At 71.9% G+C, this 111,852-nt stretch carries 110 protein-coding genes and 3 pseudogenes (1 of these 113 only partly in view); 59 read left to right on the forward strand and 54 right to left on the reverse strand.

The window, feature by feature from the left end:
• Positions 1–1,468, reverse strand: a 1,468-nt coding sequence (locus tag LADH09A_RS08530) for an ATP-dependent DNA helicase (protein WP_238644332.1), incomplete at its 3' end; no start/stop codon positions are given.
• A 102-nt stretch (positions 1,469–1,570) separates the two neighbouring features.
• Between LADH09A_RS08530 and LADH09A_RS08535 the strand changes: the two genes are divergently transcribed.
• Positions 1,571–2,077: a DUF402 domain-containing protein gene (locus tag LADH09A_RS08535; protein WP_238644333.1), complete on the forward strand. Its 507-nt coding sequence runs from the start codon at positions 1,571–1,573 to the stop codon at positions 2,075–2,077.
• A gap of 24 nt (positions 2,078–2,101) precedes the next feature.
• Here LADH09A_RS08535 and sigJ read toward each other — a convergent pair whose 3' ends face one another.
• Positions 2,102–3,064, reverse strand: a complete 963-nt coding sequence (gene sigJ / locus LADH09A_RS08540) for an RNA polymerase sigma factor SigJ (RefSeq protein WP_238644334.1) — start codon at positions 3,062–3,064, stop codon at positions 2,102–2,104.
• A gap of 135 nt (positions 3,065–3,199) precedes the next feature.
• On the opposite strand from sigJ, the gene LADH09A_RS08545 reads away from it, so the two are divergent.
• The 3 genes from LADH09A_RS08545 to LADH09A_RS08555 all read left to right on the forward strand — a co-directional run bounded on the left by LADH09A_RS08545 (position 3,200) and on the right by LADH09A_RS08555 (position 5,908).
• Positions 3,200–4,141, forward strand: coding sequence for a PPK2 family polyphosphate kinase (locus tag LADH09A_RS08545; RefSeq protein ID WP_238644335.1), 942 nt, complete (start codon positions 3,200–3,202; stop codon positions 4,139–4,141).
• Between the two features lie 128 nt (positions 4,142–4,269).
• On the forward strand, positions 4,270–4,896 hold the full coding sequence (locus LADH09A_RS08550) for a DUF47 domain-containing protein (RefSeq protein ID WP_053655020.1): 627 nt from the start codon (positions 4,270–4,272) through the stop codon (positions 4,894–4,896).
• A 4-nt stretch (positions 4,897–4,900) separates the two neighbouring features.
• Positions 4,901–5,908 carry an inorganic phosphate transporter gene (locus LADH09A_RS08555; protein WP_238644336.1) on the forward strand — a complete coding sequence of 336 codons (1,008 nt, stop codon included), beginning with the start codon at positions 4,901–4,903 and terminating at the stop codon, positions 5,906–5,908.
• 59 nt (positions 5,909–5,967) lie between these two features.
• Here LADH09A_RS08555 and LADH09A_RS08560 read toward each other — a convergent pair whose 3' ends face one another.
• Positions 5,968–6,936, reverse strand: coding sequence for a Gfo/Idh/MocA family protein (locus LADH09A_RS08560; RefSeq protein WP_238644337.1), 969 nt, complete (start codon positions 6,934–6,936; stop codon positions 5,968–5,970).
• A 201-nt stretch (positions 6,937–7,137) separates the two neighbouring features.
• Between LADH09A_RS08560 and LADH09A_RS08565 the strand changes: the two genes are divergently transcribed.
• Entirely contained in the window at positions 7,138–7,971 is an 834-nt protein-coding gene (locus tag LADH09A_RS08565) for an NUDIX hydrolase (RefSeq protein ID WP_238644338.1), read from the forward strand.
• Positions 7,972–8,171: 200 nt separating this feature from the next.
• Here LADH09A_RS08565 and pstB read toward each other — a convergent pair whose 3' ends face one another.
• The 7 genes from pstB to LADH09A_RS08600 all read right to left on the reverse strand — a co-directional run bounded on the left by pstB (position 8,172) and on the right by LADH09A_RS08600 (position 15,523).
• Entirely contained in the window at positions 8,172–8,948 is a 777-nt protein-coding gene (gene pstB, locus LADH09A_RS08570; RefSeq protein ID WP_238644459.1) for a phosphate ABC transporter ATP-binding protein PstB, read from the reverse strand.
• A 17-nt stretch (positions 8,949–8,965) separates the two neighbouring features.
• The gene (gene pstA, locus LADH09A_RS08575; protein ID WP_238644339.1) at positions 8,966–10,054 is read right to left on the reverse strand and encodes a phosphate ABC transporter permease PstA; all 1,089 of its coding nucleotides are present in this window, start codon (positions 10,052–10,054) and stop codon (positions 8,966–8,968) included.
• Entirely contained in the window at positions 10,051–11,142 is a 1,092-nt protein-coding gene (gene pstC, locus LADH09A_RS08580) for a phosphate ABC transporter permease subunit PstC (RefSeq protein ID WP_238644340.1), read from the reverse strand. The genes pstA and pstC overlap by 4 nt, the downstream gene beginning before the upstream one ends.
• Positions 11,143–11,180: 38 nt before the next feature.
• Positions 11,181–12,287, reverse strand: coding sequence for a phosphate ABC transporter substrate-binding protein PstS (gene pstS / locus LADH09A_RS08585; RefSeq protein ID WP_238644341.1), 1,107 nt, complete (start codon positions 12,285–12,287; stop codon positions 11,181–11,183).
• A gap of 390 nt (positions 12,288–12,677) precedes the next feature.
• Positions 12,678–13,604, reverse strand: a complete 927-nt coding sequence (gene mshD / locus LADH09A_RS08590) for a mycothiol synthase (protein ID WP_238644342.1) — start codon at positions 13,602–13,604, stop codon at positions 12,678–12,680.
• Positions 13,605–13,782: 178 nt separating this feature from the next.
• A complete protein-coding gene (locus tag LADH09A_RS08595; RefSeq protein ID WP_238644343.1) occupies positions 13,783–14,613 on the reverse strand; it encodes a polysaccharide deacetylase family protein in 831 nt (276 codons plus the stop codon).
• 190 nt (positions 14,614–14,803) lie between these two features.
• Positions 14,804–15,523, reverse strand: a complete 720-nt coding sequence (locus LADH09A_RS08600) for a winged helix-turn-helix transcriptional regulator (protein ID WP_181518701.1) — start codon at positions 15,521–15,523, stop codon at positions 14,804–14,806.
• Positions 15,524–15,765: 242 nt separating this feature from the next.
• Between LADH09A_RS08600 and LADH09A_RS08605 the strand changes: the two genes are divergently transcribed.
• From LADH09A_RS08605 to LADH09A_RS08630, 7 genes are all read left to right on the forward strand, one after another.
• Positions 15,766–16,824 (forward strand): hypothetical protein, encoded by a 1,059-nt coding sequence (locus tag LADH09A_RS08605; RefSeq protein WP_238644344.1) that lies wholly within the window; start codon positions 15,766–15,768, stop codon positions 16,822–16,824.
• Between the two features lie 104 nt (positions 16,825–16,928).
• Positions 16,929–17,717, forward strand: coding sequence for an LmeA family phospholipid-binding protein (locus LADH09A_RS08610; RefSeq protein ID WP_238644460.1), 789 nt, complete (start codon positions 16,929–16,931; stop codon positions 17,715–17,717).
• 106 nt (positions 17,718–17,823) lie between these two features.
• Positions 17,824–17,901: an Ms5788A family Cys-rich leader peptide gene (locus tag LADH09A_RS32050; RefSeq protein ID WP_310503780.1), complete on the forward strand. Its 78-nt coding sequence runs from the start codon at positions 17,824–17,826 to the stop codon at positions 17,899–17,901.
• A 206-nt stretch (positions 17,902–18,107) separates the two neighbouring features.
• Positions 18,108–18,956 (forward strand): sulfurtransferase, encoded by an 849-nt coding sequence (locus LADH09A_RS08615; protein ID WP_238644345.1) that lies wholly within the window; start codon positions 18,108–18,110, stop codon positions 18,954–18,956.
• 2 nt (positions 18,957–18,958) lie between these two features.
• On the forward strand, positions 18,959–19,279 hold the full coding sequence (locus LADH09A_RS08620; RefSeq protein WP_238644346.1) for a DUF1416 domain-containing protein: 321 nt from the start codon (positions 18,959–18,961) through the stop codon (positions 19,277–19,279).
• Positions 19,280–19,470: 191 nt separating this feature from the next.
• Positions 19,471–19,974: a winged helix-turn-helix domain-containing protein gene (locus LADH09A_RS08625; protein ID WP_238644461.1), complete on the forward strand. Its 504-nt coding sequence runs from the start codon at positions 19,471–19,473 to the stop codon at positions 19,972–19,974.
• A 41-nt stretch (positions 19,975–20,015) separates the two neighbouring features.
• On the forward strand, positions 20,016–20,876 hold the full coding sequence (locus tag LADH09A_RS08630) for a hypothetical protein (protein WP_238644347.1): 861 nt from the start codon (positions 20,016–20,018) through the stop codon (positions 20,874–20,876).
• Between the two features lie 9 nt (positions 20,877–20,885).
• On the opposite strand, the gene LADH09A_RS08635 is transcribed toward LADH09A_RS08630, so the two are convergent.
• The 3 genes from LADH09A_RS08635 to LADH09A_RS08645 form a co-directional block, all read right to left on the reverse strand.
• A complete protein-coding gene (locus tag LADH09A_RS08635) occupies positions 20,886–22,940 on the reverse strand; it encodes an amylo-alpha-1,6-glucosidase (protein WP_238644348.1) in 2,055 nt (684 codons plus the stop codon).
• On the reverse strand, positions 22,937–23,317 hold the full coding sequence (locus tag LADH09A_RS08640) for an SCP2 sterol-binding domain-containing protein (RefSeq protein WP_238644349.1): 381 nt from the start codon (positions 23,315–23,317) through the stop codon (positions 22,937–22,939). Before LADH09A_RS08640 ends, LADH09A_RS08635 begins: the two co-directional genes overlap by 4 nt.
• A gap of 78 nt (positions 23,318–23,395) precedes the next feature.
• Positions 23,396–23,770: a DsrE family protein gene (locus tag LADH09A_RS08645; RefSeq protein WP_238644350.1), complete on the reverse strand. Its 375-nt coding sequence runs from the start codon at positions 23,768–23,770 to the stop codon at positions 23,396–23,398.
• 12 nt (positions 23,771–23,782) lie between these two features.
• Here LADH09A_RS08645 and mtfM point away from each other — a divergent pair, with 12 nt between their 5' ends.
• Together mtfM and LADH09A_RS08650 are read left to right on the forward strand one after the other, a co-directional pair.
• A complete protein-coding gene (mtfM, locus tag LADH09A_RS31595) occupies positions 23,783–23,887 on the forward strand; it encodes a small membrane protein MtfM (protein ID WP_030327764.1) in 105 nt (34 codons plus the stop codon).
• A gap of 55 nt (positions 23,888–23,942) precedes the next feature.
• Complete coding sequence (locus LADH09A_RS08650; protein ID WP_238644351.1) at positions 23,943–24,533, forward strand: heme-binding beta-barrel domain-containing protein; 591 nt, start codon at positions 23,943–23,945, stop codon at positions 24,531–24,533.
• A 21-nt stretch (positions 24,534–24,554) separates the two neighbouring features.
• Here LADH09A_RS08650 and LADH09A_RS08655 read toward each other — a convergent pair whose 3' ends face one another.
• Entirely contained in the window at positions 24,555–25,433 is an 879-nt protein-coding gene (locus LADH09A_RS08655; protein WP_238644352.1) for an aminotransferase class IV, read from the reverse strand.
• Positions 25,434–25,502: 69 nt separating this feature from the next.
• Between LADH09A_RS08655 and LADH09A_RS08660 the strand changes: the two genes are divergently transcribed.
• The 4 genes from LADH09A_RS08660 to LADH09A_RS08675 all read left to right on the forward strand — a co-directional run bounded on the left by LADH09A_RS08660 (position 25,503) and on the right by LADH09A_RS08675 (position 28,945).
• The gene (locus tag LADH09A_RS08660) at positions 25,503–25,931 is read left to right on the forward strand and encodes a Fur family transcriptional regulator (RefSeq protein ID WP_088950387.1); all 429 of its coding nucleotides are present in this window, start codon (positions 25,503–25,505) and stop codon (positions 25,929–25,931) included.
• On the forward strand, positions 25,928–27,040 hold the full coding sequence (gene ygfZ, locus LADH09A_RS08665) for a CAF17-like 4Fe-4S cluster assembly/insertion protein YgfZ (protein ID WP_238644353.1): 1,113 nt from the start codon (positions 25,928–25,930) through the stop codon (positions 27,038–27,040). The genes LADH09A_RS08660 and ygfZ overlap by 4 nt, the downstream gene beginning before the upstream one ends.
• Before the next feature lie 23 nt (positions 27,041–27,063).
• Positions 27,064–27,891, forward strand: a complete 828-nt coding sequence (locus LADH09A_RS08670; RefSeq protein WP_238644354.1) for a beta-keto acid cleavage family enzyme — start codon at positions 27,064–27,066, stop codon at positions 27,889–27,891.
• A 94-nt stretch (positions 27,892–27,985) separates the two neighbouring features.
• Complete coding sequence (locus tag LADH09A_RS08675) at positions 27,986–28,945, forward strand: asparaginase (protein WP_238644355.1); 960 nt, start codon at positions 27,986–27,988, stop codon at positions 28,943–28,945.
• Positions 28,946–28,952: 7 nt separating this feature from the next.
• On the opposite strand, the gene LADH09A_RS08680 is transcribed toward LADH09A_RS08675, so the two are convergent.
• On the reverse strand, positions 28,953–29,750 hold the full coding sequence (locus LADH09A_RS08680; protein WP_238644356.1) for an alpha/beta fold hydrolase: 798 nt from the start codon (positions 29,748–29,750) through the stop codon (positions 28,953–28,955).
• A 112-nt stretch (positions 29,751–29,862) separates the two neighbouring features.
• Between LADH09A_RS08680 and LADH09A_RS08685 the strand changes: the two genes are divergently transcribed.
• The 6 genes from LADH09A_RS08685 (at position 29,863) to LADH09A_RS08710 (ending at position 34,350) form a co-directional block, all read left to right on the forward strand.
• Positions 29,863–30,495, forward strand: a complete 633-nt coding sequence (locus LADH09A_RS08685) for a helix-turn-helix domain-containing protein (protein ID WP_238644357.1) — start codon at positions 29,863–29,865, stop codon at positions 30,493–30,495.
• On the forward strand, positions 30,492–31,214 hold the full coding sequence (locus LADH09A_RS08690; protein WP_238644358.1) for a hypothetical protein: 723 nt from the start codon (positions 30,492–30,494) through the stop codon (positions 31,212–31,214). The genes LADH09A_RS08685 and LADH09A_RS08690 overlap by 4 nt, the downstream gene beginning before the upstream one ends.
• 71 nt (positions 31,215–31,285) lie before the next feature.
• A complete protein-coding gene (locus tag LADH09A_RS08695) occupies positions 31,286–31,600 on the forward strand; it encodes a DUF2516 family protein (RefSeq protein ID WP_088950380.1) in 315 nt (104 codons plus the stop codon).
• Positions 31,597–32,484 carry an alpha/beta fold hydrolase gene (locus LADH09A_RS08700; protein WP_238644359.1) on the forward strand — a complete coding sequence of 296 codons (888 nt, stop codon included), beginning with the start codon at positions 31,597–31,599 and terminating at the stop codon, positions 32,482–32,484. The genes LADH09A_RS08695 and LADH09A_RS08700 overlap by 4 nt, the downstream gene beginning before the upstream one ends.
• 11 nt (positions 32,485–32,495) lie before the next feature.
• On the forward strand, positions 32,496–33,233 hold the full coding sequence (locus LADH09A_RS08705) for an alanyl-tRNA editing protein (RefSeq protein WP_238644360.1): 738 nt from the start codon (positions 32,496–32,498) through the stop codon (positions 33,231–33,233).
• A 202-nt stretch (positions 33,234–33,435) separates the two neighbouring features.
• Positions 33,436–34,350, forward strand: coding sequence for an SDR family oxidoreductase (locus LADH09A_RS08710; RefSeq protein WP_238644361.1), 915 nt, complete (start codon positions 33,436–33,438; stop codon positions 34,348–34,350).
• On the opposite strand, the gene LADH09A_RS08715 is transcribed toward LADH09A_RS08710, so the two are convergent.
• Genes LADH09A_RS08715 through LADH09A_RS08735 form a run of 5 tightly spaced genes read right to left on the reverse strand, consistent with a single transcriptional unit; the run spans position 34,341 to position 38,907 of the window.
• Entirely contained in the window at positions 34,341–35,309 is a 969-nt protein-coding gene (locus LADH09A_RS08715; protein WP_238644362.1) for a helix-turn-helix transcriptional regulator, read from the reverse strand. The two genes, LADH09A_RS08710 and LADH09A_RS08715, sit on opposite strands and share 10 nt — an antisense overlap.
• A gap of 24 nt (positions 35,310–35,333) precedes the next feature.
• Positions 35,334–35,975 (reverse strand): response regulator, encoded by a 642-nt coding sequence (locus tag LADH09A_RS08720; RefSeq protein ID WP_179781149.1) that lies wholly within the window; start codon positions 35,973–35,975, stop codon positions 35,334–35,336.
• Entirely contained in the window at positions 35,972–37,240 is a 1,269-nt protein-coding gene (locus LADH09A_RS08725) for a sensor histidine kinase (protein WP_238644363.1), read from the reverse strand. Before LADH09A_RS08725 ends, LADH09A_RS08720 begins: the two co-directional genes overlap by 4 nt.
• 11 nt (positions 37,241–37,251) lie before the next feature.
• Positions 37,252–37,986 (reverse strand): ABC transporter permease, encoded by a 735-nt coding sequence (locus tag LADH09A_RS08730; RefSeq protein WP_238644364.1) that lies wholly within the window; start codon positions 37,984–37,986, stop codon positions 37,252–37,254.
• Between the two features lie 12 nt (positions 37,987–37,998).
• Positions 37,999–38,907 (reverse strand): ABC transporter ATP-binding protein, encoded by a 909-nt coding sequence (locus LADH09A_RS08735; RefSeq protein ID WP_238644365.1) that lies wholly within the window; start codon positions 38,905–38,907, stop codon positions 37,999–38,001.
• 198 nt (positions 38,908–39,105) lie between these two features.
• On the opposite strand from LADH09A_RS08735, the gene LADH09A_RS08740 reads away from it, so the two are divergent.
• Together LADH09A_RS08740 and LADH09A_RS08745 are read left to right on the forward strand one after the other, a co-directional pair.
• The gene (locus LADH09A_RS08740) at positions 39,106–39,897 is read left to right on the forward strand and encodes an EI24 domain-containing protein (RefSeq protein ID WP_238644366.1); all 792 of its coding nucleotides are present in this window, start codon (positions 39,106–39,108) and stop codon (positions 39,895–39,897) included.
• A 1-nt stretch (position 39,898) separates the two neighbouring features.
• Entirely contained in the window at positions 39,899–40,414 is a 516-nt protein-coding gene (locus tag LADH09A_RS08745) for an O-acetyl-ADP-ribose deacetylase (RefSeq protein ID WP_238644367.1), read from the forward strand.
• Positions 40,415–40,437: 23 nt separating this feature from the next.
• On the opposite strand, the gene LADH09A_RS08750 is transcribed toward LADH09A_RS08745, so the two are convergent.
• From LADH09A_RS08750 to LADH09A_RS08785, 8 genes are all read right to left on the reverse strand, one after another.
• A complete protein-coding gene (locus LADH09A_RS08750) occupies positions 40,438–41,334 on the reverse strand; it encodes a GNAT family N-acetyltransferase (protein ID WP_238644368.1) in 897 nt (298 codons plus the stop codon).
• A gap of 1 nt (position 41,335) precedes the next feature.
• Entirely contained in the window at positions 41,336–41,749 is a 414-nt protein-coding gene (locus tag LADH09A_RS08755; protein ID WP_238644369.1) for a RidA family protein, read from the reverse strand.
• 331 nt (positions 41,750–42,080) lie between these two features.
• Positions 42,081–43,088: a LacI family DNA-binding transcriptional regulator gene (locus LADH09A_RS08760; RefSeq protein ID WP_238644370.1), complete on the reverse strand. Its 1,008-nt coding sequence runs from the start codon at positions 43,086–43,088 to the stop codon at positions 42,081–42,083.
• 19 nt (positions 43,089–43,107) lie between these two features.
• Entirely contained in the window at positions 43,108–44,487 is a 1,380-nt protein-coding gene (locus LADH09A_RS08765) for a GH1 family beta-glucosidase (protein ID WP_238644371.1), read from the reverse strand.
• On the reverse strand, positions 44,484–45,317 hold the full coding sequence (locus tag LADH09A_RS08770) for a carbohydrate ABC transporter permease (protein WP_238644372.1): 834 nt from the start codon (positions 45,315–45,317) through the stop codon (positions 44,484–44,486). The genes LADH09A_RS08765 and LADH09A_RS08770 overlap by 4 nt, the downstream gene beginning before the upstream one ends.
• Positions 45,314–46,303 (reverse strand): carbohydrate ABC transporter permease, encoded by a 990-nt coding sequence (locus LADH09A_RS08775; RefSeq protein ID WP_238644373.1) that lies wholly within the window; start codon positions 46,301–46,303, stop codon positions 45,314–45,316. Before LADH09A_RS08775 ends, LADH09A_RS08770 begins: the two co-directional genes overlap by 4 nt.
• A 69-nt stretch (positions 46,304–46,372) precedes the next feature.
• On the reverse strand, positions 46,373–47,680 hold the full coding sequence (locus tag LADH09A_RS08780) for an ABC transporter substrate-binding protein (protein WP_238644374.1): 1,308 nt from the start codon (positions 47,678–47,680) through the stop codon (positions 46,373–46,375).
• Between the two features lie 183 nt (positions 47,681–47,863).
• Positions 47,864–48,622: a maleylpyruvate isomerase family mycothiol-dependent enzyme gene (locus LADH09A_RS08785; protein WP_238644375.1), complete on the reverse strand. Its 759-nt coding sequence runs from the start codon at positions 48,620–48,622 to the stop codon at positions 47,864–47,866.
• A 30-nt stretch (positions 48,623–48,652) separates the two neighbouring features.
• On the opposite strand from LADH09A_RS08785, the gene LADH09A_RS08790 reads away from it, so the two are divergent.
• Positions 48,653–49,774, forward strand: a complete 1,122-nt coding sequence (locus LADH09A_RS08790) for a UDP-N-acetylmuramate dehydrogenase (RefSeq protein WP_274529231.1) — start codon at positions 48,653–48,655, stop codon at positions 49,772–49,774.
• 10 nt (positions 49,775–49,784) lie between these two features.
• On the opposite strand, the gene LADH09A_RS08795 is transcribed toward LADH09A_RS08790, so the two are convergent.
• Positions 49,785–50,573, reverse strand: a complete 789-nt coding sequence (locus LADH09A_RS08795) for a class I SAM-dependent methyltransferase (RefSeq protein ID WP_238644377.1) — start codon at positions 50,571–50,573, stop codon at positions 49,785–49,787.
• A gap of 69 nt (positions 50,574–50,642) precedes the next feature.
• The gene (locus LADH09A_RS08800; RefSeq protein WP_238644378.1) at positions 50,643–51,410 is read right to left on the reverse strand and encodes an SDR family oxidoreductase; all 768 of its coding nucleotides are present in this window, start codon (positions 51,408–51,410) and stop codon (positions 50,643–50,645) included.
• A 203-nt stretch (positions 51,411–51,613) separates the two neighbouring features.
• On the opposite strand from LADH09A_RS08800, the gene mshA reads away from it, so the two are divergent.
• Positions 51,614–52,978 carry a D-inositol-3-phosphate glycosyltransferase gene (mshA, locus tag LADH09A_RS08805; protein ID WP_238644379.1) on the forward strand — a complete coding sequence of 455 codons (1,365 nt, stop codon included), beginning with the start codon at positions 51,614–51,616 and terminating at the stop codon, positions 52,976–52,978.
• Positions 52,979–53,035: 57 nt separating this feature from the next.
• Entirely contained in the window at positions 53,036–53,551 is a 516-nt protein-coding gene (locus LADH09A_RS08810) for a type III secretion system chaperone family protein (protein ID WP_238644380.1), read from the forward strand.
• A 271-nt stretch (positions 53,552–53,822) separates the two neighbouring features.
• On the opposite strand, the gene LADH09A_RS32175 is transcribed toward LADH09A_RS08810, so the two are convergent.
• The gene (locus LADH09A_RS32175; RefSeq protein WP_443677150.1) at positions 53,823–54,368 is read right to left on the reverse strand and encodes a hypothetical protein; all 546 of its coding nucleotides are present in this window, start codon (positions 54,366–54,368) and stop codon (positions 53,823–53,825) included.
• A 54-nt stretch (positions 54,369–54,422) separates the two neighbouring features.
• On the opposite strand from LADH09A_RS32175, the pseudogene LADH09A_RS08820 reads away from it, so the two are divergent.
• Positions 54,423–55,020 (forward strand): annotated as a pseudogene (locus tag LADH09A_RS08820) (hypothetical protein); the annotation flags it as partial.
• Between the two features lie 375 nt (positions 55,021–55,395).
• Here LADH09A_RS08820 and LADH09A_RS08825 read toward each other — a convergent pair.
• Both LADH09A_RS08825 and LADH09A_RS08830 read right to left on the reverse strand, forming a co-directional pair.
• Positions 55,396–56,718, reverse strand: coding sequence for an MFS transporter (locus LADH09A_RS08825; protein ID WP_238644383.1), 1,323 nt, complete (start codon positions 56,716–56,718; stop codon positions 55,396–55,398).
• A 99-nt stretch (positions 56,719–56,817) separates the two neighbouring features.
• Positions 56,818–58,104: an MDR family MFS transporter gene (locus LADH09A_RS08830; RefSeq protein WP_238644384.1), complete on the reverse strand. Its 1,287-nt coding sequence runs from the start codon at positions 58,102–58,104 to the stop codon at positions 56,818–56,820.
• Between the two features lie 152 nt (positions 58,105–58,256).
• Here LADH09A_RS08830 and LADH09A_RS08835 point away from each other — a divergent pair, with 152 nt between their 5' ends.
• Complete coding sequence (locus LADH09A_RS08835; RefSeq protein ID WP_238644385.1) at positions 58,257–59,024, forward strand: phosphoglyceromutase; 768 nt, start codon at positions 58,257–58,259, stop codon at positions 59,022–59,024.
• Between the two features lie 66 nt (positions 59,025–59,090).
• On the opposite strand, the gene phoU is transcribed toward LADH09A_RS08835, so the two are convergent.
• Complete coding sequence (phoU, locus tag LADH09A_RS08840; protein WP_088952041.1) at positions 59,091–59,744, reverse strand: phosphate signaling complex protein PhoU; 654 nt, start codon at positions 59,742–59,744, stop codon at positions 59,091–59,093.
• A gap of 204 nt (positions 59,745–59,948) precedes the next feature.
• Between phoU and LADH09A_RS08845 the strand changes: the two genes are divergently transcribed.
• Positions 59,949–61,232 (forward strand): sensor histidine kinase, encoded by a 1,284-nt coding sequence (locus LADH09A_RS08845; RefSeq protein ID WP_238644386.1) that lies wholly within the window; start codon positions 59,949–59,951, stop codon positions 61,230–61,232.
• A 24-nt stretch (positions 61,233–61,256) separates the two neighbouring features.
• Positions 61,257–61,940, forward strand: a complete 684-nt coding sequence (locus LADH09A_RS08850) for a response regulator (protein ID WP_030329696.1) — start codon at positions 61,257–61,259, stop codon at positions 61,938–61,940.
• A 299-nt stretch (positions 61,941–62,239) separates the two neighbouring features.
• Here the strand turns inward: LADH09A_RS08850 and LADH09A_RS08855 are convergent, their stop codons facing one another.
• The 3 genes from LADH09A_RS08855 to LADH09A_RS08865 are packed head-to-tail and all read right to left on the reverse strand — an operon-like array spanning position 62,240 to position 63,655.
• On the reverse strand, positions 62,240–62,623 hold the full coding sequence (locus tag LADH09A_RS08855; protein ID WP_238644387.1) for a type II toxin-antitoxin system death-on-curing family toxin: 384 nt from the start codon (positions 62,621–62,623) through the stop codon (positions 62,240–62,242).
• Positions 62,623–62,823, reverse strand: coding sequence for a hypothetical protein (locus LADH09A_RS08860; protein ID WP_238644388.1), 201 nt, complete (start codon positions 62,821–62,823; stop codon positions 62,623–62,625). The genes LADH09A_RS08855 and LADH09A_RS08860 overlap by 1 nt, the downstream gene beginning before the upstream one ends.
• Positions 62,824–62,857: 34 nt before the next feature.
• The gene (locus LADH09A_RS08865; protein ID WP_238644463.1) at positions 62,858–63,655 is read right to left on the reverse strand and encodes a DUF3109 family protein; all 798 of its coding nucleotides are present in this window, start codon (positions 63,653–63,655) and stop codon (positions 62,858–62,860) included.
• Between the two features lie 80 nt (positions 63,656–63,735).
• On the opposite strand from LADH09A_RS08865, the gene LADH09A_RS08870 reads away from it, so the two are divergent.
• Together LADH09A_RS08870 and LADH09A_RS08875 are read left to right on the forward strand one after the other, a co-directional pair.
• Positions 63,736–64,680 carry a Ppx/GppA phosphatase family protein gene (locus LADH09A_RS08870; protein WP_238644389.1) on the forward strand — a complete coding sequence of 315 codons (945 nt, stop codon included), beginning with the start codon at positions 63,736–63,738 and terminating at the stop codon, positions 64,678–64,680.
• Between the two features lie 75 nt (positions 64,681–64,755).
• Positions 64,756–65,562 (forward strand): sugar phosphate isomerase/epimerase family protein, encoded by an 807-nt coding sequence (locus tag LADH09A_RS08875; protein ID WP_238644390.1) that lies wholly within the window; start codon positions 64,756–64,758, stop codon positions 65,560–65,562.
• Between the two features lie 30 nt (positions 65,563–65,592).
• Here LADH09A_RS08875 and LADH09A_RS08880 read toward each other — a convergent pair whose 3' ends face one another.
• The 3 genes from LADH09A_RS08880 to LADH09A_RS08890 are packed head-to-tail and all read right to left on the reverse strand — an operon-like array spanning position 65,593 to position 67,640.
• Entirely contained in the window at positions 65,593–66,180 is a 588-nt protein-coding gene (locus tag LADH09A_RS08880; protein WP_238644391.1) for a CGNR zinc finger domain-containing protein, read from the reverse strand.
• A gap of 19 nt (positions 66,181–66,199) precedes the next feature.
• Positions 66,200–67,366: a glutathionylspermidine synthase family protein gene (locus LADH09A_RS08885; RefSeq protein WP_238644392.1), complete on the reverse strand. Its 1,167-nt coding sequence runs from the start codon at positions 67,364–67,366 to the stop codon at positions 66,200–66,202.
• 1 nt (position 67,367) lies between these two features.
• Positions 67,368–67,640: a hypothetical protein gene (locus tag LADH09A_RS08890; RefSeq protein WP_238644393.1), complete on the reverse strand. Its 273-nt coding sequence runs from the start codon at positions 67,638–67,640 to the stop codon at positions 67,368–67,370.
• 150 nt (positions 67,641–67,790) lie between these two features.
• Between LADH09A_RS08890 and LADH09A_RS08895 the strand changes: the two genes are divergently transcribed.
• The 12 genes and pseudogenes from LADH09A_RS08895 to LADH09A_RS08945 all read left to right on the forward strand — a co-directional run bounded on the left by LADH09A_RS08895 (position 67,791) and on the right by LADH09A_RS08945 (position 78,476).
• Positions 67,791–68,711 (forward strand): proline dehydrogenase family protein, encoded by a 921-nt coding sequence (locus LADH09A_RS08895; protein ID WP_238644394.1) that lies wholly within the window; start codon positions 67,791–67,793, stop codon positions 68,709–68,711.
• A 107-nt stretch (positions 68,712–68,818) separates the two neighbouring features.
• On the forward strand, positions 68,819–69,619 hold the full coding sequence (locus tag LADH09A_RS08900) for an alpha/beta fold hydrolase (RefSeq protein WP_238644395.1): 801 nt from the start codon (positions 68,819–68,821) through the stop codon (positions 69,617–69,619).
• Positions 69,612–70,187: a TetR/AcrR family transcriptional regulator gene (locus LADH09A_RS31860; RefSeq protein ID WP_238644396.1), complete on the forward strand. Its 576-nt coding sequence runs from the start codon at positions 69,612–69,614 to the stop codon at positions 70,185–70,187. The genes LADH09A_RS08900 and LADH09A_RS31860 overlap by 8 nt, the downstream gene beginning before the upstream one ends.
• Positions 70,188–70,257: 70 nt before the next feature.
• Positions 70,258–71,550 carry a hypothetical protein gene (locus LADH09A_RS08910; protein WP_238644397.1) on the forward strand — a complete coding sequence of 431 codons (1,293 nt, stop codon included), beginning with the start codon at positions 70,258–70,260 and terminating at the stop codon, positions 71,548–71,550.
• 205 nt (positions 71,551–71,755) lie between these two features.
• Complete coding sequence (locus LADH09A_RS08915) at positions 71,756–73,147, forward strand: efflux RND transporter periplasmic adaptor subunit (RefSeq protein WP_238644398.1); 1,392 nt, start codon at positions 71,756–71,758, stop codon at positions 73,145–73,147.
• A pseudogene (locus LADH09A_RS08920) lies at positions 73,144–73,842 on the forward strand (ABC transporter ATP-binding protein); the annotation flags it as partial. The gene LADH09A_RS08915 and the pseudogene LADH09A_RS08920, both read left to right, overlap by 4 nt.
• Before the next feature lie 135 nt (positions 73,843–73,977).
• Positions 73,978–74,121 (forward strand): annotated as a pseudogene (locus tag LADH09A_RS32055) (ABC transporter ATP-binding protein); the annotation flags it as partial.
• Positions 74,122–74,267: 146 nt separating this feature from the next.
• Entirely contained in the window at positions 74,268–75,452 is a 1,185-nt protein-coding gene (locus LADH09A_RS08925) for an ABC transporter permease (RefSeq protein WP_238644399.1), read from the forward strand.
• Positions 75,453–75,663: 211 nt separating this feature from the next.
• Complete coding sequence (locus tag LADH09A_RS08930) at positions 75,664–75,873, forward strand: helix-turn-helix domain-containing protein (RefSeq protein ID WP_007465625.1); 210 nt, start codon at positions 75,664–75,666, stop codon at positions 75,871–75,873.
• Between the two features lie 214 nt (positions 75,874–76,087).
• Positions 76,088–76,189: a 30S ribosomal protein bS22 gene (locus LADH09A_RS08935; RefSeq protein WP_007465623.1), complete on the forward strand. Its 102-nt coding sequence runs from the start codon at positions 76,088–76,090 to the stop codon at positions 76,187–76,189.
• Positions 76,190–76,311: 122 nt separating this feature from the next.
• Positions 76,312–77,388, forward strand: coding sequence for an NAD-dependent epimerase/dehydratase family protein (locus LADH09A_RS08940; protein ID WP_238644400.1), 1,077 nt, complete (start codon positions 76,312–76,314; stop codon positions 77,386–77,388).
• Positions 77,385–78,476, forward strand: coding sequence for a lysophospholipid acyltransferase family protein (locus tag LADH09A_RS08945; RefSeq protein WP_238644401.1), 1,092 nt, complete (start codon positions 77,385–77,387; stop codon positions 78,474–78,476). The genes LADH09A_RS08940 and LADH09A_RS08945 overlap by 4 nt, the downstream gene beginning before the upstream one ends.
• A gap of 1 nt (position 78,477) precedes the next feature.
• Here LADH09A_RS08945 and LADH09A_RS08950 read toward each other — a convergent pair whose 3' ends face one another.
• The 3 genes from LADH09A_RS08950 to LADH09A_RS08960 form a co-directional block, all read right to left on the reverse strand.
• A complete protein-coding gene (locus LADH09A_RS08950; protein WP_238644402.1) occupies positions 78,478–79,347 on the reverse strand; it encodes an HAD family hydrolase in 870 nt (289 codons plus the stop codon).
• Between the two features lie 126 nt (positions 79,348–79,473).
• A complete protein-coding gene (locus LADH09A_RS08955) occupies positions 79,474–80,340 on the reverse strand; it encodes a DUF5667 domain-containing protein (RefSeq protein WP_238644403.1) in 867 nt (288 codons plus the stop codon).
• 289 nt (positions 80,341–80,629) lie between these two features.
• On the reverse strand, positions 80,630–81,583 hold the full coding sequence (locus tag LADH09A_RS08960) for an ECF subfamily RNA polymerase sigma factor, BldN family (RefSeq protein ID WP_238644404.1): 954 nt from the start codon (positions 81,581–81,583) through the stop codon (positions 80,630–80,632).
• 567 nt (positions 81,584–82,150) lie between these two features.
• Between LADH09A_RS08960 and LADH09A_RS08965 the strand changes: the two genes are divergently transcribed.
• Genes LADH09A_RS08965 through LADH09A_RS08975 form a run of 3 tightly spaced genes read left to right on the forward strand, consistent with a single transcriptional unit; the run spans position 82,151 to position 84,724 of the window.
• Positions 82,151–83,797, forward strand: coding sequence for an AMP-binding protein (locus LADH09A_RS08965; RefSeq protein ID WP_238644405.1), 1,647 nt, complete (start codon positions 82,151–82,153; stop codon positions 83,795–83,797).
• On the forward strand, positions 83,787–84,041 hold the full coding sequence (locus LADH09A_RS08970) for a glutaredoxin family protein (RefSeq protein ID WP_030329740.1): 255 nt from the start codon (positions 83,787–83,789) through the stop codon (positions 84,039–84,041). The genes LADH09A_RS08965 and LADH09A_RS08970 overlap by 11 nt, the downstream gene beginning before the upstream one ends.
• A 20-nt stretch (positions 84,042–84,061) precedes the next feature.
• Positions 84,062–84,724, forward strand: a complete 663-nt coding sequence (locus LADH09A_RS08975; protein WP_238644406.1) for an HAD family hydrolase — start codon at positions 84,062–84,064, stop codon at positions 84,722–84,724.
• Here the strand turns inward: LADH09A_RS08975 and LADH09A_RS08980 are convergent.
• Positions 84,705–85,358 carry a response regulator transcription factor gene (locus tag LADH09A_RS08980; protein ID WP_238644407.1) on the reverse strand — a complete coding sequence of 218 codons (654 nt, stop codon included), beginning with the start codon at positions 85,356–85,358 and terminating at the stop codon, positions 84,705–84,707. The two genes, LADH09A_RS08975 and LADH09A_RS08980, sit on opposite strands and share 20 nt — an antisense overlap.
• Positions 85,359–85,470: 112 nt before the next feature.
• Positions 85,471–86,775 (reverse strand): sensor histidine kinase, encoded by a 1,305-nt coding sequence (locus LADH09A_RS08985; protein WP_238644408.1) that lies wholly within the window; start codon positions 86,773–86,775, stop codon positions 85,471–85,473.
• Positions 86,776–87,146: 371 nt separating this feature from the next.
• Between LADH09A_RS08985 and LADH09A_RS08990 the strand changes: the two genes are divergently transcribed.
• The 6 genes from LADH09A_RS08990 to LADH09A_RS09015 all read left to right on the forward strand — a co-directional run bounded on the left by LADH09A_RS08990 (position 87,147) and on the right by LADH09A_RS09015 (position 94,101).
• Entirely contained in the window at positions 87,147–87,917 is a 771-nt protein-coding gene (locus LADH09A_RS08990; RefSeq protein WP_030329747.1) for a redox-sensing transcriptional repressor Rex, read from the forward strand.
• Positions 87,914–89,311, forward strand: coding sequence for a glutamyl-tRNA reductase (locus tag LADH09A_RS08995; protein ID WP_238644409.1), 1,398 nt, complete (start codon positions 87,914–87,916; stop codon positions 89,309–89,311). The genes LADH09A_RS08990 and LADH09A_RS08995 overlap by 4 nt, the downstream gene beginning before the upstream one ends.
• On the forward strand, positions 89,308–90,276 hold the full coding sequence (gene hemC / locus LADH09A_RS09000; RefSeq protein ID WP_238644410.1) for a hydroxymethylbilane synthase: 969 nt from the start codon (positions 89,308–89,310) through the stop codon (positions 90,274–90,276). The genes LADH09A_RS08995 and hemC overlap by 4 nt, the downstream gene beginning before the upstream one ends.
• Positions 90,273–91,853 carry a bifunctional uroporphyrinogen-III C-methyltransferase/uroporphyrinogen-III synthase gene (locus tag LADH09A_RS09005; RefSeq protein WP_238644411.1) on the forward strand — a complete coding sequence of 527 codons (1,581 nt, stop codon included), beginning with the start codon at positions 90,273–90,275 and terminating at the stop codon, positions 91,851–91,853. The genes hemC and LADH09A_RS09005 overlap by 4 nt, the downstream gene beginning before the upstream one ends.
• 20 nt (positions 91,854–91,873) lie before the next feature.
• A complete protein-coding gene (gene hemB, locus LADH09A_RS09010) occupies positions 91,874–92,857 on the forward strand; it encodes a porphobilinogen synthase (protein WP_238644412.1) in 984 nt (327 codons plus the stop codon).
• 722 nt (positions 92,858–93,579) lie between these two features.
• Entirely contained in the window at positions 93,580–94,101 is a 522-nt protein-coding gene (locus LADH09A_RS09015; RefSeq protein WP_238644413.1) for a helix-turn-helix transcriptional regulator, read from the forward strand.
• Positions 94,102–94,160: 59 nt separating this feature from the next.
• Here LADH09A_RS09015 and LADH09A_RS09020 read toward each other — a convergent pair whose 3' ends face one another.
• The 3 genes from LADH09A_RS09020 to LADH09A_RS09030 all read right to left on the reverse strand — a co-directional run bounded on the left by LADH09A_RS09020 (position 94,161) and on the right by LADH09A_RS09030 (position 99,947).
• Positions 94,161–97,439: a lamin tail domain-containing protein gene (locus tag LADH09A_RS09020; protein ID WP_238644414.1), complete on the reverse strand. Its 3,279-nt coding sequence runs from the start codon at positions 97,437–97,439 to the stop codon at positions 94,161–94,163.
• Positions 97,440–97,532: 93 nt separating this feature from the next.
• Positions 97,533–98,549 carry a GNAT family N-acetyltransferase gene (locus tag LADH09A_RS09025; protein WP_238644464.1) on the reverse strand — a complete coding sequence of 339 codons (1,017 nt, stop codon included), beginning with the start codon at positions 98,547–98,549 and terminating at the stop codon, positions 97,533–97,535.
• A gap of 72 nt (positions 98,550–98,621) precedes the next feature.
• Complete coding sequence (locus LADH09A_RS09030) at positions 98,622–99,947, reverse strand: lytic transglycosylase domain-containing protein (protein WP_443677152.1); 1,326 nt, start codon at positions 99,945–99,947, stop codon at positions 98,622–98,624.
• Between the two features lie 256 nt (positions 99,948–100,203).
• On the opposite strand from LADH09A_RS09030, the gene LADH09A_RS09035 reads away from it, so the two are divergent.
• Positions 100,204–100,419 carry an FmdB family zinc ribbon protein gene (locus LADH09A_RS09035; RefSeq protein ID WP_238644416.1) on the forward strand — a complete coding sequence of 72 codons (216 nt, stop codon included), beginning with the start codon at positions 100,204–100,206 and terminating at the stop codon, positions 100,417–100,419.
• 152 nt (positions 100,420–100,571) lie between these two features.
• Positions 100,572–103,412: an ATP-binding protein gene (locus LADH09A_RS09040; protein WP_238644417.1), complete on the forward strand. Its 2,841-nt coding sequence runs from the start codon at positions 100,572–100,574 to the stop codon at positions 103,410–103,412.
• A gap of 139 nt (positions 103,413–103,551) precedes the next feature.
• Here the strand turns inward: LADH09A_RS09040 and LADH09A_RS09045 are convergent, their stop codons facing one another.
• Both LADH09A_RS09045 and LADH09A_RS09050 read right to left on the reverse strand, forming a co-directional pair.
• On the reverse strand, positions 103,552–104,091 hold the full coding sequence (locus LADH09A_RS09045) for a phospholipase (protein ID WP_238644418.1): 540 nt from the start codon (positions 104,089–104,091) through the stop codon (positions 103,552–103,554).
• Between the two features lie 179 nt (positions 104,092–104,270).
• Entirely contained in the window at positions 104,271–105,938 is a 1,668-nt protein-coding gene (locus LADH09A_RS09050; RefSeq protein ID WP_238644419.1) for a glycoside hydrolase family 10-like protein, read from the reverse strand.
• Positions 105,939–106,141: 203 nt separating this feature from the next.
• On the opposite strand from LADH09A_RS09050, the gene LADH09A_RS09055 reads away from it, so the two are divergent.
• Positions 106,142–107,638 carry an amino acid permease gene (locus tag LADH09A_RS09055; protein ID WP_238644420.1) on the forward strand — a complete coding sequence of 499 codons (1,497 nt, stop codon included), beginning with the start codon at positions 106,142–106,144 and terminating at the stop codon, positions 107,636–107,638.
• 49 nt (positions 107,639–107,687) lie between these two features.
• On the opposite strand, the gene LADH09A_RS09060 is transcribed toward LADH09A_RS09055, so the two are convergent.
• The 4 genes in view from LADH09A_RS09060 to LADH09A_RS09075 are tightly spaced (at most 10 nt apart) and all read right to left on the reverse strand, a layout consistent with a single transcriptional unit that may run on beyond the window.
• Positions 107,688–108,716 (reverse strand): glycoside hydrolase family 43 protein, encoded by a 1,029-nt coding sequence (locus LADH09A_RS09060; protein WP_238644421.1) that lies wholly within the window; start codon positions 108,714–108,716, stop codon positions 107,688–107,690.
• Positions 108,713–109,570 carry a carbohydrate ABC transporter permease gene (locus LADH09A_RS09065; RefSeq protein WP_238644422.1) on the reverse strand — a complete coding sequence of 286 codons (858 nt, stop codon included), beginning with the start codon at positions 109,568–109,570 and terminating at the stop codon, positions 108,713–108,715. The genes LADH09A_RS09060 and LADH09A_RS09065 overlap by 4 nt, the downstream gene beginning before the upstream one ends.
• 10 nt (positions 109,571–109,580) lie before the next feature.
• On the reverse strand, positions 109,581–110,546 hold the full coding sequence (locus LADH09A_RS31865) for a carbohydrate ABC transporter permease (RefSeq protein WP_141911281.1): 966 nt from the start codon (positions 110,544–110,546) through the stop codon (positions 109,581–109,583).
• A 6-nt stretch (positions 110,547–110,552) separates the two neighbouring features.
• Positions 110,553–111,852, reverse strand: the 3' portion of a protein-coding gene (locus LADH09A_RS09075; RefSeq protein WP_238644423.1) for an ABC transporter substrate-binding protein. The gene runs 29 nt beyond the window's last position; only the last 1,300 of its 1,329 coding nucleotides appear in the window; its start codon lies off the right edge, out of view — the gene reads right to left on this strand; its stop codon occupies positions 110,553–110,555.

Genomic DNA, 111,852 nt, shown 5'->3' on the forward strand with positions numbered 1-111,852 from the left:
CGGCGGCCGGGCGGCCCGGGCCGGTGCGGGCGGCCAGTGCTGCCGCGGCGGGGGTCGGCGGGGCGGGGGGCGGCGCGTCCAGCCCGAGGGCTCGGGCCACGGTGTCGAACCGGCCGCCCAGCGCCAGGGTCGCCGAGGTGGCGACGACGGTGCGTTCGTCGTACAGGTGGGTGGCGAGGGTGCCGGCCACCGACAGTGGCGCGACCACCAGTGCCCGGCGGGTGCCGCTGTCGTTCTTCTCCACCCAGGCCACGTCGTGGTCGCCCTCCTCCAGCAGCCGCTGCGCGGTGGTGGAGAGCTCGTCCAGTGCGGCCTTGGCCTGCTGCTTGCGGACCGGGTCGGGGTCGTCGGACTTGACGTCGCCGATCGCGTCCAGGGCGGAGCGGGTCGCCGCGTCGAGCAGCGTGCACGCCTCCCGAAGAGGCGTCGGCAGCCCGGCGGTGAGCCGCCCGGCCGGCGCCTCGGCCAGCCCGACCGCCAGGGCGTCACCGGCGGCGGTGAGGGCGTCGGCGGTCTCCGGCCGCAGCAGGGTACGGGCCCGTCGGGTGGTGCGGTCGATCAGCTCGGGCACCAGCTCCGCCTGGGCCGCGGAGGAGACCCGGTCGGCCAGCTCGTGCGCCTCGTCGACGATGAGCAGTTTGTGCGGCGGCACGATGTGCCGGTCGGCGAGCATGTCGACCGCGAGCAGACTGTGGTTGGTCACCACGATGTCGGCCTCGCGGGCACGGGCTCGGGACGCCTCGGCGAAGCACTCCTGGCCGAACGGGCAGCGGGTCGCGCCGACGCACTCACGGGCCGGCATGGACACCAGTCGCCAGGCCTGGTCGTCGACGCCTGGGTCCAGTTCGTCGCGGTCGCCGGTGGCGGTCTTCTCGGCCCAGCCGCGGAGCCGCTCGATCTGCTTGCCCAGCCGGCCCGCCTCGCCGAGCCACTTCGTCCCGCCGCCGGGGCGGGCCGCCGGGGCGTCGAAGAGAGTGTCCTCCGGCTCCTCCTCGGTGGAGTTGTCCAGTCGGGCGAGGCAGAGGTAGTGGTGGCGACCCTTGAGCACCGCGAAGGTGGGCCGGCGCCCCAGCACCGGCTCGACCGCGTCGGCGAGCCGGGGCAGGTCGTGGTCGACCAGCTGGGACTGCAACGCCAGGGTGGCGGTGGAGACCACCACCGGGCCGTCCACGGTGAGCGCCGGCGCGAGGTAGGCCAGCGACTTGCCGGTGCCGGTGCCGGCCTGCACGAGCAGATGCTCGCCGCCGGCAACGCACTCCTCGATTGCCGTGGTCATCTGTAGCTGGCCGGGTCGTTCCGCGCCGCCGGGCACCGCGCCGACCGCCGCCGCCAACAGCTCGGTGCCACTGGGCCGGGCACCGCGCCGACGGCCCTTGGCGCGGGCCGACGGGGTGGCGGAACCGGTGGCGGTGCGGGGCGGAGTCACCGTGCGACGGTACCCGTCGCCGCCGACACCGGCTGCGCCCATCCGCCGCGTGGCGAGGTGCGGGCACGGCCGGTCGGTCCGGCCGGTGTCGTCCGGTTACCGCCGCGCTACGACGCGTGGGCAGTATCGGTTAGGGTGCGAATCATGCCGAGCGACATGGTCCGAGTGATCTACCGCAAGTACGACGGCAGCGCCCACCGCGACTACCCGGCCCGTCGGCTCACCGAGGACGACCTCGGCATCTGGCTCGGCGTGCCCGAGGGCACCGCGTCGGTCTACCACGGCCGGCCATCGGTGGAGAAGATCCCGTTCGTGCTGCTGGTGCCACATCGCGCCTGGTGGACGGCCATGTTCAACCCGCCGCCCCGCACCAGCGAGGTCTACTGCGACATCGCCACCCCGGCCCGCTGGGAGTCCGACGACGTCGTGCACATCGTCGACCTGGACCTGGACGTCGTCCGGCGGCGGGCCACCGGCCTGGTGGAGCTGCTCGACGAGGACGAGTTCGCCGAGCACCGGGCCCGGTTCGGTTACCCGGACGACGTGGTGGCCGAGGCCGAAGCCGCGGCCCAGCGGCTGTTCGGGGCCCTCGGCGACGGCACCGAGCCGTTCGCCACCGCGTACCGCAAGTGGTTGGCCCTGGTGGTCTGAGGCCGCACGCCCGGTCGGGCCGGCTCACCAGCGCGGTGGCCAGGTGTCGTCGTCGCCCAACGGCGCCAGGTCGGTCAGCTTCTCGGGGTTGAGCTGGTTGTAGATGGCGGTGATCTGCCCCTGGTCCACGGCGAACGCGGTGACCAGGCGGATCGGCCGCCCGTCGCTGTGCACCGTCTCCATCTGGAGGCCGAGCACTCCGTCGACCAGCACCGGCCGGGACCGCACGCGGTTGGCGTAGCGGCCGGCACGGCCGAACAGGCCGAGCGTGAAGCGAGCCACCGCCGCCGCGCCGAGCACCGGCTGCCGGGCCGCGGGGAAGTGCCCGCCGGAGTCGCCGACGAAGACCACGTCCGGCGCGAGCACGCGGAGCAGTTGGTCCAGCTCGCCGGACTCGGTGGCGGCGACGAACGCTTCGAGCACCCGGCGCTGCTCGGCCAGGTCGGCGGTGTGCCGGGGGACGTCCGACGAGGTGATCGCCCGCCGTGCGCGGGAGGCGAGCTGTCGGGCGGCCACCTCGGTGGTGCCGAGCGTGTCGGCGACCCGGGCGAACGGCACCGCGAAGACGTCGTGCAGCACGAGGGCGACCCGTTGCTCCGGTGCGAGCCGTTCCAGCACCACCAGTAACGCCGCACCGACCTGGTCGGTGCGGACGGCCCGCTCGGCCGGGTCCGCCGCGTACGCGTCCGAGGACGGGCCGCCCAACGGGCTCACCACCGGTTCCGGCAGCCACTGCCCGGGGTACGCCTCCCGACGGACCCGGGCCGAGCGGAGGACGTCCAGGCAGATCCGGGCGCAGGTGGTGGTCAGCCAGGCGGACAGTTCACGGATCTCGGCGCGGGCCGTCGGGTCGGCGAGCGCCCCGGCGTAACGCAGCCAGGTCTCCTGCACCGCGTCCTCCGCCTCGCTGCGGCTGCCCAGCATCCGGTGGGCCACCACGAGCAGGCGGCCCCGTTCGGCCTCGAACTCCGTTGCCAGGTCCCGCACGACCCACCACCCTCCCCGGTCAGCACCGTCCTGGCTCACATCCTCCCGTCGACTGCGCGCGCTGGCAGCCCCGGTCGCCACCCGAGAGGTGGCCCTCGGCGGGCGGATGGCCTGCGGGTGGGCGATGATCCGTGGATGAGCGCACCCCAGCAAGGGCAGATCGTGGCACCGGTCGGCGGCTCCGTGCGGGAGTTGCTGCGGGTTGCCGCGCCGGTGGACCTCGGCGCGATCGACCCCCGTTCCACGCCCGGCCTGCCGGCGACGGTCGGTCGCGGTGAGCGTCGTAAGGCCTGGGCGCGAGAGCAGGTGGAGCTGGTCGGCGGTGAGCTGGGCCGGCAGCAGGAGATGCTCTTCGCGATGGCCAAGACCGGGTCGGAGCGGCCCGCGCACCGGGTGTTGATGGTGCTCCAGGCGATGGACTGCGGTGGCAAGGACGGCACGATCAAGCGGGTGGCCGGTGCGATGAACCCGCTGGGTCTGCACATCCGCTCGTTCGGGCCGCCGACCCGGCAGGAGTTGCGGCACGACTTCCTCTGGCGGATCCGGCGGGAGCTGCCGCCGCCGGGGTACGTGGGGATGTTCAACCGCTCGCACTACGAGGACGTGCTGATCGCCCGGGTCGGCGCGTTGGTGCCGGAGGCGACCTGGCGGGCCCGCTACGACGCGATCAACTCGTTCGAACGGGAGCTGGTCGAGGGGGGAATGACCGTGCTCAAGGTGATGCTGCACATCTCGTACGAGGAGCAGGGCAACCGTCTGCTGGAACGCCTCACCGACCCGCGCAAGCACTGGAAGTACAACCCCTCCGACATCGACTCCCGGGGGCACTGGGACGACTACCAGGCCGCGTACGCCGAGGCCCTGAGCCGGTGCGCGACGGACGTCGCGCCCTGGTACGTGGTGCCGGCGGACCGCAAGTGGTACCGGGACTGGGCGGTGGCCCACCTGCTGCGTGAGACGTTCGACACCCTTGATCTGGGGTATCCGGCTGCCGATTTCGACGTGGACAAGGAGCGGGAACGGTTGCTTGCTGGGGGACCGGGTGCGGGTGGGACGGCCGAGATGAACAGCAGGTGAACGAGCGGTGAATGACGCCTGGCCAGGGGTGGGCCGGCGAATTCGCGGTTCTGACGTTTCCTAGCATTCACCGAGCGGACGTTCTCTGGGCGCCGCCACCCTTCCACCGACGCGACGAGGTCTGTGCTGTGAAGTTTTCCTTCCGCCCCACCGAGGGCGCCTTCTACGAGCTCTTCACCAGGGCCGCGCAGAACCTGGTCCGGGGCACCGCGCTGCTCAACGAGCTGGCCCTGCCCGGTGTCGACGTGCAGTCCGTGAGCGAGCGGCTGACCGAGGTCGAGCACGACAGCGACCAGATCACCCACGACCTGTACAAGAAGATCAACTCGACCTTCATCACGCCGTTCGACCGGGAGGACATCTACCGGCTCGGCTCCCTGCTCGACGACGTGATGGACCACCTCGAGGCCGTCGGTGACCTGCTCTACCTGTACGGGCTGACCGAGCTGCCGGCGCTTCCCCGTGAGCTGCACGAGATGGTGAACGTGCTCGACCAGCAGGCCAAGCTGACCGCCGACGCGATGCCCCGGCTGAAGTCGATGAAGGATCTCGAGGACTACTGGATCGAGTGCAACCGGCTGGAGAACGAGGGCGACCGGATCAACCGGCAGCTGCTCGTCCGTCTCTTCTCCGGCGAGTACGACGCCTTGACGGTGCTGAAGATGAAGGAGGTCGCCGACGAGCTGGAGGCCGCCTGCGACGCCTTCGAGCACGTGGCGAACACCGTCGAGACCATCGCCGTCAAGGAGTCCTGAGCCGGTGTCCCCTGAACTCATCGCCGTGCTGGCGGTGATCGCGGTGGCCCTGGCGTTCGACTACACCAACGGCTTCCACGACGCTGCCAACGCGATCGCCACAAGCGTCTCCACCCGGGCGCTGACACCCCGGATCGCCCTCGGGCTCGCCGCGGTCGGCAACTTCGTCGGCGCCCACTTCGGCGCCGGGGTCGCCAAGACCGTCGGCGACAACCTGGTCACCCTCCCCACCGGGGTGAGCAGCCTCGGGGTGGTCTTCGCGGGGGTGCTCGGCGCGATCGCCTGGAACCTCATCACCTGGTACTTCGGTCTGCCGTCGTCGTCCTCGCACGCGCTCTTCGGCGGTCTGGTCGGCGCGACCCTGCTGTCCACCGGCGGCATCGTGCAGTGGGTCAACATCGGCGAGAAGGTGCTGCTGCCGATGGTGCTGTCGCCGATCGTCGGCCTCACCCTCGGGTACCTGCTGATGCTGGCCATTCTCTGGCTGTTCCGGAAGGGGCAGCCGGGCAAGCTCAACCGGGGCTTCCGCTGGGCGCAGACCGCCTCGGCCGCCGCCATGTCGGTCGGCCACGGCATGCAGGACGCCGCCAAGACCATGGGCATCGTGGTCCTGGCGCTCTACACCGGCGGTTTCCAGGAGAGCAAGACGCACATCCCGGGGTGGGTGTTCTGGACCTCGGCGACGATGCTGGCTCTCGGCACGTACGCCGGTGGCTGGCGGATCATCCGGACCCTCGGTCGCAAGATCATCGACCTGGGGCCGCCGGAGGGCTTCGCCGCCGAGACGGTCGCCAGCGCGGTGCTCTACTTCAACGCCCTGGTGCTGAAGGCCCCGATCTCCACCACCCACACGATCACCTCGGCGATCATGGGCGTCGGCGCGACCAAGCGACTCTCCGCGGTCCGCTGGAACGTCGCCGGCAACATCGTGCTCGCCTGGATCATCACGTTCCCGGCCGCAGCGCTGATCGCCTGCGTCACGTACCTGCTGGTCCGGCCGCTCTTCGGCTGAGTCTTTCCCAGAAGGGCCCCCGGTCACGGTCTCACCGTGACCGGGGGCCCTTCTGCCGTTCAGACGTAACGCACGCCGATCTGCTCGCGGACCGTGTCCAGCAGCGCCATCACCTCAAGGGTCGTGGAGTGCGGCACCACCGGGCTCTCGGTCAGGCCCGCGGCCAGGCAGCGCTGCACCTCGATCGCCTCGTACTGGTAGCCGTTGCCAGCCCCGTCGGCGACGATCGTCTCCGGCTCGGCGCCAGCCCGGTGCAGGGTCACGGAAGCCGGCCGGAAGAACGGCTCCGGCAGGTCGATCCGACCCGTGGTGCCGGTGATCGAGGCGGTCTGCCCGCTCAACCCGACCATGCCGCAGCTCAGGGTTGCCAGGGCTCCGCTGTCGTAGCCGAACAACATGCCGGTGTTCTCGTCCGTCCCCTCCGGGCCGAGCTGCGCCCAGGACCGGATGTGCTCCGGCACGCCGAGCAGCAGGTGAGCCAGACTGATCGGGTAGATCCCCAGGTCGAGCAGGGCGCCGCCGCCCAGCGCCGCGTTGCGCATCCGGTGCTCCGGCGGGAACGGCCCGGCCACCCCGAAGTCGGCCCGGACGCCGGTCACCGTGCCGATCGCCCCCTCCGCGATCAGCTCGACCACCCGCAGGATCAGCGGATTCAGCCGCATCCACATGGCCTCCATCAGGAAGACCCCGGAGGCGCGGGCGGTATCCACCAGCTCGGTGCTGGTGGCCAGGTCGAGGGTGAACGGCTTCTCCAACAGCACCGCGCGACCGGCGGTCAGGCAGGTCATCGCCGCCTCGTGGTGCGCGGAGTGCGGCGTCGCCACGTAGATCGCGTCCACCTCCGGGTCGGCGGCCAGCTCCACCCAGGAGCCGTAGGCGCGCTTCGCCCCGAACGTGTCGGCGAAGCGCTGCGCGCTCTGGGCGGCACGGGAGCCGACCGCGACCAGCTCGGCGTCCGGCACCAGCCGGAGATCTTCGGCGAAACGGCTGGCGATGTGGCCGGTGGCCAGGATGCCCCAACGAGTCATGCCGGCACGCTAGCCCAGCCAGCTGAACCCCCCGCTGCCTGGCCGCCGCCCGGCTCATCCGTCGGGACCTCGGTGCGCTCCGCGCCCCACGCGCCAGGCGGCGCCGGTTGGTTTTCGCGCGCCGCGCGCCTGGCGGCGCCGGTTGGTTTTCGCGCGCCGCGCGCCAGGCGGCCCGGCTGGCGGGGGAACTAGGCTCGCGGCATGACGATCGACAGCGACGGTTTCGCCGCCCCGGCCGCCCTGGTCGAGCACGCCCGCCGGTTCCAGGCCGAGGGTGGCACCCCGGCGACGCCGCGGGTCGCGGCCACCGTGCTGCTGCTGCGTCCGACCGACGCCGACTTCGAGGTGTACGTCATCCGCCGGGTCGCCGCCATGACCTTCGGCGGGATGTACGCCTTCCCCGGCGGCGGAGTGGACCGTTCCGACTCCGAGGCACACCTGGACTGGGCGGGGCCGGCACCCACCGAGTGGGCCGGGCGGCTCGGGGTCACCCCGGACGCCGCCCAGGCGGTGGTCTGCGCCGCCGCCAGGGAGGTCTTCGAGGAGGCGGGTGTGCTGCTGGCCGGTCCGAACCCGGAGACCGTGGTGGGCGACGTCAGCAGCGACGACTGGGAGGCGGCCCGACAGGACCTGGAGGGCCGCCGGCTCGGCTTCGCGGCGCTGCTCGCCGACCGTCAGCTCACCCTTCGGTCGGACCTGCTGCTGCCCTGGAGCCGGTGGATCACGCCGGAGTTCGAGCCGCGCCGCTTCGACACGTACTTCTTCGTGGCTCTGCTGCCGGCGGGACAGCGGACCCGCGACGTCTCCGGCGAGGCCGACCACACCCTGTGGATCCGCCCGGCGGACGCGCTGGCCCGGGCCCAGGCCGGCGAGCTGACGATGCTGCCACCGACCCTGGTGACGCTGGCGCAGGTGGCGGCGGCCGGCGACCTGGCCGGGGTGGCGCGAGCGGCGGCCGAACGGGACGCGGCCACCCCGGTCACCCCGCGCCTGGACCTGCCGCCCGACGGCGAACCCCGCTTCGTCCTGAGCTGACCCCGATCCTGGCAGGCGCTGGCGCGCGGCCACCGACGCTCAACATCACGCTGGAACCATGATGTAGTGGCCTCTCCGCGCGGGGAGGCCACTACATCCTTGATCGAGCGCGATCTTGGCGCAGGCGCGAACGGCTCCGGGAACGCGGAAGGGCGCCGGTCAGGTCGACCGACGCCCTTCGCGGACCGGAGATCAGCGGCTCAGCCGAAGCGGCCGGTGATGTAGTCCTCGGTCTTCTTCACGCTCGGGTTGCTGAAGATCTTCTGGGTGTTGTCGTACTCGATCAGCCGGCCCGGGTCGCCGGTCTTCTCGATCGAGAAGAAGGCGGTCCGGTCCGACACCCGCGCGGCCTGCTGCATGTTGTGCGTCACGATGATGATCGTGAACTTGTCCTTGAGCTGGAACATCAGGTCCTCGATCGCCAGCGTGGAGATCGGGTCCAGGGCCGAGCACGGCTCGTCCATCAGGACGACCTGCGGCTCGACCGCGATGGTCCGGGCGATGCAGAGCCGCTGCTGCTGACCGCCGGAGAGGCCCGCGCCGGGCTTGCCCAGCCGGTCCTTGACCTCGTCCCACAGGTTCGCCGAGCGCAGCGCCTTCTCGGCCGCGTCCTCCAGGATCGACTTCTTGCGGACCCCGTTGAGCTTCAGCCCGGCCACCACGTTCTCGAAGATGCTCATGGTCGGGAACGGGTTCGGCCGCTGGAAGACCATGCCGATCGTGCGCCGGACCGCGGTGACGTCCACGTCCCGGTCGTAGATGTCCTGGTCGTCGATGGTCAGGCTGCCCTCGACCCGGGCACCCGGCAGCACCTCGTGCATCCGGTTGATCGACCGCAGGAACGTGGACTTGCCGCAACCGGACGGCCCGATCAGGGCGGTGACCGTCTTCGGCTCGACGGTCAGGTTGATGTTCTCGATCGCCTTGAAACCGCCGTAGTACGCGGAGACGTTCGAGGCGGAGACGCGCTTGGCCATGGTGGTACCTCCGGGGTTCATCGGCTGAGCCTGTTGCGACGGGCCAGCAGCTTCGCCGCGATCGTCAGGATGAGCACGAGGGCGACCAGGGTGAGTGCCGCGGTCCACGCCCGTGCCGGTGCGTACTTCGACGCGTCACCGGCCTGCTGGTAGACGAAGAGGGACAGCGACGACTGGTTGTTCTCGAAGGGGTTCGTGTTGATCGCGGCGCCACCGCCGGCGACCAGCAGCACCGGCGCGGTCTCGCCGGCCGCACGGGCGATGGCGAGCATGACGCCGGTGACGATGCCGGGCAGTGCCGTCGGCACCACCACCCGCAGGATGGTCTTCCACTTGGGTACGCCGAGCGCGTACGCGCCCTCGCGCAGTGGCGCCGGGACGAGGCGGAGCATCTCCTCGGTGGACCGGACGATGGTGGGCAGCATGAGCACGCTCAGCGCGAGCGCGGCGGCGAAGCCGGAGAAGCTCGGCCGGCCGTCGTTGAACCACGGCGACACGACCAGCACCCAGAACGCCAGAACGAAGAGGCCGGAGACGATCGACGGGATGCCGGTCATCACGTCCACGAAGAACCGGATCGCGAAGGCGAACTTGCCCCGGCCGTACTCGACGATGTAGATGGCGCAGAGGACGCCGAGCGGGACGGTGATCAGGGTGGCGATGCCGACCTGCTCCAGCGTGCCGACGATCGCGTGGTACGCGCCGCCGTTGGCGTCCCGGGCCCCGATGTTGTTCATCGAGGTCTGGAAGAAGTTGGCGTCGAACCGCTCGGCGCCCTTGCTGACCAGCGTCCAGACCACCGAGACGAGCGGCAGCACCGCCAGCACGAAGGCGGAGTGGATCAGCGCGCTCCAGGTGCGGTTGCGAGCCGACCGGCGCCCCTCGACCGCGTTGGCGGCGGCGAAGAGACCGGCCAGGTAGAGGATCGCGCCGAGGACGACCACGAGGACCGGGCCGCCGATGTCGGTGCCGTAGACGATCACGGCGGAGAGCGCCAGGGCTGCCACGGCGATGGCCGGGGCGGCGTACCAGGGCAGCCGCCTGGCCCGCAGCGAGGCGGGCTGGGCCGGCGGCCGGGTGCGGTGGGAGGTGGCGGTTGTGGTCATGCGGCCGACTCCGTGAACTCCCGGCGGCGGTAGATGATCGCCCGCGCCGTGATGTTGACGATCAGCGTGATGGTGAACAGCACCAGACCGGAGGCGATGAGCGCGCCCCGGCCGGTCTCGTTCGCCTCGCCGAACGCGTTGGCGATGTTGGCGGCGATGGTGTTGCCGCCGTTCTGGATCAGGTTGAACGAGATGCCGAAGGTGATGCCGAGGGTCAGCGCCAGGGCGATGGTCTCGCCGAGCGCCCGGCCGAGGCCGAGCATCACCGCGGCGATGATGCCGGGGCGGCCGTAGGGGAGCACCGCGGTGCGGAGCATCTCCCAGCGGGTGGCGCCCAGGGCGAGGGCGGCCTCCTCGTTCGCGGTCGGCGTCTGGAGGAACACCTCGCGGGAGAGCGAGGTGATGATCGGCAGCACCATGATCGCGAGTACCAGGGCACCCAGCATGATCGACTTACCGAACGGGCCGTCGCCGCCGAAGATCGGGATCCAGCCGAAGTACTCGTTCAGCCAGACGGAGAAGTCCCGGACCGGGTTGATGAAGATGTCCCGCCCCCAGAGGCCGAAGACCACGCTCGGCACGGCGGCGAGGAGGTCGACCAGGAAACCGAGAGCGGTGCCCAGCCGGCGGGGTGCGTAGTGCGAGAGGTAGAGCGCGATGCCCAGCGCCACCGGCACCGCCATGAGCAGCGCCAGCGCCGAGCTGAGCACGGTGCCGAAGGCGAGTGTGCCGATGCCGAACTTCGGCTGGGTCTCGTTGGGGGACCAGCCCTCGTAGGACCAGAAGTTCTCGGTGTTGGCGCGTAGGGCCGGCACCGCCTTGGCGATCAGGAAGATCGCGATGGCGGCGATGATGACCAGAACGGCGGTGCCGGCGGCCAGTGTGAGGCCGCGGAAGGCCCGCTCGGCGCCGAACTTGCGGCTGCGCGGCAGTGCGCCGCCGCCGCCCAGTCCGTTGCCGCCCGGGGAACGGGTGCTGACTGGTGCCTCGGCCACACGCGCCGAGGCACCGGCGGGCCACTCGTGACTCTGGGTCACGCGCGTCCCGCCGGTGCCGGCGTCGGCCGAGCGGTGAGGGGTTTCACCCATCTGCTCGCTCGATTCGGTTGCGGAGGTGGTGGGTCGGGTCAGGAGAGGTTCTTGACCGCGGTCTCGACCTTGGTGCGAACCGTCTCCGGCAGCGGGGCGTAGCCCAGGTCGGTCAGCGAGGTCTGGCCCTCGGCGCTGGCGGCGTAGCCCAGCAGGCCCTTGACCAGCTTCAACTTGTCGGCCGCGAGGCCCTTGCTGCAGACGATCTCGTACGTCGCCAGGACGATCGGGTAGGCCCCGGCCTCCTTGGTGTTGTAGTCGATCTTCAGCTTGAGGTCGTCGCCCTGGCCCTCGACAGCCGCACCGGCGATGGTCTTGCCAGCCGCCTCGGCGGTCAGCGCGGCGAACTCACCGTTGCCGTTGCCGATCTTGGACATCTTCAGGCCGGCGTTCTCGGCGAACGACCACTCCATGTAGCCGATGGAACCGTCGGCGCCCTTGACCGAGCTGGCCACGCCGTCCGAACCCTTGGCGCCGGTGCCGCCCGGGGCCTTCCAGGCCTTGGCGTTGCCCAGGGTCCAGTCGGTCTCAGCGGTCTTCGAGAGGTACTTGGTGAAGTTGTCGGTGGTGCCCGACTCGTCCGAGCGGTGGACGGTCTGGATGGTGGTCGCCGGGAGCTTGGCGTCCGGGTTGTCGGCCTTGATCGTGGCGTCGTCCCACTTGGTGACCTTGCCGGCGAAGATCTTCGCCAGGGTGGCCGGCTTGAGCTGAAGGTTGTCCACGCCGCTGACGTTGTAGGCGACGGCAACCGGGCCGATCACCATCGGCAGGTGGATGGCCTTGCCACCGACGCACTTGGCGTCGGCCTGCGGCTGCTCCTCCGGCTTGAGCGCGGAGTCGGAGCCGGCGAAGTCGGCGGTCCCGGCGATGAACGCCTGGATGCCGGCGCCCGAGCCGGTCGGCTCGTAGTTGATCGTGGTGCCCTGGCACTTCTGCTGGTACGCCTTGATCCACTCGGCCATGGCGTTCTTCTGCGCCGACGAGCCCTGGGCGTTCAGCGTTCCGGTAGCGCAGTCGACCGCGGCGGTCGAGCCCGAAGCGCTGGCGCCGGTGGCGGGCTCGTTGTTGTCCGAGCCGCATGCACTGAGGCCGAGCGTCGCGGCAAGGGCGAGGCAGGCAATAGTGCCGTACCGCTGGAGCTTCACCTGAGGGGTTTCCCTTCGCGTCTGACTTGGCGCCCCGATCCCGGGGGCCGAGGACCGGCACTGACCGGCTGACACGAAAGTTAGAAGTGCCAGGTAGCCGGTTCGCCGGTCACAAGTGAACGCAAGGTGAACACGTACGGCCCCCGAGGTGACCGCTTGCTGAGGGTGAGTTGTCCGTTAAGTGAACCGAGGCACACCTGTCGGATGTATGGGTATATTTCCGGTTCGGCGTTATGCCGCCGACGCCCGGCCGTTACCCGCCGGTGACCGGGCCAGCCCGCCGCCCCGCCAGCCCGCCGCCCCGCCCGCCAGCCGCCCGGCGGTCGTTCGCCAGCCGCCAGCCGTCCGTCGGTCGCTCTTCGGCGGTCGGCGGAACGGTCGCGGCGGCGGTCAGCCCAGGTGGTAGTTGATGTGCGCGGACCAGCGGGCGAAGCCCAGCCGTTCGTAGAGCGCCACCGCCCCGGTGTTCGACTCGTCCACGTAGAGCATCACCCGGTCCAGCCCGCGCTTGTCCCGCAGGTACGCCAGCCCGGCGGTGGTCAGTGCCCGGCCGAGCCCACCGCCGTGCGCGGTCGGCTCCACGCCCAGGACGTACACCTCGCCGATCCGGGCCGAGCCGGGCCGCTCGTGCACCTTGGTCCAGTGGAAGCCGAGCAGCCGGCCGGTCGCGGTCTCCTCGGCCAGCAGGAACCCGGCCGGGTCGAACCACGGCTCGGCAAGGCGGGCCCGCAGGTCGTCCGAGGTCCACCGGCCCTGCTCCGGGTGCTCGGCGAAGGCGCGCGCGTTGAGGTTGAGCCAGGTCGCGTCGTCCGCACCGGGTTGGAACGCGCGCAGCGCCACCCCGTCGGGCAGGCGCGGCTCGCCGAGCGGGGCGGCCAGTGGCCGACGCAACTGCCAGAGCACCCGCGCCCGGGTGAACCCGAGATCGACACCGAGGGCGGCGGCGGACGGGTGATCGCCGTGCGCCCACGCCCGCAGCGGCCCGGTGGCCGAGGCGAGCACACCCCGGGCCAGGGCGCGCCCGGTGCCCCGCCGCCGGTACGCGGGGTGCACCACCAGTTCGACTCCGATCCCACCGACGGGGTCGGTGGTGTCGAGGTGCGCGTACCCGGTCAGGGTGCCGTCGTCGGCGCGGGCGATCAGGTGCAGGGCCGGGGCGTCCGGGTCGCGCAGTCGGAGCAGGACGTGCTCGTCGAGCGGGTCCGCGCCGTCGGTGTCGCCCGCGGAGCTGGCGAGGGCCAGCACGTCGGCGATGTCCGCCGGCGCCAGTCGGTCGGTACGGGTCACCTGGTCGCTGGTCGGCTCCGCGCTGCTCATCCCGTCACCGTATCCGTTGCGTGTCGTGACGCCCGCAGCGTCGCCGACTGGGGCCTGTCTCATAAGGGCGGTCGAGCCGAGCCGGAGTCCGGGCGGCGATCCCGCAACGCCGCCGGTCGTCGTCCGGGCCCGCCGCAGGCCGGCCAGTTCTTGTGAAACAGGCCCTCAAGGCTGCGGCTCAGGTCGGGTCGGTGGGCAGGGCCTCCAGGTCGAACCGCGCGGTCAGGTCGGGCAGGATCCGGCGCAACGCGTCAACGGTGCCCTGCCGTTCGCCGCCGGCGTCGTGCAGCAGCACCACCGAGCCCGGTTCGGCCTGGCTCAGCACCGTTGCGGTGATCTTGGCGGCGCCGGGTAGGTCCCAGTCCGACGGGTCGACGGACCAGTGCAGCGGGGTCATGCCGAGCTGCCGCGCCACCGACACCACCGGGTACGTCCAGGCGCCGCCCGGTTGGCGGTACCAGACGATCGGCGCGTTCGGCACGGCCGCCCTGATCGCCTCGTTCGTGCGCAGGAGGTCGGCCCGGATCGCGTCGGCCGATCGGGCGCCCAGGCCGACGTCGTGGTGCCAGGAGTGGTTGCACAGGGTGTGGCCGTCGTGCACGATCGCCTGGACGAGGTCGGGGTGGTTCTGAGCGTTCTCGCCGACCACGCAGAACGTCGCCTTCACCTCGAACTCGCGCAGAATGGCGAGGACCTGTGGGGTGTACCGCGGGTCCGGCCCGTCGTCGAAGGTCAGCGCGAGCCGTGGGGTGCCGGTGGTGGCGTGCGCGCCGAACAGCTTGTCGCCGCCGTCGTCCCGCTCCGTCCCGTCCTGGCCGGTCTCGGTGGGGCCGTTGCTGGCGCCGGGGTTGGGGACGCCGCTGGACTCGCCGCCGCTGGGCTGGTCGGCGTAGTACGGGCCGTCGGCGTTCGTGGTGACATCGGTGGGATGCCGGGGAGTCGGGTCGACGACGAGGCTGCGGCCCAGCGCGTACGCCGAGCCGAGCAGCGCCGCCAACACCAGCGTCACGATTCCTGTTGCCCGCGCGGTCGAACTGCCCCGCGTCACGGCGTCCGCCTGGTCTGCCGGCCAGGCCGACCCGTCGCCCCCGTGGTCACTGCGCGCACCGTCGCCCCTTTCTCCGGCAAACCCGGCAGTCAGAATAGAACCGCCAAGCTGGGCAAAAAGGGCATATAGGAAAGCTGAGGAGACCTGTCGATCAGACGGGCAGGGGCGCGTGCTCCGCCTCGGGCAGTGACCGCGACGGCGGGACGACGAACTTGTAACCGACCTGGCGAACGGTGCCGATCATCGACTCGTACTCCGAGCCGAGCTTGGCGCGCAGTCGCCGGACGTGCACGTCCACCGTGCGGGTGCCGCCGAAGTAGTCGTAGCCCCAGACCTCCCGCAGGAGCTGGTCCCGGGTGAACACCCGACCCGGGTGCTGGGCCAGGAACTTCAGCAGCTCGAACTCCTTGTAGGTGAGGTCGAGAGGGCGGCCCTTGAGCTTGGCCGCGTACGTGTCGGGGTCGATGGTCAGCTCGCCCGCCCGGATCGAGCCACCGGCGCCGGCGGTCGCGTTGCTCAAGCGGCCGACCGCGAGCCGCAGCCGGGCCTCCACCTCGGCGGGGCCGGCCGAGGCGAGGATGACGTCGTCGACGCCCCAGTCGGCGTTCAGTGCGATCAGGCCGGCCTCGGTCACCACCGCGACCAGCGGCACGCCGAGCCCGGTGGCGTGCAGCATCCGGCAGGTCGCCCGGGCCTCGCTCAACTCCGACCGGGCGTCCACCATCACCGCGTCCGGGCTTGGGCCCGCGACCAGGGTGCGAACGTCACGCGGCGCGGTGCGGACCGAGTGCGGCAACAGGTCGAGTGCCGGCAGCACAGCCGACGGTTCGCCTGCGCGCGCGGTCACCAGCAGCAGGATCTCCACGATCACCTCCGTCCCGGCGGCGCTCGGCCGCACGCGACCAGACACACTCGCGAGGGAGTGCGCTGAGAAATTGCGTGGTCCCGGCGTCGCTGACGGGCGGGGTAACGGGTTGAGAGTAACCGATCGCCTCGGCCGTGCCGTCTGGCCATTTCCCGTATGTCTACCTTGCCCCTGATCGTGGAGCAGATTTTAACGTTGCGGAAACCCGTGACCGCCGTGTCCGGTCGCCGGTCTGGCACGATCGGGTCGTGTTTCCCTCCACCTCGCCCGAGGCCGGCCGCGAATCGTGGCCCGCCGGGCCCCACCCGGGCCCGGCCGCCGCACCGACGCGCGGCAACCCGCCCGCGCCGCGTACCGGTCCGGCCACCACCGACGGCGACCGCCGCGAACGGGGTGGGCCCCGCCGGGCCCGTCGCTCCGGCGAACCGGCCCGCCGGTCCGAAGACGAGATCGACGAGCCGGAAGAGGAGGTCATCCCTCCGGTCGAGGTGCACCGTCAGCTCGCGCTGACCATCGCCGGCTTCGCCGCGCTGCTCGGCGTCGGCCTGGTGCTCGGCGCGCAGACGTCCGGCCCCGGTCACCGGCTGCCGTTCGCCTTCATCATCTTCGGCGTCCAGTTGCTCTTCGTACTCGCCTGGACGATCGCCATGCGCCCGCCCGCGATGCTGGTGGTCGCCGGGATCAGCGTCGTCGTCGCGGCACTCGCCGACATCGCCGCGGTGCAGAGCGACGTCGCCGGTCTGGCGCCGCTGGGCTACCTGGCCGCCGGCGGCTTCCTCGCCGCGGTGCTCGGCCAGCTGGTCCGCCGCGTCGACCGGGTCCGGGTCACCGACTCCCTCGGCGCCACGCTGCTCATCGTGGTCGGGGTGGTGGCCTTCGGCACCCTGATCGTGCTCAGCCGGATCCCGGCCGGCACCCAGGCGATCACCGTTTGCCTGACGGCCAGCGGTGTCGCGCTGACCGTCGCCCGGCTCACCGACGCCGTGCTCCCCTGGCCCCGGCTGGCCCCGCAGGTGCCCCGGGGCGCCGCTGGCGTGGTGGCCGGCGCGATGGTCGGCACGCTGACCAGCGCACTCCTCGGCAGCTACCTGGTGGCGCCCTTCACGCCGACCCGGGCCGCCGTGATCGGTCTGGTCGCGGCGGTCACCGCCGTGCTCTCCGACCTCGCCGTCGGGTACGCGGAGGCGGGCCGGCTGATGGCCGGGGAACCGCCGACCATGTGGGTGGCCCGGCACATGCAGGGTCCGCTCGGCGGCTTCGCCCTGGCGGCGCCGGCCGCGTACGCGATGTGCATGCTCTTCCTCTGAGTCACGGTTGAGTCTGGAGTCGGTCGGGTACCTACGGGTGCGCCGCGCAGCGGCACCGGTGTGGACGACCCGTCGCGGTGCGGCGGGTGGAGACAGGAGGCGGCGTGGCGGAGGACTATCCGGCGGACGGGGCGCGGCCCCGACGGCGCGGCCGCAAGCTGCTCATCGGTCTGGTCGTCCTGCTCCTGGTGGTGGCGGGCCTGCTGGTGGTCGCCGACCGGGTGGCGGTCGGGGTGGCCGAGCGGACCATCGCCGACCGGGTCCGTCAGGAGGTCACCAAGCAGGGTGCGCAGGCCGCGGAGCCCGATGTGGAGGTCGCCGGCACCCCGTTCCTCACCCAGGTGCTCGATGGCCGCTACCAGCGGATCTCCATCAAGCTGCGGGACGTGCAGGCGTCGGTCGAGGGCGACGTCGTGCGGCTGCCGGTGCTGGACGTGGACGCCCGCAACGTCCGGGCCTCACTGGACACCCTGCGCACCGGTCAGGGTGACATCGTGGCGGACACCGTCAACGGCACCGGCACGATCAGCTACGACAGCCTCGCCGCACTACTGAACCGTCCGGGGCTCACCCTCGGCGAGCAGAACGGCAAGCTCGCCGTCACCGCCCCGGTCGACATCCTCGGCCAGAAGCTGACCGTCAGCGGCACCGCCGACGTCACCGTCGCCGACAATGGCGCCGTCGCCCTGCGCTTCAACGACCTGGACGCCGCTGGTCTGCCCAACCTGCCGCTGGCGCGCGTCCTGCTGAACAACTACGCCAAGGGCATCTCGGTCGACGTACCCCTGCCTGAGCTGCCGTTCCAGCTCGCCGTCCGGGAGGTCCGGCCGCTGCCGGAAGGGCTGGCGGTCACCGCCGACGCGAAGGACGTACCGATCAACTCCGTCAGCTGACGCCCGCGCCACCGCTGGGACGTGACACCAGCCGGCGGCCCGGTCGATTCCCGGATGGTGGTCGGCCCAGTGGCAGCCCGGTCACTGGCTGGTAGTCTCCCTGACCATGGGGACCCACCTCACCAAACGGCGCGCGGTCGACCTGTGCCGCGTGGCCACCTGCCTGTGTCGCCCCGTCATCTGACGGCGGGGCTGTCTCCGGCCGCCTGACGGCGGCCACCGGCACAGGGTTCTCGCACCCTCCGGTGATCCCACCGAATGCCCGGCAGCGGCGCCGTCGCACGAACCCGTGATCCCGTCCTTCCGCTGGGTCCCGCGCGTGGTGCGACAGTTACACCCATCAATGCTCGCGCGTTGGCTCACCATCCATCCTCACCAGGGAGTGATTCGATGAGTCGCGACACCGCACTCGTTTCGGCCGAATGGGCCGAGAAGAACCTCGACGCCCCGGGCGTCGTCTTCGTCGAGGTCGACGAGGACACCTCGGCCTACGACACCGGCCACATCGCCGGCGCCATCAAGATCGACTGGAAGACCGACCTGCAGGACCAGGTCCGCCGGGACTTCGTCAACAAGACGCAGTTCGAGGCGCTGCTCTCCGAGCGGGGCATCAGCAACGACGACACCGTCATCCTCTACGGCGGCAACAACAACTGGTTCGCCGCGTACGCCTACTGGTACTTCAAGCTCTACGGCCACGGCGATGTGAAGCTGCTCGACGGCGGCCGCAAGAAGTGGGAGCTGGATGCGCGCCCACTGGTCACCGACTCGGTGGCCCGCCCGGCGACGCAGTACGTCGCGCAGGAGCCGGACACGTCGATCCGGGCCTTCCGGGACGAGGTCGTGGCCGCGATCGGCACCAAGAACCTGGTCGACGTGCGCAGCCCCGACGAGTTCGCCGGCCGGCTGCTCGCCCCCGCCCACCTGCCGCAGGAGCAGGCGCAGCGGGCCGGGCACATCCCGACCGCGATCAGCGTCCCGTGGTCCAAGGCGGCCAACGAGGACGGCACCTTCCGGTCTGACGACGAGCTGCGTCGGATCTACGGCGACGCGGGGCTCGACGACGGCAAGGAGACCATCGCCTACTGCCGGATCGGCGAGCGCTCCTCGCACACCTGGTTCGTGCTCCAGGAGCTGCTGGGCCACCGCAACGTCAAGAACTACGACGGTTCCTGGACCGAGTACGGCTCGCTGGTCGGTGTGCCGGTCGCCCTCGGTGACGAACCCGGGGAGGCCTGATCATGACCCTTCCCATCGCCGCGGGTTGCGCCGCACCGGACCAGGCCGCACCGTTGCCGGCCGGTCTGGATCTGGAGAAGGAAACCGTCATCACCGGGATCGTCCGCTCCGCCGAGGACGAGCCGGTGCCGGGCGCGTACGTCCGGCTGCTCGACTCGACCGGTGAGTTCACCGCCGAAGTGGTGACCTCGGCCGCCGGCCAGTTCCGGTTCTTCGCCGCGCCGGGCTCCTGGACGCTGCGGGCGCTGTCCCGGCACGGCAACGGTGACACCGCCGTCACCGCTGGCCGGGGTGTCAACGAGGTTGGCGTCACCGTCGCCTGACCCACTGCTCTGATCGACCGGGGCCGGTCACCCTCCTGGGGTGGTCGGCCCCGGTCGTGTGTTCGGCGCGGCACCGTGCGGCATCCGATCAAGGCCTCCGGCCCGCACCGCTGTCCCCGCCGCCGAGCCGGGCCGCGAAATCAATCGGCATACGTCACTATCTACGGGTGGAAATCACGGGTGAGGGTGGCATGTCCGGCGAAGAGGTTCCGATCGTCGTCTGCGTCAGCGCGGACATGTCGATGAGGGAGCGGGTGCTGCGTCAACTCGACGGGCTCGGCCCGGTGCTCAACTGTGCCGACCTGACCGAGCTGCGTCAGCTGCTGTCGTCGCCGGCCGCCGCGGCGCCGCTCCGTCCCGCGACGGTGCCGCCCGGGGTGCCACAGGGCCCGGTCAGGTGGGGTGAGCTGGTCGTCGACCGGGCTGGGCACCGGGTCACCTGGCGTGGCGACCCGCTCCCGCTCACCCCCACCGAACGGGAACTGCTCGCCCTGCTCATCGGCCCACCGCTGGTGGTGTGGAGCTACGAACAGCTCTTCGCCGCCGTGTGGAGCGGCCCGTACCCGGGCAGCGCCATCCTGCACTCTGCCGTCAAGCAGCTCCGGCACAAACTGCGTGATCTCCCGGGAGGGCCGCAGGTACACACGGTCCAGGGGATCGGCTACCGGCTCGACCCACCACCCCGGTCGACCTGACCGCCGGTGGCCCGGCGGCGGACCCGTGACACCATGGCCGGGTGAACGGTGCTGTCCAGACGGGTTGGGCTTCTTCGGCCGGTCCCACCGCGCCGGCCCCCGCCCGGTCGTGGCGGCGTTGGTTGCTGGCCGCGACGGCGGCCTGGGCCGTGTTGCTGGCCCTGCTGACCTGGACGTCGGTCCGTGACGACCCGCCGACCGTTCGGGAGCAGCGGTCCCTCGACCAGGCTGGCCCGGTGGTCGACCGGGCGGTCGGCGAGCTGGCTCGGGCGGCCGGTGCGGCGGGTCTGCTGGAACTGGGCCCGGCGCGGATCGCGGAGGGTTGCCGGGTCACCCCGTTCGCCGACGGGGCGAGGTTGCGGCGTGACGTCGGGGTGCTCGCGCCCACCGGCACCGAGCAGGCCGTGCTGGCGGGGATCGCCGAGCGGCTGCCGGCGAGCTGGCGGGCCGGGGTGGGCCCCGGGTTGAGCGGCATCGAGCTGTACGCCGACGCCGGAGAGTTCGTGGCCGTCCAGGGACGGCCGACCGCCGACGGTCGGGTGCGGCTGGTCGTCGACACCGGTTGCCGGCCCATCGGCTCCGGCTACACGCCGGTCGCGGCCACCGCCGGTCCGGAGGCCGCCGCCCTGACCACTGCGCTGCGGGCACTCGACCGGCCCGCCGAGGCCGCGCCGGAACTGGTGACCGCGCCCTGCCCGGGCGGCGGGTCGGCCCACACCGCGCGTTCCGCCGGGGGCCCCGGCCCGGCCGCGTCGACAGCCGCGCTCGCCGCGCTGGCCGGCGACGCCCCACTGCTGGACCAACCCCCGGTGTACGCGTACCGCACCGGCCCGGTCACCGTGCTGGCCGAGCTCACCGAGGACGCGACCCGGTTGGCCGCCACCGTCGGCTGCCCGGGCTGAGCCGGCTGGTCAGCCGCCGTCCGGCCGGTTCTCCGGGTCACGGCTGCGACCCAGCGCGTCGACCGTGCCCCATCGGCCGGGGATGTCCAGCAACTCCACCCGGCCCATGCCCGCTGGCACGGCCGGGTCGATGATCAGGTGCTCGCCCTGCGGCTCCAACCCCAGCATCACCCGGAGTAGCAGTAGCGGCGTGCCGGTCGACCAGGCCTGCGGGCTGCACGCGGTCGGGTACTCCACCGGGTAGTCGGTGAGATCGCGGGCGTAGCCAGCGAACGCCTCCGGCAGCCGCCCGTCGAAGTACCGGGACGCGGCCAGCATTGTGTCGCAGATCAACCCGGCCTCGTGCCGGAAGCCGTACCGCCACAGCCCCCAGGCGATGATCGAGTTGTCGAACGGCCACACCGTGCCCACGTGGTAACCGATCGGGTTGTACCGCCCCTCGTCCTCGGCGAGCGTCCGTACTCCCCACCCGGAGAACAGGCGCGGCCCGAGCAGGTGCTCGACCACCTTGCCGGCGCGGGACTCGTCCACGATGCCGCTCCACAGCAGGTGGCCGATGTTCGAGGTCAGCGCGTCCACCTGCCGGCCGTCGGCGTCCAGCGCGAGCGCGTAGTACTCGCGGTCGGCGATCCAGAAGTCGCGGTCGAACCGCCGCTTGAGCTCGGCGGCCTCCCGCTCCAGCCGGTCGGCGAACGCCGGGTCGTTCCAGAAGGTCCGGGCCAGCCGGGCGGCCCGCATCTTCGCGTCGTACGCGTACCCCTGAAGTTCGCAGGTCGCCCGGGGGAAGTCGGGCATCTGGCCGTCGGCGTACGAGATGGCGTCCCAGGAGTCCTTCCAGCACTGGTTCTGAAGGCCGGTCTCCGGGTTGCGCGTCTGGTACCAGAGGTAGCCGGTGCCGAGCAGGTCCCCGTACGTGTCGATCCACTGCAACGCCGCGCGGACCTGTGGCTCCAGTCGACGGACCAGCGCGGAGTCACCCGTCCAACGCTCGTACTCGTCGATCAGGATGATGAACAGTGGTGTCGAGTCGGCCGACCCGTAGTACGGCGAGTGCGGCTGCTCCTCGAAGCCGGCGGTCTCCCCGTACCGCAGCTCGTGCAGGATCTTGCCGGGTTCCTCGTCGCGGAAGTCGTCCACCCGGTGCCCCTGAAGCCCTGCCAGCATCAGGATTGTCGGTGGGACCAACTCCGGCAGGAACGGCAGCACCTGCAACGAGGTGATGATGCTGTCCCGGCCGAACAGGGTCATGAACCAGGGGAGTCCGGCGGCGATCAACCGCATGCCCAGGGCGATCGACTCGTAGCGCAGGGCGGCCAGGTCGTTGAGGCTGCGCCGGTACGCCCCGGCCAGCGGCTCGCAGTCGCAGCCGAGTTTCGGCGCCCGGTCGATCAGTTCCTGTTGCTCGGCCCGGATCGCGTCCGCGCTGCGGCTGCCGCCGTACGGAAGGGTCGCGCGGATGTCCTCACCACGCGCCCCGAAGACGACGCTGGACACGCGCAGCCGGGTGGTCCACCTGCCGTTGCGGGCTATCCGGATCCGGAAGGTCATTCCGGTGGCGTCGACCTGCGCGGGCGCACTGGTGCTGACCATCGTCTCCCGGTGGAACGCCTCCCGGCGGTAGGTCAGCCGCAACTCGTTCTCGGTGACCGACACCGTGGTGCGCCCCTGCTTCTGCCGGCGGTGCTTGATCTCGAACAGGTCGGCGAAGTCGGCCGCGATGTCGATGCGGACGGTGAATTCCACCTCCGCCTCGGTGTGGTTGAGGACGGTCAGCTCCTCGGCGAAACTGCCCACGATCGCCCGGCTGCGGATCACCGACGCCTTCGCGTCGAGGTAGTGGGTGGGCTCACCGGGGGCGAGGAAGAACTTGGTGCGGTACGACTGGGTGTCGTCGACGGAGAGGGCGTGTAGCCGCTCGCCGTTGAGGGTGAGCACCCAGTTGGACAGGAAGCGGGTGTCGAAGGAGAACAGCCCGGTGGGGAAGTCGTAGGACGGCTCGATGTCCCCCCGCCGGTCGCTGACCAGGAAGGTGTTGCCGTCCAGAATGCTGACGAGTTCCTTCACGTGAGTCGCCTGGCCGCCCGGCGGGCCGTGTCACGGGGGTCGCGGGTGCCGGGTGGGTCGGGGAAGAACCGGCGGAAGGCGAGGAACAGCACCACGTTCCCGCTGAACGTGCTCTCGTTGCGCAGCACCGCCGCGACACCCTGCGCCTCGCCGGTGATGAGTCGATCGAAGAGCGCGGCGCTGCTGAACCAGATGGCGTCTGCCGGCCCGCGCTCGCGGGTGACCTGCACCGACCCGGGCCGCATCCGAACCAGCCAGTGCTCGGTCCGGTGGTCGCTGCCGAGGTCGATCTGCAGGGTTCCGTCGGCCAGGCCGCCCAGGACGTCAGGGGCGCGCGCCGGCAGTGATTCGAAGAACCTCTCCGCCGCCTCGGTCACATCCGAATCGTAGGCAGCTGTCCGAGATGTCGGGTCGGTATCGGTACTCCGCCCGGATCGACCAGGCGCGTCGGTTGGTCAGTAGACCAGTGCCTGCGCGCCCTCGGTCAACGCCTCCTCGACGAAGACCGCGGCGCCCGCGATCCGGACCCCGGGCAGCACGTCGTCCGGGCCGATCTCCCGGCGGGCGGCGCACTGGGTGCAGGCGGTCACCCGGCCACTGGTCAGGATGACGTGCAGCAGCTCGGCCAGCGGTGCGGAGTGCGGCAGCTCGAACTGTTGGGCGCGACCGGGCAGCGCGAACCAGGTCGACTCACCGGTCAGCCAGAGCGACACGTCCACCCCGGCCGCGACAGCGGTCGCGGCGACCGTGAATGCCTGCGCGCACCGCTCCGGGGCGTCCGCCCCCGCGGTGGCCTTGACGACGAGAGTGCGGGCCATGTGACCCAGCATAGGATGGCCGGGATGGTTACCGAGATCGGGTTTGTCAGCCTGCTGGTCGCTGGCCTGGGCGGGCTCGCCGGTGGCCTGGTCTACCTAGCCGTACGCATTTCGAGAGGACGCTGGTGAGCGCGAGGAGTGAGCCGGGCCTGCGAGCCCCGCAGTCGCGAACGAAGGTGGCCCTGTGAGCGACGAGAACCCGCTCCAGCCGCCGTGGCTGAACGCGCCGCCGGTCGAGGAGTACCCGTTCGAGGAGAGTCACGACCTGCGGGTCGGGCCGAAGCTGCACCCCGCGCTGGATGGTCTGCTGCCCTACATCGGGTTGTGGCGTGGCCGGGGCAAGGGTGGTTTCCCCACCATCGAGGACTTCGACTACGCGCAGGAGATCCGGATCAGCCACGACGGCCGACCGTTCCTGCACTACGAGTCCCGGGCCTGGATCCTGGACGAGGAGAGCAAGCCGGTCCGGCCGGCCGGTCGTGAGGTTGGTTGGTGGCGGCCGGTGCTGGTGGACGGGCGGGCGACCGACGAGCTGGAGGCGCTGCTGACCACCCCGACCGGGGTGATGGAGCTGCACCTGGGCAAGCGCACCGGCACCCAGGTCGAGTTCGCCACCGACGCGGTGGTCCGCACTCCGACCGCCAAGGAGGTCACCGGTGGTCAGCGACTCTTCGGCATCGTCGAGGGTGCGCTGCTCTACGCCCAGGAGATGGCCGCCATGGGCCACGGGCTCAGCCCGCACCTCTCCGCCCGGCTGGTCCGGGTCGGCGGCTGACCAGATCGGGAAACCAGCAGGCTAGACGGGGAAACCCAGCAGGGCGTGCAGGGCGGGGGTGCGCGGGCAGCGGGCCCGACGCACCCCGTCCAGCGTGTGCACCTCGGCGGCTCCGCGTAGCGACGAGGTGAACCACACGCCGTCCGCGGCGTGCAGCTCGGCCACCGTGACCAGCCGCTCGGCGGCGTTCAGGCCCAGCTCGGCGGCGTGGGTGAGCAGCCAGGCGACGGTCGTGCCGGGGAGGATGCCGGTGGTCGCGGCCGGCACCGTGCAGAGCGTGCCGTCGGTGAGCCACACCACGTTGGCTGTGGGGCCCTCCAGCGCGTAGCCGTCGGAGGAGACCCAGAGCACGTCGTCCACCCCGGCACGGCGGGCCCAGCGGCGGGCGGCGCTGCTGACCGCGTACGACGTGGATTTGATCCCGGCCGGCAGCCAGCTCAGCCCCGGGCGAGCGTCGACGGGCACGCCCAGCGGCAGGGTGGCCACCGTGATCCCGTTCCGCCGGGCTGCCCGGGAGGGTGCCGGCACCTCGGCCAGCGTGGCGTAGACCGTCGGCGGGCCTCCGGCCTCCGGGCCCCTCGTGCAGACCAGCCGGAGTGCCCCCTCCACGGGCGTCGGCCAGCCGGCGCGTACCTCGTCGAGCAGGTCGGTCAGCGCGGCGGTGGAGGGTAGGGGCAGGTCGATGGCGGAGGCCGCCGCGGCCAGGCGGGCAAGGTGCTCGTCGCGCAACCACGGTCGGCCGTGCCGCAGGTGCATGGTCTCGAAGATGCCGTCGCCGTGCAGGACGCCGAGGTCGTCACCGCGAAGCACGGGGTCGCCGGCCGGCGTGAGGCCGCGTCCGAGGACGGCGATCCGCGCGGTCGGGCTGGCCGCGCCCTGCCCGTCGGACGACATCACCATGACCGTCGAGCGTAGCGGCGGTCGATCGCGATGCGAGGAGCAGCCTGGTGGCCGAACTATGATCGGACGGTGTCCGAATCCTCCCTCGCGGAAATGCTGCGGGCCCGTGGGCTGCGGCTGACGGCCCAACGGCAGCTCGTCCTCCAGGCGGTGCTCGATCTGGGGCACGCCAGCCCGGAGCAGGTGCACACCGCCGTCCGGGAGGTCGCGGCCGGCGTCAACATCACCACCATCTACCGCACGCTTGAGCTGTTGGAACGGCTCGGCCTGGTCACCCACACGCACCTGTCGCACGGCTCACCGACCTATCACGCGGCCGGTGAGCACCAACACGTCCACCTGGTCTGCCGGGAGTGCGGCGCGATCGACGAGATCGATCCGGAGCTGCTGCGCCCGCTCGCCGACCAGTTGGCCACGCAGCGGGGGTTCCGGGTGGATATCGGGCACGTATCACTTTTCGGCGTCTGCGTACGCTGTGAGAACGGGGACGACAAATGATCGACATCGCGGGCGCGGTGGCCGTCGAAGGCATCGACGAGGCCAGCCGTGACCAGCCGGATCCGGCGCATGTCGCGGCCGGGGTGCGGGGGGTGGCCGCACACTACGGCGACCCGTTGCGTGAGCAGCGCACCCTCGACACCGAGGTCGGTCTGGTCGACCGGTCGCACCGGGGGATCATCGCGGTGGCCGGGGAAGAGCGGGCCAGCTGGCTGCACACGGTCACCTCGCAGCACCTGAGCGCGCTGGCCGCCGGTGAGGGCACCGAACTGCTGGTGCTGTCCCCGCACGGCCACATCGAGCAGCACGCCATGGTCGCGGAGGACGGCGAGACCACCTGGCTGGACACCGAGCCGGGAGCCACCGAGGGTCTGCTGGGCTACCTGAACAAGATGCGGTTCTTCAGCAAGGTCGAGCCGCGCGACGCGACCGCGGAGCGGGCACTGTTGTCGCTGGTCGGGCCGGCGGCGACGGAGGCGCTGGGCACCCTCGGCGTGACCGGGCTCGCCGCACCGGACCAGGTCGCGGTGCCGGGTCCGAAGTTCCCGCACGGTGCCGTCCCACTCCGGGCGAGCGCGCGGTACGACGTACGACCGCTGCCGATCGGTGGCTGGGCCCGACGCGGCCCACTCGGGGTGGACCTGCTGGTGCCCCGCTCCGCCATGGAGCAGGTGGTTGCGGAGCTGCGCGGCGCGGGCGTGCCGGTCGCGGGGCTCTGGGCGTACGAGGCGATCCGGGTGGCCGCGCGCCAGCCCCGGGTCGGGGTGGACACCGACCACCGGACCATCCCGGCCGAGGTGGACCTGATCGGCCCGGCGGTGCACCTGGACAAGGGTTGCTACCGGGGGCAGGAGACGGTGGCCCGGGTGCACAACATGGGTCGACCGCCGCGTCGGCTCGTACTCCTGCACCTGGACGGGGTGACCACCGACCAGCCGCCGGCGGCCGGTACGCCGGTGACCCTCGACGGCCGGGCGGTCGGCTTCGTCGGCACCGCCGTGCTGCACCACGAGCTGGGTCAGGTCGCCCTCGCCGTGGTCAAGCGGAACGTCTCCGACGATGCCTCGCTGATGATCGGTGAGACCGCGGCGGCGATCGACCCGTCCTGAGCGGGCCGTCTAGGATCGCCGGCATGACGACAGGGACGTTGATCACGGTGGCCCCGACCGGCGCCGAGTCGGCCAAGACGGAGGTGCCGGCGCTGCCGGTGACCCTCGACGAGCTGCTGCTCACCGCCAAGGAGTGCGAGGCGCTCGGCGCCGCCGTGATCCACGTCCACCTCCGCGACGACGAGGCGCGGCCGAGCCTCGACCCGGCGCGCCTGGCCGACACGGTGGCGGCGTTGCGGGAGAGCACCAGCCTGATCGTGCAGCTCTCCTCCGGCGGTGCGGTGACCGATCCGGAGGCCGCCCGGCTGGCCGTCCTCGACGCCGGGCCGGACATGGCCTCGTGCACGATGGGCACGGTCAACTTCGGCGACGACGTCTTCCTCAACCGCTGGGAGTTCATCGTCGACCTGCACACCCGGATGCAGGAACGCGGGATCGTGCCGGAGTACGAGATCTTCGACCTCGGCCACCTGTCCGCGTTGCAGCGGTTGCTCGGCAAATACGGCCTGCCGGCCGGCGGGCACGTGCACGTCGACTTCGTGATGGGTGTGCCGGGCGGTATGCCGGGCACCACCGAGACGCTGGTCGCGGCCCACCGGATGCTGCGGGACCTGCCCGAGGGCACCACCTTCTCGGCCACCGGGGTCGGCCGCACCACAATCCCGGTGCTGCTGGCCTCCCTGTCGACGGGCGGGCACCTGCGGGTCGGCATGGAGGACACCGTGACGTACGCCAAGGGGCGTCCGGTGGAGTCCAACATGCAACTGGTCGCCCGCGCGGTGGGTTTCGCCCAGCTCGCCCAACGCCCGCCGCTGACCACCACCGAGGCTCGCGAGCTGCTCGGGCTGTAAGGCCGGGCCGGTCTGGCGCTCCTGTCACCCGGGCGGAGGACCACCTGGTCACCCCGCCGACGGGCACCCCGGCGCCGTCGGTACCGTCCAGCCCGTGACGAAGACGTACGAGGGTGGCGCCCCACTCGCCGAGGTGGTCCGTTCCGGGTTCGTGGAGGGGGCGCACCGAGGCTCGGTGGTGGTGCTGGACGCCACCGGTGTGACGCTGGCGTCGGCCGGGGACGTGACGTCGCCGATCTTCCCCCGCTCGGCCAGCAAGCCCATGCAGGCGATCGGGATGCTGCGTGCCGGCCTGCCGTTGACCGACCCGGCCGACGTGGCGCTGGTCTCGGCGAGTCACGCCGGTGAGGACTTCCACCTGGCCCGGGTCGGTGCGTTGCTCCAGCGGGCCGGGTTGGACGCCTCGGCCCTGCACTGCCCGCCCGACCTGCCGGTGGGCGTGGCGGCCCGGGAGGCCGTGCTGCGCGCCGGGGGCGGCCCCACCCGGGTGCAGATGAACTGCTCCGGCAAGCACAGCGGGATGCTGCTGACCTGCGAGGCCGCCGGCTGGCCGCTGGAGGGTTACTGGCGGCCGGAGCACCCGTTGCAGCAGCGGTTGCGGGCGGCCATCGAGGAGTTCACCGGCGAGCAGGCGGCGGCGGTGGGCGTGGACGGTTGCGGCGCCCCGGTGCTCGCGGTGTCGCTGACCGGCCTGGCCGGGGCGTTCCTCCGGCTGGTCGACGCCGAGCCCGGCTCGGTGCCGCGTACGGTGGCCGACGCCATGCGCGCGTACCCGGAGATCGTCGGTGGCACCCAGGCCGACGACACCCGGTTGATGCGCGGCGTTGCGGGCCTGCTGGCCAAGGTCGGTGCCGAGGGCGTGATCGCGGTGGCCCTGCCGGGTGTCGGCGCCGTCGCACTGAAGATCGACGACGGCGCCGACCGGGCCCGGATGCCGGTGCTGGTCTCCGCGCTGCGCCGGCTCGGCGTGGACGCCCCGGTGCTGACCGAGTACGCCGAGGTGCCGCTCTTCGGCGGCGGTGTCCCGGTCGGCGCGGTCCGCCCGCTCTGGTGACTGTGGTCTAGCTCAGGAAGTCGAGCAGGGCGGCGTTGACCGGCTCCGGACGCTCCAGCGGCAACAGGTGCGCGGCGTCCGGCACGTCCGGCAGCCGTACCGCGCCGGGGACCTCGGCGGCGATCCGGTCGGCGAGCCGGCTGATGTCCGGTACGTCGGCGGCGCCGGCGGTGACCAGGACCGGCACCGTCAGCTCGCCGAGGCGACCGATCGCCGGCGGGGTCAGCTCTCCCACCTCGACCGCGCCCAGCGCCAACTCGGCGGCGAGCGCACGCTGGTCCATCTCCTGCGCGAACGCGACGAGCGCGGGGTCGACGTCCTCCGGCTGGCGACCCGGGCCGACCACCCAGAAGCGCACCTCGCCGGCCGCGCCGGCGACGAAGTCGTCCGGGTCGACCTCGCCGACCAGGTCGTCCCAGAGGTCGTTGGCCTCCTCGGACCACTCGTTGCCGGAGACGGCCGTGTCGAACAGCGCGAGCGCGCTGACCCGGTCGGGGTGGGCCAGTGCGGTGTCGATGGCGACCGACCCGCCGAAGGAGCAGCCGACCAGGGCGGCCCGGGGCAGGTCGAGCGCGTCCAGCAGCCCGGCCACGTCGTCGTGGTGCGCGAACGGGGTGGGCGGCAGCTCCGAGTCCCCGTAGCCGCGCAGGTCCGGAACGATCACCCGGTGTCGGGCGGCGAGAGCGGAGACCTGCCCCCGCCACATCCGCCGGTCGGCGATGCCAGCGTGCAGCAGGACGACGGGGGAACCGGTGCCTGCCTCGTCGTACGCGATGCTTGCTCCATTGATTGTGATCTTGTGCACGGACGGACCGTACGGATCCGGGGAGCAGGGCGCAAACGGGGCGCTGAGACGTTGCTAACTGTGGCTAGCGTTTTGCTTGCAAGAGCTAGCGCGGCCGGTTAGCGTCGCAGCCATGGCCACACCGAAGGACCTTCCCGACGTCGGCGGGTTCATCCGCGATCTTCGGCGAAACGCCAAGATCTCGCTCCGGCAGCTCGCCGAGCAGGCGGGGGTCAGCAACCCGTATCTCAGTCAGATCGAGCGCGGCCTGCGCAAACCCAGCGCCGAGGTGCTTCAGCAACTGGCGAGCGCGCTGCGGGTCTCCACCCCGGCGATGTACCTGCGCGCCGGGCTGCTCGACGACAAGGAAGGCCACGGTGTGCTTGCCGCCATCGCCGTGGACGCCGACCTGACGATGGCCCAGAAGCAGTCGCTGAGCCAGATCTACGAGACGTTCCGCCGGGAGAACACCCGGCTGGCCGAGGCCCAGGCCGCCGCCGAGGGCACCGGCACCGGGCCCACCGGCGGCACGGCCGGGGCGACCACCCCGACCGATGTCGGCGATCAACCCGCCGACCTGGCGAACCTTGCCGCCACCGGCCCCACCACCGCGGGCGGCACCCCGACCGAGGCCGTCCTCGAGTCGGTCGCCGTCACCGAGGCGGGCACCGCACCCGCCCCGGGCAGCACCAACACCCCCGAGAAGAAGGCCGCCGGTCCGGCGGTCCGCGAGGCCGCCACGGCGGCCGAAGAGGAGACGTCATGAGCGAGCCGAAGACCAACCGCATCCCCGCCCCGATCTACGCCGCCGCCGGCGCCGGCGAGCTGGCCATCGAGCAGTTGCGCAAGTTGCCGGCCGTGGTCGGCGTCCTGAGCACCCGGGTCGTCGCCGACCTGGGTGGTCGGGCCGTGCTGACCGGCTTCGAGCTGCGCCAGAAGGCCACCGAGACCCTGCGTACCGCCAACGAGACCGCTGGCACGCTGCGCGAACTGGACCTGGCCAAGCTCCGCGACTCGGCCGAGCTGGCCAAGCTGCGCGAGGCCGCCGACCTGACGAAGCTGCGCGAGGTCACCGACCTTGACAAGCTGCGCGCTGCCGCGACCCGTAACGCCATCATGGTCTACGCGGGCGCCCAGGCCGCCCAGGAGCGGGCGTTCGCCGCGTACGGCGCGCTGGTCGCCCGGGGCGAGCGGGTCGTCGGCGCCGGTGTGCTGGAGGCCGCCGAGACGGTCAACGCCGACATCGAGGCCACCCAGGGCGTGCCGGCGACCACCGCCACCGCGGCTACCACCGCCACCGCCACCCCGGCTACCGCCGCAGCCCCGGCCGAGGTGCCGACCCCGGCCGACGTGGCCGAGATCGCCGAGGCCAAGCCGGCCGCCGTCAAGAAGGCAGCCCGGGCGCCGAAGGCCGCCAAGCCGGCCGCGACCCCGTCGGCGAAGCTGCCCCGGGCCACCAAGCGGACCCGCCCGGCGGCCGAGTAGTTCGCCATGTCGACGACCCCGGCGGCGTCCTTGTCGGACGTAGCCGGGGTCCTCGACATAAGCTTGCCGGCATGGCCAACGCCGCGCCGATCTTCGCGTTCGAAGTCCGCTACGTGATCGAGCTGATCCTGCTCGTCTTCGCGTTGATCGTCCAGGGTGTCGCCCTGGTGCACGCGATCACCCAGCGCTCCGACGCCTTCCCCGCCATCGGGACGCTTCCCAAGGGTGGCTGGATTGCCATCCTGGCGGTCTGCCTCGTGCTGACCCTGCTCGGCTTCGGGCCGATCAGCCTCTTCGGACTGATCGGCATCGCCGCCGGTCTCATCTACCTGCTCGACGTTCGGGTCGGCCTGCGCGACCTCAGCGACGGCAAAGGGTTCTGGTGAGAGGTTTCCGCTGGCCACCCCCACCGGACAGCGGGCCCCGCACCTGGGGGCCCGGTCCGGGTGGGCCGCGTACCGGCCGCCCGGCGCTGCCCGAACCGGACACCGACCTGGTCGCCACCCCGCACGGCGTACGGCTGGAGCGGCTGGTCACCGGCACCGGTGATCCGGTGACCGTGTTCGCGCACGGGCTGGGCAACGGCATCGCCACCACCCGCCCGTTCGGCAGTGGGGTCACCGGCCGCAAGGTGTTCTTCCAGTTCCGCGGGCACGGCCGTTCCGAGGCCCCGGACGGGCCATGGAACTACCTGGACCTCGCCCGGGACCTGCGGGCGATCGCGGACCTCGGCGGGGCCAGTCGGGCGTTCGGCGCGAGCCTCGGCGCCGGTGCCCTCTGCCGGTTGCTCGCGGAGAGCCCGGAGCGTTTCGAGAAGCTGGTCTTCTTCCTGCCCGCCGTGCTCGACCAGCCGCGTGGCCCGGTCGCGCAGGACCGCATCACGGACCTGCTGGAGGCGGTGGAGAGCGGGGACGCCTCGGCGGTCGCCGACGTCGTCACCCTGGAGCTGCCCGCCGCGGTGCGTAACACCCCCGCCGGCTGGGCGTACCTGCGGCAACGACTCGACCAGCTGCTCCGCGACGGTCTGGCCGCCGGCCTGGCCAGCCTCGCCGAGCAGACGCCGTTGCGCGACACCAGCGCCCTCGCAGCGGTGACCGCGCCGGCCCTGGTGATCGCCAACGCGGGCGACGACCTGCACCCGGTCGATGTCGCCGAGCGACTCGCCGCCGCGCTGCCCCAGGCCATCCTGCACGTGTACGACCGGCCCGGCGTCCTCTGGTCGGAACGCGCCGACCTGCGGGACCGCATCGCCGGCTTCCTCAACGAGTAACGTGCCCTGTCATGGGCGTCACACAACATGGCCGGACACATCGGCTCGACCTAGCTGACCCGACCCTGCGTGAGTGGACGTGCACGGTCCTGCACGCCGACGCCGAGCAGGGCATCGTGCTGGACCGCTCGGCGTTCTACCCGGGCGGCGGTGGCCAACCGCCGGACCACGGCGTGCTGCTGTGGCAGGGCGTACAGACCCGGATCGTTGGCACCCGCAAGGGCGACGACCCGTACCTGATCCCCGCCGAGGGCGACCCGCTCCCGCCGGTCGGCACCGAGGTCGTCGGCGCGCTGGAGGACGAGCGGCGCACCCGGCTGATGCGCACCCACTCCGGCCTGCACGTGCTCTGCGGTGTCGTGTTCCGCGACTTCGGCGCCCTCGTGACCGGCAACTCGATGGAGCCGGGCGAGGCCAGGATGGACTTCAACCTCCCCGAGGTTCCGCCCGACTTCAAGAGCCGGATCGAGGAGCTGGTCAACGCGGAGGTGGCCGCCGACCGCTCGGTCGCCACCCGGGTGCTGCCGCGCACCGAGGCACTGGCCCTGCCGGACATCATCCGCACCCAGTCCAACCTGATTCCGCCGGACGAGCAGGAGGTCCGGATCGTCGACATCGTCGGGCTGGACGTGCAGGCCGACGGCGGCACCCACGTCGCCTCCACCGCCCAGATCGGCAAGGTGCAGGTCGTCAAGGTGGAGAGCAAGGGCCGGGCCAACCGCCGGGTCCGCGTCCGGTTGGTGGACTGAGGGAAGGTTCGGCCGCCGGGCGGCGGCATGTCTTCAGTGGCCCCTGTAGAGCTGCCCCAAATATGGGGCGCGGTGCGGACGGCAGATGCTGCCCCATTCGTAGGGCAGCTCTACAGGGAGCGCCGACACCTCCCCGCAGTTCGCCGGAGCGGTCCGGGAATTCGGACGTCGGTTGTCAGGTATCGCTGACAATCTCGCAGGTATGACACAACCGCTCGCAGGAAAGATCGCGCTCGTCGCCGGTGCCACCCGGGGCGCGGGTCGGCAGATCGCCGTCCAGCTCGGCGCCGCCGGTGCCACCGTCTACGCCACCGGTCGCAGCAGCCGCGCCGGCCGCTCGGAGATGGACCGGCCGGAGACCATCGAGGAGACGGCCGAGCTGGTCACCGAGGCCGGCGGCACGGGCATCGCCGTCCAGGTCGACCACCTGGTGCCCGAGCAGGTCCGTGACCTCGTCGCCCGCATCGACGACGAGCAGGGCCAACTCGACGTGCTGGTAAACGACATCTGGGGCGGCGACCCGCTGGTCACCTGGGACAAGCCGGTGTGGGAACAGCCGCTGGACGCGGGCTTCCGGACCCTGCGACTGGCCATCGACACCCACATCATCACCAGCCACTTCGCCCTGCCGTTGCTGATCCGCAAGCCGGGCGGGCTGGTGGTGGAGATGGGCGACGGCACCAAGGCGTACAACGACGACAACTACCGACTCTCGGTCTTCTACGACCTGGCCAAGGTGTCGGTCAACCGGCTCGCCTTCATCCAGGCGCACGAGCTGAAGCCGCACGGATGCACGGCGGTGGCGCTCACCCCCGGCTGGATCCGCTCGGAGGCGATGTTGGAGCACTTCGGGGTGACCGAGGACAACTGGCGCGACGGTGCCGCCACCGACCCGAACTTCCTCATCTCGGAGACCCCGGCCTTCGTCGGCCGCGCGGTGGCGGCGCTCGCCGCCGACGAAGAGAAGGCCCGCTGGAACGGCCAGTCCGTCGACGCCGGCGCGCTGTCCAAGGTGTACGGATTCACCGACCTCGACGGCAGCCAGCCGGAGGGCTTCCGCTACATCGTCGAGGTGGTCGACGCGGGCAAGCCCTCGGACGTCACCGGCTACCGGTAGAGCGCCCGGAACCGCCCGGCCGCGTCGGTGAACAACCGCCGCAGCTCGGGCGGGTCGAGGACCTCCACCTCGGGGCCGAGCCCCAGCAGTTGGTGGTACGCGACCTCGACGGACTCGACGGGCAGCCGGCCCACCACCCAGCCCTGCCCGTCGGGTGCCCCGGCGGCGGCGACCAGCTCGTCGTACACGAAGGGGGCGTCCACCAGGTGCCGGAGCCGGCGCAGACCCACCGGGCTGAGCCGAACGGTGACCTCGGCCCGCAGCATGGTCCGCAGGAACGACCCGGCCTGCTCGCCCCAGTGCCCGGCCAGGTCGAAGCCCTCGTCGCGCGCGAAGCTCTCCTCGCCCACCTCGACGCCGGTCACCCGGTCCACCCGATAGGTGCGGGTGTCGCCGTCGACCCGGCCGACCAGATACCAGACACCACTCTTGAGCACCAACCCGTACGGCTGGACCCGCCGGCCAACCTCCCCGTCACCGCGCCGGTAACGCAGCTCCACCACCCGGTCGCGCCAGACCGCCCGGGCCAGCTCGGTCAGCCACGGCGGCGGCGCGGTCTCCCGGAACCAACCCGGCACGTCCAGGTGGAACCGCTGCCCGGCGCGGGCCGGGGCGTCACGCAGGGCCGGCGGCAGGGCGGCGAGCACCTTCAGTTCGGCGGCGGCGACCGCGTCGGCGAGCCCCATGTCGCCGGCCGGACCGGGTAGCCCGGAGAGGAAGAGCGCCTCCGCCTCGTCCCGGGTCAGCCCGGTCAGTCGGGTGCGGTACCCGCCGAGCAGCCGGTACCCGCCGGCCCGGCCCCGGTCTGCGTAGACCGGCACCCCGGCGGCGGAGAGCGCCAACACGTCCCGGTAGACGGTCCGCTCGGAAACCTCCAGCTCCCGCGCCAGCTCACCCGCCGTCATCGACCCGCGCGCCTGCAACAACAGGAGCAGCGAGATCAGTCGGGAGGCGCGCACCCGCCCATCCTGCCCGGCCCCGGCTCACCGCCCGCCGGGGGTCAGCAACCCCCTGTCGTACGCGGTGGCCACCGCGGCGGCCCGGTCGTTGACCCCGAGCTTGGCGTACACGTGCAGCAGGTGCGTCTTGACGGTGGCCTCGCTGATGAACAGCCGAGCCGCCGCCTCCCGATTGGAGGCACCGCGAGCCACCAGGGTGAGCACCTCCAGCTCACGCTGGCTGAGCGGCTCCTCGACCGGCGCACGCAGCCGGCCCATCAGCCGGCCGGCGACGCTCGGCGCGAGCACCGACTCGCCCCGGGCCGCTGCCCGCACCGCGCGGACCAGTTCCTCACGGGGCGTGTCCTTGAGCAGGTATCCGGTGGCGCCGGCCTCGATCGCCGGCAGCACGTCGGCGTCCGTGTCGTACGTGGTGAGCACCAGCACCCGGGCCGTACTGCCGGAGCGGGCCAGCCGGCCGATGGCGGTCACCCCGTTCATCCCGGGCATCCGCAGGTCCATCAGCACCACGTCCGGCCGTACCGTCGCGACCAGGGCCAGCGCCTCCGAGCCGTCCGCCGCCTCACCGACCACCTCGAAGCCGGGGTCGCCGGTGAACATCCCCCGCAACCCGTCGCGCACCACCGGATGGTCGTCGACGATCAGCAGCCGAATCGGGGCGGTCAACCGGCACCTCCGGGCAGCGCGGGGACGGACGCCGAGATGGCGGTGCCGCCGCCCGGCTCGGACTCGACGGCCAACTCGCCGCCGACCCGGGTCACCCGCTGCCGCATCGCGGTCAGCCCGTACCCGCCGCCCGGCTCGCGGGGCGGCGGCTGCCCCGTGACGTCGAAGCCCGTCCCGTCGTCACGGACATCGAGCGTCACCACGTCCGTCATGTACGACAGGGTCAGCCCGACCCGTGACGCGCCGGCGTGCCGGGCAACGTTGGACAGCGCCTCCTGGGCGGCCCGCAGCAGGGTTACCTCGACCTCCGGGTGCAGCGGGCGGGGTGTGCCGGTGGTGGCCACGTCGGCCCGTACCCCGTTCAGGGCTGCCCAGCGCCCACCCAGCTCGGCGAGGGCATCCGGCAGCCGGGCGGTCTCCAACGGTTCCGGACGGACCGCCTGCACCGAGCGGCGGGCCTCGGTGAGGCTCTCCCGGGCCAGCGCGAGCGCGTTGTCGACGTGCCGGCGCCAGTCGGGGGACCGGTCGCGGGTCTGCTCGGCCGCCTCCAGCTGGGTGATGATGCCGGTCAACCCCTGCGCCAGGGTGTCGTGGATCTCCCGCGCCATCCGTTGCCGCTCGTCCAGCACGCCGGCCTCCCGGGCCTGGGTGAGCAGTTGGGCGTGCAGCCCGGCGTTCTCACTGACCGTGTCGGTGAGTTGACGGTTGGTCTCGCCGAGTTCCGCCACCAGGCGCTTGCGTTTGGCGTCCTCCTGTTCGGCGACCATCGCGAACCAGCTCACCGAGCCGGCGACCAGCAGGTTGAAGAGCACCAGCACCAGCCAGAGCGGCCAGTGCGACACCACCACCGACAGGCCACCGCCCTGAGACGTGGCGACCAGGGCGGCCGTGGTGACCACGCCGACGACCCGCCAGCGCCCGGGCAACACCGGAAAGGCGTGGATGTAGCCGATCCAGGCGAAGAAGCCGTACCAGGGACTGGCGGCCACGAGTGCGGCGGCGAACGTGAGCAGCCCGACGTAGTAGACCGCCATCAGCCTGCGCCGGCTCTGCCAGTCGGGGTGCAGGGTGACGAACCAGGCGACCCAGCATCCGGCGGCCACGGCGACAGCGAGGGTGGGCAGCGCCCCGAGATGGTCGGGTGCCGGTGCGACGAGGGCCAGCAGGGTGCCCAGAGCCAGCCCGCCGAAGGGGAACACGCGATAGAGGGCCGCCTCGCGCTCTCGCCAACCGGTCAGACGGTCGTGCCCACCGTTGCAGGTCATCGCATCTCCGCTCACTCCCAGCGGAACAGTTTCGCCGCGCTGGCACCGGCCGCCACGGCGATCACCGCCATTATCGCCAGGTGCAGCGGCTGTGGCGACGTGCCGGTCCAGGCGTCGAGGAGCGCCTGCACCCCGGGTGGCGTGTAGTCGCCGATCCGCGCCACGACGTCCGGCAGCAGGAACCGGGGCAGGTAGACCCCGCCGAAGAACATGGTGACCAGGAACAGCGGCACGGCCAGCGCCTGCGCCGCCTTCGTCGTGCGGGCCACCGCGGCGACCAGCAGGCCGAGCGCCAGCAGTGACGCCGTCCCGAGGACGAACGCCAGAGCGAAGCCGAGCGGGTGCCGGGGGAACGGCACCCCGAACGCCAACCGGCCGACGACGATGAGCAGCACCGCGCTGGCCAGGATCCCGGCCAGGGCCAGCACCAGCTGGGCGGCGAGCAGCGCGGCCGGGTGCGCCGGGGTGGTCGCCAGCCGGCGCAGCACGCCGCGTTCCCGGTAGGTGGCCAGCACCGAGGGCAGCGTGTTCACCCCGACCATGGCGAGGGTGACCACCAGCAGCGACGGCGCGAAGTAGCTGACGAAGGTCTGCCCGTCGAAGGTCGGATCCGGCTTACGGAGCGAGGGGACCAACCCGATCACCACCAGGATCAGGGTGGGCAGACCGACGGTGGTGAGCAACGTCGGCAGGTCCCGCAGGTAGAGCCGCGTCTCGATCCTCAGGATCTGACGGAAGGCGTGCATGCTTGCCCCTTTTCAGTCGACGGGCCGGTGCCCGGTCAGCTCGACGAAGGCGTCGTCGAGGGTGGACTGCTCCAGCCGCAGGTCCGCGGCGACGATCTGGTGGCGGGCGAGCACCGAGGTGACGGCGTGCAGCAGGTCACCGGTGCCGGTCACCACCACCTGGCTGCCGGTGCGCTGTACGGCGGAGACCTCGGGCAGGTCGCTGAGGAGCCGGTCGTCGACCGGGGCCGACGGCCGGAACCGGATCCGCTGCTCGGGAGCCACCCTCGACACCAGGCCCGCCGGGCTGTCCAGGGCGACGACCAGGCCCCGGTCGATCACCGCGACCCGGTCACAGAGCCGCTCGGCCTCCTCCATGAAATGGGTGACCAGCACGATCGTCACCCCGCTGTCGCGGACCTGTTCGATGAGACCCCAGGTGTCGCGGCGGGCCTGCGGGTCCAGCCCGGTGGTCAGCTCGTCGAGGATCGCGATCTCCGGGTTGCCGACCAGGGCCAACGCGATGGAGAGGCGCTGTTTCTGACCGCCGGACAGCTTCTTGTACGCGGTGTTCCGCTTCTCGCCGAGCCCCAGCCTGTCCATCAGGGCGGCCGGGTCGGCCGGGTTGCGGTAGAACGAGGCGTACAGCTCCAGCGCCTCCGCCACCCGCAGCCGGTCCGGCAGTTGGCTCTCCTGGAGTTGCACCCCGACCCGCTGCCGAAGCTGCGCCGCGTCCCGGCGGGGGTCGAGCCCGAGGACCGACACCCCGCCCCCGTCGGGGACACGCAACCCGGCGACACACTCCACGGTGGTGGTCTTGCCGGCGCCGTTCGGGCCGAGGATGCCGAAGATCTCCCCGGGCTCCACCGCGAACGACACGTCGTCCACCGCCACCAGATCGCCGTACCGTTTCCTCAGGTGGGTCACCTCGATGACCGACATCGTGCCGCCTTCCGCCGCTGGCTTCGTACCCCCTCAAGGGTTGTCGGGGTGACCCGGCGGCGAATCGACTGGTCGGCGACGATCCCCGGCGTTCCCGGTGGATCACCCCCGTCCGCCAACCGGTTGATGTGGACGCGAAGTGTCGCTGCTACCGCTCTGCCCGGCGGACCGGATCATCGGTCGTTAGGCTGCTCGATCGTGGATGTCAGCAGAGTCGCCAGCCCGGTCACCGGCGTCGTGGGACGCTTCCTCGCCGGGGCGGGGCTGCTCCTGCGCGGGCTGGGCCTCTATGTCCGCAGCCCCGGGTTGATGCTGCTCGGCGTCGTGCCGGCGCTGATCTCCGGCGCGTTCTTCCTGGCCGCGCTCGCCGCCCTGGTGTACTTCGTGGACGACCTCGCCGCGCTGGTCACCCCGTTCGCCGACGACTGGTCGAGCACCGCCCGCAGTCTGGTCCGGGTGATCGCCGGTCTGGCCTTCCTGGGGCTCGGCGGCCTGCTCGGCGTGCTCACCTTCACCGCGGTCACCCTGGTCATCGGCGACCCGTTCTACGAGAAGATCTCCGAGCAGGTCGAGCAGCGGTACGGCGGCACGCCGGGGGCGGTCGACGTGCCCTTCTGGTCGTCCTTGCGGCGCAGCCTCGCCGACTCGGTACGACTGGTGGCGCTCACCGCGCTGGTCGGGATCCCGCTGTTCGTCGCGGGCTTCATCCCGGTGGTCGGCCAGACGGTCGTCCCGGTGATCGGCGCGGCGGTGGGCGGCTGGTTCCTCGCCGTCGAGCTGGTCGGTGCACCGTTCTACCGGCGCGGCATGCGGCTGCCGCAGCGCCGGACGATTCTGAAGGCCGACCGAGCCACCGCGCTCGGCTTCGGCGTGGCCGTCTTCCTCTGCTTCCTCATCCCGCTCGGCGCGGTGCTGATCATGCCGGCGGCGGTCGCCGGCGCCACCCTGCTGGCCCGCCGATCGCTCGGCCAGTCGATCGAGAAGGACTGACATGGAGATCACCCTGGTCGAGGGGGACATCACCACCCAGCAGGTCGACGCCATCGTGAACGCCGCCAACTCGTCCCTGCTCGGTGGCGGCGGGGTCGACGGCGCCATCCACCGGCGCGGCGGGCCGGCCATCCTGGCCGACTGCCGGGCGCTGCGGGCGTCCCGCTACGGCAGGGGTCTGCCGACCGGGCAGGCGGTGGCGACCACCGCAGGGGAGCTACCGGCCCACTGGGTGATCCACACCGTCGGGCCGGTCTGGTCCGCCAGCGAAGACCGGTCGGCGCTGCTGCGCGACTGCTACGCCAACAGTCTGCGCGTGGCCGACGAGCTGGGCGCGACCACCGTTGCCTATCCCCTGATCTCCGCCGGCATCTACGGCTGGCCGGTCGACGACGCGGTCCGGCAGGCCCTGACGGTGCTGCGGGCGGCCACCCCGACCGCCGTCACCGAGGCGCGGCTGGTGCTCTTCGGCGCCGACACCCACGCCGTCGCCCGTGCGGTCCTCGACGCCACCTGACAGCGCTGGTCGGGTGGGCGCGATCAGGTCAGGTCCGCCAGGCAGGACCACTGCGACGTCACCGGCCGGTAGCCCAGCCGGGCGTTGATCGCCAGCATCGGCGCGTTCGCCTCGTCGTTCGAGGTGTACGCGACGCGTACGCCGTTCGCGGCGGCCCGGTGCAGCGCGGCCGTCTTGGCCAGCCGCGCCAGCCCTCGGCCCCGGTACGTCGGGATGCTGCCGGTGTAGTCCGACCACATCCGGTCCCCGTCCCGCTTCACCAGGCTGAACGCGACCACCTCACCACCGGCCTCGGCCGCGGTGCTGGACGCCTTGTCCAGCCCGAGGTTGTCCCACACGTCGTACTGCCAGCTCTCGTAGCTCTTCGCGTCGACCGGCACGTCGCCCGGTTCGTCCGCCGCCGAGGCCACGTCCGCCGTGTACAGAAGGTGCGGGTCCAGGTCGGCGATCGGGAGCAGCCGAACACCCGGTGGCGGGTCGGGCAGCGCGGGCGCCGGATTCAGGTCGAGCGCCGAGTAGCGCACCTCCCGGCTGGGCTCGTACCCCCGCCGCCGGGCGTACGGCAGCGCGTCGGGCTGTGCCAAGGCACGCACCCGGCGGATTCCCAACGGGCGGAGGAAGTCGGTCGCGGCGGTCAGCAGGGCGGTGCCGACGCCACGTCGCCGGTGTTCCGGGTGCACGTGCAGCAGGTTGATGCCACCGACGTCCGCCGCCGACGTCGTGCCGATGCGTTCGGCGGACACCCAACCGACCACCCGCTCGTCGACCTCGGCCACGAAGGCGGTCCACTCCTCCTCGGGCGGCGGTTCGGCGATCATCTTCCGGGTCGACTCCACACCACGCACCAGGTACGGAAATACCGTCGCCCGCAGGGCCACCACGGCCGGGGCGTCGTCGGGTCGCGCCACGCGGATGCGCATGTCAGGCCTCCGTCCGTACGGCGGCGACGGCCTCGACCTCGACGAGCTGGTCGGTGTAGCCGAGCACGGCGACCCCGAGCAGGGTGCTGGGTGGATCGTGGTCGCCGAAGAAGTCCCGCACCACCTCCCAGACGGTCACCAGGTCCTTCTGCTGCGACGACGCCACGTAGACGGTGGTCTTGACGACGTCGGTGGGGGTGGCACCGGCCGCCGCGAGGGCGGTTTCCAGGTTCGCCATCACCTGCCGGGCCTGCGCGGCGTGGTCGCCCGGCGCGACGGTGCGTCCCTCGGCGTCCAGCGGGCACGCCCCGGCGGTGAAGACCAGCCGGGCGGGCGGCTCGACGGTGGCCGCGTAGGCGTACTCGGCGACGTCGGACAGGGCGGGGACGTGCAGCAACGCGACAGCATCCGGCATGCCGGCGAGGCTAGCCACGTTCGCCCGCCGAGGCGACGCAATAACGCCCGGCGCCGGGCTCCACCGCGCTCCGGGCTCCACCGCGCTCCGCGCTCCAGGCTCCACTGCGATCCACGCTCCGCGCTCCACCGCGATCGGAGGCAGCAACTTCAGTGTTGTAGGGGCCTCCCGACGCCCGGAGGCCCCTACAACGCTGAAGTTGTGCGGATCTTGCGGCGATTCGCGCGCAGGGCGATCGCGCGCAGGGCGATCGCGCGCAGGGCGAGTGCGGGCGGCACGGCGAGTGCGGGCGGCAGGGCGCGGGCGGGCGCGCGCGGGCGGCGCGGCGCGCTCAGGCGGAGGCTCGGCGGATCAGCTCGGTGGGGAGCATGACCGCCTGTTCGATGGTCTCCCCGGCGGCCAGCCGGAGCAGTTGGCGGGTCATCCGGCGGCCGAGTTCCACGATCGGCTGTCGGACCGTGGTCAGCGGTGGTTCGGTGTACGCGGCCGTCTCGATGTCGTCGAAACCGACCACCGCGACGTCGTCGGGCACCCGCCGGCCGGCCTCGCGCAGTGTCCGCAGGGCGGCGTGCGCCATCAGGTCGGAGGCGGCGAAGACGCCGTCCAGGTCGGGGTGGTCGGTGAGCAGCCGACGCATCGCCGCCGCCCCGGACTCACGGGTGAAGTCGCCGACGGCGATCAGCTCGGGCAGCCCCGCGTCGGCGACCGCGCTGCGGTAACCGCTGAGCCGCTCGATCCCGGCGACCATGTCCTGTGGGCCGGCGATGGTGGCGATCCGCCGACGACCGATGTTGATCATGTGCCGGACGGCTGCGGTCACCCCGGCCACGTGATCGACGTCGACGTACGGAACGGGTACGTCGCCGAGCGGCCGGCCGCTGACCACGACCGGGATGCCGAGGCGCGCGAGCGTGCCGGGCAACGGGTCGGCACCGTGCAGCGAGGCGAAGAGCACCCCGTCGACGTGCCGGCCGGTGGTGTACCGCTCGACCCGGTGATGCCCGGCCGGCGAACCGGCGAGCATCAGCACCAGTTGCTTGTCGGCGGCCTCCAGCTCCTGGCTGACGCCCCGGATGATGCCGGGGAAGACCTGGTCGTCGGAGAAGACCCGGGTGGCCGCCTCCGGCATGACCAGGGCGATCGAGTCGGTGCGTTGGGTGACCAGGCTGCGGGCGGCCAGGTTGGGCACGTACCCCAGCTCGGCGACGGCCCGGGTGACCGCCTCCCGGATCGGTTCCGCGACGGTGGTGGAGCCGTTGACCACCCGCGACACGGTGGCGCGGGACACCCCGGCCCGCGCCGCCACCGCTTCGAGCGTCGGCCGCTGCGCCGTCGTCATCGCGCCTTCCCCCCGCTCGTCACAGCCCGTTCCGGGAGATCACCTCCTGGTACCACCGGGCGCTGGCCTTCGGTGTGCGCCGCTGGGTCAGGTAGTCGACGTGCACGATCCCGAACCGCTTGCGGTAACCCTCCGCCCACTCGAAGTTGTCCAGCAATGACCATACGAGATAACCGCGCAGGTCCACGCCCCGGGAGATCGCCTCGTGCGCTGCGCGCAGGTGCCCGTCGAGGTAGGCGATGCGATCGGTGTCGATCACCTGCGTCGGCCCGTCGGGCGAGTCGGCGCCCGGCTTGTCGGGGAACGCCCCACCGTTCTCGGTGATCAGCAGGGGCACGCCGGGGTAGTCGGTGGCGATCCGTTCCAGCAACCGGGTCAGCCCGGCCGGCTCGATCATCCAGCCCATGTCGGTCAGTGGCCCGGTCGGCGGCACGAAGTGCACCGCGCCCTCGGTGCCCGGGTACGCGCCGTTGCCGGCCCCGTCGGGCCGGCCCGCCACGTAACCGGGTGCGTAGTAGTTGATCCCCAGCAGGTCGATCGGGGCGGCGATCAGCTTCTCGTCACCGTCGCGGATGAACGTCGGCTCGACCATTCGCGCCACGTGCTCGCGGACGTCGTCCGGGTAGCCACCGGCCAGCAGCGGGTCGAGGAAGATCCGGTTGTGCAGGCCGTCGACCAGACGGACCGCAGCGGCGTCCGCCGCGCTCTCCGGGTCGGCCGGTCGTACGTCCGCCGGGTTGACGGTGATGCCGACACTGCGTGCGCCGGCCGACCGCAGCGCCCGCGCCGCCAGGCCGTGCCCCAACAGCAGATGGTGTACGGCGGTGAAGGCCGCTCCCGCGTCCTGTTCGCCCGGCGCGTGTATCCCGTTGCCGTAGCCGAGGTAGGCCGAGCACCAGGGCTCGTTGAGCGTGGTCCACACGTCGATCCGGTCGCCGAGTCGGGCGTACACGGCGGTGGCGTAGGTGGCGAAGTGCTCGGCGGTGTCCCGGTTGGTCCAGCCGCCGCGGTCGCCCAGGGACTGCGGGAGGTCCCAGTGGTAGAGGGTGACGATCGGGTCGATTCCCCGGTCGAGTAGGGCGTCGGTGAGCCGGTCGTAGAAGTCCAGTCCGCGCGGGTTGGCCGGGCCGGTCCCGTCGGGCTGGATGCGGGGCCAGGCGACCGAGAAACGGTACGCCCGCAGCCCCAGCTCGGCCATCAGCGCCACGTCGTCGGCGTACCGGTGGTAGTGGTCGCAGGCGACGTCGCCGGTGTGGCCCTGGTACACCTTGCCGGGCGTACGGCTGAAGGTGTCCCAGATGGACGGACCGCGACCGTCGTCGCGGGCCGCGCCCTCGATCTGGTACGCGGCGGTGGCCGCCCCCCAGAGGAAATTGTCGGGAAAACGGATTTCCTTCACGCCTTGACCGCACCTTCCATGATCCCGCCGATGATCTGCCGGCCGAACAACACGAAGACCAATAGCAGGGGCAGCGTCGCGATCGCTGTCCCGGTGAACACCTGCGACATGTCCTGGTAGTACCCGTCCGACAGAGCCCGCAGGGAGAGCTGCACGGTGGGGTTCGCCGGGTCGTTCAGCACAGCGTACGGCCACAGGAAGTCGTTCCAGGTGGTCATGAACGTGAGCAGACCGAGTACGGCGGCGGCGGGGCGCAGCGCGGGCAGGACGACGTGCCACCAGATCCGGGCGGTGCCGCAGCCGTCCATCCGGGCCGCCTCGATCAGCTCGTCACTGACCGCCTGGCCGGCGTACTGCCGCATCATGAACACCCCGAAGCCGGTGACCAGCACCGGCACGATGACGGCGGGCAGCCGGTCGTTCCACTCGAGTTGGGTCATCAGCAGGTACAGCGGGATCACGCCGAGCTGGGTCGGCACCATCATGGTCGCGATGATGACCAGAAGCAGCGCGTTGCGCCCGCGGAACCGCAGCTTGGCGAAGGCGAACCCGGCCAGGCTGGAGAAGAACACCACGGACACGGTGACCGTGGTGGCCACGATGGTCGAGTTGATGAGGCCGGTCAGGAAGTACGCGTCGGTGTTGTCGAACAACCGGGCGATGTTGGCTCCGAGGTTGCCGCCGGGCGTCATCGGTGGAGGCAGTTGCCCCATCGCGTCGCTGGATCGGCTGGCCACCACGAACATCCACCAGATCGGGAAGACCGACAGGCCGGCGGCGGCGACCAGGGCCAGGTAGGTGAGCGGGCTGGCCCGCCAGAGTCGGCTCATCGTGGCGTTTCCTTCCGGGCGTCGGGCCCCGATCTACCGCCGAGCCGGCGCAGCAGCAGCACGTTGACCGCCGCGACGATCGCGATGAGCGCGAAGAGCAGCCAGGCCACCGCCGAGCCGTACCCGAAGTTGTAGTGCGGCGCGAACGCGTTCTCGAACATGTACATGGTCAGCGTCTGCGACTCGCGCATCGGGCCACCGCGGATCGGGTTGGTGCCGGAGTGGAACAGCCGGGGCTCGGTGAAGAGCTGCAACCCGCCGATGGTGGCGATGATGGCGCAGAAGATGATCGTCGGCTTGAGCAGCGGCACGGTGATCGACCAGAACTGACGGGTCCGGTTGGCGCCGTCGATGGACGCCGACTCGTACAGGTCCCGGGGGATGGCCTGCATGGCGGCCAGCAGGATCAGCGCGTTGTAGCCGGTCCACCGCCAGTCGACCATGGCCGAGATGGCGACCCAGGAGGCGAACCGGTTGGACTTCCAGCCGATCGGGTCCATCCCGACCAGGTCGAGCAACCAGTTGATCATGCCGAACTCGCGGCCGAAGATCACCCCGAACACGATCGCCACCGCGGCGGTGGACGTGACGTTGGGGACGAGGATGGCCATCCGCCAGCCGGTGCGGGCCCGCAGGCCCCGGTTGAGCAGGTTGGCCAGCCAGAGCGCCGCCAGCAGCTGCGGGACGGTCGAGATGACGAAGATCCCCAGTGTGTTGACCAGCGCGTGCCAGAAGTCGACGTCGGCCAGCAGTCGCGTGTAGTTCTCCGCCCCGACGAACGGGTGTTCGGTGCCGAGCAGGTCCCAGTCGTGCAGCGAGACCCAGAAGGTGTACGCCAGCGGGTAGACCCCGAAGACCGCGAAGAGCAGGAAGAACGGGGCGATGTAGAGGTACGGCGAGAGCCGGGTGTCGAGCCGGCTGAAGCGACCCGTCGGAGGCGGGGGTGCCGGTGCGACCGGCGGGCGGGCGTCGAGCTGGACGGTCATGCCCGGGAACTCCTTTCGCCGTGCGGGCGGGACTCCGGTGACCGGGTCCCGCCCGCACGATCGCTCGGGCTACTTGGCGGCGGCCTTCTTGGCGTTGGTCACCGCGTCCGTCCAGCCCTGCGCGGGGCTGCGCTGGCCCAGCTCCACGGTCCGCACGGCGTTCTCCACCTCGGTGCGGACGGCCTGGTTCTTCGGGCCCATGTAGACGGGCTTGAGGCTCTTCGCGCCGGTGCCGAAGATCGAGCCGACGGGCGCCCCCGAGAAGTACGTGTTGGTCGCGCCGGTGATCGCCGGGTCGTCGAGCGCCTGCGGGGACGAGGGCAGCGGGCCCTTGGCCTTGAACGCGCCGATCTGACCCTTGGCGCTGGTGAGGAACTTGGCCAGCTCGATCGCCTTGGCCTGGTGCTTGCTCTGCTTCGGCACGGCGAGGTGCGACCCGCCCCAGTTGCCACCGTTGCCGGGCACCTGGGCGATGTCCCACTTGCCCTGGGCGGCCGGGCCGGCGTTGGCCTCGATGACACCGGTCATCCAGGCGGGGCAGGCGATGGTGGCGAACTTCGACTGCTTGAAGGCGGACACCCACTCCTCGGACCAGGAGCCGTACTTGCCGGAGAGGCCCGAGTCGATGATGTCCATGGTGGTGTCGTAGGCCTGTCGCACGGCCGGGTTGCTGTCGACGACCAGCTTCTCGCTGGTGTCGTAGTAGCTGTAGCCACCGCTGTTGCCGGCGGTCTGCAGCAGGATCGTGTTGAACGTGTTGGTGGCCGCGTCGAGGAAGGACGCGCCGGTCTTGGCGGCGACGAACTTCTCACCGGTGGCGATGTAGTCCGGCCAGGTCGGCCAGAGCTTGGAGACCTCGTCGCGCTCGGTGGGCAGGCCGGCCTTCTCGAAGAGGTCCTTGCGGTAGCACATCGCGATGCCGCCGACGTCGGTGCCGAGGCCGATGAGCTGCTTGCCGTCCGCGGTCAGACCGGCGTTCCACTTCCATTCGAGGAAGTTGCCCTTGAGGTCGGCGGCGCCGTGGTCCAGCAGGTTGACGAAGTTGCCGGGGTTGGCCTTGTACTCGACCAGCAGCCCCTCCTCGATGGCCACCACGTCGCCAGCGCCCCGGCCGGCGGCGAGCCACTGGGTCAGCTTCGGTGAGTACTCGTCGAGGTTGGTGCCGGTGCCGCGCTCGACGATCTTCACGTCGGGATTCGCGGCCATGTACTCCTGGTAGAGCTGCTCGTAACCGAACTGACCGAAGACGTCGACGGTCAGGGTGACCGGCCCGTCCCCGCCCTCTTCGTCGCCGCCACCGCAGCCGGCGGTGACGAGCAGGGCGGTGGTCGCGGCGAGGGCTACCGCGGCGAGCCGGCGGCGCGGGAAGACAGCCATGGGTTTCGACCTCTCTCAAGGTGGTCGGGTGGTGGCAGGTAGCTAAGAGAGCGCTCTCACGACAGGGTGGTGGGCGCTCCACGCCCTGTCAAGAGAGCGCTCTCTTTGATATCCCGACGTGACCCACGACGCGGACGAGGGCGCCCCCCGTCAATGGGTGACGCCCTCGTTCAGGGCCCGCGCTCAGTCGGGGCGCAGACCGTCCAGCAGGTTGCGGTCGCCGGCGACATCCAGCGTCTCGAAGCTCACCCGACCCCAGAGCGCCAGCAGCAGATCGCTGGCGGTGCCGCTGACCTGCGCCCGCGCGTGGTGGTCGTCGTGGTCGAAAATGGTCGCCGTGTCGAGCAGCGCCACCCCCTCGCCGCGCAGCCGCAGATACCACTCCTGGGCCGCGTCGGTCGCGGAAAGCTGCACCACCCCGTGCCAGTCGCCCGGCACGTGCCGCCGACCCGCCGGCAGCCAGGTGTCCAGAACCTCGCTCACCCCGTCGGCCGCCAGCTTCGCCTCGACCGGGTCACCGGCCCCGATGGCGAGCTGGGCGTCCCAGCGGTGCACCGCCGTCTCGTGAGCCATCCGACGCGGCCAGAAACCGGCCTTCTTCGGCTGCGGCGCCCAGTTCCACGCCGGTGCCTCCGGGTCGACGCCGTCGAGGACGGTCAACAGCCGGTCGTACCCCTGCTGCCAGACCTGGAGCGCGCTCACGCCCGGGGCCGCATCGAGCGGCTCGCGGCGGGCCGGCTGCCCGGTCTGACCGGAGCCGACGAACGACGAGACCCACTGGTAGATGCCCGCGAGGTGCAGTGTCAGGTCGTGGACCGTCCAGCCGGGACAGGACAGCACCGGTGTCTCCGGCGGCGCCTCGGCCACCGCCGCCGCGAATGCCGGACCCTCCGCCCGGAGCGCTCCGATCCAAAAATCCTTGCTGCCCTGCAGTCTGCTCATCGCCATCCTCCCGGGGGTGCCGGGCGACCAATGGGTGCCACGGCTATTACTCAGCCTAAGGTGAAGGGCGTGCCAGACGCCTCCGCCCAGCCGACAACCGCTGCCGATCGTGCCATCCCTGGTCCACTGGCCAGCTACACGACTCTAGGGATGGGTGGGTCGGCCGCGCGGGTCGTGACCGCCGGCAGTGCCGAAGAGATCATCCGGGCGGTTCGAGCCGTGGACGAGCAGATCCTGATCCTGGCCGGTGGCAGCAACGTGGTGATCGGCGATTCCGGCTTCCCCGGCACCGTCGTCCTGGTGCGTTCCCGGGGCCTGCGCGTCGTCGCGGAGGACGCCGGGTCGGTCACCGTCCGGGTCGAGGCCGGCGAGCCGTGGGACGACCTCGTCGCCGCCACGGTCGCCAACGGCTGGGCCGGCCTGGAGTGCCTCTCCGGCATCCCCGGCTCGACCGGCGCAACCCCGATCCAGAACGTCGGCGCGTACGGCCAGGAGGTCGCCGAGACGATCACCGGCGTCGAGGTGTACGACCGGGTCGACGGCACCCGCCGGATCATCCCCGCCGCCGACTGCGGGTTCGCCTACCGGGGCAGCATCTTCAAGTACGGCGACCGCTGGGTGGTGCTCTCCGTCGACTTCCGGCTCACCCGGTCCCCGCTCTCCGGGCCGGTGCGCTACGCCGAGCTGGCCAGGGCGCTCGGTGTCGAGGTGGGCGACCAGGTGCCGCTGGCCGACGCCCGAGCGGTGGTGCTGCGGCTGCGTGCGGGCAAGGGCATGGTGCTCGACGCCACCGACCCGGACACCCGCTCCGTCGGCTCCTTCTTCACCAATCCGGTGCTCGACGGGGCGACGTACGAGCTGCTCCGGGAACGCGCCGCCGACATCGGTGACCCGCCCGCCTGGCCGGGATCCGACGGCATGGTCAAGGTGAGCGCGGCCTGGCTGATCGACAAGGCCGGCTTCACCAAGGGTCACCCCGGCCCGGGCGGGACGGCCATCTCCAGCAAGCACACGCTCGCCCTCACCAACCGCAGCGGCACCGCCCAAACCGCCGACCTGCTGGCCCTCGCCCGCGACATTCGCGACCAGGTCCACGCCCGCTTCGGCGTGACCCTCCACCCCGAGCCAGTCCTCATCAACTGCGCCCTCTGACCAGCTCGGGTCAGGGGAGGGGCCAGGGGAGGGTTACCTCGCCCTGGCGCCAGCGGCTGGGCCTGTCGAGGATGGGCCAGCCCGTCTCGCGGAGGCGGCTCACCGCTCTGAGCCAGCGTTGACGGGGGCCGAAGGTGGCGTACGGGGCGGCGGCCTGCCAGGCGCCGTCCAGGGCGCGGATCAGGTCGTGCACCGGCTCACCGGGAACGTTGCGGTGGATCAGCGCCTTCGGTAGGCGCTCGGCCAGCTCTGCGGGGCTGCCCAGCGTGGTGAGCTTCGCGGCGAGGGTCAGCGTCCGGGGGCCGTGGGCGTCGATCAGCAGCCAACTGGCGAGGCGACCCAACTCGTCGCACGTGCCCTCGACGAGTGCCCCACCCGGGGCGAGCGCGGCGGTCATCGTCCGCCAGGCGTCCGGCACCTCGCTCTCGTCGTACTGTCGGAGCACGTTGAACGCGCGGACCAGCACCGGCCGGAGCCCGGCCAGCTCGAACCCACCCCGGGCGAACGTGAGGCCGGGTGGGTCGGCGGCCGGCGCCGCAGCGGCCACCCGGGCCGGGTCGATCTCCAACCCCACCAGCCGTACGTCGGGACGCACCCCCGCCGCCAGCCGGGCGCGCAGTTCCACAGCGGTCACCGGGGTGGCGCCGTAGCCGAGGTCGACCACCAGCGGGTCGGCCGCAGCCGACAGCCGGTCGGCGCAGGTGGCGACGATCCAGTTGTCCACCCGACGGAGCCGGTTCGGGTTGGTCGTGCCCCGGGTGACCACGCCGACCGGCCGATGCCGCGCCACGCCGCTCATCGCCGGCCCTACTGCCCGTCCCTCTGTTCGCGACTGCGGGGCTCGCAAGACCGGCTCACTCCTCGCGCTTCACTGGCCGACTCGGTGCACCTTGTGCTGGGCCGCCTGCGCCCGTGGCCGAACCACCAGCCGGTCGATGTTGACGTGCTCGGGGCGGGTGGCGCACCAGGCGATGCAGTCGGCGACGTCCTCGGCGACCAGCGGCCCCGGCACCCCGGCGTAGACGGCGGCCGCCCGTTCCGCGTCCCCCTCGAAGCGGACCAGCCCGAACTCGTCGGTCTTCACCATGCCCGGGTCGATCTCGATCACCCGCAGCGGTCGGCCGCACAGCTCCAGGCGGAGCGTGCCGGCGATGGCGGTCTGCGCGTGCTTCGCCGCCGTGTAGCCGCCCCCACCTTCGTAGACGGTCAGGCCGGCGGTGGAGGAGACCACCACGATGGTGCCGGAACCGGACGCCTCCAGCGCGGGCAGCAGCGCCTGGGTGACCCGCAGCGTGCCGAGCACGTTGACGTCGTACATCCACTGCCAGTCGGCGACCGAGCCGGACTCCACCGGGTCCAGTCCGCGTGCCCCGCCAGCGTTGTTGACCAGCAGGGTGACCGGCCCGGGTGCCTGGGCGGCGGCCTCGGCCAGCGCGGCCACCGACTCGTCCGAGGTGATGTCGCAGGTCACCGCGGTGGCCTGCCCGCCGGCGGCGGTGATCTCGGCGACCAGGTCGGTGAGGCGTTCGGCGCGGCGGGCGGCGGCGAGCACGTGGAAGCCCTCGGCGGCGAGCCGGCGGGCGGTGGCCGCGCCGATCCCGCTGGATGCTCCGGTGACGATGGCGACAGAGGTCATTTCCCCATTGTCCCCTGGTCGCACGGTCCGCTCCGACCGGGCGCGGGGGTAGCCATCGACGGCGTCCGGTGATGAGGTCCGTCACCCGTGGGGGCCGCGCCGGGAATTTCCGAAGCCCGATGGGGAAGATGACATCCGGCGTACAGGTTGACCGAGAAGCGCCGGTCGTGCGGGACGGCATCAACCGTGGCAAAGGAGCGGATGTGGCGGAAATGCACACCGGTGTCGGGCGTCAGCGAGGTGCCCAACCGTGGCCCCGGCCGCGCCGCATCGCCACCCTGTCGGTACACACCTCCCCCCTGCACCAACCCGGCACGGGCGACGCCGGTGGGATGAACGTCTACATCCTCGAAGTCGCCCGGCGGCTCGCCGAGGCCAACGTCGAGGTGGAGATCTTCACCCGGGCCACCTCCGGCGACCTCCCCCCGGTGGTCGAGATGGCGCCCGGCGTGCAGGTCCGGCACATCACCTCCGGGCCCCTGGAGGGCCTCACCAAGGAGGAGTTGCCCGGCCAGCTCTGCGCCTTCACCGCCGGGGTGCTGCGCGCCGAGGCGTCCCGCCCGCCCGGGCACTACGACCTGATCCACTCCCACTACTGGCTTTCCGGCCAGGTCGGCTGGCTGGCCAAGGAGCGGTGGGGTGTGCCGCTGGTGCACACCGCGCACACCCTCGCGAAGGTCAAGAACGCCCAGCTCGCGGCCGGTGACCGACCAGAGCCGAAGGCCCGGGTGATCGGCGAGGAGCAGGTGGTCGCCGAGGCGGACCGGCTGGTCGCCAACACCCGGTTCGAGGCCAGCGACCTCCTCGACCGGTACGACGCCGACCCTGCCCGGGTGTCCGTCGTACAGCCGGGTGTCGATCTGGGTCGGTTCCGGCCCGCGCCGGGCGAGCGGTCCGCGGCTGCCCGCGAGGCCCGCCGCCGGCTGGGGTTGCCGGCCGAGGGGTACGTCGTTGCCTTCGTCGGTCGGATCCAGCCGCTGAAGGCCCCCGACGTGCTGATCCGCGCGGTTGCCGCCCTGCGCGAGCGTGACCCGGCACTGGCCGACCAGGTGACCGTGGTGATCTGCGGCGGGCCCAGCGGCAGCGGCCTGGACCGGCCGACCGCCCTGATCGAGCTGGCCGGCACGCTCGGTGTCGCCGACGGGGTGCGGTTCCTGCCCCCGCTCACCGGCGACGACCTGCCCGCGCTGTACCGGGCCGCCGACCTGGTCGCGGTGCCGTCACACAACGAGTCGTTCGGGCTGGTCGCCCTGGAGGCGCAGGCCTGCGGTACGCCGGTGCTGGCCGCCGCCGTCGGAGGACTGGTCACCGCCGTACGGGATCAGGTGAGCGGCGTCCTGATCGACGGCCACGACCCGGTCGACTGGGCCCGTGCGCTGGGCCGTCTGCTGCCGGACCGGGCACTGCGGGCGGTGCTGGCCCGCGGCGCCGAGCAGCACGCGCGGCAGTTCTCCTGGGACCGCACCGTCACCGGCCTGCTCGGGGTGTACGGCGAGGCGATCGCCGCGCACCGAGCCCGACTCGCCGCGGACCTGGCGTGTGATCCGGCGCTCTCCTGCTCCTGGTGACCGCCTGCGCCGGTCGCCAACCGGTGCGTGGGCCGGGTCGGTCGTAGAGTGGGTCCGGTGAGCCCGAAGAGCGATCTTGCGTCCCTGATCGAGTCGGTCTGTGCCGAGCGTGACCTGGCCTGGGAGTCGACCGGCCCCGGCTCGTACGCGGTGACCCTGCCGGGCACCCACAAGCTCAAGACGATCTGCAACCTGATCGTCGGCGAGCACGCGCTGCGCATCGAGGCGTTCGTGATGCGCCAACCGGACGAGCGCCGCGAGGAGCTGTGGGCCTGGCTGTTGCAGCGCAACGCGCGCATGTACGGCGTCTCCTTCTCCACCGACGCGGTCGGCGACGTGTACCTGACCGGGCGGGTCAACCCGGCCGGCGTGGACGCCGACGAGTTGGACCGGCTGCTCGGTTCCGTGCTCACCTACTCCGACGAGTCGTTCGACACGATGCTGGAGATCGGCTTCGGCAGTTCGATCCGGCGGGAGTACGAGTGGCGGGTCAAGCGCGGCGAGTCGACCGCCAACCTGGCCGCGTTCGCCCATCTCTTCGAGCCCTCCGGCTCCGGCACCGACCCGGCCTGACCCACAGCGCCGCCCACACCCTGCGCGCACGCGCCTGCGCGCCGCCCCGCGCCCCGCGCCCCGCGCCCCGCGCCCCGCGCCATGATCGTGCTCGAACCAGGTAGTAGTGGCCTCACCGACGTGCCGATGCCACTCGATCCTGGATCGAGCACGATCATGGCGAGCCGACGGTGGTTCGGACTGCTCCTGACGGGTATGCCGCACCGCGCGGTGCGGCAAGGGACCCCCGCGCGCCGAGGACGGAGTGTCAAGGAGCGGAGCGTCCCATGGCTCAGCGGAACAGCTCAGGTCGCGGCGCGACTGCGACCAGGACGAAGCGACAGGCCGGCAACCAGACGCCGGGTACCCCGGGAGTCTCCGAGTCGGAGATCTCCCGGATGCGGGTGGACGACATCCGTGGGCAACTGCGCAAACGCGGGGTCTCTGGGATCTCCGCGCTGCGCAAGCCCGACCTGGTGAAACAGCTGGTGCGCTCGATGCGGGCCGGCGCGGGTCGGAGCAGCACCGGCCCGTCGGGTCGGGCCACCGGCACCAGGGCGTCGGCGGGTCGCGCCGCCGCCACCAAGAAGTCGGCGGCCAGGGCGGCGCCGAGCCGGGCGAAGGCCGCGCCGGCGAACAAGAGCGCACCGGCGAAGCGAGCCGCCGCGAAGAAGACGACCGCCACGCGGAAGTCGACGGCGGCGGCGAAGAGGGCGCCGGCGAAGAAGGCGACCGCCGCGAAGAAGACCACAGCGGCGACGTCGACGGCCGCCCGCAAGGGCACGGCCGCGAGCCGGACCACCGCCGCCCGTAAGACCTCGGCGGCACGCAAGACCACGGCGGCCCGCAAGACAGCGACGGCGCGTACGGCGCCCGCGCGGAAGGCGCCGGCGAAGAAGGCACCGGCCCGGCCGGCGAAGAAGGCACCGGCCCGGCCGGCGGCGAAGCGCACGGCACCGGCCAAGAGCGCGGCGGCCAAGCGCACGACGGCGAAGCGCACGGCACCGGCCAAGAGTGCGGCGGCCAAGCGCACGACGGCGAAGCGCACGGCGCCGGCCAAGAGTGCGACGGCGAAGCGCACGCTGACGCCGTCGGCCGGTGGCGGGACGACGGCCGGCGGGATCCGGACCGGACGGGGGACCGGACGGTCGGTCCGTAGCTCGCAGGTGATCTCGTCGTTGACGGATCGGCCGGAGCGCCCCGGGCGGAGCCTGATCACCACGAATCACGAGGTGATCCAGCGCTGGGCCCGGGAACGCGGGGCGAAGCCGGCGACCATTGCCGGCACCGAGCGGGATGGTCGGGCGGGTGTGTTGACCTTCAACATCCCCGGGTACCGGGAAAGTAGCCGGATTCGTGAAATCACCTGGGATGACTGGTTTTACACCTTCGATCTGCGCAAGCTGAACCTGATTTACCAGGAACAGCTGCGCAGCGGCCGGCAGAGCAGCTTCTTCCGGACGGAGTCACCCGATCGGGAAGACGGTTGAGGTGTTTGCGGGAATGGCTGCCGGGTACGCGGCTGTTGCCAATGACCGAGGCCGGAGCAGCGGATACTCGCCAGTTGTGACGGGCGAGACAGCCGTTCTGGGTTGAATCCAGAATCCGGGCGAACTAGCTTTATTGCACCGCACCACGCTTGGAAACGTTCGGGGGAGCGGCGGATCGATCAGATCCGCGCACCAGGCGAGGTGCGAGGGGACGGGTGGATTAACCGTTGGGGGACGGTGACCCACCTGTTTGGACCGGCGGCGTGAGCGGGCGACGCTTACGGGGGTGAGTGTCTGCCCGCCGCCGCCGGCCCCACCGGCGGGCGCTCACCATGACCTTCGGGTCGTGGTGGGCGCTTTGCCGTGTAACGCCAATTACGCGCTCGGCACGCGGTCTGCGATTGTCGGCTCCTGCCGGGTGGCCTGACGCAGAGCGGCGACGTGTCGTTCCCGGGCCGGCCCGGCCAGCAGATGCCCGAGCGCGGCCAGCAGGCCCAGCCCACCCACGATCAGCCAGTGCAGGTCGCCGAGGTGCTGAAGGCTCACTCCGCCGAGGGTGGGAGCGACGAACGCGGCCGCCGGGAACGTCAGGTAGAAGACCGACTGGTAGCGCGCCCGCAACTGTGGCGGTGCCAGGTCGGCGTTGATCTGCGCGTTGGGCGGGGCCGCCAGCATCGAGCCGACCGTCCAGACCACTGCGGCGCCCAGGTAGACGGCCAGTTCGTCGGCGAAGGCGAGCACCCCGAAGCCGACCGCCAGCAGCGCGGTGGAGGCGGCCAGCACGACGTCCTTGCGGTGCCGGTCGATCAGCCGGGGCACGAACAGTTGCCCGATCACGATCAGCGCGCCGCCGAGTGCCACCACCAACCCGTACGCCGATGGGCCCAGGCCGTCCGCCCGCATGGCCAACGGCATGATCGTCGACGTCTGCATGGTGAGGACGGCCAGCACGAAGGTGAGCCCGACGAAGACCAGGAACGTGCGGTCGGTCAGCGCGGTGTGCAGGCCTGGCCGGCGGGGTCGCACGGACCTTGTCAGGGGGCGGGAGGCCGGCTGGTGGTCGGCTGTGGGCTTGGGCTCCAACGGCCGGTCCGGGCCCAGCCGGGCCAGTCGCAGGGTTTCCGGCACCTTCCAGCCGATCACTGCGGCGGCGGCCAGGGTGGCGCCGGCGTCGACCAGGAACAGCGCGGTGAAGCTCGCCTCGGCCAGCAACCCGGCGAGCAGCGAGGCGACCGCCATGCCCAGGTTGAACGCCCAGAACTGGAGGTTGAAGGCGCGTGAGCGGCGCTCGGCGGGGACCACGTCGACGATCGCCGCGACGAATGCCGGACTGGGCATGGAGTGGACCACGCCGATGAGCGTGGCGAGCACCGCGATCAGGAAGAGGGGTCGGCTGAAGGCGAGCGCCACCATCAGACCGGCCGTTGCCAGGTGTGCGGCGAGCAGGGTCGCCCGGCGACCCCACCGGTCGGCGAGCACCCCGCCGAGCAGCACTCCGGCCGCTCCACCGGCCCCGTACGCGCCGACGACGGTGCCGGCCAGGCCGATGCTCGCCCCGCGCACGTCGGTGAGGTAGAGCGAGAGGAACAGCATGGCGAAGGCACCGGCCCGGTTGATCAGTAGGCCGGCCCAGAGGTACCAGAAGGTGGCGGGGAGTCCGCCTGCGGTGTCGTCCCACCAGCGCCGCACGGCGTACAACCGACCTCCCGACAGTTCAGTTTCCTAACAGTTGCATCTGCACCGTAGAAAACTCGGGCCGCCTCGCGCCAGTCGGACGCCCGAGCCTCGGGCGATTCGTCAGACGACGACCTCGGCGGGCTGGGGCCCCCGGGTGGCGCTGACCGGCACCAACGCCTCGCCGGAGCGGCGCAGCGCGGCGGCGCGCCGTTCCCGGGCCGGCCCGGACACCAGGTGGGCCACAGCGGTCACGACGCCGAGCGCGGCACAGCCGTACCAGAGCGCGTCGTTGCCGATGTGCTCGCGCACCAGGCCGCCCAGGATCGGCGCGCTGGCCCCGGCGATCTGCCACGAGAGGGAGAACACGCCCTGGTAGCGGCCCCGCAGCTCGGCCGGCGAGAGCTCGGCGATCAGCGTGGAGTTGGACGGCGAGTTGAGCATCTCGCCCACGGTCCAGATCAGCACGGTCAGCCCGTAGAACCAGGCGGTGCCGGCGAACGCGGTCAGCCCGAACCCGACGCCCATCACCACGGATGCCAGCGCGAGCACGTGGGAGCGGCTCCGGCCGCGGATCAGGCGGGGCACGAAGAGTTGGCCGACCACGATGAGAATGCCGTTCAGCGCGATCACGGAGCCGTAGGTGGCCGGGCTCAGGCCGTCGTCGCCCATCGCGATCGGCAGCATCGAGATGTGCTGGAGGAAGACCAGTGCGGCGAACAGGTTGAGGGCCACGAAGCCGAGGTAGACCCGGTCGGTGAGGATCGTGCGCAGAGCGCCGCGCGGAGCCGCGGTGGCGGCGGTGCCTGCGCCGGAACGGGCCTGTCGGGTCTCCGGCACCTTGCTGAAGATGATCAGCGCGGTGATCAGCATGGTGGCCGCGTCGACAACGAACAGCAGCAGGTAGTCGGCCTGTGCGGCGAGGCCGGCGAGGACGGCGGCGCAGGCGAAGCCCAGGTTGATCGCCCAGTAGTTCAGCGAGAACGCCCGCAGGCGGTCCTTCGCCGGCACCACGTCGATCATCATCGCGCCGAACGCGGGTCGGGCCGCCTCGGCGAACATGCCGAGCAGCAGGGCGCCCAGCGCCACCGCCCAGAGATCCCGGGCCAGGCCGAGGCCGAGCATCATGGCGGCGGCGCCCACGTGTGCGGTGAGCAACGTCGGTCGCCGGCCCCACCGGTCCGCGAGGGTGCCGCCGGCGGTCGTGCCGAACGCGCCACCGACGCCCCACAGGCCGATCACCAGCCCGGCCTGCGAGGCCGAGAAGCCGCGTTCCTGGGTCAGGTAGATGGCGAGGAACACGAGGACGAACGAGCCGAGCCGGTTGATCAGGGTGCCCGACCACAGGTACCAGAAGGTGGTGGGCAGGCCGCCGGTGGTGTCCCGGAACCAGCTCCGCATCGTCCGCATATGGCGCCCCGCTTGCAAGTAATGACCGATGTGACTGCCGTGCCTTACAACCCTAGTGGCGGGCCAAGTCGCTGGTCACCCGCATTTTCACGTGGTGGTCGTCACGACGGCTGCCCGCGTGTCCCCTCGACGGTTGAGGGAAGATGATCCGCATGACTGCGAGCGAAGGGCCCACCGTCGGGACGCTGGTCCTGCTTCGACACGGTGAGAGCGACTGGAATGCCAAGAACCTCTTCACCGGCTGGGTGGACGTCGACCTGACCGAGAAGGGCGAGGGCGAGGCGAGGCGCGGCGGCGAGCTGATGCGCGAGCACAGCCTGCTGCCGGATGTCGTGCACACCAGCGTGATGCGCCGTGCCATCCGTACCGCCGAGCTGGCGCTCAACGCCGCCGACCGGCACTGGATCGCGGTGCGCCGGTCGTGGCGGCTCAACGAGCGGCACTACGGCGCCCTGCAGGGCAAGAACAAGAAGCAGACCCTCGACGAGTACGGCGAGGAGCAGTTCATGCTCTGGCGCCGGTCGTACGACACGCCGCCGCCGCCGATCGACGACAACGACGAGTGGTCGCAGGTGGGTGACCCCCGCTACGCGCTGCTGCCGACCGAGCTGATGCCGCGTACGGAGTGCCTCAAGGACGTCGTCGACCGGATGCTGCCCTACTGGTACGACTCGATCGTCCCGGACATCCTGGCCGGCCGGACGGTGCTGGTGGCCGCGCACGGCAACTCGCTGCGCGCCCTGGTCAAGCACCTCGACCAGATCTCCGACGAGGCGATCGCCAAGCTCAACATCCCGACGGGCATCCCGCTGCGCTACGACCTCGACCCGCAGCTGCGCCCGCTCACGCTGGGCGGCACCTACCTCGACCCGAACGCCGCGAAGGCAGCCGCCGCGGCGGTGGCCAACCAGGGTCGCTGAGCTGTCGGAAAGGGCCCCCGGTCACGCACGAGGCGATGACCGGGGGCCCTTTCTCTGTCTCGTACGTCAGTTGCTGGTGGGCGCGCTCTGCCCGGTGATCAGGTAGATCACGTGCTCGCCGGCGTTGACCGCGTGGTCGGCGAAGCGCTCGTAGAAGCGACCCAGCAGGGTGGCGTCGATCGCGGTCTCCACCCCGTACGGCCAGTCGTCGCCGAGCAGCACCGCGAACAGGTTCTTGTGCAGCTCGTCCATGGCGTCGTCGTCGCCGTCCAGCTCGCTGGCGAGGTCGACGTCGGGCTTCGCCAGCACCGAGCCGATCTTCACCGCCATCCGGTCGGCGATCTCGGACATCTCGGTGAAGACCGTCCGCAACTCGGCCGGAACGGCGGGGGAGGGGTGCCGGCGCAGTGCGGTCTTCGCCACGTGCTCGGCCAGGTCGCCCATCCGTTCGAGATCAGCGGCCACGTGCAGCGCGGTGATCATCGCCCGGAGGTCGGAGGCGACCGGCGCCTGTCGGGCGAGCAGGTCACAGACCCGCTCCTCGACGTGCCGGTAGAGGTCGTCGATCTCGGCGTCCCGCTCGATGACCGTCTCGGCGGCCTGCCGGTCGGCGGTGAGCAGGGCCCGGGTGGCCTGGCGCATGGCGGCGCGGACGCCCTCCGCCATGTCCACCAGCAGTTGGCTGACGATCTGGAGGTCGGCCCGGAACTCGTCGCGCATCATCACGTCCTGTGGTCGGTCGCCGCCGACGGGTGCCGGCGCAGGGGGTTGAGCAGGTGCGACGCCAACGGTAGGGCGCGCGGACGGACCCCGGATGAACCACGGTGAACGACGCCAGACGCGGGGGTGAACAATTCTGAAAGTGAGGGTAGTTCGTCCCGATCTGTGTGGTAGCCAGGTTAACAATGACCCTACGATCGCCGGGTGGAGTGGGCAGTGGCGGTCGTGGTCGCCGTGGCGCTGGTGGCCGGATTGGCCGCCGGTTTCCTGCTGCCCCGGTTCCTGCCCACGCGGGCCGGCCGCTCCACGTCGACGGGCAGCGCGAGCTCCCGCTGGAGCAGGGGGAGGCCCGCGATAGCCGACGAGCAGCAGACCGGGCTCGGCCGCCGGACGATCGACTCGCTCCGGGCCGGCGTCGTGGTACTCGACAACGACGACGAGCCCGTGCTGATCAACCCGGCCGCCCGCGCGATGGGGCTCCTTCGTACCGGCAGCACGCCCGGCTCGATCGCCGCGCACCCGCTGATCCGTACCCTCGCCGGCCAGGTGCGACGCACCGGCGTGCGGCGCGAGATAGAGCTCGACCTGCCCCGGGGTCGCGACAGCGCGGGGGAGAACCCGCTCGGCGTGCACCTGCGGGCGATGGGTCTGGGCAACGGTTTCATCGCCGTCGAGGCGGTCGACGTGACCGAGTCGCACCGGCTGACCCGGGTGCGGCGCGACTTCGTGGCCAACGTGAGCCACGAGCTCAAGACGCCGATCGGCGCGCTCCAACTGCTGGCCGAGGCCCTGCTGGACGCGACCGAGCCGGCCGACGCGGCGGCGCCCGACCTCTCCGAGGATCTGGTGGCCGCCCGCCGGTTCGCCGAACGCATCCAGCACGAGTCGACCCGGCTGGGCCGGCTGGTGCAGGAGTTGTTGGAGTTGACCCGGTTGCAGGGCGCCGAGCCGCAGCCACCACCGGAGCCGGTCGCGCTGGACTGGGTGATCGCCGAGGTCGTCGACCGGACCCGCACCACCGCCTCCGCCCGAGGTGTCGAGGTGACCGTGGACGGCCAGCGGGGCCTCACCGCCTACGGCAGCGACTCCCAACTCGCCACGGCGGTCGCGAACCTGGTGGAGAACGCCATCAACTACTCGGGCGCGGACACAGCGGTGCGGGTCACCCTGCGCGGCGACGACGACCACGTCGAGATCGCCGTCGCTGACCAGGGCATCGGCATCGCCCCCACCGACGTGGACCGGATCTTCGAGCGCTTCTACCGGGCCGACCAGGCTCGCTCGCGTGCCACCGGCGGCACCGGGCTCGGGCTGGCCATCGTGAAACACATCGCCAGCAACCATGGCGGACGGGTCGAGGTGTCGAGCACTCTTGGTGGTGGATCGACGTTCACCCTCCGGCTGCCTGCCAGTCCACCGGACGACCTCCTGGCGACACTGCCGCCGGTTGGGATCGACTCCGGTCCGGCTGGGCTACGGCAGGTCTGACAGCAAATGGAAAGGAAATCCCCGTTGAGCCGCGTTCTGGTGGTCGAGGACGAGGAGTCGTTCTCCGACGCCTTGTCGTACATGCTCCGTAAGGAGGGTTTCGAAGTTTCGGTCGCCGCGACCGGGACCGACGCCCTCACCGAGTTCGACCGGACCGGCGCCGACATCGTGCTGCTCGACCTGATGTTGCCCGAGATGTCGGGCACCGAGGTCTGCCGGCAGCTGCGCCAGCGCTCGGCAGTGCCGATCATCATGGTCACCGCCCGGGACAGCGAGATCGACAAGGTGGTCGGGCTGGAGATCGGCGCCGACGACTACGTCACCAAGCCGTACTCGCCGCGGGAGCTGGTCGCCCGGATCCGGGCGGTGCTGCGCCGGCAGAGCCCGGAGGTGGCCGAGGCGGGTGCCCCGACGCTGGCCGCCGGGCCGGTGCGGATGGACATCGAGCGGCACGTGGTGACCGTCGACGGCGGGGCCGTGCAGCTGCCGTTGAAGGAGTTCGAGCTGCTGGAGCTGCTGCTGCGCAACGCGGGCCGGGTGCTGACCCGTGGCCAGCTCATCGACCGGGTCTGGGGGGCCGACTACGTCGGCGACACCAAGACGTTGGACGTGCACGTCAAGCGGCTGCGCTCCAAGATCGAGCCGGAGCCGTCCGCGCCGCGTTTCATCGTGACCGTCCGGGGTCTGGGCTACAAGTTCGAGCCGTGATCGGCGTACCTGAAGGGGGTCTGCGCTCGGCGCGGGCCCCTTCGGGCTGTCCGGACGGTGGCTGGGGTGGCGTCCTTCTCCGCCTGTAGAGCTGCCCCAGTTATGGGACGGCGCAAGCGCGTTGCGCTGGTAGGGGCTGGGGACGCACGCCGCCCTGGCCCCGACGGGTGTGCCCGCGCCACCCTGGTCTGCTGCCCCATTTCCGGGGCAGCTCTACAGGGGGATGGGATGGTCGGTTGGGCCGGCAGCGGACGGACCAGTGCCTGGTGGGGCACCACGCGGGCGCGTTCGGGTGCCGTTCAGAACAACTTGTGCAAGGCGGCCGCGATGTCGGCCACCTCCGTCAGTCGGCTTTCCGTAACGCTGATGACCAGGTCGTACGCGATGTCCTGGTCGACCTCGTCGAGCTGAGCGATGGTGACGGCGTGATTCTGGAGCAGGAAGGTGATCGCCACGATCCAGCCGATCCGCTTGTTGCCGTCCACGAACGGGTGGTTGTTGACCAGTGAGTGCAGCAGTGCCGCCGCCTTGGTCCACAGGTCGGGGTAGGCGTCTTCCCCGAACACGCTCGTCTGCGGCCGGGCCACAGCCGACTCGACGAGGCCGGCGTCCCTGATCCCAACACCGATCTTGCGGGCGATGCTCGCCACGTCAGCGAGCGTGGGGTAACGGATCTCCGTCATCACTCCGCCAAGCGAGCGAGCAGCGTGGCGTGACGCTCGATGATCTCGTCGGCGAGGTCGCCGAACTCCTTGGCGTTCCGCCGGGCCAGGTAGTCGTCGATCGCGGTGACGACGACGGCGTGCATCGACCGTGCCTCTTCGTCGGCAACGAGACGGAGTTGCCGTTCACGGTCGTCGTCGAGTCGCAGCGTCATGGCCATGCCGAAATGGTAGCAAGAGTGCTACCAAGATCCGTTAGAGTTGGTCGGCGGGGTGCGGGGCGACCATGCCCTGCTTCGTCCGGGCCGCGCACAGCTCGGCCAGCCGCTCGTAGGCGGCAGCGCCGATCAGCGCGGTCAGCTCCGGGGAGTACGACAGGTACATCGGCTCGGCGCCGACGTGCGCGTCCGTCGAGGAGGTGCACCACCAGTCCAGGTCGTGCCCACCGGCCCCCCACCCTCGCCGGTCGAACTCGGACAGGGTGGAGACCAGCACCTTGGAGTTGTCGGGGCGCTTGACCCAGTCCTGATCGCGGCGGATCGGCAACTGCCAACAGACGTCCGGCTTGTATTCCAGCGGGTGCACCCCGTCGCGCAACGCCTGGGCGTGCAGGGCGCAGCCACCCCCGCCGACGAAGTCGGCGTCGTTGAGGAACACGCACGGGCCGTCGGCGCTCTGGGTGGCGGTGCGGCGGGCCGGGTTCTTGCCGTCGATGGTGTCCTCGTCGGTCCAGTTCTTGAACCCGCGTCGGAAGTGCTGCCAGGTCGCCGGGGTGAGCCGCCTGACGGCGTTGCGGACCCGCTTCTCGTCGTCGGAGTCGGTGAAGAACGCCCCGTGCGAGCAGCAACCGTCGGCGGCCCGACCAGCGATGATGCCGTGGCAGCCCTTGCCGAAGATGCACGTCCAGCGGGAGAGCAGCCAGGTCAGGTCGGCCCTGATCAGGTGCGTCTCGTCAGCCGGGTCGGTGAACTCGATCCACTCCCGGGGGAAATCCAGCGGCACCTCGCGACTGCGCGGGTCGCCCGGGTCGTCCACCAGCACACGGAGCTCCATCGTCACCCGGCCCAGCGTACGCGCGGTGACGTCCGCGGGCCGGCGAGCCGCGCAAACGTGTTGCACCTAGGGTCTTCACCATGCGACTGGGTGTCCTCGACGTTGGATCCAACACGGTGCACCTCCTCGTGGTGGACGCGCACCATGGCGCGCACCCGTGGCCGGCGCACTCCGAGAAGGTGGTGCTCCGGCTGGCCGAGCAGATCGGCCCCGACGGTGCGCTGACCGAGGCGGGCGCGGACGGGCTGGTCAAGGCCGTCGGCATGGCGAAGGCGGCGGCCGCCGGCCTGGAGGCCGACGACCTGATCGCGTTCGCCACGTCCGCGGTGCGCGACGCCACCAACGCGGCCGAGGTGCTGGCCCGGGTACGGGACGAGACCGGCGTACGGCTGGCGGTGCTCTCCGGCGCGGACGAGGCGCGGATGACGTTCCTGGCCGTGCGGCGGTGGTTCGGCTGGTCGGCGGGACGGCTGCTGGTGCTGGACATCGGCGGCGGCTCCCTGGAGATCGCCGCCGGGATCGACGAGGACCCGGACGTCGCGATATCGCTGCCGCTCGGCGCCGGCCGGCTGACCCGGGAGCGGCTGCGGGTCGACCCGGCCAGCGCGGCCCCGCCGTCGGCGGAGGCCGTCGAGAAGCTTCGGGAGTACGTGGACGGCCGGCTGGACAAGGTGGTCGACCAGATGACCGCTGTCGGCTGGGATCGGACGGTGGCCACCTCGAAGACGTTCCGCACCCTGGCCCGACTGGCCGGGGCGGCCCCGTCCGGTTCCGGGCTCTGGGTGCGTCGCAGCCTGACCCGCGCCGGGTTGCGGCAGGTCATCGGGTTCATTCGGCACATCCCACCGGCGCAGCTCATGGAGCTGGAGGGTGTCAGCGCCGGGCGGGCCCACCAGCTGCTGGCCGGCGCGGTGGTCGCCGAGGCGGTGATGCGCCGCCTGGATCTGGACTCGTTGGACATCTGCCCGTGGGCGCTGCGCGAGGGGGTCATCCTCCGTCGGCTCGATCAACTCGAACCGATGTGAGTGGGCTGCCGTTTTCGGTCGGTTTGCCGGCGCTCGTCACGATGTCCCCAGCGCTGCCGGGCTACGCTGGTTGACGTGACTTCCCGCGTTCCCGTGCTCCTGTCCAGCTCGTCGGTCTTTCCCGAGCCGACCGCGGCGGCGTTCCAACTGGCTGCGGCACTCGGCTACGACGGTGTCGAGGTGATGGTCTGGACCGACGTGGTCAGCCAGGACGCGGGCGCGCTGCGCGGCCTCTCGGCGCACTACGGCGTGCCGGTGCTCTCGGTGCACGCGCCGTGCCTGCTGGTCACCCAGCGGGTGTGGAGCCCGGACCCGTGGGAGCGGCTGCGAAAGGCCGCCGAGCTGGCCGAGACGCTGGAGGCGCCGACCGTCGTGGTGCACCCGCCGTTCAGCTGGCAGCGAGACTACGCGCGCAACTTCACCGAGGGGCTGGCCACCGTCGGGGACCGGTTCCCCGGGCTGCGCTTCGCCGTGGAGAACATGTACCCGGTGCGGATGGCCGGTCGGCAGTTCGTCCCGTACGTGCCAGGTTGGGATCCCACCGACACCGGCTACCCGGCGTACACCCTGGATCTGTCGCACTGCGCGGCCTCGCACAGCGACCCCCTGGAGATGGCCGACCGGATGGGCGCCGGGCTGGCGCACGTGCACCTCGGCGACGGCACCGGTGAGGGCCGCGACGAGCACCTGGTGCCCGGGCGCGGCACCCAGCCGTGCGGGGAGCTGCTCTCCTCGCTGGCCGGGCGCGGCTTCACCGGGTCGGTGGCGGTGGAGGTCGCCACCCGGGGCGCGAAGAGCCGCGCGGTGCGCGAGGCCGACCTGCGCGCCGCGCTGGAGTTTGCCCGCCAGCACCTGACCGCGCCGTCCCCGGTCGACGTCTGACCGGCCCGCCCACGACGGGCGGTGGCGGTGTCAGCTGACCGGCGAGAGCGAGTCGACGCCGGCCGTCGGCTGCGCGGCGACCGTCACCTGCTCGCCGACCGCCGCCCGCTTGCGGGCCCGGTGCGCCGCCACGTGCGAACGGGTGGCGCACCGCTCCGAGCAGAACCGTCGGCAGCAGTTGGACGACGTGTCCAGGTAGACGTTGCCGCACCGCTCGTCGGCGCAGACCCCGAACCGGGCGCTGCCGTACTCGCAGAGCCAGACCGACAGCCCCCAGACCGCGCCGGCCAGGTATTCGGCACTGACCGAGGCACCCCGGCTGGTGACGTGCATGTGCCAGTCGCTGGAGTCGTGACCGGAGATGCGCGGCTGCACCGGGAACGCCTCCAGCAGCGCGTTCAGCTCGGTGACCGCCTGGCCGTCACGCCCCGAGGTGCCGTACTCGAAGACGTCGCGCAACCGCTTCTGGGCCCGTCGGAAGATCGCGACGTCCCGGTCCGCGACCTCGTCGCGCATCCAGGCGTTGTCGTCGGGGAAGAGGGCCCGCAGGTCGTCGAGGTCGTCCAGGCGGGCGTTGACCAGGTCAACACCGGTCCGGGCGTACGCGTCGAAGTTCACGCCCCCAACGGTAGACGACTCACGGGGTGCGCGGCGCGTCGATGTAGTGCGGCAGGAACCGGGCGTAGCCGTCGGTGATCAGGCTGGCGCTCTCCCGTACGCCCACCCCGGCCGACTCGCCGTCGACGATCCAGCTGCCCAGCACCATCCGGTTGCCCGCGAACTGCGGCAACGCCCGGAACTCCTGGTAGCACCAGCCCTCGTCGCCGTAGATCCCCGGGTTGGTGATCTCCTCGTCGGCGGTGACGATGCGTACCGAGCCGCCCTCCCGGCCGAGCAGGGGCTTGGCCACGTACTCCGACATGCCGCGCGGCGAGTCGAGGTACGCCGGGAGCAGGTACTCGTGGTCGGGGTACAGCTCCCACAGGACGGCGAGCAGCGCCTTGTTGGACAGCAGCAGCTTCCAGGCCGGCTCGATCCAGGTGGTCGGGGTGCCCGGGGCCAGCGCCGCCGGCCCGTACGGCTCGGCCAGCATCCACTCCCACGGGTAGAGCTTGAAACACGTGGTCACCGGACGGTCGTCGGCGTCGACGAAGCGCCGGCCGTCCCAGCCGATCTTCTGGATCGGGAGCAGCTCGACGTCGAGGCCGGCCTGTCGGGCGGTCTCGGCGAGGTAGCCGGCGGTCATGTGGTCCTCGCCGGACTCCTCCTCGTTCGACCAGAGCACGTGCACCCGGCGCTCGTGCAACCCGGCCCCGATCTTGGCCCAGGCGCCGACCAGCCGCTCGTGCAGGCTGTTCCACTGATCCAGCTCCGGCCGGGTCTGCTCCAGCCAGTACCACTGGATGATGCTCGCCTCGACCAGCGCGGTCGGGGTGTCCGCGTTGTACTCCAGCATCTTCGGCGGCCAGGTGCCGTCGTACGCCAGGTCGAAGCGCCCGTAGAGGGTGGGTGGCGCCTCGCGCAGCGACCGGGCCACCGCGTCGGCCGCCCACGCCGGGATGCCGAACTCGGCGTAGCGGCGGTGGGTCACCACGTGCTCGGCGGCGGCCACCGACATCCGGTGCAACTCCTCGGTGGCCTCCTCCAGACGCAGGACCTCGTCCAGGTCGAAGGCGTACGCGGCGGTCTCGTCCCAGTACGACATGATCCCGCCGTCCGGCAGCTCGGTGTCGACGTAGACCAGCCCCTGCTCCCGGATGGTGGCGTCCCAGTCGGGTCGGGGCGTGACCGTCTCACGGCGCATCTCAGCCGCCGCAGGCGGCGAGGTGGGTGCCGAACCCGCCACGGTCGGGCAGAGCCGCGGCGGTCGGCTCCGGGGCGGCGCGACCGGCGGTGGAGTCGGGGACCCGCATCGCCAGCGCGACCGTGTCGCCGCCACCGACGGGCCCGAGGGCGCAGTCGTCGTCATCGTCGTCGTCCGAGGTCATGTTGCAGCCGGAAAGGGCGAGCGCGAGAGCGGTGAGCGCGCCGAGCTGCACGGAGGCCGACCGGAGCCGGCGGCGGGGGCGTTGGTCCACGGCATCGTTGTAGCCGATCGGCGCCACCGCCGCCGTCCCGCCCCCGGGGTCCGAAGGGATTTTGTTGTGCAACGGGCCCTTCCCGGCGTCCGGGTCGGCCGCACCGCCGCCCCTCGGCGGGGGCCCTGGCAGGGGCGATACGCTCGGCTCATGCTCCGTTCCGTCATCCTCGCCGCCTCCCGGTCATCCCAGGTCGAGCGGCTCGTCGCGACTGCCCCGTACACCCGGGACGTTGTCCGCCGGTTCGTCGCCGGCGCTGCCACCGACGACGCGTTGCGCGCGACCCGCGGGCTCGTCGACGACGGTCTCGCGGTCACCCTCGACCACCTCGGCGAGGACACCGTCCGTCCCGAGCAGGCCGTCGCCACCCGCGACGAATACCTGAAGCTGCTCAAGATGCTCGGCGCCGCGGGGCTGACCCCGGCCGCCGAGGTGAGTGTGAAGCTGTCCGCGCTCGGCCAGATGTTCGACGAGCAGTTGGCGTACGACAACGCCCGCGCGATCTGTGCGGCGGCCGACGCGGCGGGCACCACGGTCACGCTGGACATGGAGGACCACACCACCACCGACTCGACGCTGGAGGTGCTGGGCCGGCTCCGTAAGGACTTCCCGTCGACCGGCGCGGTGCTCCAGGCGTACCTGCGCCGGACCGAGTCGGACTGCCGGGAGCTGTCCTCGGCCGGCTCGCGGGTGCGGCTGTGCAAGGGCGCCTACAAGGAGCCGGAGTCGGTGGCGTACCAGTCGGCCCGTGAGGTGGACAAGTCGTACGTGCGCTGCATGAACATCCTGATGTCCGGCGACGGCTACCCGATGCTGGCCACCCACGACCCCCGGATGATCGCCATCGGCGAGGACCGGGCCCGGTGGTTCGACCGGGGGCCGGAGCGCTTCGAGTTCCAGATGCTCTACGGCATCCGCCCCGAGGAGCAGGCGCGCCTCGCCGGCGAGGGTTACACCGTGCGGACCTACGTGCCGTACGGCGACGAGTGGTACGGCTACCTGATGCGTCGGCTCGCCGAGCGCCCGGCCAACCTGGTCTTCTTCGGCCGCGCCCTGATCTCCAAGAAGTAGTTCCTCCCGGTTCGGCCGACGGGCCGGCGGCGACCCCTCGGGTCACCGCCGGCCCGTTTCGGGTATCCGGCTTGCCAACCTTGGCTAAGTGCCTTAGCTTTAAGGCTATGACAACTAGCCAGGTGCGGCGGGACGGCGGACACATCGCGTACGAGGTGCAGGGCCAAGGGCCGTTGGTCGTCCTCGCGCACGGCATGGGCGAGAACAGGGCGAGCTTCCGCCACCTCGTGCCGCTGCTGGTGGCCGCCGGTCACCGGGTCGCCTCGGTCGACGTCCGGGGGCACGGCGAGTCCAGCGCCGGCTGGCCCACGTACGCCCCGGCGGAGGTCGGCGCGGACCTGCTGGCCGTGGTCCGCGACCTCGACGCCGGTCCGGCCGTGCTGGTCGGCAGCTCGTCCGCCGCTGCGGCGGTGGTCTTCGCCGCCACCGACGCGCCCGAGCTGGTCACCGGCATCGTGCAGATCGGCGCGTTCGTCGGTCAGCCGAAGCTCAACCCGCTGCTGCGGATGGCGATGTGGTCCGTGCTGCACAGCCCTCGACTGTTCGGGATGTTCCACAACACCCTGTTCCCGGTGCACCGGCCCGCCGACGACGCCGCCTACCGCCGCTCGATGGTGACCAACCTGCGCGAGCCCGGCCGGATGGCCGCGACGCGCGGCGTGATCGCACCGGTCGAGCCGCACTGGACCGCCCGCGCTCCCCAGGTGCGGCAACCCGTGCTGGTGCTGATGGGTTCCAAGGACCCGGACTTTCCCGACCCCGGCGCGGAGGCGCGGGCCGCCCGCCGGCTCTTCCGCACCGCCGAGGCCCGGATGATCGAGGAGTCCGGCCACTACCCGCACGCCGACCGGCCGCAGCGCACCGCCGAGGAGCTGCTCGGCTTCCTGGCGGTGTGCACCGGTGCCTAGGGTCGGCCTCAACCAGCAGACCGTCGTACGCGAGGCAGCCCGGCTGGCCGACGAGGTCGGCTACCAGCAGCTCACCCTCGCCGCGCTCGCCAGCCGGCTCGGCGTCGCCCTGCCCAGCCTCTACAAGCACGTGCGGGGGGCGGACGCGCTGGCGCAGAAGCTCTCCGCCCTGGCCACCGCCGAGCTGGCCAACGAGCTGACCGGCTCCGCCGTCGGCCGAGCCGGTGGCGACGCGCTCCGGGCGATGGCCGACGCCTACCGCGACTACGCCCACCGGCACCCGGGCCGCTACCCGGCGACGCAGCGGGTGCCCGACCCGGCCGACCCGGAGCACGTCGAGGCGGGCGAGCGCGCGGTCGGCGCCATCGTCGCGGTGCTACGCGGGTACGGGCTCACCGCCGACGACGCGGTGGACGCGGCCCGCGCGCTACGCAGCGCCCTGCACGGCTTCGTCGCACTGGAGGCGGCGGGCGGCTTCGGGCTGCCCCGCGACGTCGACCGCTCGTACCACCAACTGGTCGCCGGTCTGGACGTGGCGTTCCGCTCCTGGCCGACGTCCGACACCTGAGCCGGCGTCCCGGCCCGATCGGCCCGGGGTGGTCTCGCCCCTCTCAGCAACTGGTCGTACCCTTCGGCGGGTGACTGACGGGGTGCAGCAGCCAGCACCACGGCGGCTCTGGCCGCTGTGGACGGTGCTCGTGGTGGTCTTCCTGCTGCTGGGCTGCGGCCTGCCGGCGCTGCTCGTCGTCGGGGTGATCCGGGAGAACGGCGTTCGGTCCACGTTCAGCCGGGCCGGCGTCTCGACGGCCGACGATCCCGCCACCGCGGCGGCCCGAGGTCTGGCCGACCGGATGACCGCCCAGCTCCAACGGCAGTCCACGGCCCTGCTCGGTGGTGACCGCGCCGGGTTCCTCGCCGTCGCCGACCCCGCCGCGCACGGCGACCTGCGCCGACGCTTCGCCGCACTACGCGAGCTGAAGGTGACCGTGTGGCGGGCCGAGCCGAGCGGCCTGCCCGCGCCGATCACCGACAAGCCGGGCGAGTGGCGGCTCCTGGTGCGTTTCCAGTACTGCTTCGTCGCACCGAACTGCCGGCCCAGCCCGGTGCTGATCGGCACCCGCTGGCGGGAGAACGGCGACCAGCCCCGGTTGGTCGCCGTGGAGGAATCCAAGTCGGTGGAGACCGGCACCCGACCCTGGGAGATCAGCGACCTGGCCGTGGTGGTCGGCGCGCGGACCATCGTCGCCACCACCCCGGCGCTGCGCGGCAAGCTGCCCGGCCTGCTCGCCCAGGCCGAGGCCGCGGCCAAGGTCGCCGACGGGTACGTGGTGCCCGGGTCACCGCCGCCGGACCGCTACCGGATCTTCTACGCCGGTCGTAACGAGTGGAAACGCTGGTACGGCGGCGACCGACCAGAATGGACCGGCGGTTACGCGGTGACCGTGGGCGGCGGCCATCACGAGGTGGTGCTCAACGCCGACGGGCTCTCCAGCAGTGGCACCGACGACCTGCTCCGGCACGAGTTGACCCACGCGGCCTCACTGCCCGAGCGTGGCTACCCGGGCAAGGCGACCTGGTGGCTGGTGGAGGGGCTGGCCGAGTTCGCCGGGGCCGGCGGCCAGGCCGTCGACCGGTACGAGGGGATCGCCGAGGTCCGCAAACTGGTCCGGGGCGGTTGGGACGGCAGGTTGGAGGGCGTCAACCCCGCCGACGACGCCTCCGCCGAGCGGGTCGGCGGCAGCTACGGTGTCGGTTACCTGGCCGTCCGGCACCTCGTCGACCGGTACGGGCCGCAGCGGCTGCTCGCCTTCTTCAAGTCCGTCGTGCACGACCGCAAGACCCTCGACGTGGCCGCCGAGCAGGCGTTCGGCGAGCAGTGGTCGACGCTGCACGACGAGTGCGTCGCGTACGTCCGCGCCGCCACCGCCTGACGTTTGCACCCGCGTCGCCGGCACCGATTCGCTGGTCCAGCCCGGGTCCGACGAGATCTTGGACAGTTTCCGTTCGGCTCGAACGGAAACTGTCCAAGATCTCGCCGAGCGGGCGTTGCCGTACCTCGTTCGGATGGTGACAGGCGCTGGTGCGGCGTTGTCGGGTGAACGCGGTCGCCGGGACGGCGGGTCGTACCATCGATGGGTGCGCCGCCCTCAGTTGCCGCGGCCCGCCAGCACCACGCGGCCCCGCCTGCTCATCGCCCTGACCGCCGTCGCCGTCCTCACCGCCACCACCGCCGCCTCCTGCGGTGACGAGCAGCCGCCGGTCGCGCTCGCCTCGGCAGCCCGCAACCCGGTCAGCGAGGTGATCGACGCGCCGGCGACGGTGACCGCCCGGGCCGCCGCCACCCTCACCGCCCCCGCCGACGGCACGCTGTCCAGCCTGCGCGTCCAACCGGGACAGTCGGTCAAGCGTGGCCAGGTTCTCGCCGTGGTCGACTCGCCCCCCGCCCAGCAACGGCTCCGGCAGGCGAAAGAGGCGTTGGACGCGGCGAAGCGCGCCGGGCGGGGCGTCTCGACAGGTGACCTGACCGGCAGCCGGCGCGGCACGGACAAGGCCGCGAACGAGGCGTTCGACGCCGCCCGGAAGGCCGCCGAGAAGATCGCCGACCCGCAGCTCAAGGACGCGTTGCTGACCCAGGTGACGTCCGCCCAGCGGCAGTACGCTGCCGCCGCCCGCAGCGCCGACCAGGCCGTCCGCGCGGTGCAGCGGGGGATCAGCGGGCTGAACTCCGCCGTCGGCGCGCTGTCCGCGGCGCAACGTCTCCAGGCCCAGCAGGGGTACGACCTGGCGAAGTCGACCGTCGACGCGCTGACCCTGCGCGCTCCGATCGCCGGTGTGGTGCAACCCGGTGGCACCCGGGCCAGCGGCGGCGCGAGCGGCGGCCTCGCCGGGCTGCTGGAGCAGGCCGGTGGCGCTCAGGCCGCCGGCCTCGACCCGTCGGTGCTGGCCCCCAGCCAGGGCGGGCCGCCGGCCGGGGTGGACGACGCGATCGCGGTCGGCGGCCGGGTCACCGCCGGCACGCCGGTGCTGACCGTGGTCGACACCGGGCAGCTGGGGCTGCTGGCCGAGGTGGACGAGACCGACGTGCTACTGGTCAGGGCCGGTGTGACCGCCACGGTCGAGTTGGACGCCGTGACCGGCGCCAGCTACGACGCCACCGTGCGCTCGGTCGACGTGCTGCCCACCAGCTCCGCGCAGGGCGGGGTCACCTACCGGGTACGCCTCGCACTGGGTGCCGGCAAGCTGGCCGAGGACGAGCCGGCCCCCACCCCACGGCCCGGCATGAACGCGATCGTCCACCTGCGGGTCCGCGAGGCCGCCGACGCGGTGACCGTTCCCGCCTCGGCGGTGTTCTCCGCCGACGGCCGCGACGCGGTCTGGGTGGTCCGCGACGGCAAGGCTGGCCGGGCGGCGGTGACGGTGGGCGTCCAGGGTTCGGATCTGGTGCAGATCCTCAACGGCGTCCAACCCGGTGACCGGATCGTGGTGCGCGGCACCGACCAGGTGCGCGACGGCCAGGAGGTGCGGTGACCGGCCCTCCGCCGGCGATCGAGGCGGTGGACGTGTCCCGGACGTACGACCTCGACGGGGTGTCCGTCGAGGCGTTGCGCGGGGTGTCGCTGGTCGTGCAACCGGGGGACTACGTGGCCCTGGTCGGCCCGTCCGGCTCGGGCAAGTCCACGCTCATGCACCTCCTCGGTGGGCTGGACCGGCCGACCGGCGGCCGCCTGGTGATCGGCGGACGGGACGTCAACGCGCTGACCCCGCCGGAGATGGCCACCCTGCGCAACGAGACGATCGGCTTCGTCTTCCAGGCGTTCCACCTGCTGCCGCGTACCTCGGCGGTGGAGAACGTGGCCCTGCCCCTGGTCTACCGGGGGGTGTCGGCCCGGCAGCGCCGGGAGCGGGCGGCGGCGGTGCTCGGCCGGGTCGGCCTCGGGCACCGACTGGACCACCGGCCCAACCAGATGTCCGGCGGTGAGCAGCAACGCGTCGCCATCGCCCGCGCGCTGGTCACCGAACCGACGGTGCTGCTGGCCGACGAGCCCACCGGCAACCTGGACAGCGTCACCGGCGCGGCGGTGCTGGAGCTGTTGGAGCGCTTGAACGCGGAGTCCGGGGTGGCGCTGGTGATGGTCACCCACGATCAGGAGGTGGCGGCGCGCGCCCGCCGCCGGATCACGATGCGCGACGGCATCGTCGTGGCCGACAGCGCGGCCGCTGGACGCCCGGCAACCGCCGACAGCGCGACCGCTGGACGCCCGGCAACAGCGGACGGCGCCGCGGCTGGACGCCCGGCAACCGCCGACGGCGCGGCGGCTGGACGCCCGGGAACCGCGGACGGCGAGGACCCCCGCTCCGCCCATGATCGACCGCTGTCCGTTGATCACGGTCGACCTGCGACACTGGTCCCCGCTCCCAGCGCGGAGCCCCGGTCCGCGTCCGGAAGCGGCCCGGGGCACCCGTCCGGTGGCTCCGGTGGCGCCGCCGGAGCCACCGGGCGCCTTCCGCGCGAGGCCGACCCGCGCGAGGCCGACCTGGGTGAGGCCGACCTGGGTGAGGCCGACCCGCGCGAGGCCGACCCGCGCGAGGCCGACCCGCGCGAGGCCGACCCGGGTGAACCCGGGGCCGAGCGGCCCGGAGGTACGACGTGAGGGTCGCCGAGGCGTGGCGGGTGGCGCTGGACGCCCTACGGGCCAACCGGCTGCGCAGCGCGCTGACCATGCTCGGGGTGATCATCGGGGTGGCCTCGGTGGTCCTGCTGGTGGCCATCGGCACCGGCACCAAGCAGAAGGTCGAGCAACAGGTCGAGGGCCTCGGCTCCAACCTGCTGCTGGTCGTCCCCGGCCGGATCGAGGTGGGCAACGCGCCGGTGGTCTCGCCGCTGACCCTCAAGGACGTGGACGCCGTCACCCGGGTGGTCGGCGACCCGGACCGGGTGGCGGTCACCGTCGCCTCCGGTGCGACCGCGCGAGCCGGCGCCCGCTCCGATTTCACGACCGTGCAGGGGGTGCTGGAAACCACCCCGGCGGTGTTCACCCGGTCGCTGGCCCGGGGCCGCTACCTCACCGCCACCGACGTGGACACCAGCCGGCGGGTGGCGGTGCTCGGCGACTCGGTGGCCCGCGCGCTCTTCCCCGACCGGGACCCGCTCGGCCAGCAGGTGGCGCTGGCCGGGGTGCGGTTCCGGGTGATCGGCGTGTTCGCGCCGCTGGGGCAGAGCCTCGGCGTCGACCGGGACGACGAGGTGCACATACCGGTGACCGCCGCGCAGCGACTCTGGGGCACCCAGCGGGTGGACGGCATCGCGGTGAAGGCACCCGACCGGGAGCGCATCGACGAGCTGGGCGAACGGATCGTCGCCGAGCTGAACCGCCGCCACCCAGACACCGAGTTCAGTGCGGTCACCCAGCAGCAGATCCTCGGTGTGCTCGGCGACATCCTCGGCGTCCTCACCGGCGTACTGGCTGCCATCGCCGGTATCTCGTTGCTCGTCGGCGGCGTCGGCGTCTCCAACATCATGCTGGTCAGCGTCCGGGAACGGACCAGGGAGATCGGGCTGCGCAAGGCCGTCGGCGCGCGCCCCCGCGACATCGGGGTGCAGTTCCTGCTCGAAGCGGTGCTGCTCACCACGATCGGCGGGCTGACCGGGATGGCACTGGGCGTGGGGACCGCCCTGCTGGTCAACGCGCTGTCGCCAATCCCCGCCGCGATCACCTGGTGGTCGCTGGCGCTCGCCTTCGGCGTCTCGGCGGTGGTGGGCATCGTCTTCGGGGTCGTGCCCGCACAGCGCGCCGGCCGTCTCGACCCGGTGGTCGCGCTGCGCGCCGAATAGCAGCGTTGGAGCAACCGGACGGCGGGCGCAGGCGGGCGGATACCGGGAGCACGGATCGGGTGAACCGGCGATCGAAACATGATCAGTTGTACGAAGGGATCGCGCCGGTCACAACCGCCCCGCTACCGTACTGGTAACACGCGCGTCGCCGGCCCGGCCCGGAGCATCCGTCGGGTTGACACGCGCCGGGCATGGGATGGGTCGGTGAGCCATGGCCGGGTCGCAGTCCGACGGACGGCTGTCGGAGGTCAAGTTCCTGACCGTTGCCGAGGTGGCGACGGTCATGCGGGTGTCGAAGATGACGGTCTATCGACTGGTGCACAGCGGTGAGCTCACCGCCGTCCGGGTCGGCCGCTCATTCCGGGTGCCCGAGCATGCGGTGCACGAATATCTCCGGGGTGCTTTTCAGGAAACCGCCTGACCCACCGTTCCGCCCTTCAGATGCCACCTAACCGGCATCGACGGGGGCGCGTTGGTCCGGCTGACGCTCTCCGGCTACCCTGGAGCCCGACCGAGACCCCACCGGTGCGCCCCGCCGCCCAGACTGGTCCGGTCCGTTGTCCGCAAGCGGTCGCCGTCGCCACCTGCGTGGTGTCATCCGGTCCGCCCCGAACGTTGTATCGAAAGGCTGTCGTATGGGCTCGGTGGTCAAGAAGCGCCGTAAGCGCATGGCTAAGAAGAAGCACCGCAAGCTGCTGCGCAAGACCCGCGTCCAGCGTCGCCGTCTCGGCAAGTGATCGCCGCCGGGCTGACTGCCCGGCGTTCGGCGTCACTTGCCAAACTGTCGACCCCCGGAGGCTCAGGTGATCAGGCCGCGGTCGTCCCGGCTCGGTCCATCCTGCCGGGGTAGGTGCGTCAGATGACCCCCGGTGGCACCTCAGGTGCTCCGGGGGTCGTCGTCGTCACCGGGGTCGGCCGCTATCTGGGTGCCCACGTGGCGGCACGACTCGCCGCCGACCCGCGGATCGAGCGGGTCATCGGGGTGGACGCACCAGACTCGGGCACCGAGTTCACCGACCTGCTTGACCGGGTCGAACGGATCCGCGTCGACAACGACTCGCTCGGTGGGCTCCTCGCCGACCTGGACGTCGACGCGGTGGTGCACCTCGCGCTGGTCAGCTCTCCCGACCCGCAGCACGGTGGCCGGTCGGCCATGAAGGACCAGAACGTCATCGGCACCATGCACCTGCTGGCCGCCTGCCAACGGGCACCCCGGCTCCGCAAGATCGTGGTCCGCTCGTCCACCGCCGCGTACGGGGTGTCGTTCCGGGACCCGGCGGTCTTCACCGAGGAGACCGAACCGCGCGAGGTCCCGCGCGGCGGTTTCGGCCGCGACATCCTCGACCTCGAGGGGTACGTCCGTGGCTTCCGGCGCCGCCGGTCCGACGTCACCGCCACGGTGCTGCGCTTCGCGCCGTTCATCGGCTCGACCGCCGACACCACGTTGACCCGCTACTTCGCGCAGCCGTTCGTGCCGACCGTCTTCGGCCGTGACCCCCGTCTGCAGTTCCTGCACTTCGACGACGCGTTGGAGGTGCTGCACCGGTCGATCGTGGAAGATCACCCGGGCACCTACAACGTCGCCGGCCCGGGGGTGTTGTCGCTGTCCCAGGCGATCCGGCGAGCCGGCCGGGTGGCCGTGCCGGTGTTGGAACCGGGTCTCTCCGGTGCCGCCGCGCTGGCCCGCACCATGGGCTTCGGCCGCTACGGCCTGGACCAGGTCGACCTCTTCGTGCACGGCCGGGTGGTCGACACGAGCCGACTTGAGCAGGAGTACGGTTTCACACCCCGCTCCACCGCCAAGGCGTTCGAGGACTTCATCCGCGCCCACCAGGGTGGGGTGGTGGTCACCCGGGGTCAGTTGGCCGTCGCCGAGCAACTCGTCCTGGACGGCATCCGGCAGGTCCGTTCCGCAGTTCAGGAGCGGCCCTCATGAGCGGGCCGGCGGAGGGGCGTGACCCGCAGGGGGTCGGGCGTTTCGACGTACCCCAGCAGCCGCCCGCGCCGGACGCGGAGCCGGCGCGGCGCAACGGGCACCGGCCGACGGCGCAGGTCGCCCCGACCCCGACGCCCACGCCGGCCGACGAGGTCGACACCGCGGCCACCGACGAGCCCGTCGCGACGGACACGGGCGATGCCTCGACGCCGGGTGGCACCCCGCCGGCGGTGGCGGACCGGCCGGGGGACCACTGGGACCGCAAGGTCGCGAACGGCCTGGCGTTCCTGCGCCGACGGCTCGCGGGCGACTACGAGGTCGACGAGTTCGGCTTCGACTCGGAGTTGACCGACGCGGTCTTCCACCCGCTGCTGCGGCTGCTCTACCGGGACTGGTTCCGCACCGAGGTCAGCGGGGTGGAGCACGTGCCGGTCGACGGGCCCGCCCTGGTGGTCGGCAACCACTCGGGGACGGTGGCGCTGGACGCGTTGATCCTCTCGGCGGCGCTGCACGACAAGCACCCTGCCCACCGCTACCTTCGGCTGCTCGGCGCCGACCTGGTCTTCCGGATGCCGGTGGTCTCCGAGCTCGCCCGCAAGACCGGTGGCACGGTGGCCTGCAACCCCGACGCGGAGCGGCTGCTCGGCGGGGGAGACCTGGTCGGTGTGTTCCCCGAGGGCTTCAAGGGGATCGGCAAGCTCTACGCCGACCGGTACAAGCTGCAACGGTTCGGGCGGGGCGGGTTCGTCTCGGCGGCGCTGCGCACCGGCACCCCGATCGTGCCGGTCGCCATCGTCGGTGGCGAGGAGATCTACCCGATGCTCGCCGACATCAAGCCCCTGGCGCGGCTGCTCAAGCTGCCCTACTTCCCGGTCACGCCGACCTTCCCGTGGCTCGGCCCGCTGGGCATGGTGCCGCTCCCCAGCAAGTGGCTGATCGAGTTCTGCCCGCCGATCCCGACCGCCCACCTGACCGACTCGGCGGACGACCCGCTGGTGGTGTTCAACCTCGCCGACCAGGTGCGGGAGACCATCCAGCAGACCGTGCACACGTTGCTGGAGCGACGGCCCGACCCGTTCGGCCCCTGAGTCAGTTTGCGCGGCGGCGGCGCTGCAACGCCAGGCCGGCGGTGACCGCGCCGGCGACCAGACCGGCCGCCGCGGTCGACGGCACGGCGATCTTGACCGCGCGACGGCCGGTGCGGAAGTCCCGTACCTCCCAGCCGTGCTGGCGGGCCTGCCGCAGCAGGGTGCCGTCCGGGTTGACGGCCACCGCCCGGCCCACCGCGCAGAGCAGCGGCAGGTCGTTGGCCGAGTCGCTGTAGGCCGCGCAGCGGGTCAGGTCGAGCCCCTCCACCGCGGCGAGCTGGGTGACCGCCTCGGCCTTCGCCGGCCCGTGCATCAGGTCACCCACCAACCGCCCGGTGTACGCCCCGTCCACGATCTCGGCCACCGTGCCGATGGCACCGGTCAGGCCGAGCCGGGCGGCGATGACCCGGCCGATCTCCACCGGGGCCGCGCTGACCAGCCACACCCTCTGGCCGTCGCCCAGGTGACGCCGGGCGAGTTGGTGGGTGCCGGCCCAGATCCGGGGAGCCATCATCTCGTCGAAGATCTCCTCGGCGAGGCGCTCCACCTCGTCGACCCGCCAGCCCTGGACGAAGGCCAGCGCTGCCTCCTTGGCCAGCGACATGTCACCGGCGTGCTCCCGGGCCAGCAGTCGGAACCGGAGCTGCTGCCAGGCGAATCGGGCCAGGTCGGAGGTGGTGACGTAGTTCCGGGAGGCGAGCCCGCGGGCGAACCAGTAGATCGAGGCGCCCTGCATCATGGTGTTGTCCACGTCGAAGAACGCCGCGGCCGTCGAGTCCGGTGCGATGGCCGGGGCCAGGTCGGTTTCCGCCCAGCCCGCGGTGTGCCCCTCGGCGTCGGTGCTGACCGTCACCTTACGGCTGCGCGCCACGCGACTCCCTTCCTCACCGGTACGACGGATGCCTTCAGCGAAGGGTAGCCGCCGCACACGGTCGACCGGCCGGGCACAGAACGAACTGTGGCGCGGCCGGTCGGACGTGCGGTATAGGGGTGCGGGTCAGCGCGCCCCGGGGCAGGCGCTCGGGTTGGGGCCGAGGGTGTCGCTGGCAGTCGGGGCGGGGAGGCCGCAGGCGATCGCCGCGCGCAGCGCGTCCGAGCGTTCCCGGATGGTGTCCAGGAGGAGCAGCGACCGTTGGGTCCGGGCCCGGTCGGCGCGGGTGCTCCCGTCGAGCAGGCCGCTCACCGCCCGGCGTTGGCCCGAGACGAAGGTGTTGAGTGTGTCCAGGCTGCCCGGCTCGGCCCGCTGCACGGCGGCGGCGGTCAGCAGGCGTGCGCCCTGCCGGGTGTCCGCGTCCATGTCGTCGAGGACCGCGCTGTAACCGATCCGGTCGCCGCGCAGCTTGGCTGCCTCGCCGACTCTCGTCCGGGCGAAGTCCAGGAAGAGCTGGCCGCGGCTGATGTCCGAGCTGGCCAGGGCGAGTTGCGCGCGTTCGGTCGAGCGCTTCATGCCGTAGAGGGCGTCGCCGGGGACGGCGTTCTCGCTGGCGGCGGAGATGCCGGAGACCGCGATGGCGCCGGCGGCGATGCCGATCAGGATCGCGCCCCGGGCTCGGGCCCGCCGGGCGGTGACCGCCGGCAACAGTCGCCCTCGGGTCGTCGTGGTGGCTGGTTCGCTGGCCGCCGGTGCGGTGCCCAGCCCTTCGCGTTCGGCGGTCGCGAGCAGCATTGCCCGCAGGCCGGTACGGAAGTCCGGGTTCACCTCGACAGCCGGAGGGTCGACGGTGAGCCGCTGACCCACCGCGACGAGTGGCGCGAGCTGACCGTCCACCCGGGATCGCACGTGGTGTCGTCGAGCGCCGTTGGCCTCGTCGAGAAGCTGCGCGAAGCGCTCGGCGCGCCGGCGGGAGAAGAGGATGTTGTCCACCGCAGGCACCTCCTCTCGCTGGTCACGGCCGGTCGGCCGCGGTCGTTGCCAGCGACCGGGCGGCAGTGTGACACCACGGAGGTGAGGTGCCGCCGGCGTACCGGTCGGACCTCGGTGCCCCGGGCCTGCCAGGACATCCACCGGTCGCACCCGGAGAAACGCGGCGGACCGGGCACGGGTTACGGGCCTGGCGGGCCGGAAATTACAGAAAGTGATCGTCGTCACCGGGCGGGACCGACTCTGACCTGCAAGGACGTTGATCGGCGTCCATCGGCCCCGCCGAAACAATCTACGGCTGGAAGCCGTCGGGAAGGAGCCGGGCCAGGGCGCGAACCGCCCGGTACTGGAGGGCCTTGATGGCACCCTCGTTCTTGCCCATCGCACGGGCCGTCTCGGCGACCGAGAAGCCCTGGAGGAAGCGGAGCACGATGCACTCCTGCTGCTCCGGGTTGAGCTGTTTGACGGCGGTGAGCAGCGCGACGTTGGTGATGTGCTCCACCACCGCAGCCTCCGGGCTGCCCTCCGGGCCCCGGTCCTCCCGGTCGGCGTCGAGCACGTCGCCGGTGGTGACCTCCAGCCGGTAGCGGCCCGACTTGAAGTGGTCCGCGACCAGGTTGCGGGCGATCGTCACCAGCCAGGCGCCGAGGTCACGGCCCTGCCAGGTGAAGCTGCCGATGCGCTTGAGCGCGCGCAGGAAGGTGTCCGAGGTGAGGTCCTCGGCGAGCTGCCGGTTACCGACCCGGAAGTAGACGAACCGGAAGACGGTGTCCACGTACCGGTCGTAGATCAGACCGAACGCCTCGGACTCGCCGGCCTGGGCCCGCTCGATCAGCGTCCAGACCTCGGTGGCCGGGTCGGACGGGTCCGGACGGCTCGGGAAGCCGGTCGGGGTGGTGGCGGTGGTGGCCGGCACCACCGGGATCACCGCTGTCTCACCCGCCGCCGGGTCGGTGGTCACCGCTGGTGTCTCGCTGACCCGTCGACCCTGCGCGGGCAACGGCCGGGGCGGTACGGCGACGCGACCCCCGGGCGGCCCACCGTTCCCGCCCGGCACGGCGGGCCGTGGCGTCGGTTCGTTGTGGTGTGGCCGGCTGCGGGTCCGGTGCGCCGCGCCGTCGCCCCGCACGGCGGTGCCGTGTGGTTCGTCCAGCGGGGAACGGGCCATCGGCCGCTCGTTGACGTGGGAGCGGGCCGGCTGACCGGTCAGGCCGAGCGGGCGTTCCGCGTAACCGAAGGTGGTCACCGGGCTGCCCCCGTCCCGTTGGCCACCGGACGGGCCGGTCTGTAGGGCATCGAGACGGGCCGACCGGGATACCGGTCGGGCAGGACGGTCATGGGAGTTGCCGACTGGCGGCAATTCCCCTGGAGGTGCTGGTCCAATGCGCTCACAGGCACGGGGGCCTCCTCGGGCTGAGGGGTGTCGACTCACGGCAAATGGGGTGAGCCGACCCGAGTGATGATAGGGCCAACGTCACCCGCGCGTGGCAAGTCCGTTACACAAGGCGGAAGTATTTCCCGCTCCGCCGCACCGGTGGCGGACCGGTTGTCCGTCGTGTGCGTTTGACTTTGCGTCGACGCGGTGTTCCAGGATGGATGGCCTGGTCGGAGGCTGGTTGCCCGTTCGGTCGGCCCGCCGCCCCGGGTGGTCGCGCCCGCGTGGCCGAAGCGTCTGTGGACGGTGCCGCTCGTCCCATCGACAGGACCCTATTGGGCCGCCGGTGGCACACAGGAGAGTCCTGTTCATGGGACTTTCGCAACGCCGCTCCCGGGTGCCGTCCCACCCGTCGGCCATAGTCTGCCGCCGCCCGCTGTGCCAGACTCGATCACCGTGCAGGACTCCTCGGCAAACCCCGCGCCGAACCTCGCCGACCGGGTCCGCCGGGCGGCTCTCGACCGCGACGACCGGGCCGCGCTGCACTGGCGCGACCAGACGCTCAGCTGGCCCGACCTCGATGCCGCGGTGGACGCCGTCGCCCGTGGCCTGTCGGCCGCCACGCCCCCCACCGACGCAGGCGGTACGCCGCCACGCGTCGCCATCGCGCTGCCCAACACGCTCGACTTCGTGGTCACCTGGCTCGGCGCGCTGCGTGCCGGGCTGGTCGCCGTGCCGGTCAACCCCGGCTTCACCGCCCCGGAGCTGCGGCACGTGCTGGCCGACTCCGGCGCGTCGGTGCTCATCGCCACCGACCGGGTGCGTGGCCTGGTCGCCGACGTGGCCGCCGAACTGCCCGCGCTGGCCCACGTGTCCGGCACCCCGCCGACCGCCGAGGCACCCGGACCGCCGGCCCGCCCGCGACGAGGCGGAGCCGACCTGGCTGTACTGCTCTATACGTCCGGCACCGAGGGGCGGCCCAAGGGGGCGATGCTCTCGCACCGGGCGCTGCTCGCCAACCACGAGCAGGTCGACGGGATCCAGCCGCCGGTGGTCGGCCCGACGGACACCGTGCTGCTGGCATTGCCACTGTTCCACGCGTACGGGCTCAACTCGGCGCTCGGCGCGGTCGTCCACCATGGCGCGACCGGCGTGCTGCTCGACGAGCTGGGCCCGACGGCGGGGCTGGACGAGATCGCCCGGCACCGGGTCAGCGTGCTGGTCGGCGTACCGTCGATGTTCCTGACCTGGGCCGATGCCTCCACGGCCCGCGCGGCGACCGCGTCGGTGCGGGTGGCGGTCTGCGGCGCGGCACCGTTGGACCCCGCGGTCGCGGCGCGCTTCACCGAGGTCACCGGCCATCAGGCGCACATCGGGTACGGCCTCACCGAGACCGCCCCGGTGCTCACCTCCACCCTGGTCGGTGGTGTGGCCAAGGCGGGTTCGATCGGTCGGCCGCTGCCCGGTGTGCGGCTGCGCCTGGTCGACGCCGACGGCGTGGACCTGTGGCGCGACGGGCTGGCCGTTCCCGACGACGACCCCGACGAGCTGGACATCTCCGACGTGTCGCCGGGCACCGACCCGGGGCAGATCGTCGTGCGCGGCCCCAACCTCTTCGACGGCTACTGGCCCGACGGCCGGGGCGGCCCGGACGCCGACGGCTGGTGGGGCACCGGCGACATCGCGTACGCCGACGAGGACGGTGACCTCTTCCTTGTCGACCGGCTCGGCGAGCTGATCCTGGTCAACGGGTTCAACGTCTATCCGCACGAGGTCGAGTTGGTGCTCACCGGGCACCCCGGGGTGGCCGAGTCGGCGGTACTGGGTGTGCCGCACCCACGGACGGGCGAGACTGTGCGGGCGTACGTGGTGCCGGCGCCGGGGCGACCGGTGACCGGCGAGGAGCTGCTTGCCCACTGCGCACGCAACCTGGCCCGGTTCAAGTGCCCGACCGCCGTCGAGTTCGTCGACGCCCTGCCGCACTCGGCGATCGGCAAGGTACGCAAGGCCCAGCTCCGGCCGGCGACGCCAGCCGACCCACCCGCACCCGCCGACACCCGCCTGGAGGTAACCGATGGCCACTGACGCCCGGCTCGCCCTGATCACCCGACCCGGCTGCCACCTGTGCGACGACGCCAAGGCCGCACTCGACCGGGTGGTGGCGGTCACCGGCGACAAGTGGGTCGAGTGGGACGTCACCGGCGACGAGGGGCTGGAGCGGGAGTACGGGGACCGGCTGCCGGTGGTGATGCTCGACGGTAAGGAGCACGGCTACTGGCGGGTCGAGGAGGACCGGCTGCTGCGGGACCTGACCACGCCTCAGCTCTGAGCGGTGCCTAGGGTGCTCTGATGACCCCTGCGCACCCCCACCTCGTGTGGGACTGGAACGGGACCCTGCTCAACGACCTCAGCCTGGTGGTGTCCGCCACCAACGCCGCCTTCGCCAGCGTCGGCGGGCCCACGGTCAGCTCCGAGGAGCACCGGGTGCGGTTCCGCCGGCCGATCGCCGAGTACTACGCCGAGGTGCTCGGCCAGGCCGTCGACGACGACGAGTTCGGCCGACTGGACCGGATCTTCCACGACGCGTACCGCACCGGGTTGACCACCTGTGAGCTGGCCGCCGACGCGCGCACCGCGATGGCCGCCTGGCCGGGCAGCCAGAGCCTGCTCTCCATGTGGTTCCACGAGGAGCTGGTGCCGACCGTGCACACGTACGGGCTGACCGGCCACTTCACCCGCGTCGACGGGCTGCGGGCCACGGTCGGTGGCGGCCGGAAGGCCGAGTCGCTCCAGCTGCACCTGGCCGAGCTGGGCGTGGACGGCGCCTCGGTGGTGCTGATCGGCGACTCCATCGACGACGCGGACGCGGCCCTCGCGGTGGGCGGCCGTGCGGTGCTCTACACCGGCGGGTTCACCGACCCGACCCGGCTGCGTGACTCCGGTCACCCGGTGGCCGACACGCTCACCGACGCGGTGGCCCTGGCCCGGAAGGTCAGTTCCGCAGGTAGGTGAGGACGGCCAGCACCCGCCGGTGCTGCTCGGTGTCGGGCGGCAGGGTGAGCTTGGTGAAGATGTTGCGCACGTGCTTCTCCACCGCGCCGTCGCTGACCACCAGGGAGCGGGCGATGGCGGTGTTCGAACGGCCCTCGGCCATCAGGGCGAGCACCTCGCGCTCGCGGGGGGTCAGCTCGCTCAGCGGGTCGTCGCGGCGGCGTCGGGCGAAGAGCTGGCCGACCACCTCCGGGTCGAGCACCGTGCCGCCGGCCGCCACCCTGCGCAGCGCGTCCAGGAACTCCTCGATCGCGGCCACCCGGTCCTTGAGCAGGTAGCCGATTCCGCCGCCGGCACCGCCGGTGGTGGCGAGCAGATCATCGGCGTACGAGACCTCGACGTACTGGGAGAGCACCAGGATCGGGGTACGCGGCACCAACCGGCGGGCCTCCACCGCTGCCCGCAGCCCCTCGTCGGTGTGCGACGGCGGCATCCGGACGTCGACGATCGACACGTCCGGCCGGTGCTCCACCACCGCCTCGACCAGCGCGTCGCCGTCCCCGACGGCGGCCACCACCTGGTGCCCGCTCTCGGTCAGCAGCCGGACCAGCCCCTCCCGGAGCAGGACGGCGTCGTCCGCGATCACGATGCGCATGGCTGTGTTGTCTACCACGTCCGGCCCGTCGTGGGGCCGTCGCGCGGGGCTGATCACAGCATCTCCTTCGTTCGCAACTGCGGGGCTCGCAAACCCGGCTCACTCCTCGCGCTCACAGGGGAAGCTCGGCGCGGATCTCGGTGGGGCCGCCGACCGGGCTGACCACCATCAGCTCACCACCGGCGGCCCGGACCCGGTCGGCGATGCCGGCCAGCCCGTGCCCCTTGGCCAGGTGTGCGCCGCCCTGGCCGTCGTCGCCCACCCGCACCTGGAGGTGGTCGCCCTGCCGGGCGACCGCCACCACGGCCTCGGTGGCCCGGGCGTGCTTGGCCACGTTGGTCAGCGCCTCGGACACCACGAAGTACGCGGTGTTCTCCACCGCCGGGTCGAGCCGCCCGCCCGGGGTGCCGAGCTGCGGATCCACCTGGAGCTCGATCGGGATCAGCCCGCGCCCGGCGATCGCGGCCAGGGCGCTGGGCAGGCCCCGGTCGACCAGGATCGGCGGGGCGATACCCCGGGACAGCGCCCGCAGCTCGGCCAGCGTGTCCCGGGTCTGGGTGACCGCCTCGTCGATGGTCCGGCCGGCCGCCTCCGGGTCGGAGGCGAGCTGCATCCGGGCCCGGCTGAGGTCCATCGCCAGGCGGACCAGGCGCTGCTGGGGGCCGTCGTGGATGTCGCGTTCCAACCGGCGCAGCGCGGACGCCTCGGCGGACACGGCGGCCCGTTTCTGCTCCTCCAGCACGGTGATCCGGTCGCGCATCTCGGCCACCCCGGTCAGCATGGCCTTGGCGAAGCTGGCCTGGAGAAGCGCGCAACCCCGGACCACGATCGGCAGGGTGATCAGGAAAAACACCCCGATCGCGGTGTTCAGCCCGATTCGGGCGGTGGTCGAGTCGCCCAGGCCGAGCAGTTGGGCCAGGTCCTTGTCACCCTCGCCGTCGGCGCGGGGCAGGGCCCAGTCGTAGGCCCAGTACAGCGAGCCGGCGACCGCCCCGGCCCACCAGATGACGGCCACCACGAAGGTGCCGGCCGCCGCGATCAGCCGCAGGATGCCGTGCGCCAGGTCGAGCCAGGACTGGGCGTCCCGCATCGGCACGAAGATCCGCCGCCAGGCGTTCGCGCCCGTCTCGGGCAGCCGGTAGTGCGGCCGGATCCGGGGCTGCCGGAGCACCGCGGGCAGCCGCAGCCGCTCGATGTCGGCGAGCCCACGGGCGGCGTACAGGGTGCCGCTGAGGATCGGCAGACCGATCACCGTCACCACCAGGCCGATGCCGACCGCGGTGCCGACGATGAGGACGACGAAGCTGGCCACCGCCAGGGGCAGGCCGAGCAGCACGTACCCGGAGTCGACGAAGAGCTGGCGGGGGATGCTCGGTGCCAGCGTCGGTTGGTCGCTGGTGGCGGCAACGGCGGTCATGCCCAAAGGCTAGGCAACCGGGCTGCCCGTCCCCATCCCGAAGCCCTGCCTCTCCCTCGTAGTGCTGCCCCTACCACCTGCGGGGACGCCCCTCGGAAGCCTCGGCGCGGGATTGGTCAGAGAAGTCGGGATTGAGCAATAATCGCCCCGGCGGCGCGGGCGGAGACCCGTTGGATCGATCTTGCGGAATGGAGGTGCTGGTGAGGTTGCGTGACGCAGCGGCAAGATCGCGATTTGTGCACGTCTTCACAAGCGCCTACTCTGTGACTCCGACGCGCCCTGCTAGCACAGCCGGCAACCTCGGTCGCCAGCGGGAGTCCATAAGCGGCCGACCAGCGGAGTTGGCCGAGGATCGCACCGCACGGAGTCTCATGAGTCAGCACCGTCACCCAGGCGCGCCCGGCCGCGCCGGTGCCGTACCGGCGCTACCGGATCTGCCCGAGGCGACCGTCGCTCGGCTCCCGGAGTACCTGCGCGCGCTGCACAACCTCGCCGACACCGGGCACGAGACCGTCTCCAGCGAGGGCCTCTCCGCCGCCGCCGGCGTCAACTCCGCCAAGCTCCGCAAGGACCTCTCCCACCTCGGCTCGTACGGCACCCGGGGCGTCGGATACGACGTCGCGCTGCTGATCGAGCAGATCGAGTATGTGCTCGGGCTCACTCAACGCCGGGCGGTCGCCCTGGTCGGCGTGGGTAATCTCGGTCACGCTCTGGCCGGCTACGACGGCTTCGCCAGCCGGGGCTTCCGGATCGCCGCACTGCTCGACGCCGATCCCTCCCGGGTCGGTGAGGAGATCAACGGCCTGGTTGTCCGGCATGTCGACGACCTGCCGACCGTCGCCGCGGAGGAATCGCTCGCGATCGGCGTGATCGCCACCCCGGCCGCCGCGGCCCAGCAGGTCGCCGACCAACTGGTCGCCGTCGGCGTGACGAGCATCCTCAACTTCGCACCGTGCGTACTCTCGGTTCCGGAGGGAGTCGACGTGCGCAAGGTCGACCTCGCCATCGAGCTGCAGATTCTGTCCTTCCACGAGCACCGCAAGGCATCGCTGACCGCGCTGCCCGCCACCGGCGGGTCCGCTCTCACCGCCCTGCCGGGCGGGTTCGCGGCCACTGATACCCAGGAGGCGATCGGCACGTGAAACTGCTCGTCGTCGGCGCGTCCTATCGGACCGCCCCGGTCGCCACGCTGGAGCAGCTGGCTGTGCCCCCCGCCGACCTGACCCGCACCCTGGACCGCCTGATCGCCCAGCCGTACGTGGCCGAGGCGGTGATCGTCTCCACCTGCAACCGGGTGGAGGTCTACGCCGCCGTGTCCGGTTTCCACGGCGGGCTCGGCGACGTCTGCGCCGTCCTGGCCGAGCAGGCCGGCAGCCCGCCGGCAGCGCTCGCCAGCCACCTGTACGTGCACTACGACACCGCCGCCGTCGACCACGTCTTCCGGGTCGCCACCGGTCTCGACTCGATGGTGGTCGGCGAGGCGCAGATCCTCGGGCAGCTGCGCGACGCGTACCACTGGGCCACCGGCGCCGACTCGGCCGGCCGGCTGCTGCACGAGCTGATGCAGCAGGCGTTGCGGGTCGGCAAGCGGGCCCACGCCGAGACCGGCATCGACCGGGCCGGCCAGAGCGTCGTCACCGCCGCACTGGAGCTGGCCGCCGGGCACCTCGACGGCGACCTCGCCGGACACCCGGCCCTGGTGGTCGGTGCCGGCGCGATGGGCTCGCTCGGGGTGGCCACGCTGTCCCGGCAGGGCGCCGGGCCGCTCACCGTGAGCAACCGGGGCGCCGACCGGGCCGTCCGGCTCGCCGAGTCGTACGGGGCGAGTGCCGCGCCGATGACCGAGCTGGCCGACACCCTCTCCACAGTGGACATCGTAGTGGCCGCCACCGCGTCCACCGAACCGGTCCTCACCCGTTCGGTGGTCAGCGCGGCGCTGGCCGAACGGGACCCGGCCCGGGGCCCGCTGGTCCTGCTCGACCTGGCCGTCCCACGCGACGTCGAGGAGGGTGTGGCCGAGCTGCCCGGCGTCGAGGTGATCGACATCGACCGGATGGCGGCACTGCTCGCCGACGGTCCGGCGGCTGCCGACGCGGCCGCCGTCGAACGGATCGTGCTGGGCGAGGTGGAGGGTTTCCTCACCTGGTTGCGCGGTGCCGACGTGGCACCCACCGTGGCCGCGCTGCGCGGCCGGGCCGACGACGTGGTCACCGCCGAGCTGCGCCGGCTCGCCCAGCGTCGCCCCGACCTCGGCGACGACCTGCGGGCCGAGGTGGCCCGCACCGTGCACCGCGTCGTGCAGCGACTGCTTCACCAGCCCACCGTCAAGGTGCGCCAGTTGGCCGCGGAGCCCGGCGGCGACCAGTACGCGGCCCTGCTGCGCGAGCTGTTCGACCTCGAGGTGCCGCAGACCTCACCGGTGGACACCGTCCCCGACGTGCTCACCCCCGACCTCGGCATCGCCCTGCCCGGCACCGACCCGGTGTCCGGAGCCGACGCCGCCGAGCCGACCCCGCCCACCGGAGGTGCGCGATGACCGCCCCCCTGCGCCTCGGCACCCGGGGCAGCGCCCTGGCGATGGCCCAGTCCGGCCAGATCGCCGAGGCGCTGACCGCCGCCACCGGCCGCCCGGTCGAGCTGGTCGAGGTGATCACCGCAGGTGACCGCTCGAGCGCGCCGGTGCACCGGCTCGGCGTCGGGGTGTTCGTCTCCGCGCTGCGCGACGCGCTGACCGCCGGGACGATCGACTTCGCGGTGCACTCCTACAAGGATCTGCCCACGGCCGCCGCCGCCGGGCTGCACATCGCGGCGGTGCCGGCCCGGCTGGACCCGCGCGACGCGCTGGTCGCCCAGGGCGGCCGGACGCTCGCCGAGCTGCCGCCCGGGGCCACCGTGGGCACCGGCGCGCTGCGCCGGATCGCCCAGCTGCACGCGCTCGGCCTGCAACTGGAGGTCACCCCGATCCGCGGCAACATCGACACCCGCCTGGCGCGGGTGCTCGGCCCCGATGCCGACCTCGACGCCGTCGTCCTGGCCCGGGCCGGGCTGGCCCGGATCGGTCGGGCCGACGCGATCACCGAGACGCTGGACCCGATGCTGATGCTGCCCGCGCCCGCTCAGGGTGCGCTGGCCGTGGAGTGCCGGGTCGACGACCAGGACCTGGTCGAGCTGCTCGCGGTGCTCGACCACGCACCGTCGCGAGCCGCGGTCACCGCGGAACGCGCGTTTCTGGCGACCCTGGAGGCCGGGTGCAGCGCACCCGTCGCCGCCTACGCCGAACTCGCCGAAGGTGACGACGGCGATGAGATCTACCTGCGCGGGGCGGTGATCAGCCCGGACGGCACTCGTGACCTCCGGCTGTCCCGCACCGGAACGCCCGCCGACGCGGCGGAGATCGGTAAGGCACTCGCCGCCGAACTCCTCGACCTCGGCGCCGACTCGATCCTCGGCCACGAAGGACACACCGGCCCGGGGACCCAGCAATTTGGGAGCACAGGATGACCCGCACCCGTAAGCCCGTCGGCCGTATCGCGTTCGTCGGGGCTGGCCCCGGTGACCCGGGTCTGCTGACCCGTCGGGCACACGACGCCCTGGTCGACGCCGACCAGGTGATCTACGACCGGGGCGTCCCGGAGTCGTTGCTCGCCGTCGTACGCGCCGAAGCCAGGGACGATGCCGAGTTCACGCCGGCCGAGGGCGCGCCCGGGGACGTGGCGAAGGTACTGATCTCCGCGGCCCGTTCCGGGTTGAACGCGGTGCACCTGGTCGCCGGCGACCCGTTCGGCCACGACTCGGTGGTCAAGGAGGTGCAGGCCGTCGCCCGCACCGCCGCCCACTTCGAGGTGGTGCCCGGCGTCGGCCAGGCCGAGGGTGTGGCCACCTACGCCGGTGTGCCACTGCCGGGTGTGCGGACGGCTGCCGACGTCGAGGATGTCAGCGCCCTGGACTTCGAGGCGCTGGCCACGGCCGTCGGCCGGGGTTCGCTCGCACTCGCCGTGGACGCCGGTGACCTCGCCGCCGTCCGGGACGGGCTGCTCGCCGCAGGCGTCGACGGCACCACCGGCGTCGGCGTGACCGGCGACGGCACCGGCGAGACCCAGTACACGACCACGTCGACCGTGGACAGCTTCGTGGCCGCCGCGCTCGGCTTCACCGGCCGGGTGGTGCTCACCGTCGGTGTCGGGGTGGGTCAGCGCGACAAGCTGAGCTGGTGGGAGAACCGCCCGCTGTACGGCTGGAAGGTGCTCGTCCCCCGCACCAAGGAGCAGGCCGGTGTGATGAGCGCCCGGCTGCGTGCGTACGGGGCGATCCCGTGTGAGGTGCCGACCATCGCGGTCGAGCCGCCGCGCACCCCGGCGCAGATGGAGCGGGCGGTCAAGGGCCTGGTCGACGGCCGGTACGCCTGGGTGATCTTCACCTCGGTCAACGCGGTCCGCGCGGTCTGGGAGAAGTTCGCCGAGCACGGTCTGGACGCCCGGCACTTCGGCGGCGTCAAGATCGCCTGCATCGGTGAGGCGACGGCGGACGCGGTCCGCGCGTTCGGCATCCAACCGGAGCTGATCCCCACCGGGGAGCAGTCCTCCGAGGGGCTGCTGGCGGAGTTCTCCCCGCACGACGAGATCCTCGACCCGGTGGGCCGGGTGCTGCTGCCGCGCGCCGACATCGCCACCGAGACGCTCGCCGCCGGGCTCACCGAGCGCGGCTGGGAGGTCGACGACGTGACCGCGTACCGGACGGTGCGCGCCGCGCCGCCGCCCGCCGAGATCCGCGACGCGATCAAGTCGGGCGGGTTCGACGCGGTGCTCTTCACCTCGTCCTCCACCGTGCGCAACCTGGTCGGCATCGCCGGGAAGCCGCACGCCCGGACCGTTGTTGCCGTCATTGGGCCCAAGACGGCGGAGACCGCGACGGAGTTCGGCCTGCGGGTCGACGTCCAGCCGCCACACGCCTCGGTGCCCGACCTGGTGGAGGCGCTCGCCGCCTACGCCGTCGAGCTGCGCGAGAAGCTGGCCGCCATGCCGGCCAAGCAGCGCCGCGGCTCGAAGGTGCAGGGCCCGACCGCCCTGCGCTTCCGGTAGTCGTTCGAGGAGGCCCTTCCATGTCGTACCCCGAGATCCGGCCCCGCCGGCTGCGCCGCACCCCGGCGATCCGCCGGCTGGTGTCGGAGACCCGAGTCGACCCGGCCGAGCTGGTCGTGCCGATGTTCGTCAAGGAAGGGCTGACCGAGCCTCGGGCCATCGGGTCGCTCCCGGGGGTGCTCCAGCACTCCCGGGACTCGCTGCGCAAGGCGGCGGCCGAGGCGGTCCAGGCCGGCGTCGGCGGGATCATGCTCTTCGGCGTGCCGGAACAGCGGGACCCGACCGGCTCCGGCGGCATCGACCCGAACGGCATCCTCAACGTCGCGATCCGCGACGTGGTGGCCGAGGTGGGTGACGACACCGTGGTGATGAGCGACCTGTGCCTGGACGAGTTCACCTCGCACGGGCACTGCGGGCTGCTCACCCCCGACGGCGAGGTCGACAACGACTCGACCCTGGCCGCGTACGCCGAGATGGCGGTGGCCCAGGCCGCCGCCGGGGTCGGCATGGTCGGGCCGTCCGGGATGATGGACGGCCAGGTCGGCGTGGTACGCCGGGCCCTCGACGCCGCCGGCTACCAGGACGTCTCCGTGCTGGCGTACGCCGTGAAGTACGCCTCCGCCTTCTACGGCCCGTTCCGGGAGGCGGTGGAGTCGGCGCTGGAGGGCGACCGACGCAGCTACCAGCAGGACCCGGCCAACCTGCGCGAGTCGCTGCGCGAGGTGGCGCTCGACGTCGCCGAGGGCGCCGACCTGGTGATGGTCAAGCCGGCGCTGCCCTACCTCGACGTGGTGTCGGCGGTGCGGGCCGCGGTGGACGTCCCGGTCGCCGCCTACCAGGTCTCCGGCGAGTACGCGATGGTCGAGGCCGCCGCCGCGAACGGCTGGATCGACCGGGAGCGCGTGATGCTGGAGACGCTCACCTCGATCAAGCGGGCCGGCGCGCAGGTCATCCTCACCTACTGGGCGGTCGAGGCCGCCGGGTTGCTGCGCCAGCGCTACTGACCCCCAGATCCGACCCTGGCCGCGCTGTCCTCCCGGCGTGCGGTGGCGGAGCCGACTCACGCACGGCCGGCGCGGCCTGACCGCGTGTCCCGTCGCGGGCGGCGCGGTAGCGCCTTTCGGACGTACCGCAGCTCGTGGGACCGACCGATCTGCGGGCTTGCGGACCTGCTGGCTGTGGATTTGCGAACCTACGGACCTGTGGACCTGCGGACCTGTGGACCTGCGGACCTGTGGACCTGCGGACCTGCGGACCTGCGGACCTGCGGACCTGCGGACCTGCGGACTCACAGACCTGCGGACCCACAGGTCTGCGGACCTGCCGACGTTGCGGACCTACCGGCAACACGGCTTGCGGAGAGTAACCAGAGGACGAGCGGCCACGAACCCCCCTTCCCGCCTTTGCTCTGCACCCACGACGGCGACGCTCACCCTCCGCTTCTGGTGCATATCGAACTGCAGAGCAAAGGGGGCGGGCTAGGGGTGGTGTGTCTGCCGGTGGGGATGGGGATTTCCCTGGTCAGCCCGGTGGTGTCTCCCGGCTGGTCCCGCTGCTCGTCGAGGCAGCGTAAGCCCCGTGACGCGCTGTAGTGGCGGTGGTAATTGGTGCCGCGAACACGGACAGTGACCCGCCGATCCGTGGACGATGTCCACAGGTCAGCTGGTTGTCCACAGGCGCGGCAAGCGGGATTGCGGCCAGCTCCACCAGGCGGGACGGTGGCGGCATGAGTGATTCGTCAGCCTCAGCCGAGCCGGTCCTGCTCACCGAGCCTTCCGACGCACCCTGGCCGGCCGCCGGCATCGTTCGGGCGGTCCGCCGTCGCGCCGACCTGAGCCAGCGCGAGCTGGCCCGGTGGGCAGGTGTGCACCATGCCACCATCGGCCGGATCGAGGCCGGCCGCATGGTGCCGAGCATCGTTCTGCTCCGGCGCATCATCGGCGTGGTGGGCTGCCGGCTGGCCGTGGTTGACGAGTTCGGCCGGGTGCTCAAACCGATGCAGGACTGGCAGGACACGTACAACGGCGCGGATCGTCGCTACCCGTCGCACCTCGACACCATTCTCGACCCTGAGCCGGGCGAATGGTGGGCGGACATCTACGGCCTGGCCCGCCCACCCGAAACGTTCTACCGCAACCGGGCGATTCGGGACGCGATGCGGCGCCGTAGCCAGTGGGAGGTGCGGGTGGCCCAGCAACGGCACCTGCCCCGACCGCCGTGGCCCCCGCGTGGGGTGGTCTCACCGTGAAACCAGCGAGGCCCGCCGATCCGAAACGGACCTGCGGGCCTCGCCGGGAACGCGCGACGTCAGTCGTCGTTGGTGATCGTGCCAACCGCCAGCGGGTCGGCCAGCCGCAGGCCGGGAACGCCGGCCACCAGCAACGTCAGCTTCTCGTCCGTCTCCCGCTTGCGGTCACCGCGCACCGTCACCGGGAACGCCACCGACGTCTGCCCGGCCGCCAACACCTTGCAACCGGCGTACGGGTCGAAGTCCGAACCACCCTGCGCCGTGACGCCGACGGTGGTGGCGCACAGCAGCACCGGCTGGGACAGCGGCCGGGACACCGTGGCGGTGAAGGTGAGCTGCCGGCTGCCCTGGTTGCCCTCGACCACCGCCGTGTCGGCGACTGTCAACGACGCCCGAGACCGGAACCGGGCCACCTGCGGGTCGTGGTCGCTGGAACCCCGCGACCCGTCGCCGGTGAACTCCGCCGGCCAGTCGGCGTTGATGTGCGCCGCCCGCACCTGCACCAGGTCGCCGTAGAACGCGTCGTTGACGAACAGGTGATCGAGCGTCTGCGCCTGCCCCTCGAAGCTGTACGAGTACGCCGACGCCGGCACGTCCGCCACCAGGTTGTCCCACAGGTTGTGCAGGCCCGCCTCGTAGAGCGGTGCGAGCTGGTCCGAGGGCGTGGGCTGGCTGCCGGTGGCAATGGGATCGTCCGGGCGGGGGAAGACGTTCAGGTCCCCGCCGTAGACCACCCGGGCGGTCTGGTCGGCCGCCTCGATCGCGGTGACGATCGCCGCGCCGTAGCGCGCCTGCTCCCGCCGCTGCCCGACCCGACTGTCCGGGCCGGAGGAGTAGTGGTTGCTGAGCGCGTACAGGGTGAACCGCTCGGTCGAACCGGGTGACGCCGCCACGGTGAACTTGCCCAACTGGGGGGCGCGGGTGAAGACGTTGGCGCCGTCTCGGCCGGTCGAGGTGTCCACGTCCGACGGCAGCACCGCGTTGAGGGCCTTCGGGTTCTGCACGTCCGCGTTGGCCGGCAACCCCGCAGCGCGGTACTGGACGGTCGGCGCCGAGCCCAGCAGCGGGTCGTTCGCCGTCGCGGGGGCCAACGACAACCGGTCCGTGCGGTACAGGAAGGCCGCGGTGATCCCGCGGGCGTCCGCGCCGGTCCGGTCGTAGGCAGCGGCGTACGCCGGCCCACCGGCCGCCGCCACCGCGAGCGCCAACTCCTGGATGCTGTCTGGAGCGCCATCCGCGTTGTTGGTGTCGCCGCAGCTCAACGTGGTGCCGGAAACCGTGCAGATGTCCTGGTCCTCGGCCTCCTGCACCAGGATCAGGTCCGGTGCGTGCAGATCCTTGACGATCTGGTCGGCGAGCGCCCCGAGCTGCTGCCGGTAGTCCGCCTCACTGCTCGGCACGTAGTCGAACGGCGGGTCGACGCCCGGGCAGCCGGCGTTGCCGGTGAAGTCACAGCCGTCGAACGGGTCGTCCCGGTAGTCGTACAGGTTCTCCACGTTGTAGGTGGCGACGGCCACCTCCTGCGACCGGTCGGCCGGCTTGGGCGGGTTGTTCTTCGACGGGTCGGCCCCGGCGTCGAACTCCGCCCGCTCGACCTGGACGCCGTACTTCTCGAACGAGTAGTAGACCCCGCCCACCGCGTCCGCGCGCAGCGTGTCGAAGGTGTGCGCCGGCGGGAGCAGCGCGGCGCTGTCCCCGGCGGTGGCCTTCACGCCCATGCTGCCCAGCAGCGTCCGCTGGCCGTTGCCGTCGTCGAAACGGCGGGTCGGGTCGTTGTCCAGCGGGTGCGAGTCACGGAAGACCCGCCGGGTGTACGGGTCGGCACGGTCGAGTAGCGGGTCGTCCCGGTCCACCACCCACAGCTCGGCGTCGGCCGTGGACGAGAAGACGTCCCGTCCGCTCACCGCGCCGCTGCCCGCGCGTACCCGCATCCGGGCGCCCTCGTGCCGCTCCCAGAAACGCTGCGCGTCGGTCAGCTCGGCCGGCGGCACCGCGTCGGTGACCGCGACCGCGGTGTCCACGGCCAGCCCGCCGCCGATCCGGCGAACCAGCGAAGCGCCGGAAAGCTGGGTGAAGCTGTAGTACTCCGACACCCGGGCCCGCAGCACGACCTCGTCGCCGACCGTCGGGACGTAACCGCCGATCAGCGAGGTGAACGTGCCCATGAACACGAAGATGCCGTCGGAACTGGTCGGGTCGCCGTCGGTGTCGCCCACGCGGCTCTGGAGGAAGAAGCCGTGCTGCTCCGCCCCGGCCGAGGTGCGCGCCAGGGTCAGCTGGGTGATCACGCCGCGGACGTCGTACATCGTGCTGCTCGTGCCGTTGCCGCTCGCCGGTGCGAGCGGCGACCGGTTGGTCGCAGCGGGCTCGGCGTCGGTGGTCGGGCCCTGCACCTCGCCGACGGTCAACTCCCGGGTCACCTGCACGGCCAGCGCGCAGCTCGCGGTGCCACCGTCCGCGTCGGTCGCGGTGAGGGTGACGGTGTACGCCCCGGCGGTCAGGTCGGCGCTGGTGCCGATCGTCGCGCGGGCCGTGCCGCCCAACCCCTCGGCCGGGGTGAACGCTGTCCGGGTGATCGAGCCGTTGGTCGGGGTCGGGCTGACCGCGGTCACCGCCAGGTCGACGATCGTGTCATCGGGGTCGGTGGCGGTGACCTCGCGCGTCGCGGCCGTGCCCGCCGCCGTGACCAACGGGCCGCCGCAGGTCAGCGTGGCCGGCGTGTCGACCGGGCCGCCTCCGTCGACGGTGTGCGAGCCGAGCCCGTCGAAGATGTCGACCGGGAAGCCGGCCCACTGTGCGGCCGGGTCGAACGCGTCCGACGTGTCCGTGTCGCCGGCGGTCACGGTCGGCAGCCGGCGCAGGGTGTTGTCGGCCGTGCTGGTCGCACCGGCCCCCCACTCGGTGCCCGGGTCGACCCCCACCTGCCCGATCGAGTCGAGCACGGTGGTGCCCCGGCGCAGCACGATCGCGTCGTCACCGTTGAACAGGCTCGCCCCGGTGGTCTGGTCGGCCTGGGCGAGGATGGCGGCCCCCGCAGAGGCGCTCGCGAACACGAACACGTCACCCGCGGCCACGGTCCCGGTCAGGGCGATCGTGGTGGCCGTGGTGGAGCCGTTGAAGTGCAGCTGCAGCTGGTAGCCGCCGGCCGTCAGGTCCACGGCGGCGCCGGTGCCGTTGAACAGCTCGATCGCCTTGTTGTTCGACGAGCCTTCGACGTACTCCGAGATGAACAGGTCGGTGGGCGCGGCGCTGGCCGCGGTGGGTGCGACGCCGAGCGCCGTGATGGTCACGGCGGCGGTGGCGGTCGCGAGCGCGGCGAATGAGCGGCGCGGGCGCATAGGGCCTCCACGATGGGTGGATGGGAGTCAACGCACGTTAAGGTGCGCGACTGTCCACCGTCCATCCCCTAGTGGACAGTTTCGTGAATTCCCTCAGCGGGGTGGATCGAGGCGGTGCACCAGCTCAGCGACGTCGACGCTGTATTCGCACCAGTCCCGGTCGGAGCGGTAACCCAGCTCCGCGTTGACCTTCAGCATCGCCTCGTTGGCCTGCGCGTTCCAGGTCTGCACCTCGATCAGCTCCGGCTCGGCGGAGCGCAGCTCCAGCAGCATCCGAGCCTTGATCGCCCGGTCGATGCCGTAGCCCCGGTGGTCCTGCGCGACGATCGTGTCGTACTGGTCGGCGCGGGTCGGGTGCTGCGCGGGAACCACCACCTCGGTCAGGCCGGCCACCTCGCCGCTCTGCTCGTGCCGGGCCAGCACGATGTACGGCTTCATGCCCCGCCGGTGCAGGGTGTCGAGGCTGTCGCGCAGCCGCTCCGGGTCGTAGGAGCTGGGGCGCAGCTCACCATCGTCGACGTCGCGCACCTCGGCCTTCGCCCGCGCGTACGCCTCGATCAGGTCGTCCGGTGGACCGCCGGGGAAGAACTCCAGGTGGTAACCCGCCCCGATGCCGGTCGCCATCTCGGCCAACTCGGCCCAGTCGACAGCGGTCAGGTCGAGCACGCTGCGGGTCTCCACGTATTCCCGAAGGAAGCCGAGCGACTCGTAGAAGGCCAGCGCCGGCGTGTCGCCGACCACCTCCACCCCGATCGACCGGAAGCCCTCCTGGTAGACCCGGCGGGCGGCGCGCAACACCAGGTCACGACCAAGGCCGCTGCGCCGTACGGACGGGTGCACCAGCACCTCGAGCACGCCGATGTCACCGAGGAGCAGCACGTGCACGTGGCCGAGCACCGCGCCCGGGTCGCCGGAGGCGGTCGGCTCGGCCTGGGCGATCCAGGAGATCCGCCGCTCGCCGGGCATCACCTCGGCGAGGTATTCCCGCAGCGAGGTCTCCCGCCACGGCGGGTCCTGCGGCAGATCAGCCGCCAGGACCGCGTTCAGCGTGGCCAGCAGCGACGCGATCTCGGCGGACGACGCGGTCCTGGGGTCCCACTCGCGCACCATCACCCGTCTAGCTTGCCGCTAACAGAGGCCCGGGGGAAGTGTCCAGTTCTCCAACGTATCGAGACGATCACTTCACGAGCGACTGGCCCGTCCGTACTGGTTCGCGGTGTCGTACACGTCCTGGGCGTAGCGTCGCACGTCGTTGTAGGAGAGGATCGCGTTCCACCAGTCGCCCGGAATGCTCAGGTTCCGGCCACCCTTGCAGAGGTAGTTTCCCGCTGCCAGGGCGGCGTCGTCCAGGTCGTGCGGGTCCTTCCTGCCATCGTTGTCGGCGTCCGCGCCGATCTCCTGCCAGGTTGTCGGGATGAACTGCATCGGCCCGATCGCCTTGTCAAGGACCGGGTCTCCGTCGAGCGCCCCACGGTCGGTGTCGATGATCCGCATCCGGCCGTCCTTACCGTCCAGCGGCAGCCCGATGATCTTCGGTAGCGCCATGCCGTCCGGTCCCAACCGCGCGCCGTTGGCCGAGCCGTGCCCCGATTCGACCTTGCCGATCGCGGCCAGCGTGGTCCAGCTCAGCGCGCAGCTGCGGTTGGTCTGGGCGAGCACCAGCTCGGCGTACCCGTACGCCTGCATGGCGGTCGCGGGGACACCGACCTTGGCACCGACCTGCTGAGCCCAACCGGCCAGAGCGTCCGACGGTCGGCCCCCGACCGGCCCGATGGCGGGCCCGGTCGGCAGCCCACTGCCGGGCAGGCCGCCACTGGGCAGCCCACCGCTGGGCAGCGGGCCGGTCGGCACCGACCCGGTCGGCAGCGGGCCGGTGGGGACGCCGGACGGCGCCGCTGGCGGCGTGGCCGGCGTGGCGGAGGAGTCGGCGGCGACCGGACGTGGCGCGCGGATGGTGGCCGGCACGAGTAGCGCGCCCGCCGCGGCGGTCGCGGCCACCAGCGCCAGCAGGAACACACCGGGCAGGGTGAGCCGACCGCTCGGCCGACGAGCCCAGGCGCGGGTCGCGTGGGCGGCGGAGGCCGCCGCCCGGCGTGGCTCCAGTCGCACGGCGTGTGCGAACGGCACCCGCCGTCGCCGGGCGGGGTTGGAGGCCGCCACGACGGGTACGCCGTCCACCATGGTCTTCGCCGGGTCCGCGGTGGCGGTCTTCGCGTCGCCGGTCTCGGCGGTCTTTGTGTCTCCGACCTCGGCGGTCTTCGCGTCCCCGGCTGCGGCGGCGGGTTTCGCACCGCCATCGGCGGTGAGGGTCTTCGCGTCGGTCGGCGTGTCGGCGCTCGGCGCGACCGGGTCACCGGCGCTGCCTTCCGCCTTCGCATCCTCCACCGTGGCGGCCGCGGTTTTCGGGTCCGCGGTCTTCGGGTCCGTGCCGGGCGTGCCCGAGGGCTTGGTGCCGGCGGCGGTGGCGGTGGCGTTCGCATCCGGGCCCGCGGCGGCGCTCGCGTCCAGGCCGGCACCGGGGGCGTTCGGGGCGGGCGTGGCCGCTGGTGTGGTCGGCCCGCTCCCGGAGCGCCCGCTCAGCCATGGCCTGCGGGGACGGGGCACCGCGCGCACCGGATCAGGCGCAGCCCCCGAGCCCTCCAGTGGGCCGTCCAGCGGCGCGGCCGGTCGTAACGGTTTCACTCGCGTGTCGTCCTCGCCGTCCACCACCCTTCGAGTATCACCCATGCCCCGCCGAACGTCAGATCCACGTACCCTGGGTGCCATGCCCCGGTACGAGTTCCGCTGCCGCGCCTGCGGCGACACCTTCGAGGTCAACCGTTCGATGGCTGCGGCCGGTGAGCCGGCCACCTGCCCGCAGGGACACGCCGACACGGTCAAGCTGCTTTCCGCGGTCGCGTTCACCAGCCGGGGCGGTTCCGCCGGTGGTGCTCCGGCACCCGCCGGTGGGGGCTGCTGCGGCGGCGCCTGCGGCTGCTGATCGGGCCAGTTCGCCGCCGCCTGGTGGACAGTCCTTGCCGGGAGCGGATCCGAGTGGCACCTTGAGGCGGCACCTGCCCGGCCGTTCTCACGATGTGTGATCGCTCGGATTCAGGCAGCATGAATCCGACGTCACGGGCGGAGGTTCCACGCATGTCGCCACGGATCCAGCTGCCGAGCGGTTGGGTGACCTTCGTGTTCACCGATATCGAGGGCTCGACCCGGCTGGCCCAACTGCTCGGTCCGGACTACCGACCGGTGCTCGCCGAGCACCGGCGGTTGCTGCGTCGGACGCTGGCCAGCACGGGTGGCGCGGAGCTGCTGACCGAGGGCGACTCGTTCTTCCTGGCCTTCGAGGACGCCGCGGCGGCGCTGACCGCCTGTCTGACCGCCCAACGGGCACTGTCCAGCCACGACTGGCCCACCTCGGAGGCCGCGCCCCGGGTGCGGATGGGCCTGCACACCGGTTACGCCGAGCCGCGCGACGGCGAGTACGCCAGCCCCGAGGTGCACCGGGCCGCCCGGGTGGCCGCCGCCGCCCACGGTGGGCAGGTGCTCTGCTCGGCGTCCACCGCCCGTCGGGCCGAGCCGTTGCCGCCCGGTGCGACCCTGCTCGACCTGGGCCTGCACCGGTTGCGCGGCTTCGACGACCGGGAGCGGCTGTTCCAACTCGTCGCGCCCGGCCTGGAGCGGCAGTTCCCCCGGCCCCGCACCGCCGACACGGTGCCGCACAACCTGCCGACCCAGGTGACCTCGTTCGTCGGTCGGCAGACCGAGCGCGTCGAGCTGGGCCTGTTGGTGCGGCAACACCGCCTGGTCACCGTGCTGGGTGCGGGCGGCGCAGGCAAGACCCGCCTCGCGGTGGAGCTGGCCAGCGGCGTCGTCGAGGCGTACCCGGACGGGGTCTGGTTCGTCGACATCGCCGCGGTGACCGACCCGGGGCTGGTGGCGTTCGCGATCGCCGCGGTGCTCGGCCTGCGACCCGAGCCGGGCCGGCCGATGCTGGACACCCTGGTCGAGTACGCGGCCAACCGCCGTATGCTGGTCGTGCTGGACACCTGCGACACGCAACCGTCCGCCTGCGCGGAGGTGATCGCGCGGCTGCTGTCCGGTGGGAGCGGCGTACGGGTGCTGGCCACCAGTCGGGAGTCGTTCAGCCTGCCGGGCGAGGTGGTGTGGCGGATCCCGCCGCTCTCGGTCGACCCACGGCCGGACGGCGCGGAGAGCGACGCGGTGGCGCTCCTGCTGGACCGGACGGCGGCGGCGCGCGGCGGTCGGAAGCCGGACCCGGCCGAGTCGGCCGATCTGCGCCGGGTCGTGCAGCGGCTCGACGGGTTGCCGCTGGCCATCGAGTTGGCCGCCGCCCGACTGCGGGTGCTCTCCGTCGGCCAGCTCGCCGAGCGACTGGACGATGTGCTCGGCACCTTGGACGCTGGCCGGGACGACCCGGAACCTCCGCCGGTCGAGCGGGGCTGGTCCGGCAACCAGCAGGACACCGTGGACCTGGTCGCCGCGGCGTCCGGAGCGTCACCGCCCAGTCCGGCAAGCAGGGCGGTGCATCGCTCGGCCACCGAGCGGCACCTGACCATGCAGGCCACCGTCACCTGGTCGTACCGGACACTGGGGCCTCGGGCCGCCCGCCTCCTGCGCTGGCTGGCTGTCTTCGCCGGGCCGGTGGATCTGGCGACGGTGGAGTGGCTGCTCGGCGACGACCCACTGGACCCGCTCTCGGTGCTGGTGGACAAATCGATGGTCCTGGCCGAACCGCGGGCGGCGGGCAGCACCTACCGGATGCTCGACCCCATCCGGGCGTACGCGGCGCGGCGGTTGGCGGAGGCGGGCGAGGAGCAGGCCGCCCGGAACCGGCACGTCGCCTGGTCGGCGCACGCGCTGGGTAAGGCGCACCTGGGCCAGGACGGTCGGCCCGTCACGCTGTCGTTGTATGCCCTGGACCCACTCGCCGGGGAGCTGCGCGCGGCGCTGCGCTGGTGCGCCACCGGCGGCAGTGCCCGTGCCGGTCTCGGTCTGGCCGGTGGCCTGGACCAGTGGTGGCTGGAGCGGGGTCTGGCCCGGGAGGGGCGGCTGTGGCTGTTCCGGTTGTACGGGCGGATTGCCGAGACGGGCGAGCGGATCCCGGAGGCGGAGCTGGCGGCGGCGTACCACATGCACTCCCTGCACGCCGGCGCCGACGGCGAGTTCGCGGAGGAGCTGCGCTACTCCCAGCGCGCGGAGGCTGCCGCCCGGCAGGCCGGTGACGCCGGGTTGCTGGCCCGGGTGCTCGCCGGCAGGGCCGCGCCACTGGTCGACATGGGGCAGTTCGCCGAGGCCGAGCGGGTGTGCCGGGAGGTCATCGACTGGGCGCACGGGCAGGACGTCGTCGGCGAAGCGTTGTTCGCGGTGTTCAGCCTGGCCGAGCTGCTCTGGCGGCGGGGTGCCCTGGAGGAGGCTGCCGACCTGCTCGGGGCGGTCCGCCCGGTGGAGGCGACCCGGCCGGTGGAGCGGGGCCGGCGTTCGGTGGACATGCTGCTCGGGATGGTCGCGCTGGCCCGGGGCGACGTCGTCGCCGCACACGAGCACCTGCTGGTGGCGTTGCGTTCTCGGATGGGTCACGGCTACCACGGCCGGGCGTGCGACACGTTGAACGCGGTCGCGGTGCGCTGCGCCATCGGCGGGGACCGGTTGACCGCTGCTCGCCTGTTCGGTGCGGCGCAGGCCACCCGGGCGAGTATGCGGGCGACCCCGGGCATCTACGGCGGCTACTGGGCGGAACAGCAGGCGCAACTGCGTACGGTGCTGGGCGACACGGCCTTCGACGACGCGTACGGCGAGGGCGCCGAGTTGGGGCTGGACGAGGCAGCGGCGCTGGCCCTCGACGTGGAACACCCGGACCTGGCGGCCGACTCGACCCGCTTCAGCACCGGCCTGTCGCAGCCAACCCCCCGCCGTCCCGCCGACCCGGACCGCCACCCGGCCACCCGAACCGAACGCGCCTAACCCAACCCCAACCCCCAACCCCACCCGTCGTTGTTGATCATGAAGTTATTGCTACGACACGCCGGGCGGACGGGCAATAACTTCATGATCAACGGACGAGGGGTGGGGGTGGGGGTGGGGGTGGGAAAGCAGGGTGGGGTTAGGCGCGGGCTGCTGCTTCGGCTTCGGCTTGGGCCTTCATTCGGGCGGCGCGGTCGATGTCGGCCTGCTTCACGGCCGCCACCGAACCGAAGACGCTGACCGCCTGGTAGTAGGTCCAGGCCAGGCTGTAGCAGGCCGGTCGGACGACCGCGTTGTACGTGGTGCAGACGCGCTTCAGGTCCTCGTAGAAGGCGCTGTCCAGGCGGGACTTGTTGGCGGGGAACTGGCCGACCGCCTTGTAGTTGCGGTAGCCGAAGTCGTGCCGGTAGCAGCCCAGGTTGAAGGTGAAGCCGAGCGGGTTGTCCGGGCTGGACGAGCAGTAGTCGGTGGACCAGTTGAAGTTGTACTCGGCCCAGGGGGCCCGGTTGACCCGGGCACTGTTCCAGGAGTTGTAGCTGGATGCGCTGGTCTGCGTCCAGCTGGACAGCACGGACAGCTTCTGGGCGGGGGTGACGGCGGCGGCGGGGGAGGCGATGGCGAGGGTGGCGAGCAGCGCGAGCGCGCCCGAGGTGAACAGGGTGGCGAGACGTCGGGGCACGGGTTACCTCCGCGGGGTGGGCGGGTGGGACGGAAGTTACCGGCGGGTCACCGGATGTCGATCAGTTTCGATCAACTGATCAACTGCTCGGTATGTGCCGCGCCAACTATTGGTGACATGCGTTCAAACAGACGAATGCCCCGGCCGCGCGGGGCGACCGGGGCATTCGGGAGTACGGGTCAGCGCAGGACGAATGCCGGCGGGCTGGCCGGGCTCTCGTTGGCCGACCGGTCGAGCGCGGTCAGTTGGTAGGTGTAGCGCTTACCGGGCACGGCCGACGTGTCCACCCAGGACTGCGCGCCGCCGGGCGTGGCCCGGACGGTGTCGACCAGGTGCGCGGCGTCCGCCGTGCCACACCGGCCGGGCAGGGTGGTGCCGTCGAACCGGTAGATCGCGTACGAGGTGGCGGTGCCGAGTGGCCGCACACCGTCCGCCGGTTGACGCCAGGTCAGCCGTACTCCGTCGGCCTGTCGGGCCGCCTTGGTGACCACCGGGAAGAGCAGCGGCCTGGCCGGCAGGTGCGTCATGGCCGGCACCAGCGCGGGCCGGGAGTAGTGGTCGGCGGCGTAGATGTCGGTGGCGCCGAGCCGGTTGGCCCGCACCTGGACGGCGGAGAAGTGCACGTTGCCCTGCACCTCCGGGTACGACCGGTTGAGCGTCAGGTGGTCGGACAGCTCACGCGGGTTCTGCCAGAACGGCCCGTACGCCGGGTCGCCGCTCTTGTAGTCGGCCTGGCCGATGTAGAGCTGCACGCGGGTGCCGCGCACCGTCTCGGCCCACCACGGGACGAGTCGGGCGTAGTCGGCGGCCGGGTACTGGCCGATGTACCAGTAGAGCTGCGGCACCACGTAGTCGATCCACTCCTGCTTGACCCACTTACGGGTGTCGGCGGAGATGATGTCGTACGACTGGCTGCCGGTGGTGTCCGAGCCGAGCGGGTCGGCGGTCTGGTTGCGCCAGATGCCGAACGGGCTGACCCCGAACTTCACCCACGGCTTCGCCGCCTTGATCCTGCCGCTCATCTCCTGGATCAGCAGGTTGATGTTGTCCCGCCGCCAGTCCGCCCGGTCGGTGAAGCCCCGGTTGTGGGCGGCGAAGGTGGCGTCGTCGGGGACCTGGTAGGTGCCACTGGGGTACGGGTAGAAGTAGTCGTCGAAGTGCACGCCGTCGATGTCGTACCGGCTGACCGCGTCCATCATCGCGGTCTGCACGAACTCGCGTACCTCGGGAATGCCGGGGTTGTAGTAGAGCCGGCTGCCGGCCACGCCGGCCGGCGGGTAGGCGAAGGTCCAGTCGGGGTGCTGCCGGGCCGGGTGGCCGGGCGCGAGCTGGGTGAGGTCCGCGCCGGCGCCGCCGGGGGCTGGCATGGAGACGCGGTACGGGTTGAACCAGGCGTGGAACTCCAGGTTGCGCTTGTGCGCCTCGTCGACGAGGAAGGCCAGCGGGTCCCAGCCGGGATCCTGCCCACGGGTGCCGGTCAGGTACTCCGACCAGGGCTCGTACGGGGAGGGCCAGAGGGCGTCGGCGGTGGGCCGGACCTGCACCACGACGGCGTTGTGGTGCAGTCGGTCGGCAAGGTCGAGCAGTTCCCGATATTCGGCCTGCTGGGCGGCGACCCGGTCCGGGCTGGTCTGGGATGCCTTGCTGGGCCAGTCGATGTTGACCACCGACGAGATCCACATGGCCCGGAACTGCCGCTTCGGCGTGGCCGGGTCGGTGGTGCAGGTGGTGCTGGAGGTGCCGGTGGTGCTGGTGGCGTCGGGTGCCGCGTGTGCGGGGGTGGCGGCGACGAGGCTGCCGAACAGGGCGGTGATCAGCCCGGCGGCTGCGAGGCGGGTTGGCTTCATGCGGTGTGTCCCTCCGTTGGGGCTCCCGTGTGATGAGCGCGGCACCTTCGGCAAGATTCGCCGATGGCTATCTACCGCTGGTAGGAAATTTTCACAATCGGGCCGTTCCCGCAAGGGTCAGTGGTTGACCATTCCCGCCGCTGGGTAGCAACGCCGGTCACCGGCCGCCGCGGAGGTGGTCGCACGGTGGGAGGGGTGAGCGCATGTCCGTGCTGCGGACAAAACCGATCAAGGACGTGATAGCCCAGGGTGAGGCCGACGGCAGCGACGGCCAGCTCGGGCTGAAGAGACGGCTCGGCGCGGTCGACCTCACCGGCTTCGGCATCGGCATCGTGATCGGCACCGGCATCTTCACCCTCACCGGGATCGAGGCCCGCGACAGCGCCGGACCGGGCGTGGTGATCTCCTTCGCCATCGCCGGCGTGGTGGCCCTGCTGGCCGCGCTCTGCTACGCCGAGCTGGCCTCCAGCGTGCCGACCGCGGGCAGCGCCTACACCTACGCGTACGCCACGATGGGCGAGATCGTCGCCTGGATCATCGGCTGGGACCTGCTGCTGGAGTTCGCGCTCGGCGCCGCCGTGGTGGCCCGCGGCTGGTCCGGCTACCTGGCCGAACTGCTCGACCTGCCGACCCGCTGGTTCGGCGAGGAGGGCAGCACCGTCAACGTCGGTGCCATCGCCATCGTGCTGATCCTCGGCATCGTCGCGATCGTCGGCATCCGGGAGTCCGCCCGGATCACCAACCTGCTGGTGCTGGTCAAGGTGGCCATCTGCGTCTTCGTGGTGGTGGCCGGCCTGTTCTTCGTCAAGGCCGCCAACCTCACCCCGTTCATCCCGCCGGCCGAGCCCGCGGGCAGCGGCGACGACGGCATCAAGCAGCCGGTCACGCAGGCGCTCTTCGGGCTGGAGCCGTCCGTCTTCGGCTTCGTCGGGGTGCTCAGCGCCGCCGCGGTGGTCTTCTTCGCGTACACCGGCTTCGAGGCCGTGGCCAACCTGGGTGAGGAGACGAAGAAGCCCAAGCGGGACCTCACCCTGGGTCTGCTCGGCACCCTGCTGATCTCCACCGTGCTGTACATCGGCGTCTCGCTGGTGGTGGTCGGGATGGTGCCCTACACCGAGATCGACCGGGGCGCCCCGATCGCGTCGGCGTTCGAGTCGGTCGGCGCGGGCTGGGCGGCCGTGCTGGTCTCCATCGCCGCGGTCGCCGGCCTGACCAGCGTCATCCTGGTCGACCTGGTGGCGATGGGCCGGATCGGGTTCGCCATCGCCCGGGACGGGCTGATCCCGCCCTCGATCGCGAAGGTGCACCCGCGCTGGGGCACCCCGTACCGGATCTCCGCGATCATGACGGTGGCGGTCGCGCTGCTGGCCGGTTTCCTGCCGCTGTCCGCGCTGGCCGACCTGGTGAGTATCGGCGCGCTCTGCGCGTTCGTGCTCGTGTCGGTCGCGGTGCCGATCCTGCGCCGCAAGCGCCCGGACCTGGAGCGGCCGTTCCGGGTGCCGTTCTCCCCGGTGCTGCCGATCGTCTCCGCGCTGGCCTGCTTCTACCTGATGCTCAACCTGTCGGTGGAGACCTGGCTGCGGTTCCTGGCCTGGATGCTGCTCGGCGCGCTGATCTACTTCGGTTACGGCCACCGCCGCAACCGGCTGGCCCAGCACGAGCCGGCGGTCGCCCCGGCCCCGCGCGAGCCGACCAACTGACCGACACGTGCGGAAGGGCCCCAGCCCCGGGGCCCTCCGCACGGTCAGCTCAGGGGCGGGGCTGCGGCGTGGCCGTCGGGCCCTTGACGACCGGCCTGCCGTCGACCCAGGTCACCTCGTCGAGCCACACCTGCCGACCCGGGTCGGTGCTGCCCTCCTGGCCGGGCGGCCAGGCGTGGTACAGCAGCCAGGTCCGCCCGTCCCTGACCACCATCGACGCGTGGCCGGGGCCCGAGGCGGCCTCGTTGCTCTTCAGGATCGGGTTCTCGGCGGCCTTCACACACGGGCCGGTCGGGCCCTCGCAGACCGCGTAGCCCTCGGCGTACTCCGCCTTGTCGTACGCGTTGGCGGCGAAGAAGAGCAGCAGCCGACCGTCCTGACGGTGGAAGAACGGCCCCTCGATGAGGGTGCCCTCCCAGGGCTCGGTCTGCTTCAGCAGCTTCGTCGGCTCGCCGACGAGGGTCAGGCCGTCGTCGGCGAGGCGCTGCGAGAAGAGCCAGGTGTCCACCCCTATCGCGTTGCCGTCGTTCTTCCACAGCAGCCACAGGCTGCCGTCGGTGTCCCGGTACGGGCTGGCGTCGATCGCCCCGCCCAGGTCTGCCTGGCAGATCAGCGGGCCGTCAGAGTCGTCGGAGTACGGCCCCTGCGGCGCGCTGGCCACGGCCCGCCCGACGCACTGCCGCCCGGCTTCCCGGCCGGCGACCGTGTAGTAGAGCAGGAACCTGTCCGGTGCGAGCTGGACCGCCTCGGGCGCCCAGGTTTTGCCGGCGTCCGCCCAGTCGGGCAGCGTCGGCAGGGCATCACCGGCCTCGGTCCATTCCACCAGGTCGGTCGAGGTGAGCACCGGGACGTTGCGGCCGCCGGAGTTGGTGTGGAACAGGTACCAGGTGTCGCCCACCTGGATCGCCTGCGGGTCCGGGGCGTCGGTCTTCACGACCGGGTTGGTGAACACGCTGGAGTCGCTCCCGCTGCTCGTGGTGGGGGTGGGTTCGATGTCGTCGGAACAGCCCGCGACGAGCAACGCGGCGGCGAGAACGATCGCCGCCGCGCCACGTCGCCGGGCGGTCGTACGCGTCATCCCTTCAGACCGCTGCGGGAGACACCCTGGATGATGTGCCGCTGGGCCAGCACGAAGAGGATCAGCACCGGCAGGCTGGCCAGCACGGCACCCGCCATGATCACCGGGTAGTCGGTGACGTACGAGCCCTGGAGCAGGCCCAGGCCCGGCGGCAGGGTGAGCTTCTCCGGGCTGAACAGCACGAAGATCGGCCAGAGGAAGTCGTTCCAGTTGGTGAGGAACGACAGCACGGCCAGGGTGGCCAGCGCCGGCCTGGACAGCGGCAGCACCACCTTGTAGAAGATCTGCCACTGGTTGGCGCCGTCCAGCGTGGCGGCCTCCTCCAGCTCGTTCGGCAGGGAGAGGAAGAACTGCCGCAGGAAGAACACCCCGAACGCGCTGGCCGCGCCGGGCACCACGACCACGGCGAGGGTGTCGATCCAGTTGAGCTGGTCGACGATCAGGAAGTTCGGGATGATCAGCGAGGTCGGCGGGATGAACAGCGTCCCGACGATCAGCGCGAAGGTGACCCCGCGCCCCCGGAACTTCAGCCGGGCCAGGGAGTACGCGGCCATCGAGGCGGTCACCAGCACCAGCGCCGAGTGCAGCGTGGCGGCCACCATGCTGTTGAGGAACCAGCGCAGCACCGGGTTCGCCGAGTTGTTGAGGATCTGCTCGTAGCCGTAACCGGCAAGCGGGTTCGGCAGCCAGCTCGGTGGGATCTGCTGGGCGGCGGTGTAGGTCTTCAGCGAGGTGATGACCATCCACACCAGCGGGACCAGGAAGATCAGGGCCAGGGCGACCAGGGTGGCGTAGAGCCCGACCCGGCGCAGCCCCGGTGTGGGGCCGTCGGTGGTCGGCGTGGGCGTCGTCATGGCGGTCCCCTCAGTCTTCCTTGTAGCGGAAGAGGCGGAAGTTGGCGATGCTCACGACCGCCAGCAGCAGCGCGAACACGATGCTCATCGCGGCGGCGCGACCGGCGTTGTTGTTGCGCAGGCCCTCCTCGACGATGAACCACACCACCGTGCGGGTCTCCGTGCCGGGCGTCCCCTGGGTGATCAGGAACGACTGGCCGAACATGTTCGCCGAGGCGAGCACGGTCGTCGTGATCACGAAGAGCAGCACCGGCCGCAGCCCGGGAAGGGTGACGTTGCGGAATCGCTGCCACGCGTTCGCGCCGTCCATCCGGGCCGCCTCGTACAGCTCCGGCGAGATGTCCTGGAGGCCGGCCAGGTAGATCACCGCGTTGAAGCCGGAGGTCCACCAGACGGTCACCCCGACCAGCGAGATCCACGCCCACGGCATGTTCGTCACCCAGGGGGTGTCCGACGGCAACCCGACCACGCCGAGGAGCCGGTTGACCAGGCCCAGGTTGGCGTCGAGCAGGAACCGCCAGAGCAGGCCGATCACCGCGACACCGAGCACGTACGGCGCGAAGTAGATCGCCCGGAAGAACGTGCGGCCCGGGAAGGAGCGGTTGAGCAGCAGTGCCAACCCCAGCGGTACGACCACCAGCAGCGGCACCGACAGCACCGTGAAGATCGCGGTGGCCCGGATGCTCTGCCACCAGTCGCCGTAGACGGCGGAGTCGCTGGAGAAGAGCTGCTTGTAGTTGTCCAACCCGACGAACGGCCGGTTGGGCAGTTGGAAGTCCCACTGGTGCACGCTCAGCCAGAGGCCGAGGATGATCGGCAGCAGGCCGAACACCCCGAACAGGACCAGGTAGGGGGCGAGGAACAGATATGGCGTCGCCCGTCCGGTCCGACCCGCCGAGGCGGCCCGGCGGGCTGCTTTGGCCGCCGGGGGCGGCGCGTCACCGCGCGCCGCCCCGACCTCGATCACGTCCGCCACGGGGTATCAGCTCCCGTACTTCTTGCGGTTGTCCTCGAGCTGCTTGTTGGCCTTCGCCACACCGTCGTCGAGTGCCTGCTTGGGCGACTTCTTGCCCAGCGCGGCCTCGTTGAAGGAGTTGTAGAAGGTGGTCATGACCTCGCCGAGACCCGGGGCCGCCGGCGGGAACGCCGCGTACTCCAGCTCGGGGGCGAGCGACGAGATCTCCGGCAGCGCCTTGAACTCGGCGCCCTCGCGGACGGCCTTACGGGCCGGCACCTGGCCGCCCTTCGCCCAGTCCAGCGAGTGCTCGCTGAGCCAGTTGATGAAGACCTTCGCGCCGGAGACCTTGTTGGCGTCGTTGGCCCGCTGCTTCACGATGGTGAAGTTGTGCGAGTTGGCCCACGCGGCCGGCTTGCTGCCGATCTGCGGGAGCGGGGCGACGCCCCACTGCACCTCGGGGCTCTTCTTCAGATCGTTGATCTGCCAGATGCCGTTCCAGGTGAAGGCGTTCTTGCCGCTCTTGAACGACAGGTAGTCGGCGTCCTGACCGACGTTGGCCGGCGAGAAGCCCTGCTTGATCATGTCGACCAGCCAGGTGCACGCCTCGACCGCCGGGTCCGAGTTGAAGGTGGCCTTGGCGACCTCGGCGTCGAACAGGGTGGCGCCCCACTGGTTGAGCAGCGAGTAGAAGGTCATGCCGCCGGTGAACTGGAACGGGCTGACCCAGAAGCCCTGGATGCCGGCCTTCTTCAGCTCGGTCAGCGCGGCGACGTAGTCGTCCTTGGTCGTCGGCGGCTTGTTCGGGTCCAGGCCGGCCTTCTGCATGACGCTCTTGTTGTAGTAGAAGCCCAGCGGGTGCATGTCCAGGGGGATGCCGTACCGCTTGTTGTTGTAGAGCCCGCCCTTCCACACCGTGGGGGCGAAGTCGCCCTCGGCGAGCTCCAGGTTCTTGGCCACGTCGTCCAGCTCGGTGATCACGCCGCGGGCGGCGAAGGTGGCGAGCTGGTCCATGTGCATGACCGCGATGTCCGGGCCGTTGCCGCTGGAGGCCGCGCCGGGGAGCTTGTTGTAGTAGTCCTCCCACTGGTACGTGGCCACCGACACGGCGATGTTCTTGTGCTCGGTGTTGAACTGGTTCACCAGCGTCTTGAAGATCTCGCCGTCACCGCCGGTGAAGCCGTTCCACAGCTTCAGGTCCACCTTGGGGCCGGTGTACTCCTTGCCCCCGTTGCCCGCGGCCGGGCCGGAGGCGCTGTCGTCGCTGCCGCAGCCCGCGAGCGTCAGCGAGGCCGCGGCGCCGAGTCCGAGACCGAGGCCGAGCAGG

Source organism: Micromonospora cabrerizensis (genome assembly GCF_022230955.1).
GTDB classification, from domain to species: Bacteria; Actinomycetota; Actinomycetes; order Mycobacteriales; family Micromonosporaceae; genus Micromonospora; species Micromonospora cabrerizensis.

Bases quoted from the DNA above. Each gene is read 5' to 3' on its own strand.
- LADH09A_RS08535 (WP_238644333.1), top strand. From the start codon at position 1,571: ATGCCGAGCGACATGGTCCGAGTGATCTACCGCAAGTACGACGGCAGC.
- LADH09A_RS08545 (WP_238644335.1), top strand. From the start codon at position 3,200: ATGAGCGCACCCCAGCAAGGGCAGATCGTGGCACCGGTCGGCGGCTCC.
- LADH09A_RS08560 (WP_238644337.1), bottom strand. From the start codon at position 6,936: ATGACTCGTTGGGGCATCCTGGCCACCGGCCACATCGCCAGCCGTTTC.
- LADH09A_RS08565 (WP_238644338.1), top strand. From the start codon at position 7,138: ATGACGATCGACAGCGACGGTTTCGCCGCCCCGGCCGCCCTGGTCGAG.
- pstB (WP_238644459.1), bottom strand. From the start codon at position 8,948: ATGGCCAAGCGCGTCTCCGCCTCGAACGTCTCCGCGTACTACGGCGGT.
- pstA (WP_238644339.1), bottom strand. From the start codon at position 10,054: ATGACCACAACCGCCACCTCCCACCGCACCCGGCCGCCGGCCCAGCCC.
- pstC (WP_238644340.1), bottom strand. From the start codon at position 11,142: ATGGGTGAAACCCCTCACCGCTCGGCCGACGCCGGCACCGGCGGGACG.
- mshD (WP_238644342.1), bottom strand. From the start codon at position 13,604: ATGAGCAGCGCGGAGCCGACCAGCGACCAGGTGACCCGTACCGACCGA.
- LADH09A_RS32050 (WP_310503780.1), top strand. From the start codon at position 17,824: ATGGGGACCCACCTCACCAAACGGCGCGCGGTCGACCTGTGCCGCGTG.
- LADH09A_RS08615 (WP_238644345.1), top strand. From the start codon at position 18,108: ATGAGTCGCGACACCGCACTCGTTTCGGCCGAATGGGCCGAGAAGAAC.
- LADH09A_RS08620 (WP_238644346.1), top strand. From the start codon at position 18,959: ATGACCCTTCCCATCGCCGCGGGTTGCGCCGCACCGGACCAGGCCGCA.
- LADH09A_RS08625 (WP_238644461.1), top strand. From the start codon at position 19,471: ATGTCCGGCGAAGAGGTTCCGATCGTCGTCTGCGTCAGCGCGGACATG.
- LADH09A_RS08645 (WP_238644350.1), bottom strand. From the start codon at position 23,770: ATGCTGGGTCACATGGCCCGCACTCTCGTCGTCAAGGCCACCGCGGGG.
- mtfM (WP_030327764.1), top strand. From the start codon at position 23,783: ATGGTTACCGAGATCGGGTTTGTCAGCCTGCTGGTCGCTGGCCTGGGC.
- LADH09A_RS08655 (WP_238644352.1), bottom strand. From the start codon at position 25,433: ATGGTGATGTCGTCCGACGGGCAGGGCGCGGCCAGCCCGACCGCGCGG.
- ygfZ (WP_238644353.1), top strand. From the start codon at position 25,928: ATGATCGACATCGCGGGCGCGGTGGCCGTCGAAGGCATCGACGAGGCC.
- LADH09A_RS08670 (WP_238644354.1), top strand. From the start codon at position 27,064: ATGACGACAGGGACGTTGATCACGGTGGCCCCGACCGGCGCCGAGTCG.
- LADH09A_RS08685 (WP_238644357.1), top strand. From the start codon at position 29,863: ATGGCCACACCGAAGGACCTTCCCGACGTCGGCGGGTTCATCCGCGAT.
- LADH09A_RS08690 (WP_238644358.1), top strand. From the start codon at position 30,492: ATGAGCGAGCCGAAGACCAACCGCATCCCCGCCCCGATCTACGCCGCC.
- LADH09A_RS08695 (WP_088950380.1), top strand. From the start codon at position 31,286: ATGGCCAACGCCGCGCCGATCTTCGCGTTCGAAGTCCGCTACGTGATC.
- LADH09A_RS08705 (WP_238644360.1), top strand. From the start codon at position 32,496: ATGGGCGTCACACAACATGGCCGGACACATCGGCTCGACCTAGCTGAC.
- LADH09A_RS08710 (WP_238644361.1), top strand. From the start codon at position 33,436: ATGACACAACCGCTCGCAGGAAAGATCGCGCTCGTCGCCGGTGCCACC.
- LADH09A_RS08725 (WP_238644363.1), bottom strand. From the start codon at position 37,240: ATGACCTGCAACGGTGGGCACGACCGTCTGACCGGTTGGCGAGAGCGC.
- LADH09A_RS08730 (WP_238644364.1), bottom strand. From the start codon at position 37,986: ATGCACGCCTTCCGTCAGATCCTGAGGATCGAGACGCGGCTCTACCTG.
- LADH09A_RS08735 (WP_238644365.1), bottom strand. From the start codon at position 38,907: ATGTCGGTCATCGAGGTGACCCACCTGAGGAAACGGTACGGCGATCTG.
- LADH09A_RS08745 (WP_238644367.1), top strand. From the start codon at position 39,899: ATGGAGATCACCCTGGTCGAGGGGGACATCACCACCCAGCAGGTCGAC.
- LADH09A_RS08750 (WP_238644368.1), bottom strand. From the start codon at position 41,334: ATGCGCATCCGCGTGGCGCGACCCGACGACGCCCCGGCCGTGGTGGCC.
- LADH09A_RS08755 (WP_238644369.1), bottom strand. From the start codon at position 41,749: ATGCCGGATGCTGTCGCGTTGCTGCACGTCCCCGCCCTGTCCGACGTC.
- LADH09A_RS08760 (WP_238644370.1), bottom strand. From the start codon at position 43,088: ATGACGACGGCGCAGCGGCCGACGCTCGAAGCGGTGGCGGCGCGGGCC.
- LADH09A_RS08770 (WP_238644372.1), bottom strand. From the start codon at position 45,317: ATGAGCCGACTCTGGCGGGCCAGCCCGCTCACCTACCTGGCCCTGGTC.
- LADH09A_RS08775 (WP_238644373.1), bottom strand. From the start codon at position 46,303: ATGACCGTCCAGCTCGACGCCCGCCCGCCGGTCGCACCGGCACCCCCG.
- LADH09A_RS08780 (WP_238644374.1), bottom strand. From the start codon at position 47,680: ATGGCTGTCTTCCCGCGCCGCCGGCTCGCCGCGGTAGCCCTCGCCGCG.
- LADH09A_RS08785 (WP_238644375.1), bottom strand. From the start codon at position 48,622: ATGAGCAGACTGCAGGGCAGCAAGGATTTTTGGATCGGAGCGCTCCGG.
- LADH09A_RS08790 (WP_274529231.1), top strand. From the start codon at position 48,653: ATGGGTGCCACGGCTATTACTCAGCCTAAGGTGAAGGGCGTGCCAGAC.
- LADH09A_RS08795 (WP_238644377.1), bottom strand. From the start codon at position 50,573: ATGAGCGGCGTGGCGCGGCATCGGCCGGTCGGCGTGGTCACCCGGGGC.
- LADH09A_RS08800 (WP_238644378.1), bottom strand. From the start codon at position 51,410: ATGACCTCTGTCGCCATCGTCACCGGAGCATCCAGCGGGATCGGCGCG.
- LADH09A_RS08830 (WP_238644384.1), bottom strand. From the start codon at position 58,104: ATGCGGACGATGCGGAGCTGGTTCCGGGACACCACCGGCGGCCTGCCC.
- LADH09A_RS08835 (WP_238644385.1), top strand. From the start codon at position 58,257: ATGACTGCGAGCGAAGGGCCCACCGTCGGGACGCTGGTCCTGCTTCGA.
- phoU (WP_088952041.1), bottom strand. From the start codon at position 59,744: ATGCGCGACGAGTTCCGGGCCGACCTCCAGATCGTCAGCCAACTGCTG.
- LADH09A_RS08855 (WP_238644387.1), bottom strand. From the start codon at position 62,623: ATGACGGAGATCCGTTACCCCACGCTCGCTGACGTGGCGAGCATCGCC.
- LADH09A_RS08860 (WP_238644388.1), bottom strand. From the start codon at position 62,823: ATGGCCATGACGCTGCGACTCGACGACGACCGTGAACGGCAACTCCGT.
- LADH09A_RS08865 (WP_238644463.1), bottom strand. From the start codon at position 63,655: ATGGAGCTCCGTGTGCTGGTGGACGACCCGGGCGACCCGCGCAGTCGC.
- LADH09A_RS08870 (WP_238644389.1), top strand. From the start codon at position 63,736: ATGCGACTGGGTGTCCTCGACGTTGGATCCAACACGGTGCACCTCCTC.
- LADH09A_RS08885 (WP_238644392.1), bottom strand. From the start codon at position 67,366: ATGCGCCGTGAGACGGTCACGCCCCGACCCGACTGGGACGCCACCATC.
- LADH09A_RS08895 (WP_238644394.1), top strand. From the start codon at position 67,791: ATGCTCCGTTCCGTCATCCTCGCCGCCTCCCGGTCATCCCAGGTCGAG.
- LADH09A_RS08900 (WP_238644395.1), top strand. From the start codon at position 68,819: ATGACAACTAGCCAGGTGCGGCGGGACGGCGGACACATCGCGTACGAG.
- LADH09A_RS08930 (WP_007465625.1), top strand. From the start codon at position 75,664: ATGGCCGGGTCGCAGTCCGACGGACGGCTGTCGGAGGTCAAGTTCCTG.
- LADH09A_RS08935 (WP_007465623.1), top strand. From the start codon at position 76,088: ATGGGCTCGGTGGTCAAGAAGCGCCGTAAGCGCATGGCTAAGAAGAAG.
- LADH09A_RS08940 (WP_238644400.1), top strand. From the start codon at position 76,312: ATGACCCCCGGTGGCACCTCAGGTGCTCCGGGGGTCGTCGTCGTCACC.
- LADH09A_RS08945 (WP_238644401.1), top strand. From the start codon at position 77,385: ATGAGCGGGCCGGCGGAGGGGCGTGACCCGCAGGGGGTCGGGCGTTTC.
- LADH09A_RS08970 (WP_030329740.1), top strand. From the start codon at position 83,787: ATGGCCACTGACGCCCGGCTCGCCCTGATCACCCGACCCGGCTGCCAC.
- LADH09A_RS08975 (WP_238644406.1), top strand. From the start codon at position 84,062: ATGACCCCTGCGCACCCCCACCTCGTGTGGGACTGGAACGGGACCCTG.
- LADH09A_RS08980 (WP_238644407.1), bottom strand. From the start codon at position 85,358: ATGCGCATCGTGATCGCGGACGACGCCGTCCTGCTCCGGGAGGGGCTG.
- LADH09A_RS08985 (WP_238644408.1), bottom strand. From the start codon at position 86,775: ATGACCGCCGTTGCCGCCACCAGCGACCAACCGACGCTGGCACCGAGC.
- LADH09A_RS08990 (WP_030329747.1), top strand. From the start codon at position 87,147: ATGAGTCAGCACCGTCACCCAGGCGCGCCCGGCCGCGCCGGTGCCGTA.
- hemC (WP_238644410.1), top strand. From the start codon at position 89,308: ATGACCGCCCCCCTGCGCCTCGGCACCCGGGGCAGCGCCCTGGCGATG.
- LADH09A_RS09005 (WP_238644411.1), top strand. From the start codon at position 90,273: ATGACCCGCACCCGTAAGCCCGTCGGCCGTATCGCGTTCGTCGGGGCT.
- hemB (WP_238644412.1), top strand. From the start codon at position 91,874: ATGTCGTACCCCGAGATCCGGCCCCGCCGGCTGCGCCGCACCCCGGCG.
- LADH09A_RS09015 (WP_238644413.1), top strand. From the start codon at position 93,580: ATGAGTGATTCGTCAGCCTCAGCCGAGCCGGTCCTGCTCACCGAGCCT.
- LADH09A_RS09020 (WP_238644414.1), bottom strand. From the start codon at position 97,439: ATGCGCCCGCGCCGCTCATTCGCCGCGCTCGCGACCGCCACCGCCGCC.
- LADH09A_RS09025 (WP_238644464.1), bottom strand. From the start codon at position 98,549: ATGGTGCGCGAGTGGGACCCCAGGACCGCGTCGTCCGCCGAGATCGCG.
- LADH09A_RS09035 (WP_238644416.1), top strand. From the start codon at position 100,204: ATGCCCCGGTACGAGTTCCGCTGCCGCGCCTGCGGCGACACCTTCGAG.
- LADH09A_RS09040 (WP_238644417.1), top strand. From the start codon at position 100,572: ATGTCGCCACGGATCCAGCTGCCGAGCGGTTGGGTGACCTTCGTGTTC.
- LADH09A_RS09050 (WP_238644419.1), bottom strand. From the start codon at position 105,938: ATGAAGCCAACCCGCCTCGCAGCCGCCGGGCTGATCACCGCCCTGTTC.
- LADH09A_RS09055 (WP_238644420.1), top strand. From the start codon at position 106,142: ATGTCCGTGCTGCGGACAAAACCGATCAAGGACGTGATAGCCCAGGGT.
- LADH09A_RS09060 (WP_238644421.1), bottom strand. From the start codon at position 108,716: ATGACGCGTACGACCGCCCGGCGACGTGGCGCGGCGGCGATCGTTCTC.
- LADH09A_RS09065 (WP_238644422.1), bottom strand. From the start codon at position 109,570: ATGACGACGCCCACGCCGACCACCGACGGCCCCACACCGGGGCTGCGC.